This is a genomic window from Pseudomonas sp. GD03875, from assembly GCF_029840585.1.
In the GTDB taxonomy this organism is placed as follows: Bacteria; Pseudomonadota; Gammaproteobacteria; order Pseudomonadales; family Pseudomonadaceae; genus Aquipseudomonas; species Aquipseudomonas paralcaligenes.
Map to the genome: position 1 here is coordinate 1 of NZ_JAOCCV010000022.1, position 91,524 is coordinate 91,524.

Annotated in this window: 72 protein-coding genes and 1 tRNA gene; 18 read left to right on the forward strand and 55 right to left on the reverse strand. The window is 68.1% G+C overall.

The annotated features are described in order from the left end of the window. Nucleotides 1-7,078 (reverse strand): non-ribosomal peptide synthetase (locus N5D30_RS17905; RefSeq protein ID WP_279910049.1); only part of this gene is annotated, 7,078 nt, incomplete at its 3' end. Between the two features lie 208 nt (nucleotides 7,079-7,286). Between N5D30_RS17905 and N5D30_RS17910 the strand changes: the two genes are divergently transcribed. Beyond that, entirely contained in the window at nucleotides 7,287-8,252 is a 966-nt protein-coding gene (locus N5D30_RS17910) for a siderophore-interacting protein (RefSeq protein ID WP_279910051.1), read from the forward strand. Nucleotides 8,253-8,297: 45 nt separating this feature from the next. Here the strand turns inward: N5D30_RS17910 and N5D30_RS17915 are convergent, their stop codons facing one another. From N5D30_RS17915 to N5D30_RS17930, 4 genes are all read right to left on the reverse strand, one after another. Further along, on the reverse strand, nucleotides 8,298-9,050 hold the full coding sequence (locus N5D30_RS17915) for an alpha/beta fold hydrolase (RefSeq protein WP_279910052.1): 753 nt from the start codon (nucleotides 9,048-9,050) through the stop codon (nucleotides 8,298-8,300). An 11-nt stretch (nucleotides 9,051-9,061) separates the two neighbouring features. Next, on the reverse strand, nucleotides 9,062-9,304 hold the full coding sequence (locus N5D30_RS17920; RefSeq protein ID WP_220814458.1) for an MbtH family protein: 243 nt from the start codon (nucleotides 9,302-9,304) through the stop codon (nucleotides 9,062-9,064). Nucleotides 9,305-9,384: 80 nt separating this feature from the next. After that, nucleotides 9,385-10,779, reverse strand: a complete 1,395-nt coding sequence (locus tag N5D30_RS17925; protein ID WP_279910053.1) for an aspartate aminotransferase family protein — start codon at nucleotides 10,777-10,779, stop codon at nucleotides 9,385-9,387. Nucleotides 10,780-10,880: 101 nt separating this feature from the next. Further along, a complete protein-coding gene (locus tag N5D30_RS17930) occupies nucleotides 10,881-23,843 on the reverse strand; it encodes a non-ribosomal peptide synthase/polyketide synthase (RefSeq protein WP_279910054.1) in 12,963 nt (4,320 codons plus the stop codon). 339 nt (nucleotides 23,844-24,182) lie between these two features. On the opposite strand from N5D30_RS17930, the gene N5D30_RS17935 reads away from it, so the two are divergent. The 5 genes from N5D30_RS17935 (at nucleotide 24,183) to N5D30_RS17955 (ending at nucleotide 27,858) form a co-directional block, all read left to right on the forward strand. Further along, a complete protein-coding gene (locus tag N5D30_RS17935) occupies nucleotides 24,183-24,725 on the forward strand; it encodes an RNA polymerase factor sigma-70 (RefSeq protein WP_220814461.1) in 543 nt (180 codons plus the stop codon). Between the two features lie 26 nt (nucleotides 24,726-24,751). Beyond that, entirely contained in the window at nucleotides 24,752-25,480 is a 729-nt protein-coding gene (locus tag N5D30_RS17940; RefSeq protein WP_279910055.1) for a 4'-phosphopantetheinyl transferase superfamily protein, read from the forward strand. Nucleotides 25,481-25,597: 117 nt separating this feature from the next. Next, nucleotides 25,598-27,184: a sensor domain-containing diguanylate cyclase gene (locus N5D30_RS17945; protein WP_279910056.1), complete on the forward strand. Its 1,587-nt coding sequence runs from the start codon at nucleotides 25,598-25,600 to the stop codon at nucleotides 27,182-27,184. A gap of 160 nt (nucleotides 27,185-27,344) precedes the next feature. Further along, complete coding sequence (locus N5D30_RS17950) at nucleotides 27,345-27,572, forward strand: hypothetical protein (RefSeq protein ID WP_220814462.1); 228 nt, start codon at nucleotides 27,345-27,347, stop codon at nucleotides 27,570-27,572. A gap of 85 nt (nucleotides 27,573-27,657) precedes the next feature. Then, complete coding sequence (locus N5D30_RS17955; RefSeq protein WP_279910057.1) at nucleotides 27,658-27,858, forward strand: hypothetical protein; 201 nt, start codon at nucleotides 27,658-27,660, stop codon at nucleotides 27,856-27,858. 75 nt (nucleotides 27,859-27,933) lie between these two features. Here N5D30_RS17955 and N5D30_RS17960 read toward each other — a convergent pair whose 3' ends face one another. The 13 genes from N5D30_RS17960 to N5D30_RS18020 all read right to left on the reverse strand — a co-directional run bounded on the left by N5D30_RS17960 (nucleotide 27,934) and on the right by N5D30_RS18020 (nucleotide 39,105). Further along, nucleotides 27,934-28,134: a hypothetical protein gene (locus N5D30_RS17960; RefSeq protein ID WP_279910058.1), complete on the reverse strand. Its 201-nt coding sequence runs from the start codon at nucleotides 28,132-28,134 to the stop codon at nucleotides 27,934-27,936. After that, a complete protein-coding gene (locus N5D30_RS17965) occupies nucleotides 28,112-28,396 on the reverse strand; it encodes a hypothetical protein (protein ID WP_220814465.1) in 285 nt (94 codons plus the stop codon). Before N5D30_RS17965 ends, N5D30_RS17960 begins: the two co-directional genes overlap by 23 nt. Nucleotides 28,397-28,446: 50 nt before the next feature. Beyond that, complete coding sequence (locus N5D30_RS17970; RefSeq protein WP_279910059.1) at nucleotides 28,447-30,087, reverse strand: PepSY-associated TM helix domain-containing protein; 1,641 nt, start codon at nucleotides 30,085-30,087, stop codon at nucleotides 28,447-28,449. 15 nt (nucleotides 30,088-30,102) lie between these two features. Then, the gene (locus N5D30_RS17975) at nucleotides 30,103-30,396 is read right to left on the reverse strand and encodes a hypothetical protein (RefSeq protein ID WP_279910060.1); all 294 of its coding nucleotides are present in this window, start codon (nucleotides 30,394-30,396) and stop codon (nucleotides 30,103-30,105) included. After that, a complete protein-coding gene (locus N5D30_RS17980) occupies nucleotides 30,387-30,662 on the reverse strand; it encodes a hypothetical protein (protein WP_279910061.1) in 276 nt (91 codons plus the stop codon). Before N5D30_RS17980 ends, N5D30_RS17975 begins: the two co-directional genes overlap by 10 nt. An 8-nt stretch (nucleotides 30,663-30,670) precedes the next feature. Beyond that, nucleotides 30,671-33,178: a TonB-dependent siderophore receptor gene (locus N5D30_RS17985; RefSeq protein ID WP_279910062.1), complete on the reverse strand. Its 2,508-nt coding sequence runs from the start codon at nucleotides 33,176-33,178 to the stop codon at nucleotides 30,671-30,673. A gap of 154 nt (nucleotides 33,179-33,332) precedes the next feature. Next, on the reverse strand, nucleotides 33,333-34,373 hold the full coding sequence (locus tag N5D30_RS17990; protein ID WP_279910063.1) for a FecR domain-containing protein: 1,041 nt from the start codon (nucleotides 34,371-34,373) through the stop codon (nucleotides 33,333-33,335). Between the two features lie 9 nt (nucleotides 34,374-34,382). After that, on the reverse strand, nucleotides 34,383-34,886 hold the full coding sequence (locus tag N5D30_RS17995; RefSeq protein ID WP_220814471.1) for a sigma-70 family RNA polymerase sigma factor: 504 nt from the start codon (nucleotides 34,884-34,886) through the stop codon (nucleotides 34,383-34,385). 228 nt (nucleotides 34,887-35,114) lie between these two features. Further along, a tRNA-Gly gene (locus N5D30_RS18000) sits at nucleotides 35,115-35,190 on the reverse strand. A gap of 65 nt (nucleotides 35,191-35,255) precedes the next feature. Next, nucleotides 35,256-35,816 (reverse strand): CDP-diacylglycerol--glycerol-3-phosphate 3-phosphatidyltransferase, encoded by a 561-nt coding sequence (gene pgsA / locus N5D30_RS18005; RefSeq protein ID WP_279904443.1) that lies wholly within the window; start codon nucleotides 35,814-35,816, stop codon nucleotides 35,256-35,258. Nucleotides 35,817-35,849: 33 nt separating this feature from the next. Then, nucleotides 35,850-37,685: an excinuclease ABC subunit UvrC gene (gene uvrC / locus N5D30_RS18010; protein WP_279910064.1), complete on the reverse strand. Its 1,836-nt coding sequence runs from the start codon at nucleotides 37,683-37,685 to the stop codon at nucleotides 35,850-35,852. A 62-nt stretch (nucleotides 37,686-37,747) separates the two neighbouring features. Then, complete coding sequence (uvrY, locus tag N5D30_RS18015; protein WP_279904445.1) at nucleotides 37,748-38,392, reverse strand: UvrY/SirA/GacA family response regulator transcription factor; 645 nt, start codon at nucleotides 38,390-38,392, stop codon at nucleotides 37,748-37,750. 434 nt (nucleotides 38,393-38,826) lie between these two features. Continuing rightward, nucleotides 38,827-39,105 carry a hypothetical protein gene (locus N5D30_RS18020; RefSeq protein WP_220814475.1) on the reverse strand — a complete coding sequence of 93 codons (279 nt, stop codon included), beginning with the start codon at nucleotides 39,103-39,105 and terminating at the stop codon, nucleotides 38,827-38,829. Nucleotides 39,106-39,238: 133 nt separating this feature from the next. On the opposite strand from N5D30_RS18020, the gene N5D30_RS18025 reads away from it, so the two are divergent. Then, nucleotides 39,239-40,240 carry a patatin-like phospholipase family protein gene (locus N5D30_RS18025; protein ID WP_279910065.1) on the forward strand — a complete coding sequence of 334 codons (1,002 nt, stop codon included), beginning with the start codon at nucleotides 39,239-39,241 and terminating at the stop codon, nucleotides 40,238-40,240. Nucleotides 40,241-40,246: 6 nt separating this feature from the next. On the opposite strand, the gene N5D30_RS18030 is transcribed toward N5D30_RS18025, so the two are convergent. The 6 genes from N5D30_RS18030 to N5D30_RS18055 all read right to left on the reverse strand — a co-directional run bounded on the left by N5D30_RS18030 (nucleotide 40,247) and on the right by N5D30_RS18055 (nucleotide 48,169). Next, the gene (locus N5D30_RS18030) at nucleotides 40,247-40,942 is read right to left on the reverse strand and encodes a response regulator (RefSeq protein WP_279910066.1); all 696 of its coding nucleotides are present in this window, start codon (nucleotides 40,940-40,942) and stop codon (nucleotides 40,247-40,249) included. 4 nt (nucleotides 40,943-40,946) lie between these two features. Continuing rightward, nucleotides 40,947-43,598 (reverse strand): sensor histidine kinase KdpD, encoded by a 2,652-nt coding sequence (locus N5D30_RS18035; RefSeq protein ID WP_279910068.1) that lies wholly within the window; start codon nucleotides 43,596-43,598, stop codon nucleotides 40,947-40,949. After that, nucleotides 43,595-44,170 (reverse strand): potassium-transporting ATPase subunit KdpC, encoded by a 576-nt coding sequence (gene kdpC / locus N5D30_RS18040; protein ID WP_279910069.1) that lies wholly within the window; start codon nucleotides 44,168-44,170, stop codon nucleotides 43,595-43,597. Before kdpC ends, N5D30_RS18035 begins: the two co-directional genes overlap by 4 nt. 153 nt (nucleotides 44,171-44,323) lie before the next feature. Further along, on the reverse strand, nucleotides 44,324-46,369 hold the full coding sequence (kdpB, locus tag N5D30_RS18045; protein WP_279910070.1) for a potassium-transporting ATPase subunit KdpB: 2,046 nt from the start codon (nucleotides 46,367-46,369) through the stop codon (nucleotides 44,324-44,326). 12 nt (nucleotides 46,370-46,381) lie between these two features. Continuing rightward, nucleotides 46,382-48,070, reverse strand: a complete 1,689-nt coding sequence (gene kdpA, locus N5D30_RS18050) for a potassium-transporting ATPase subunit KdpA (RefSeq protein ID WP_279910071.1) — start codon at nucleotides 48,068-48,070, stop codon at nucleotides 46,382-46,384. A gap of 9 nt (nucleotides 48,071-48,079) precedes the next feature. Then, nucleotides 48,080-48,169: a potassium-transporting ATPase subunit F gene (locus N5D30_RS18055; protein ID WP_220814482.1), complete on the reverse strand. Its 90-nt coding sequence runs from the start codon at nucleotides 48,167-48,169 to the stop codon at nucleotides 48,080-48,082. A 269-nt stretch (nucleotides 48,170-48,438) separates the two neighbouring features. Between N5D30_RS18055 and N5D30_RS18060 the strand changes: the two genes are divergently transcribed. From N5D30_RS18060 to xopAW, 3 genes are all read left to right on the forward strand, one after another. After that, nucleotides 48,439-49,173, forward strand: a complete 735-nt coding sequence (locus N5D30_RS18060) for a response regulator (RefSeq protein ID WP_279904452.1) — start codon at nucleotides 48,439-48,441, stop codon at nucleotides 49,171-49,173. Beyond that, entirely contained in the window at nucleotides 49,170-50,183 is a 1,014-nt protein-coding gene (locus N5D30_RS18065) for an ATP-binding protein (protein ID WP_279910096.1), read from the forward strand. Before N5D30_RS18060 ends, N5D30_RS18065 begins: the two co-directional genes overlap by 4 nt. Before the next feature lie 112 nt (nucleotides 50,184-50,295). Continuing rightward, entirely contained in the window at nucleotides 50,296-51,012 is a 717-nt protein-coding gene (gene xopAW / locus N5D30_RS18070; RefSeq protein ID WP_279910072.1) for a XopAW family type III secretion system calcium-binding effector, read from the forward strand. A 68-nt stretch (nucleotides 51,013-51,080) separates the two neighbouring features. Here the strand turns inward: xopAW and N5D30_RS18075 are convergent, their stop codons facing one another. The 17 genes from N5D30_RS18075 to sdhC form a co-directional block, all read right to left on the reverse strand. Continuing rightward, the gene (locus N5D30_RS18075) at nucleotides 51,081-52,634 is read right to left on the reverse strand and encodes a YdgA family protein (protein WP_279910073.1); all 1,554 of its coding nucleotides are present in this window, start codon (nucleotides 52,632-52,634) and stop codon (nucleotides 51,081-51,083) included. A gap of 193 nt (nucleotides 52,635-52,827) precedes the next feature. Further along, nucleotides 52,828-53,904, reverse strand: coding sequence for an AI-2E family transporter (locus tag N5D30_RS18080; protein WP_220814486.1), 1,077 nt, complete (start codon nucleotides 53,902-53,904; stop codon nucleotides 52,828-52,830). A gap of 49 nt (nucleotides 53,905-53,953) precedes the next feature. After that, nucleotides 53,954-54,751, reverse strand: a complete 798-nt coding sequence (locus N5D30_RS18085) for a DUF4892 domain-containing protein (RefSeq protein WP_279910074.1) — start codon at nucleotides 54,749-54,751, stop codon at nucleotides 53,954-53,956. An 8-nt stretch (nucleotides 54,752-54,759) separates the two neighbouring features. Beyond that, nucleotides 54,760-55,413, reverse strand: a complete 654-nt coding sequence (locus N5D30_RS18090) for a glutathione S-transferase N-terminal domain-containing protein (protein WP_279904456.1) — start codon at nucleotides 55,411-55,413, stop codon at nucleotides 54,760-54,762. Between the two features lie 49 nt (nucleotides 55,414-55,462). Continuing rightward, entirely contained in the window at nucleotides 55,463-56,326 is an 864-nt protein-coding gene (locus tag N5D30_RS18095) for an alpha/beta hydrolase (protein WP_279910075.1), read from the reverse strand. After that, on the reverse strand, nucleotides 56,323-57,129 hold the full coding sequence (locus N5D30_RS18100; protein WP_220814490.1) for an alpha/beta hydrolase: 807 nt from the start codon (nucleotides 57,127-57,129) through the stop codon (nucleotides 56,323-56,325). Before N5D30_RS18100 ends, N5D30_RS18095 begins: the two co-directional genes overlap by 4 nt. Nucleotides 57,130-57,260: 131 nt before the next feature. Beyond that, nucleotides 57,261-58,574, reverse strand: a complete 1,314-nt coding sequence (gene brnQ, locus N5D30_RS18105; protein WP_279910076.1) for a branched-chain amino acid transport system II carrier protein — start codon at nucleotides 58,572-58,574, stop codon at nucleotides 57,261-57,263. A 167-nt stretch (nucleotides 58,575-58,741) separates the two neighbouring features. Continuing rightward, nucleotides 58,742-60,703, reverse strand: a complete 1,962-nt coding sequence (locus N5D30_RS18110) for a methyl-accepting chemotaxis protein (RefSeq protein WP_220814492.1) — start codon at nucleotides 60,701-60,703, stop codon at nucleotides 58,742-58,744. Between the two features lie 254 nt (nucleotides 60,704-60,957). Next, the gene (sucD, locus tag N5D30_RS18115) at nucleotides 60,958-61,845 is read right to left on the reverse strand and encodes a succinate--CoA ligase subunit alpha (RefSeq protein WP_044400216.1); all 888 of its coding nucleotides are present in this window, start codon (nucleotides 61,843-61,845) and stop codon (nucleotides 60,958-60,960) included. Continuing rightward, nucleotides 61,845-63,011: an ADP-forming succinate--CoA ligase subunit beta gene (gene sucC / locus N5D30_RS18120; protein ID WP_220814493.1), complete on the reverse strand. Its 1,167-nt coding sequence runs from the start codon at nucleotides 63,009-63,011 to the stop codon at nucleotides 61,845-61,847. The genes sucD and sucC overlap by 1 nt, the downstream gene beginning before the upstream one ends. A 189-nt stretch (nucleotides 63,012-63,200) precedes the next feature. Further along, the gene (gene lpdA / locus N5D30_RS18125) at nucleotides 63,201-64,637 is read right to left on the reverse strand and encodes a dihydrolipoyl dehydrogenase (RefSeq protein WP_220814494.1); all 1,437 of its coding nucleotides are present in this window, start codon (nucleotides 64,635-64,637) and stop codon (nucleotides 63,201-63,203) included. Nucleotides 64,638-64,703: 66 nt separating this feature from the next. Then, nucleotides 64,704-65,936: a 2-oxoglutarate dehydrogenase complex dihydrolipoyllysine-residue succinyltransferase gene (gene odhB / locus N5D30_RS18130; protein WP_279910077.1), complete on the reverse strand. Its 1,233-nt coding sequence runs from the start codon at nucleotides 65,934-65,936 to the stop codon at nucleotides 64,704-64,706. A 66-nt stretch (nucleotides 65,937-66,002) separates the two neighbouring features. Then, nucleotides 66,003-68,834 carry a 2-oxoglutarate dehydrogenase E1 component gene (locus N5D30_RS18135; RefSeq protein WP_279910078.1) on the reverse strand — a complete coding sequence of 944 codons (2,832 nt, stop codon included), beginning with the start codon at nucleotides 68,832-68,834 and terminating at the stop codon, nucleotides 66,003-66,005. A 245-nt stretch (nucleotides 68,835-69,079) separates the two neighbouring features. Beyond that, nucleotides 69,080-69,799, reverse strand: coding sequence for a succinate dehydrogenase iron-sulfur subunit (locus N5D30_RS18140; RefSeq protein WP_220814497.1), 720 nt, complete (start codon nucleotides 69,797-69,799; stop codon nucleotides 69,080-69,082). A gap of 11 nt (nucleotides 69,800-69,810) precedes the next feature. Beyond that, nucleotides 69,811-71,586: a succinate dehydrogenase flavoprotein subunit gene (gene sdhA, locus N5D30_RS18145; protein ID WP_220814498.1), complete on the reverse strand. Its 1,776-nt coding sequence runs from the start codon at nucleotides 71,584-71,586 to the stop codon at nucleotides 69,811-69,813. 3 nt (nucleotides 71,587-71,589) lie between these two features. Then, complete coding sequence (gene sdhD, locus N5D30_RS18150) at nucleotides 71,590-71,958, reverse strand: succinate dehydrogenase, hydrophobic membrane anchor protein (protein WP_220814499.1); 369 nt, start codon at nucleotides 71,956-71,958, stop codon at nucleotides 71,590-71,592. Then, a complete protein-coding gene (gene sdhC / locus N5D30_RS18155) occupies nucleotides 71,952-72,338 on the reverse strand; it encodes a succinate dehydrogenase, cytochrome b556 subunit (protein ID WP_279910079.1) in 387 nt (128 codons plus the stop codon). The genes sdhD and sdhC overlap by 7 nt, the downstream gene beginning before the upstream one ends. 347 nt (nucleotides 72,339-72,685) lie before the next feature. On the opposite strand from sdhC, the gene gltA reads away from it, so the two are divergent. Beyond that, nucleotides 72,686-73,975 (forward strand): citrate synthase, encoded by a 1,290-nt coding sequence (gene gltA / locus N5D30_RS18160; protein WP_220814501.1) that lies wholly within the window; start codon nucleotides 72,686-72,688, stop codon nucleotides 73,973-73,975. Between the two features lie 198 nt (nucleotides 73,976-74,173). On the opposite strand, the gene N5D30_RS18165 is transcribed toward gltA, so the two are convergent. From N5D30_RS18165 to N5D30_RS18175, 3 genes are read right to left on the reverse strand one after another with little or no spacing between them, the layout of a single operon-like run. Beyond that, a complete protein-coding gene (locus N5D30_RS18165; RefSeq protein WP_279910080.1) occupies nucleotides 74,174-74,782 on the reverse strand; it encodes an START domain-containing protein in 609 nt (202 codons plus the stop codon). A 59-nt stretch (nucleotides 74,783-74,841) separates the two neighbouring features. Next, complete coding sequence (locus N5D30_RS18170) at nucleotides 74,842-75,093, reverse strand: YkgJ family cysteine cluster protein (RefSeq protein ID WP_220814503.1); 252 nt, start codon at nucleotides 75,091-75,093, stop codon at nucleotides 74,842-74,844. A gap of 58 nt (nucleotides 75,094-75,151) precedes the next feature. After that, entirely contained in the window at nucleotides 75,152-77,371 is a 2,220-nt protein-coding gene (locus N5D30_RS18175; protein WP_279910081.1) for an alpha-glucosidase, read from the reverse strand. Nucleotides 77,372-77,468: 97 nt separating this feature from the next. Here N5D30_RS18175 and N5D30_RS18180 point away from each other — a divergent pair, with 97 nt between their 5' ends. After that, entirely contained in the window at nucleotides 77,469-77,810 is a 342-nt protein-coding gene (locus N5D30_RS18180) for a DMT family protein (protein WP_279904466.1), read from the forward strand. 78 nt (nucleotides 77,811-77,888) lie between these two features. Here the strand turns inward: N5D30_RS18180 and N5D30_RS18185 are convergent, their stop codons facing one another. After that, nucleotides 77,889-78,761 carry an NAD(P)-dependent oxidoreductase gene (locus N5D30_RS18185; RefSeq protein ID WP_279910082.1) on the reverse strand — a complete coding sequence of 291 codons (873 nt, stop codon included), beginning with the start codon at nucleotides 78,759-78,761 and terminating at the stop codon, nucleotides 77,889-77,891. Nucleotides 78,762-78,985: 224 nt separating this feature from the next. Here N5D30_RS18185 and N5D30_RS18190 point away from each other — a divergent pair, with 224 nt between their 5' ends. From N5D30_RS18190 to rhtA, 3 genes are all read left to right on the forward strand, one after another. Continuing rightward, nucleotides 78,986-79,528: an exonuclease domain-containing protein gene (locus N5D30_RS18190; RefSeq protein ID WP_279910083.1), complete on the forward strand. Its 543-nt coding sequence runs from the start codon at nucleotides 78,986-78,988 to the stop codon at nucleotides 79,526-79,528. A 68-nt stretch (nucleotides 79,529-79,596) separates the two neighbouring features. Beyond that, entirely contained in the window at nucleotides 79,597-79,878 is a 282-nt protein-coding gene (locus tag N5D30_RS18195; RefSeq protein ID WP_220814508.1) for a pyrimidine/purine nucleoside phosphorylase, read from the forward strand. 182 nt (nucleotides 79,879-80,060) lie between these two features. After that, complete coding sequence (rhtA, locus tag N5D30_RS18200; RefSeq protein WP_279904470.1) at nucleotides 80,061-80,921, forward strand: threonine/homoserine exporter RhtA; 861 nt, start codon at nucleotides 80,061-80,063, stop codon at nucleotides 80,919-80,921. On the opposite strand, the gene N5D30_RS18205 is transcribed toward rhtA, so the two are convergent. The 6 genes from N5D30_RS18205 to N5D30_RS18230 are packed head-to-tail and all read right to left on the reverse strand — an operon-like array spanning nucleotide 80,922 to nucleotide 86,389. Continuing rightward, the gene (locus N5D30_RS18205) at nucleotides 80,922-82,028 is read right to left on the reverse strand and encodes a saccharopine dehydrogenase NADP-binding domain-containing protein (RefSeq protein ID WP_279910084.1); all 1,107 of its coding nucleotides are present in this window, start codon (nucleotides 82,026-82,028) and stop codon (nucleotides 80,922-80,924) included. A gap of 14 nt (nucleotides 82,029-82,042) precedes the next feature. Beyond that, on the reverse strand, nucleotides 82,043-83,818 hold the full coding sequence (locus N5D30_RS18210) for an ABC transporter transmembrane domain-containing protein (RefSeq protein ID WP_279910086.1): 1,776 nt from the start codon (nucleotides 83,816-83,818) through the stop codon (nucleotides 82,043-82,045). Continuing rightward, nucleotides 83,815-84,255, reverse strand: a complete 441-nt coding sequence (locus tag N5D30_RS18215; RefSeq protein WP_279910087.1) for a thiol-disulfide oxidoreductase DCC family protein — start codon at nucleotides 84,253-84,255, stop codon at nucleotides 83,815-83,817. The genes N5D30_RS18210 and N5D30_RS18215 overlap by 4 nt, the downstream gene beginning before the upstream one ends. Before the next feature lie 33 nt (nucleotides 84,256-84,288). Beyond that, nucleotides 84,289-84,861, reverse strand: a complete 573-nt coding sequence (locus tag N5D30_RS18220; protein ID WP_279910088.1) for a DUF1287 domain-containing protein — start codon at nucleotides 84,859-84,861, stop codon at nucleotides 84,289-84,291. A gap of 3 nt (nucleotides 84,862-84,864) precedes the next feature. Beyond that, nucleotides 84,865-85,263 (reverse strand): GFA family protein, encoded by a 399-nt coding sequence (locus N5D30_RS18225; RefSeq protein ID WP_279910089.1) that lies wholly within the window; start codon nucleotides 85,261-85,263, stop codon nucleotides 84,865-84,867. 13 nt (nucleotides 85,264-85,276) lie between these two features. Continuing rightward, complete coding sequence (locus N5D30_RS18230) at nucleotides 85,277-86,389, reverse strand: ATP-NAD kinase family protein (RefSeq protein WP_279910090.1); 1,113 nt, start codon at nucleotides 86,387-86,389, stop codon at nucleotides 85,277-85,279. 113 nt (nucleotides 86,390-86,502) lie between these two features. Between N5D30_RS18230 and N5D30_RS18235 the strand changes: the two genes are divergently transcribed. Then, nucleotides 86,503-86,676, forward strand: a complete 174-nt coding sequence (locus N5D30_RS18235) for a PA1571 family protein (RefSeq protein ID WP_279904475.1) — start codon at nucleotides 86,503-86,505, stop codon at nucleotides 86,674-86,676. 3 nt (nucleotides 86,677-86,679) lie between these two features. Here N5D30_RS18235 and pdxB read toward each other — a convergent pair whose 3' ends face one another. Continuing rightward, on the reverse strand, nucleotides 86,680-87,810 hold the full coding sequence (pdxB, locus tag N5D30_RS18240) for a 4-phosphoerythronate dehydrogenase PdxB (protein WP_279910091.1): 1,131 nt from the start codon (nucleotides 87,808-87,810) through the stop codon (nucleotides 86,680-86,682). A gap of 124 nt (nucleotides 87,811-87,934) precedes the next feature. On the opposite strand from pdxB, the gene N5D30_RS18245 reads away from it, so the two are divergent. Continuing rightward, entirely contained in the window at nucleotides 87,935-89,302 is a 1,368-nt protein-coding gene (locus N5D30_RS18245; RefSeq protein ID WP_279910092.1) for an MATE family efflux transporter, read from the forward strand. 66 nt (nucleotides 89,303-89,368) lie between these two features. Here the strand turns inward: N5D30_RS18245 and tusA are convergent, their stop codons facing one another. The 3 genes from tusA to N5D30_RS18260 form a co-directional block, all read right to left on the reverse strand. After that, complete coding sequence (tusA, locus tag N5D30_RS18250) at nucleotides 89,369-89,620, reverse strand: sulfurtransferase TusA (protein WP_220815997.1); 252 nt, start codon at nucleotides 89,618-89,620, stop codon at nucleotides 89,369-89,371. 106 nt (nucleotides 89,621-89,726) lie between these two features. Then, nucleotides 89,727-90,269, reverse strand: a complete 543-nt coding sequence (locus N5D30_RS18255; RefSeq protein ID WP_220815998.1) for a FlgO family outer membrane protein — start codon at nucleotides 90,267-90,269, stop codon at nucleotides 89,727-89,729. After that, nucleotides 90,266-90,934: a hypothetical protein gene (locus N5D30_RS18260; RefSeq protein ID WP_279910094.1), complete on the reverse strand. Its 669-nt coding sequence runs from the start codon at nucleotides 90,932-90,934 to the stop codon at nucleotides 90,266-90,268. Before N5D30_RS18260 ends, N5D30_RS18255 begins: the two co-directional genes overlap by 4 nt. A gap of 235 nt (nucleotides 90,935-91,169) precedes the next feature. On the opposite strand from N5D30_RS18260, the gene N5D30_RS18265 reads away from it, so the two are divergent. Further along, entirely contained in the window at nucleotides 91,170-91,520 is a 351-nt protein-coding gene (locus N5D30_RS18265) for a helix-turn-helix transcriptional regulator (RefSeq protein ID WP_279904479.1), read from the forward strand. Nucleotides 91,521-91,524 lie beyond the last annotated feature (4 nt).

The following is a 91,524-nucleotide window of genomic DNA, read 5'->3' on the forward strand; positions in this document are numbered from 1 at the left end:
ATCCGGCCCCCCCGATGAACAGTTCGCCCGTGCCCCCTACCGGGCTGGGAGCCAGTCCACCGTCCACTACGTACGCTGCTCTTCCCGGCAGCACCTGCCCGATCGGCACGCCTGCCGTTGGAAATCGCTCCAGCGTTATTGGAGCACAGTCATATGTTGTCGCCACCACCGTGGCTTCGGTAGGACCATAGGTATTCAATAACCGAACGCTGGCCAGGTCGGACTCGAGCCATGCTTTCAGGCCATCTAGTGGCAGCGCCTCACCACCGACATGCACCTGTCGCAATGACTCACAAGGCGCCCCGCGCTCTTGCTCGAGAGCCATGAGCCGCCAGTAAGCCGCCGGCAGATCAGCCAATGTAATGCCATGCTTCCTGATGTTTGCGTACAGAGTAGAGCTATCCCAAAGCTGATTGTCGCGCAGGACCACCTGGGCCCCGGCGCACAGTGCCGGATAGAGTTGCTCTACGAAGCCATCAAAGCTGACCGTGGCAAATTGCAGAACCTTGTCAGCGTCCGACAGCCTGGAGTATTCACAGGCATCAGCGCAGAAGACGGAAAGTACCTGGTGGGAAATAGCGACGCCTTTAGGTCTTCCCGTAGAACCCGAGGTGTAAATCACATAGGCCAGGCTCTCGGGCTGTGCAACATTGTCCAGATTGTCTGCGCTGTATTCCGCCAGCCAGCCACTGCCCGTCTCAATGGACAAGCTCTGGACATCCCTTGGAATGGGCAATCGATCTTGCAGATGGCTCTGGGTCAGCAATAGCTGGATACCGCTGTCCGCCATCATGTAGGCCAGCCGCTCGTGCGGATATTCCGGGTCCAGGGGAACGTAGGCACCGCCGGCCTTGAGGGTCGCCAGCAACCCCACCACCATTTCCAGGCTGCGCTCCACGGCGATGCCCACCAGTACGTCGGGACCTACGCCTAACTCGCGCAGCTTGTGAGCCAATAGATTGGCTTTCCGGTTCAGTTGCCGGTAGGTCAGCTCCTGTTCACCCAGGATCACCGCTACCGCATCCGGGGCTTGCTCGACCCGGGCTTCGATCAACTGATGGATGAAACACTCGCCCGAGTGGCTCGTTTCGGTGCGATTCCAGTCATAAATGATTTTCTGCCGCTCTTCCCGGCCAAGAAGCGATAGCTCGCCGAGAAGCCGCCGGGGTTGTTGAGCCATGGCTTCGAGCAGGTTGCCGAAGTGTTCAGCGATCTGCCGTACCGTCGTCTCCGCGAAGTGCTCGAGATCGTAGCTGTAGTCGATCGATAGCTGTTCTCCCAGACCGACTGCCAGGGTCAGCGGGTAGTTGGTTTGTTCCTGGCTGACTACCGCGCCGAATTCGAGCTCACCTGACGAACCTTGCTGCAGGGCTTCGGAGATCGGGTAGTTCTCGAATACCAGAATACTGTCGAACAGCGCCTCGCCTCCCCACCCCGACCAACGCTGGATCTCGTACAACGGCGTGTTCTCATGCTCACGCAGCCCCAGATTCCGGTCCTGCACCTCCTGCAACCAGTCCTCCACCCGCATGTCCAGGCGTGGCGTGGCGATTACCGGCAGCGTATTGATGAACAGCCCAAGCTGCTCCTCCACGCCTCGCAGCTGCACCGGCCTGCCCGCCAACGTAGCGCCAAATACCACCGTTTCCTGTCCGGTATAGCGCTGCAGCAACAACAGCCACGCAGCCTGCATCAGGGTGTTCACCGTCACCTTCTGCGACCGCGTGAACTCAACCAGCCGACGCGTCTGCTCGCTGTCCAGCACCTGGGTGTGACCACCGTGGCCTGCGCCTTCGTTGCGCTCGTAACGAATGGCCTGGGCCAGGCGCGTCGGCTCGTCCAACTCGACCAGTTGCGACCGCCAGAATGCTTCATCGGCCACCTTGTCCTGGCCTTGCAGCCATGCGATGTAGTCACGGTATCGACCCGCTGGTACCAGAGACTCCCGCCCCGCGTAGCGCTGCAGCACCTCGCCCAGCAGCTGCGCGTTGCTCCAGCCGTCCATGAGGATGTGGTGGCTGGTATAGATCAAGTGATGTCGCCGCTCATCCGTACGCACCAGCGCCAGGCGTAGCAGCGGCGCCCGGGACAACTCGAATCCCTGGTCGCGCTCAGCTTTGGCCAGGATGTCCAACTCCCGGGCCTGCCGTGGTTGGCCTCGCCAATCATGGATAGCTAACGGCACTTCCACCTGCCGGTGTACCACCTGAATCGGTGCCTCAAGCCCCTGCCAGGCGAACGCGGCGCGCAGGATGTCGTGAACAGCGACCGTCGCCTGCCAGGCAGCCTGGAAGCGTTCGGCGTCCAGCCCATCCACATCCACTCGCAACTGGTTGATGTAGTCTCCCGCCGCCTGCTCGTACAGGGTATGGAACAGCATTCCCTGCTGCATCGGTGACAGTGGATAGACATCTTCGATGTTCCGGGCAGGAACCGGCAGAGCATCCAGTTGAACCTGGGTCAGTTTCGCCAGCGGGAAGTCGGAAGGCGTGAGCGCATGGGCATTTGCACGCGTGCAATGCTCTATTACCGCATGCAGCTCGACGACCAGCTCATCGGCCAGTCTCTGGATGGTTTCTCGCCGATACATCTCCGAGCTGTACCCCCAGCGCAGGGACAACTCGCCGCCATACACCTGTCCCTCCACGCTCAGCCAGTTGGCCAGCGGCGCATCGGCAGCCTGCGCTTGCCCACCACCATGGCCGGCCGGCACGAACAACGCCCTTTCATCGAACTGGCCGTCGAACTGCCCAAGATAGTTGAAGGTGACCCGCGGTTGCGGCAACGCCGCCAAGGCCTTTCGGGTCTTCGCCGTCCCCAGGTAGCGCAGCAGGCCGAAGCCTAGGCCCCTATCGGGCACGGCCCGTAGCTGTTCCTTCACACTCTTCAACGAGGCCGCCAGCTCAGTGGCCGGTGTCAGCTTCACCGGGTAAAGACTGGTGAACCAGCCTACGGTACGGGTCAGGTCGAGAGCTTCGAACAGGTCTTCGCGGCCATGCCCCTCCATCTGTACCAGCACTGACTCACTGCCGCTCCAGCGACACAGCACACGCGCCAGGGCAGTGAGAAGCAGATCGTTCACCTGGGTGCGGTAAGCGGCAGGCGCATCCTTGATCAAACGCTCGGTATGCTCGGCATCCAGGCGAACTTCCAGCACCGCGCCATGCTTGTTCAGCAATCCGCCGTCTGGGTTGTCGCATGGCAGCTCCTGCACCGAGCCCTCCAGGCACGATAGCCAGTCGGCCAGTTCGGACTGATGCTGCACGGCCCGCGCATGCTCTTCCAGACATGCGGCCCAGGCCTGGTAGGAACTGGTCTTGTCGGGCAAGGCCGGCTCCTGTCCGGCTGTCAGGCTTTGGTAGGCTGCCTGCAAGTCCTCGAGCAGGATCCGCCAGGACACGCCATCCACCACCAAGTGATGGATAGCCAGCAACAGACGCTGGCGACCTCCCTGGCACTGCAGAAGCGCAGCCCGCAGCAGGGGACCTTGGGCAAGGTCCAGGCTGCGCTGCACTCTATCGTGGAAGGCCTCGCCGTCAGGCCCGTGCCAGAGCAGATCCTGGTCGACATCGGTATCTGCGTACCACTGGCGCCATTCGGCCCCTTCGAACGCGAAACGCAGGCGCAGAGCATCATGCCGCTTCACCACCGATCGCAGGGCCATTTCCAGTACTTCCGGCACGATTGGCTGTCGTGCATCGAGCAGCAACGACTGGTTCCAGTGATCCCGACTGGCCATCGGCAACTCGAAGAACCAGTGCTGCACCGGCGTCAGACTGACCTCGCCGGTGACAGCGCCCTGATCGATCCGCCAGGTCGCGGCGCCCACCGCTGCCACTGCGGCCAAGCTGCTGACCGTCTGGTGCTGGAACAGGTCCTTGGGCGTGAACCGGATACCGGCCTGCCGTGCCCGGCTCACGACCTGGATGGAAACGATGGAGTCGCCGCCCAGCTCGAAGAAGTTGTCGTTGCGGCCGACACGCTCGCGCTTGAGCACGTCTTGCCAGATAGCGGCTAAACGCTGCTCGAGTTCGCTCTGCGGCGCGACATACGTATGCTGCGCGGTGCAGACATCTGGGCGTGGCAGCGCTTTGCGCTCCAGCTTGCCGTTGGGGCTGAGCGGCATGCACGCCAGGCTGATCCAGTGCGTTGGCACCATGTAGTCCGGCAGGCTCTGTGCCAGGTGAGCAACCAGCACGTCACGCCAGCCGCCCACTTCATCCGACAGCACCACGTAGCCCACCAGCTGCTTGCCATCCACCGCCAGCACAGCCGCCTCGCGAACCCTCTCATGCTCCAGCAGCCGGGCCTCGACCTCGCCCAGCTCGATACGCAAACCACGCAGTTTGACCTGATGATCAATGCGGCCGGCGTACTCGATCACGCCATCCGCGCGGTAGCGGGCCAGATCACCTGTGCGGTACATCCGTGCACCATCGTCGAAGGGGCTGGCCACAAAACGCTCTCCAGTCAGCGCGGGGCGCCGGTGATAACCGCGCGCGAGGCCTTCACCAAGCAGATACAGCTCCCCCAACACGCCGACTGGTACCGGCTGCAGGTTGTCGTCCAGCACATGGCAGCCCAGATTTCCGATCGGCCGACCGATCGGCACCGTATCGCGCCCCTCGTCAACACAACTCCAGTGGGTCACGTCGATGGCCGCTTCGGTCGGGCCGTAGAGGTTGTAGAGACTGGCTCGAGGCAGCCTGGCGAAGACTTGCTGCTGGGTATCCACCGGCAACGCCTCACCACTGCACACGATACGTTTGAGACTGGTGCACGATACGACTTCCGAGGCCTGCAGAAACGCCTGCAGCATCGAAGGCACGAAGTGCAGCGTGTTGACGCCTTCGCGGTTGATCAGCGCTACCAGCTTCGCCGGATCGCGGTGGTCACCCGGGGCTGCAATGGCTAGACGCGCACCAACCATCAGCGGCCAGAAGAACTCCCATACCGAAACGTCGAAACTGAACGGCGTCTTCTGCAAGACCGTATCGCTGCCATCGAGGCCATAGGCCTGCTGCATCCAGCACAGTCGGTTGGTCAGCGCCGAGTGGCGGTTGCCGGCGCCCTTGGGCCTGCCCGTGGAGCCGGAGGTATAGATCACGTAGGCCAGGCTCTCGCCATCCAGCGCCACTTCGGGATTGTTCCCGGAGTAGCCTTCCAGCCAGTCGCCAGCCTGGTCGAGATCGATGCGCTGCACGCCCTCGGCCAGCGGCAGCGCCAGGTGCGACTGGCTCAGCAGCAGGCGCACGCCACTGTCATCAAGCATGTAGGCCAGGCGCTCGGCCGGGTAGTCCGGATCCAGCGGCACGTATGCTCCGCCGGCCTTGAGGATGGCCAGCAGCCCCACGACCATTTCGATGGACCGCTCTACCGCGATGCCCACCAGCCCGTCAGGCTGTACGCCCAATGCGATCAGATGATGAGCCAGACGATTGGCCCGCGTATTGAGCTCGGTGTAGCTCAGGGTCTGCGCCCCGAATGCCAAGGCCGGGGACAGCGAAGCTCGTTCGACCTGCGCTTCGATCAGCTGGTGGATGCATCGATCGAGCGGATAGTCCGCATGCGAGGCATTCCAGTCGTGGAGAATTTGCCGTCGTTGCGCATCACTCAGCACCGTCAGCTCGCCGATCCGCTTGTGCGAGCCTTCGGCCAGGGCCTCCAGTACGTTGCGGTAATGACCCGCCATCTGCTCCACGGTGCGGCGATCGAACAGATCAGTGGCATAGCCGAAGGCCGCGAACAACTCGCCGCCTTTCTCGTAGGTATCCAGCGACAAGTCGAACTGTGCGATACGCGTCTCGCGCTCCAGCGCGGCCAGGCTCAATCCGGAGCGCCCCTTGATCGCGCCGGCTTCCGCCACCTGCGACTGGTGGTTGAACATCACCTGGAACAGCGGGCTGACGCTCAAGCTGCGTTCCAGCCCCAGCGCCTCGACCAGCCGCTCGAACGGCAGCTCCTGGTGTCCCTGTGCCCCCAGCGCAGTGTCTTTGACCCGCTGCAGCAGTTCATTCACGTCGATCAGCGAATCGAGCTCGGTATGCAGCACCTGGGTGTTGATGAAGCATCCGATCAGCCCCTCGACTTCCGTGCGATTGCGATTGGCCACCGGCACTCCCACGCGGATCGCCCGCTGGCCGTTGTAGCGGTGCAGCAGCACCTTGAAGGCGGCCAGCAGGACCATGAACAGGGTAACGCCCTGCTCCCTGGACAAACGCCGCAGACGCTCAACCAGGGTCGGGGCGACCTGGAATTCGTGGCGAGCGCCACGATAGCTGGGAGACAAGGGGCGCGGGCGATCAAGGGGCAGCTCCAACGGAGCATGGTCATCGCCCAGCTTGCTGCGCCAGTATTCCAACTGGCGATCCTGCTCGCCGGCCTCCAGCCAGCTGCGCTGCCACAGGGCGTAATCGCGATACTGGATCGGCAGAGGCTGCAAGTCGGCCTCCCCGCCACTGCTGGCGGCATCGTAGAGACGAATGAATTCGTCGATCAGGACGTTATATGACCAACCATCGGCGACGATATGGTGCAAGGTCAGCAACAGTACATGCTGTTGGGCCTCCAGCCTCAGCAACTGCACGCGCAATAATGGACCGTGAGCCAGATCGAAAGGGGCCAGAGCTTCGGCATCGGCCAGCTTTCTGACCTGATCGTCACGCTCGCCAGCGCCCATTGCAGTCAGGTCATGGCAAACGATAGTCACCGAAAACGGATCAACGATTCGCTGGCAGACCCTGCCGTCCTGCTCGCTGAACAAACTGCGCAGGGTTTCGTGACGCGCCACCAGAGTGTCGAAGGCGTGCTGCAAGGCCCCGGCATCCAGCTCACCTTTCAGGCGTACGGCCATAGGCAGATTGTAGGCGGCGCCTTGCGGATCGAGCTGCCACAAGAACCACATCCGCTGCTGGGCATAGGAAAGCACGTCACGCCCGTCGCTGGAAGCGCAGACTGGAATCGGAAGCAGGGAGAAGTCGATACCTTCGGCCCCCAGGCCCTCGAGGAACAGCCGCCTTTTCTCCGAAGGCAGCTCAATGAAGCGGCGGGCAAGCTTGAGGGTCTGTTCGGCATTCATTTCGGCTGTCTTCCTGGCAGTCTAGCGATGACTATGAAGGCCAAACGAATGCATGCACTGGCGATTTAGAAGCCAGCTGTTACTTCTCCAAAACACAGCCCGCAGCGCACCTGTTCGCTGTTGAACCGGCCAAGTGGTCCGCTTATGCGTTTATTTGTCGAAGCCCTGAACGTCTGTTTCTGAGTACAACCATGAAATAGGCCCCGTCATGTCACTCTCCAACATCGTCACCCGCAACCTGCGTCGACTCGCGCAACGCACCGGGCTCACCAAGGCTTCCAGCTACCGGATATTCGATGTCGAACTGAAGGAACGGCTAGCCTTGAGCCCCGCCCTTACCCGGTTCACCTTCACCGGCCCAGAGGTCGGCCAGATGAAAACCCTGGCCGCCGACCAGCGCATCAAGCTGTTCTTTCCCTCCGCGGACGGCAACCCACCGGAGCTGCCCCTGGAGGCCGACTGGCACAAGGCATCGCGCGATCTTCCGAGCGATCGCCGGCCACCGATGCGCACCTACACCATTCGCAACCTGCGTCCGCAAATGAAGGAGGTGGACGTGGATTTCGTACTGCACGGCGAGACCGGCCCGGCTTCTGCCTGGGCCACCCATGCCAGCCCAGGAGACCGCCTGCAGATGGTGGCACCGGATATCGGCTATCCGGGCGATCCCGGGGGCTACGAATGGCGCCCGCCAACCGACGTGCGCCATGTATTGCTGATCGGCGACGAGACGGCTCTGCCGGCCATCGCCGGCATCATCGAGCAACTGGCCGAGCGCCGGGACACTCCGGTGGTGCAGGCCTTTCTGGAAATTCCCACCGAGCAGGACGCCTTGCCTTTGTCCTGCGGCCCCTTGACCCGCTTGCACTGGCTGCCACGCGCGGAAACGGGAGCAAGGCACGGAGCCAGGATGATCGAGGCCGCCCATGAACTGGCTACGCTGCCCAGCTCGGCACCACGCGAGGAGAACTGGATGCCGCTGGATCAGGTGGATATCGACAGAGAACTGCCCTGGGAACTGGCCAACCCCGTCGATACGGCTTTCTATGCCTGGGTGGCGGGCGAGTCGGCGGCAGTGATGGCGATCCGTCGCCACTTCATCGGAGAGCTGGGACTGGATCGTCGCGCGTCCAGCTTCATGGGCTACTGGCGATATGGAAAAGTGCTGGGCTAGCCGCATTGCGGCTGGCGGATGCCCACCAGCGCCAGCCGCTTTCTGTCAACCCCAGACGCCCGCCACCATGGCGGAACGGGGTTGAATGCGGCGCAGGTGAACGCTCAGGTTGCTCCTGATCAGTTTCAGGACCCGGCTCTCGTGCTCGTGAATGAAGAAATGCCCACCCGCGATCATGTCCAGCGAAAAGCCGGTGGCAGTCTCGTCCTGCCAGGCCAGCAGCTGCTCCATGCTGCTCTTGTCTTCCTTGCCGCCCAGCACGTGGATCGGCAGTTCGAGACGCGGCCGTTGCCGGTACTGGTAGCGCCCGCACATCAGGAAGTCGGCTCGTAGGATCGGCAGGGTCAGGCCCATCAGCTCTTCGTTGGCGAGGACTTCTTCCGGCGTGCCCTGCAGGTCGCGCAGCTCGGCGACCAGTTCCACGTCGCTCTTGGGCTGGGAATAGTCCTTTTCGTAGTCCTCGCGCCGGGTCGGCGCTGCCGTACCGGAGGCTAGCAGCGCCAACGGCGCCGAACAGCCCCGATCGCGCAGGGCATGGGCGATCTCGAAGGCCAGCAGCGCGCCGAGGCTGTGTCCGAACAGCGCGTAGGGCTGCCCCAGACGCGGCGCCAGCTCGCCAGCCAGTTGCCGGGCCAGGGCGTGCATGTCGGTCTGCAGCGGTTCGCCGAGGCGCGCACCGCGCCCCGGCAGCTCCACCGGCCGCACCTCCAGCCAGTCCGGCAGGCTGCGCCGCCAGCGGCTGTAGACCATGGCGCTGGCACCGGAGTACGGCAGGCAGAACAGGTTCAGTTTCGACACGGTCGACGGCCTCAGTTGACGGCGGCGCCTTCGCGCTCCTTGGCCATCGCCTCCATCTTGATGCGCAGGCTCAGGGGACGCATGTCGGTCCACACCTCTTCGATGTAGGCCAGGCACTCCTTCTTGAAGCCGCTCTTGCCCGCCTTGCGCCAGCCCTTGGGAATCTCCTTGTAGTCCGGCCAAATGGAGTACTGCTCCTCGTGGTTGACGACGACCTGGAAGAGGATGTCCTCGCGATCGAAAACGGAAGTCATGGCGTGTGTCCTTGTGTGCGTTGGATCGGGAATGCCCCTGCAAGGGCTCGTACGGAACAACGTTTGGAGGCGTCGGGAAATTAGCCGGCGGCGAGCGCCGCCGACACCGCGCGGGCGAAGATGTCTGCCACCTGCTCGACCTCCTCGTGGGTGATGATCAGCGGCGGCAGGAAGCGCACCACGCTGCCGTGGCGGCCGCCCAGTTCGAGTATCAGCCCGCGCTTCAGGCATTCGCGCTGGATCGCCGAGGCCAGGGCCGGGTGGTACGGCGGATGGCCGAGGGTATCCGGCACCCCGGCCGGGTCGACGATCTCCACGCCGAGCATCAGCCCGCGCCCACGCACGTCGCCCAGTTCTGGATGAACTCGCTGCAGCTCCTGCAACCGTTCACGCAGGTGTTGGCCAACCAGTTCGGAATGCCGCGCCAGGTCGTGCTCCTGGATATAGCGGATCACCGCCGAGCCGGCGGCCATGGCCATCTGGTTGCCGCGGAAGGTGCCGGCGTGGGCGCCGGGCTGCCATTTGTCCAGCCAGTCCTGGTAAACCACCACGGACAGCGGCAGGCTGCCGCCGATGGCCTTGGACAGCACCACCACGTCCGGCACGATGTGCGCGTGTTCGAAGGCGAACATCCGCCCGGTGCGGGCGAAGCCGGTCTGGATCTCGTCGATGATCAACGGGATGCCGGCTCGCGCGGTGATCTCGCGCAGGCCGCGCAGCCAGGTGTCGGCTGCCGGAATGGCGCCCGCCTCGCCCTGCACCGCCTCGACGATCACCGCGGCCGGCGGCTGCACGCCGCCTTCCGGGTCGTCGAGCAGGTTGGCAATGTAGTGCAGGCCCACCTGGACACCCTGCTCGCCACCCAGCCCGAACGGGCAGCGGTAGTCGTAGGGGAACGGCAGGAACTGCACACCGTGGCTGAGCAGCGAGCCCAGCGGCGTCTTGGCCTTGAGGTTGCCCATCAGTCCCAACGCGCCCTGGCTCATGCCGTGGTAGCCGCCCTGGAAGGCCAGCACCGTGCTGCGCCCGGTGGCGGTACGCACCAGCTTGAGGGCCGCTTCCACCGCATCGGTGCCGGTCGGGCCGCAGAACTGGACCTTGGCCTGGCGGGCGAATTCCGCCGGCAGCACGCCGAACAGGTCCTGGACGAACTGATCCTTGACCGGCGTGGTGAGGTCCAGGGTGTGCAGCGGCAGTTCGTCGGCCAGCACCTGGCGGATCGCCTCGACCACCACCGGGTGGTTGTGGCCCAGCGCCAGCGTTCCTGCGCCGGCCAGGCAGTCGATGAAGCGCCGCCCCTCGACGTCTTCCACGTGGATGCCGCGAGCGCGCTTGAGCGCCAGGGGAATCCGCCGCGGATAGCTGCGGGCGTTGGATTCCTGCCGGGCCTGGCGGGCCAGCAGCGGGTTCTCGTCGAACCCGTAGAGTGACTCCGCTTCCACCGGTGCCTCAATTTCCGCTACCGCGATGTTCATGGTTCTACTCTCCGTGACAAGCAATGGGCCTGGTCAAACATGCTTTCGTGGGAGCGGCCTTGGCCGCGAAGTTCGCGGCCAAGGCCGCTCCCACAGGATCATCACAGCGCCTCCAGGCGCGACATCAGGTCGTCGAGGCGACTGGCCTTCTGCTCGGTGAGGGCGGCCCCCTCCAGCGACTCGATGTAGCCGGCCAGCTCGCCCACCGTGCTGCACTCGAACATCGCCCGCAGCGGCACGTTGCGCTGCAACGCCTTCTGCACCCGCGAGGCGATCTGGGTGGCCAGCAGGGAATGCCCGCCCAGCTCGAAGAAGTTGTCGTGCACGCCGACCCGCTCCACCTTGAGCACGTCCGCCCAGATGTCCGCCAGGGTCTGCTCCAGTTCGTTGCGCGGCGCCTGGTAGGCCTGCCCGCGCAGCTGGCCGATTTCCAGGGCGGGCAGCGCGCGCCGGTCGAGCTTGCCGTTGGCGCTGCGCGGCAGGGCCTCCAGCAGCAGCCAGTGCAACGGCACCATGTAGTCCGGCAGCGCGGCTCGCAGGTGCTGCTTGACGCGCTCGAACAGCTCGCCCTGCTCCACCGGCGCGGTGACCGGGGAGGCGTCGAGGATCCGCGGATCGCTCGCCACCAGGTAACCGACCAGGTACTTGCCGTTCGGTCCTTCCTGCACCGCCACGGCCGCCTCGCGGACGTCAGCCTGCTCGTGCAGGCGCGCCTCGATCTCGCCCAGCTCGATACGGAAGCCGCGGATCTTCACCTGGTGATCGATGCGCCCGACGTACTCCAGCACGCCGTCGGCGCGCCGCCGCGCCAGATCGCCGCTGCGGTACAGGCGCTCGCCGGGCTCGCGGGCGAAGGGATTGGGCAGGAATGCCTGGGCGGTGCGCAGCGGATCGCCGACATAGCCGCGGCCGACGCCGGTGCCGGCGATGCACAGCTCACCCACCGCGCCGACCGGCGCCAGCTCCAGTGCCTCGTCCAGCAGGTACAGGCGGTTGTTGTCGGTCGGGCTGCCGATGGGCAGGTAGCTGCCGGCGGTGGACGCCATGTCGACGTTGAAGAAGGCCACATCGTCCGAACACTCCGCCGGCCCGTAGGCATTGACCAGCCCCACGCCCGGATAGCGCCCCAGCCACTGGCGGGCCAGCTCCGGCGGCATCGCCTCGCCGGTGGGCAGCAGCCAGCGCAGCGCACCGAGCCCTGCCCGCTCCTCGGCGAGCATGCCCTGGATCAGCGACGGCACGCTTTCCAGCACCGTGACGCCGCGCTCGCGCACCAGGGCCAGCAAGGCGCCCGGATCGTGGGCGATGGCGTTCGGCACGATCTCCACCCGGCCGCCGAACAGCGGCGCGGCGAGGAACTGCCAGACCGAGATGTCGAAGCTCTGCGAAGCGGTCTGGGCGACCGTATCGCGCTCGTCCAGGCCCAGGTACGGCACCTTGGACAGCTGGTTGTTGAGCATCCCGGCCTGCTCGACCATCACGCCCTTGGGCAGGCCGGTAGAGCCGGAGGTGTAGATCACGTAAGCGAGGCTATCCGGCCCGGCGTAGATGCCCGGGTTGTCCGCCGGCCAGTCGCCCGCCTGCACCTCGTCCCACACCAGCAGGCGCGGGCGGCCCTGGCAGGCCAGCTCGTCCAGCAGTTCGACCACTTGCGCGCGGCAGTCCGCCGAGCACACCAGCACCGGGGCACGGCTGAGTTCGAGGATGCGGATCAGGCGCTGGGCCGGATGGGCCGGGTCGAGCGGCAGGTAGCCGGCGCCGGCCTTGAAGCTGCCGACCATCATGCCGAGCAGGTCCAGGCCACGTTCGGCCAGCAGCGCCACCGGCTGGTCGAGCCCCACGCCCTCGTTGCGCAGGGCGTGGCCCAGGCGGTTGGCGCGGGCGTTCAGCTCAGCGTAGCTCCATTGATCATCCTGGCAGCGGCCGGCGATCCGCTCGGGATGCGCCGCCACCCGGGCCTCGAACAGCCGCGCATAGCCCTGCTCCAGCGGATAGTCGCGGTCGCTGCGGTTGCAGCCCTCGGTCAGGAAGGCTCGCTCGTCGTCACCCAGCAGCGGCAGCTCGGCCATGTCGCCATGGATGCCATCGGCCAGGGCCAGCAGCAGACGCTTGAAGTCGGCGAGCAGGCGCTCGATGGTCGGCGCGTCGAAGTAGCGCTGATCGAAGGACAGGTGCAGCCCCAGCTCGTCGCCCGGGTAGCAGACCACGGTGAGCGGGAAATTGGTGTGGGTGCGCCCCGACTCGGAGCTGGCCCTGAGGCCTTGGGCACGGTCCAGCACCGCGCTGTCCACCGGCGCGTTCTCGTAGACGAACAGGCTGTCGAACAGCGGCTGGCCCTTGGGCAGCTCGCTGCACTCCTGGATGTCCACCAGCGGCAGGTATTCGTACTCGCGCAGCTCCAGGTTGCGCTCCAGCAGCTCGCGCAGCCAGTCGCGCACGCTGCGCCGCTCGCCCGGCTGCGGCAGGCTCAGGCGCAGCGGGATGCTGTTGATGAACAGACCCACGGTGCCCTGCATCTCCGGCATGCTCACCGGGCGCCCGGCCACGGTGACGCCGAAGGCCAGGTCACGCTCGCCGCTGTAGCGGTGCAGCACCAGCGCCCAGGCCGCCTGGGCGAAGGTGTTGACGGTCAGCTGGTAGCGCTGGGCGAGTTCGCGCAGGCGCACGCCGTCGGCGGCGTCCAGCCGTGCGTGGCGGTCGCCGACACGCATGCCGCCGGTGTGCTCGCGCAGCAGCGGACGGTCGCTGGGGATGTAGGTCGGCCGCTCGAAGCCGCTCAGGTTGTCGCGCCACCAGCGGTGCGCCGCATCCAGGTCCTGGCGCTGCAGCCAGGCGATGTAGTCGCGGTAGCGCGGCGCGGAGGGCAGCACCGGCTCGCGGTTCTCGCCCAGGGCGGCGTAGATCTCCAGGAAGTCGCCTATCAGCAGGCCGCGGCACCAGGCGTCGATGAGGATGTGGTGGTTGCTCATCATGAACCAGTAGCGCGCCTCGCCCAGGCGGATCAGCCGCAGGTGGAACGGCGGCTCGCGCAGCAGCTCGAAGCCCGCCTCGCGCTCGCGCTTGTGCAGGGCCTGCAGGCGCTCCTCGTGGCCGTCCTCGGGCAGCCCGCTCCAGTCCAGGTTTTCGATGCGCGCGGCGCCCGGCTTGTGGATGACCTGCAGCATGGTCTCGCCGGCGTCCCAGGTGAACGACGCGCGCAGCGCCTCGTGGCGCGCCACCACCGCCTGCCAGGCGCGGCAGAAGCGCTGCAGGTCGAGTTCGCTGTCGATCCGGTAGCGGTCCTGCATGTAGTAGATGCCGGTGCCCGGCTCCAGCAGGGTGTGCAGCAGCAGGCCCTCCTGCATCGGGGTCAGCGGGTAGATGTCGTCGATCAGCCCGCCCGCCACCGGCAGTGCGTCGAGCTGGGCCTGGGTGAGCTGCGCCAGCGGGAAGTCGGAAGGCGTCGGCCCGCCCGCGTCCTCGTCCAGGCAGTGCTCGATCAGCCGCTGCAGCTCCTCGACGAAGCCTTCGGCCAGCGCCTGCACGGTCTGCTCCTCGTAGCGACCGGCGCCGTAGGTCCAGCGCATGCGCAGTTCGCCGCCGTAGACCTGGGCGTCAACCGACAGCCAGTTGGGCAGCGGCGCATCCTCGCCGTGGGCCGCTCCGTCCGCTTCGTCGAGCGGCTGGAACAGCGCGGTGCGGTCGAAGCTCTGGTCGAACTGGCCTAGGTAGTTGAAGGTGATCCGCGCTTGCGGCAGCGCGGCCATCGCCGCGCGGCTGGCGGCATCGGCCAGGTGACGCAGCACACCGTGGCCGAGCCCCTTGTGCGGCACGCCGCGCAGCTGCTCCTTGACTGCCTTGATGGTGTCCGCCAGCGCCTCGGCGGGCTGCAGGCAGACCGGATAGGCGCTGGTGAACCAGCCCACGGTGCGGGTCAGGTCGATGTCGTCGAACAGCGGCTCGCGGCCGTGCCCTTCCAGTTGCACCAGCACTTGGTCCCGTCCGCTCCAGCGGCACAGCACGCGGGCCAGCGCGGTTAGCAGCAGTTCGTCCACCCGCGTGCGGTAGGTCGCCGGAGCCTGTTGCAGCAGTTGGCGGGTGTACTCGACGCCAAGCCGCAGGCTGACGCTGCGGGCGTCCCGGTAGCGGTCTTCGGCGCCAACCCGGTCGCAGGGCAGCTCGCCGTCCTGCTCGCCCAGGTGCGCCTGCCACCAACCCAGCTCCTCGCGCAGGGATTCGCTGGCGGCATAGGCTTCCAGCCGCTCGGCCCAGTCGCGCAACGAGCTGGTACGAGCCGGCAGGGCTGCGGGCTGGCCGGCCGCCAGCTGCCGGTAGCTGGCCTGCAGGTCCTCCAGCAGCACCCGCCAGGACACCCCGTCCACGGCCAGGTGGTGGATCGCCAGCAACAGCTTCTGCCGCCCGTCCCCGTCCTCGACCAGCAGGACGCGCAGCAGCGGACCATGCTCCAGATCGAGACTGCGCTGGGCCTCGTCGAACAGCGCCTGGCAATCGTCCAGATCATCCACCCGCCGTTGCCACAGCAGTCCTTCGTCACCCTCGCCCACGGCGCGGTACTCGGCCTGCCAGCGGCCGTCGACCTGACGGAACGCCAGGCGCAGGGCATCGTGATGGTCGTGCAGCTGTTGCAGGGCACGCTCCAGGGGAAGCGCCTCCAGGCGGACGCTGGGCGCCAGCAGCAGCGCCTGGTTCCAGTGTTGCGCGGCGGCCAGGCCCTGGTCGAAGAACCAGTGCTGGATCGGCGTCAGCGGCGTGGCGCCGGCCAGCGGACCTTGCTCGCTCGCCACCGCCTCGACCTGGCTGGCGATCCCGGCGAGGGCCTGCACCGTCTGGTGCAGGAACAGGTCGCGCGGGGTGAAGTGGATGCCCGCCTGACGCGCACGGCTGACCACCTGGATCGACAGGATCGAGTCGCCGCCCAGCTCGAAGAAGTTGTCGCCCAAACCGACCTGGCGGACGTTCAGCACCTCCTGCCAGATCGCCGCCAACTGCCGCTCCAGTTCGTTGCGCGGCGCCAGGAAGGCCTGGCGGTCCTGCTCGGCGTCGGGCGCCGGCAGGACGCGGCGGTCGAGCTTGCCGTTGGGGGTCAGCGGCAGGCGATCGAGCAGCACCAGATGCGCCGGCACCATGTAGTCGGGCAACTGCGCTCGCAGATGGGTCCTGATCGACTCGCGCAATGCCATCCGCGCCGGCTCGTCGAGCCCCGCCGTGGCGGTCGCCAGGTAGCCGGCCAGCTGCTTGCCGGACGGCGTGTCCAGGGCCAGCACCGCCACGTCATCCACGGCAGGATGCTCGCGTAGGCGCGCCTCGATCTCGCCCAGCTCGATGCGGAAGCCGCGCACCTTGACCTGCTGGTCGATGCGACCGAGGTATTCGGCCTGATTGTCGTCGCGCAGACGCACCCGGTCGCCACTGCGGTACAGCCGCGCCCCGGCGAGGCCGAACGGGTCAGGCACGAAGCGCTCGGCGGTCAGCGCCGGACGCCGGTGGTAGCCGCGCGCCAGGCCCGCGCCGCCCAGGTACAGCTCGCCGGCGGCGCCATGGGGCAGCGGCGCCAGGTCGGCGTCGAGGATGGCGCCCCGGCGGGCGCCGACCAGGCTGCCGATCGGCACGCTGCCGGCGCCCTCTTCCAGGCGCTCCGGCGCCAGGCAGGCCAGCGGCATGACTACCGTCTCGGTCGGCCCGTAGGCGTTGAAGAAGGACTGTGGCGCGAAGGCCGCGCGAATCCGCTGCAGGTGCTCGCCGGTCAACGCCTCGCCACCGGTGATGCACAGCCGTACCGGCAGGCGCTCGTCGCGGGTGGCCAGCCACTGGGCCAACTGGCTGCCATAGCTGGGGGTGAAGCCGAGGATGGTGACGCCCTGCTCGCGGATCAACTGGCAGATCGACTCCGCGTCCCACTGCCCCTGCGCACGCAGCACCACCCGCGCGCCGCACAGAAGCGGCGCGAACAGCCGCTCGCTGGCCGCGTCGAAGTTGATCGAGTAGAAGTGCAGCTCGCAGTCGTCGGCGCGCATGCCGAAGCGCTCGATCACCGCCCGGCAGTGCATGGCGATCTCGCCGTGGGACACCGCCACGCCCTTGGGCTGGCCGGTGGAGCCGGAGGTGTAGATCAGGTAGGCCAAGTTGTCCGGCCGGGCGATCCGCGGCAGCGCGCCGCTGGCGTAGCCGTCCAGCGCAGCCAGGTCGTCCTCCAGGCACCAGCGGCCGACGCCGGCCGGCAGCTCGCCGAGCGCCTCGAACAGCGCGGCGTGGCCGAGCAGCAGGGCGATACCGCTGTCCTCGATCAGGTAGCGCAGGCGTTCCAGCGGGTATTCCGGGTCGAGCGGCACGTAGGCGCCACCCGCCTTGAGGATCGCCAGGATGCCGACGACCAGCTCCGGCGAGCGTTCCAGGGCGAGGCCGACCGGCACTTCCGGGCCGACGCCGCGCTCGCGCAGCACGCGGGCCAGGCGATTGGCCCGGGCGTCCAGTTCGGCGTAGCTCAGGGTCCGTTCGCCGAAGGTCAGTGCCGGCGCCCTGGGGGTCTCCGCCGCCTGACGGGCGAACAGCTCGTGCAGGCAGGCGTCCAGTGGATGCTCGCCAGCCGGCTCGGCCAGGGTGACGGGTTCGCCGGCGGCCAGCATCGGCAGTTCGGCGATGCGCCGCGTCGGTTCGTCGAGCATGGCGGCCAGCAGGCGCTGCCAGTGCCCAGCCATGCGCGCGACGGTCGGCTCGTCGAACAGGTCGGAGCTGTAGGTCAGGCAGCAGCCCAGGCGCTGGTCGAGGTCGGTGACTTCCAGGTAGAGGTCGAACTTGGTCGCCCGCGCATCGTTGACCAGGTATTCGACGGTCATCCCCGCCAGTTGCCGGGTCTGCTGGAACTCCCAGCGCTGCACGTTGCACATCACCTGGAACAGCGGATGGTGGGCGGCGCTGCGCGGCGGCTGCAGGGCCTCCACCAGTTCGTCGAACGGCAGGTCCTGGTGGGCCTGGCCCTCGATCACCGTGTCACGCACCTGCTCGAGCAACTCGGCGACGCTCATCTGCCCGTCCAGCCGGCAGCGCAGCACCTGGGTGTTGAGGAAGGCGCCGATCAGCCCTTCGCTCTCCGGGCGGATACGGTTGGCCACCGGCGCGCCGATGCGCAGGTCGCCCTGCCCGCTGTAGCGGTACAGCAGCAGCGCCAGGGTCGCGGTGGCGGTCATGAACATGGTCAGTCCGTTGGCCGCGTTCCAGGCGCGCACCCGCTCGGCCAGCACCGGGTCGAGGTCGAAGCGGAACAGCTCGCCGCGGTGGCTCTGCACCGGCGGGCGCGGACGGTCGGCGGGCAGCTCCAGCAGCGGATGCTCGTCACCCAGCTGGGCGCGCCAGTAGTCCAGCTGGCGCTGGCGTTCGCCGCTCTCCAGCCAGCGGCGCTGCCACTGGCTGTAGTCGAGGTACTGCACCGGCAGGGGTTGCAGGGGCGATTCGCGCTCGTCGAGGAAAGCCTCGTAGAGCAGTCCCAGCTCGCGGGCGAACACGTCCATTGCCCAGCCTTCGGTGACGATATGGTGCAGGGTCACCACCAGGAAGTACTCGTGCTCGCCCGCCTTGACCAGGCAGACGCGCAGCAGCGGCCCGCGCTCCAGATCGAAGGGCTGGTGCGCCTGCTCGTCGGCCAGCGCCTGCAGGCGCGCCTGGCGCTCGCCGGCCGGCAGCGCGGACAGGTCCAGCCACTGCATGCGCAGGTCGGACTGCTCGGCGACGCGCTGCCAGGGCTTGCCGGCGTCGCTGGGGAAGGTAGTGCGCAGGGTCTCGTGGCGCTGGATCAGCGCCTGCAGCGCCGCCTCGAAGCGCTGCACGTCCAGCACCCCGCTCAGCCGGGCCATGCCGCCGACGTTGTAGGCCGGGCTCTGCGGGTCGAGCTGCCAGAGGAACCACATGCGCTGCTGGGAATGGGACAGCGGGAAGCGCTGGCCGCGGTCCGCCCGCTCGATCACGCCCCAGCCGTCGCGCGCGCCCTCCTCTTCCAGCCGGGCGACCTCGGCGGCGAATTCGCCCAGGCGGCCAGCCTCGAACAGACTGCGCAGCGGCAGGTCGACATCGAACGCCTGGCGCACCCGCGAGATGATGCGGGTGGCCAGCAACGAATGGCCGCCCAGGGCGAAGAAGTCGTCGTCCAGACCGATGCGCGGCAAGCCCAGCACCTCCTGCCAGATCGCCGCCAGGCGGCGCTCGCGCTCGTCCCGTGGCGGCACGTGGCCACGCGCCTGCCAGCGCGGCTCCGGCAGAGCCTTGCGGTCCAGCTTGCCGCTCGGCGTCAGCGGCAGCGCGTCGAGGCGCACGAACTGCGCCGGCACCATGTACTCGGGCAGGCGTTCGGCCAGGGCGCGCTTCAGCCGCTCGGCCAGGGTCGCGTCGTCCTCCTCGCCGTCGCGGGTCAGGTAGGCAACCAGTTGCGCGCCGCCCGCGCCCTCGCGCACCAGCACTGCCGCCTGGCGGACCGCCGGCTGCGCCAGCAGGTGGGCACGGATTTCCTCCAGCTCGATACGGAAGCCACGCACCTTGACCTGCTCGTCGGCACGGCCGAGGAATTCCAGCGCCCCATCGTGGCGCCAACGCGCCAGGTCGCCGCTGCGGTACAGCCGCGTGCCTTCCTCGCCCGGCACGAAGCGCTCGGCGGTCAGTGCCGGACGTCCCAGGTAGCCGCGCGCCAGGCCGCTGCCGCCGAGCCACAGTTCAGCCACCGCGCCGGCGGGCGCCAGCTCCAGTTCGCCATCGCGCAGCTCGCAAACCACACCCGCCAGCGGACGACCGATCGGTACCCGCGCGCCCTCCTCGTCGTCGCAGCGCCAGTGGGTGACGTTGATCGCCGTCTCGGTCGGCCCGTAGCGGTTGTGCAACGCCACCTGGGGCAGGCGCTCACGCACGCGCCGGCCCAGCTCGCCGGACAGCGCCTCGCCGCCGGAGAACAGGTGGCGCAGGCTGTGGCAGTCGCCGACCGCCGGCTCCTCGACGAACAGCTGCAGCAGCGGCGGCACGAAGTGCAGGCAGGTCACGCCGTGTTCCTGCACCAGCTCCACCAGGCGACGCGGATCGCGGTGCTCGCCGTCCGCCGTCAGTACCAGGCGGCTGCCGGCGATCAGCGGCAGGAAGCACTCCCAGACCGACACGTCGAAGCCCAGCGGCGCCTTCTGCAGCAGCACGTCCGCGGCGTCCACCGCGTATTCGCGGCGCATCCAGTGCAGCCGCTCGCTCAGCGCGCCATGGCTGACGCCGACGCCTTTCGGCGTGCCGGTGGAACCGGAGGTGTAGATCACGTAGGCCAGGTTGCTGGCGTCCAGCGCCAGGGCGGGCGGCGTGTCCGGATGGCCTTCGACGTCCAGCGCCTCCAGCGCCAGGGCCGTCACGTCCGCCGGCAGCTCCAGCGTGTCCAGCACCCGCCGGTGGCCGAGCAGCAGGCGCAGGCCGCTGTCCTCGATCATCCAGGCCAGGCGCTCGCGCGGGTAGTCGGCGTCCATCGGCACGTAGGCGCCGCCGGCCTTGACTACGGCCATCAGGGCCACCATCAGTTCGACGCCGCGCCCGGCCAGCAGGCCGACCCGCACTTCCGGCCCGACGCCCAGCTCGCGCAGGCGATGGGCCAGGCGGTTGGCGCGGCGCTCCAGCTCGGCGTAGTCCAGGGTCACGCCAGCACTGACCAAGGCGACAGCCTGGGGCGTTGCCTGCACCTGGGCAGCCAGCAGTTCGGGCAGCAGGGCCTTGGCCGGCTCCGCCGGCTGGCGGCCCCACTCGCGCAGTTGCCGTTGCTCATCGGTATCGAGCAACGGCAGGTCGCCGATGGCGCGTTCGGGGCTCTCGCCGACCTGCTCCAGCAAGCGCACAAAGTGCGCGGCCAGGCGCTCGACGCTGGCGCGCTCGAACAGTTCGCTGGCGTAGTCGAAGGCCAGGCGGATGCGCCCCTGGCGGTCTTCCTCGCTGTGCAGCTGCAGGTCGAACTTGGCCTCGCGGCTGTGCCAGGGCAGTTCCTCGGCGAGCAGGCCGGGCAGGCGGCGCAGCGACTCCAGATCGCGCTGCTGGTGGTTGAACATCACCTCGAACAGCGGCCCGCCGCCCATAACCTCGACCACCCGCTCGAACGGCAGGTCCTGGTTGGCCTGGGCGCCCTCGACGGTTCGCCGCGCGGCCGCCAGCATCTCGGCGAAGGTCTGCCGCGAATCCAGCCGTCCGCGCAGCACCTGGGTGTTGATGAAGAAGCCGACCAGCCCCTGCACCTCCTGGCGCGGACGGTTGGCGTTGGGCACGCCGAGGCGGATGTCGGCCTGCCCGGTGTAGCGGTGCAGCAGGGTCTGGAAAGCGGCCAGCAGGACCGCGAACAGGGTGGTCTCGTGGTGCCGCGCCAGCCCCTGCAGGCGCTCGCCGAGGGCCTTGTCCAGGCGCAGTCCGAGGCGTTCGGCAGCCGAATCGCGCCCGCCGCGCGGCCGGTCCAGTGGCAGCGCCAGGGGCTGGTGCTCGTCAGCCAGCTCGGCGCGCCAGTACTCCAGCTGCTCCTCGAAGCGGGCGGCCTCGTCCTGCTGCCAGGCCGCATAGTCGGCGTAGCGGATAGGCAACGGCGCCAGGGACGGCGCCTGGCCCTGGAGATGGGCGGCGTAGAGCCGCGCGAACTCGTCGAGCAGCAGGCCCAGCGACCAACCGTCGGCGACGATGTGGTGCAGGGTCACCAGCAGCAGGTGGTCCTGCTCATCCAGGCTGACCAGGCGCACGCGCAGCAGCGGGCCGTGCTCCAGATCGAAGCGGAAGCGCGCCTCCTCCTCGCGGATCGCCCTCGCCCGCTCCTCGCGCTGCGCCTCCGGCAGCACGGAAAGATCGTCGCGCAGCAGGGTCCAGTCGCCCACGGCGCCGATGCGCTGGAAGCCGACGCCGTCTTCCTCGTGGAAGGTGGTGCGCAGCGACTCGTGGCGCTCGACCAGGGTGGCGAAGCTGCGCTGCAGCGCCTGCTCGTCCAGTTCGCCGCGCAGGCGCAGGCCGCCGGGGATGTTGTAGGCGACACTGTCCGGCTCCAGTCGGGAGAGGAACCACAGGCGGTTCTGGGCCGGCGACTGCAACAGGGCGTGGCCGTCGGCCAGGCGCGGAATGCCGTCGCCCGCCTCGCCACCGGCCGCCAGCCGCGCGCAGAAGCCGCGCAGCGTGGGGGCGTCGTACAGCGTGCGCAGCTCCAGGTCGAGGCCGGTGGCGTCACGCAGCTCGGCGATCATCTGGATGGCCTGCACGGAGTTGCCGCCAAGGGCGAAGAAGTTCGCGTCGGGGTCCAGGCGGTCGGTCCTGAGTACTTCGCGCCAGAGCGCGGCGACACGCTCGTCGAGCGGCAGCTGCGCCTCGCTGACGGCCGGTTGCGCCGCCTGCCCCTCGCGGAAGTCGGCGACCAGCGCCAGTTCGCCCGCCTCGTAGCGCTGCCGGCAGGCGGAGCGCTGCAACTTGCCGCTGGAGGTCTTCGGCAGAGCGCCTGGCTCCAGCAGCAGCACCAGCGCCGGCGCCTCGTGATGCACCTCGGCCACCGCCTGGCGGATGCGTCCGATCAGTTCCTCGGCGGGCACCTGCCGGGCGGTGCGCCGGCTGATCTCCGCGGCCACGCCGAGCGCCTCGCGGCCCTCGTGGGTCACCGCGAAGGCCGCCACGCGCCCGCGGCGTGCCTCGGCGATGCGCTCCTCCACCGTGCGCTCGATATCCTGAGGATAGAGGTTCTGGCCGCGGACGATCAGCATGTCCTTGAGCCGGCCGGTGACGAACAGCTCGCCCTGGTGGCGGAAGCCCAAGTCGCCGGTGCGCAGCCAGGTGCGGCCGTCGCGCTCGACGAAGGTGTTCGCGCTCGCCTGCGGGTTGCGCCAGTAGCCCCGGGCGACGCTCGGCCCGCTCGACCAGACCTCGCCGACCAGGCCGTCGGCCAGCGCCTCGCCGCTCTGCGGATCGACGACCAGCAGCGGATGTTCGGGCTGTTCCCAGCCGCAGCTCATCAGGGTCGCGTCCTCGCCCGGCGCGAAGCGGTTCGCCGCCAGCGCGGCGGCATCGACCCGCAGGCCCGGAATGCCCTGGCCCGGCCTGCCGCCGGTGACGAACAGGGTCGCCTCGGCCAGCCCATAGCTGGCCAGGTAGGCGCCTGGCCGGAAGCCGCAGGGGGCGAACCGCTCGGCAAAGGCGTCCAGGCTGTCCTGGCGGATCGGCTCGGAACCGGAGAAGGCCACTCGCCAGTGGGACAGCTCCAGGCCGGCCAGCTTGCCCTCGGCGATGCGCTCGTGGCACAGGCGGTAGGCGAAGTCCGGCCCGCCGCTGATGGTGCCCCGGTAGCGGCTGATCGCCTCCAGCCAGCGTACCGGCCGTTCGAGGAAGTACTGCGGCGACATCAGCACCACCGACACGCCGCTGTAAATGCCCTGCAGCAGCCCGCCGATCAGACCCATGTCGTGGTACAGCGGCAGCCAGCTGACGATCACGTCGTCGGCACCGATGCCGTAGCCCTGGCGGATCAGCCATTCGTTGGCCGCCAGGTTGGCGTGGCTGACCTGCACGCCCTTCGGCGCGGCGGTGGAGCCGGAGGTGTACTGCAGGAAGGCGATGGCCTCGGGCGCGACGACGGGCGCCAGCCAGCCCTCGCCCAGGGCCGCTTCCAGCTCGTCCACCGCCAGCAGCTCCGGCATGGCGCCGCCGAAGGACGCGCCGAGCTGGCCCAGGGAGCCGGCGAGCTTGCCGGTGGTGAGGATCAGCCCCGGCTCCGCGTCGGCGACGATCGACACCAGCCGCCGCAGGTGCTGCTCCTGGTTGCTCTCCGGCGGATAAGCCGGCACCGCGATCACCCCGGCGTAGAGGCAGGCGAAGAACGCCGCGACGTAGTCCGGCCCGCTGGGAAACAACAGGACCGCCCGCTCGCCGGGCGCCACCCGCTGCGCCAGCGCGGCCGCGATGACCCGCACCCGGCCGTCCAGCTGCCGATAGCTCAGCACCTCCTCCCCGTCGCTGCCGAGAAAGCTCAGTGCCAGCCGGTCCGGCTCGGCGGCGGCCCGGGTCATCAGCGCATCGGCCATGGAAACGGGGCGTTGGAAGGTATCCGTCATCTCTGCACCTTTCGACTCAATCTGGGCGGGGCTCGCGTCGGGGGCATCCCGAGGCCATGGAGCGATGACGGATCGTCGGGGGAGAAAATTAGTGACGGCGGCGAGGGTCGGAAACGGAGAAAACGAGGCGGGGGTAAATATTCTGCAAACAGGTTCGTTTCTACTTGGCTGAGCGGTCATGCGACCACGCCTTGGCTCTAGCTCAGGCCCTTCGGGTTATATCCATCTAATTTAAAATTATTATCATTCGCGTTTGACACATATTCTCACACTGTCTACCGTACTCCGCGCTGTGAAGGATTAACCGGCTCTCAGTAGCCCTGTCGCATAGGTAGAACCATGCAGGAATATGGAAATGTCGAGCGCTCCGTCAGCGGGGCCCCTTCGCTGCTTCAGGCATTGGTGGAAAACCGCACGATCCTGGTCAAGACGGCCGCCCGGATCACGGGGTGCCATAGCCGCGCAGAGGATGTGGTCCAGGACGCCTTCCTCAGGCTGGCGGGTGGACGGGCCATCACCCTCCCCCTCAGGGCCCAGATCAACTATGTCTTCCGGATCGTGCGCAACCTGGCCATCGATCACTATCGCAAGCAGGCGATGGAACAACGCTACATCGGCAGCGAGGAGGAAGGCATGCACGCCACCAGCGGCAACGCGACTCCCGAGGCCGCCAACCTCAATCAGGAAACCCTGGAGATCATCGACAGCGCCCTGAACCAGCTGCCCGAGCGAACCCGCTACGCCTTCGAGATGTATCGCATCCATGGCGTCCAGCAGAAGGACATCGCCAAGGAGCTGGGGGTTTCACCGACGCTGGTCAATTTCATGATCCGCGATGCGCTGGTGCACTGTCGCAAGACGGTGGGCCAGTCCCACGACTGACACGCCCTGCCGAGCGGAAGGCGCCGGTGAGATTCTGCCAAAGGCCCGGGCCGGAATACCGGGTCTCGCTGCCCGGCTGCGTGGTGATGGGCACCCGCTTCGATCATCGCCTGCTGGGCGCCGGCTGCATCGATCGAAGCGGCATTCCCCTGCCCCCGGCCATCCGCCGTTCGGTACCCCGGCGCCAGGCCGAGTTCGTGGCCGGCCGGCTGTGCGCCAAGGAGGCCCTGGAACGGCTCACCGGTACCCCGGCCATCCCGCCGATCGGCGAAGATCGCGCCCCTCGCTGGCCCGAGGCCGTCTGCGGCGCCATCACCCACAACCGTCACCGCGCCCTGGCGATGGTCGCCCGGCGCAACGACTACCTGGCCCTCGGCGTCGACATCGAATCCCTCATCGACGACGCGCTGGTCGACGAACTCGCCGGGGAACTGCTGACCCAAGGCGAGCGCGAGCGATTCCTCAGCCTGCCGAAGGAACAGCGCGCCCACCTGCTGACCCTGACCTTCTCGCTCAAGGAGAGCCTGTACAAGGCGCTCCACCCGCTGACCGGCCGCCAGTTCTATTTCGAGCATGCGGAACTGCTCGCCTGGTCGGCGGACGGCCGGGCGAGACTGCGGCTGCTGTGCTGGCTCGACGAACGATTCCCGGAGAACACCGAGATCGACGGCCGTTTCTGCATGATCGAAGACGATCTGCTCAGTTACGTGGCCATCGCCAATTCGCGGGGAGCCCTCGGACTCGCTCCCTGCTGACCCGGACTGCCCGCCACGCCTGGTTTGCGCCGACGATCCGCTACCTTCGCGAAGCCCCTCCGCCGAGGAAAAGTAGTAGTGTTAACGGAGTAGCCGTCAGAGAAACCGGGAATCACCTTGCCGCTCACGAAGAAACGCCTGCAGTTCGATCTGGGCAACCTCATCCTTGTCTTGTCCGCCCTGACCGCATTGGTGATGCTGATCAACAGCTTCTTCGCCAGCTACCGAGTGCAACGGGAGCTGCTCATCAACAATGCGCTGGAAGCCAATCACGTCTACGCGGCCAAGCTGGCTTCCAGCACCGACGCCTTCCTGCAGGCCTCGCTGCAGCAACTGGCCTACAGCGCCAAGCTGCAGAGCCGCCGGTTCGACGATGCCGACTTCCTGCACGACGAAGCCGAGCGACTGCTCGAACAGACGGCCAGCTTCAACTCGGTGTTCGTCGTCAGCAACCGCGGCACGGTGCTCGCAGCCTCGCCGGCCAGCCTCCACCTGGTGGGCCAGACGCTCTCCACCGAAGGCGTCAAGGAGGCGATGCGTACCCGCAAGGCGACCATCTCGCGCCCCTACATGTCGGCCGCCAACAACCTGGTGGTGGTGGTCTCCCAGCCCGTCTTCGCCGCCGACGGCGAGTACCTGGGCTTCGTCGGCGGCTCCTTCTACCTGAAACGCCGGAGCATCCTCAACGAGCTGCTCGGCGAGCACTACTACAAGGACGGCTCCTACCTGTACGTGGTCGACAGCAGTCGCCGGCTGCTCTATCACCCCGACCAGGATCGGATCGGCACCATCGTCACCAACAACACACTGGTCGACCGCTTCCCAAAAGAGGACTCGGGCACCCAGCGCGTGGTCAACAGCCAGGGCGTGGACATGCTGGCGGGCTTCGCCGTGGTGCCCACCACCCGCTGGGGCATCGTCGCCCAGCGGCCGACCGAGACGACGATCGCCTCGATCGACGAACTCATGATCAAGGTAATTCTCACCACCGCCCCGATGGCCCTGCTCAGCTTCGTGCTCATCTGGTGGCTGGCGCGTGTGATCGCCCGCCCGCTCTGGCAGCTCTCGGCCGGCGCGCGCGACATGGCGGACCCGGGGACGGCCGACAGCATCAGGAACGTGCGCGCCTGGTACTTCGAGGCGGCGGCCCTCAAGCGCGCCCTGGTGCTCGGCCTCAACCTGCTGCACGAACGCATCGGCAAGCTCAACCACGCCGTCCAGACCGATCCGCTCACGGGCCTGCACAACCGTCGCGGGCTGGAGTTCATGCTCTCCCTCTGGCAGGCCGAGAACCGGTCGTTCTCGGTGATCACCCTCGATATCGATCACTTCAAGCGGGTGAACGATACCCATGGCCATGACGTGGGCGACAAGGTGATCAACAACGTGGCCGAGCTCATGCGCGGCTGCTCGCGGGAGAACGACATCCTCTGCCGCACCGGCGGCGAGGAATTCCTGATGCTGCTGCCCGGCACCAATACCCTGGCCGCCACGGCGGTGGCCGAGCGGCTGAGGCATACGGTGGAACAGGCCGATATCCCGCCCGCCGGGCGCATCACAATCTCGCTCGGGGTCGCGGCCTGGATTCCCGGAGGACCGAGCCCCAGCCTGGTACTGAAGTCGGCCGACGAACAGCTCTACGCCGCCAAGGCTGCCGGACGCAACTGCGTGCGGGTCGACCAGGCCGAGACGGTGATCTCCTAGCCGCCGCGGCGAAAAGGTTGAACTTCCGCCCGCTGCGCTCGCTCAGTGCATCAGCAGCGGCTGATGACCTTTTCGACAAGTCGCCCTGCAGGCGCGGACATGGCCCTCGCCATAGCGCTCACGACCCTATTCCTTGCCCCAGATGTGAGAGGAAAACGCGATGGACTGGATGATCACCTACCGGACGGCAGAAGGCCTCATCAAAAAGGTCGCGGCGCATGCGCTCAAGCTTCCCGACTACAGGGGCCTCGCCGAGCGAGTGGTGCGCGACGCCTACGAAGACCGGCCGCCCCTGCCACTGGGCAATCTCTCGGCGGTCGAGTGGCTGGACCACTGCAAGCTGGAAATCCTCGACATCGATACCCTGAAAGCCGCGCAGCGGGCCTGAGGCCCGACCGCGCGATTGGTTGAACGGCCGGCCTCCGCGTCTCCTCCAATCCATACAGGCCAGCCGGCCTCATGTGAGGTGACGTATGAACGCGAACAACCATGCCAACCCCCAGGGCGACACCGATCCGCAGGCCCCGCAGACGCCCGAGCCGCCGGTCGAGCCCGGCGTCTATCCGGCGGAGCCGGATCGGCGCCAGGACCAGGAACAACCCGATGAGGACATTCCGGGAGAACAGCCGCGCAGCCGATCGAACGAAGGCGATCCGCTGAACACCCCGGACTGACCCCGGGTCCGTGAGCCAGGCCCGCTTCCGCAGGGCCTCGGCGGGCCAAGCCCCGCAAGCGGGGCCGCAGAAACCCTAGTCGGCGCCAGGCCCGATCACCTGGCGGCGCATTTCCTCCTCGATCTCGGTCACCGCCCGCGCGCGCATGGCGACGCCCAGGGTCTTCTCCTCAGAGTCGATCGGATACTGCTCCAGCAGGTAGCGTTCGAGTTCGGCCTGGGCCTCGTTGCGCTGGTCGCGCAGGGCCTGCACGTCACAGGCTTGATGAAGTGCCATGGCGCACCTCCTTCACGGACGTCTCGGGGTGGATGGGCGGGTTCGGCCCGGCGATGCGCCGGCGCCGCTCGACCATGAGCGCGTCGGCGATCCCCGCGGCGACCGATGCGATCTGGCCCGCCGACATGGGCGGGCCGATGGTCAGGGGTGTGTACGTGATTTCCCGAACGGCAACGGCAATATCGACCGCCCCGAAGGCAACCAGGGCGGAGGCTGCGTACTGGTCCCAGGCGGCAGCTTCTTCTTCAGATTCGATCCTCATGACTCACCCATCTCCGTAAGCTCGACAGTTTGGAGCCACGGGACGGAGGATCAATTCACAGTGTTTACCGGCTGTTCGTCGGCGCGGCCGCGTGCGGACCAGACGCTATCCGCCGGCCCGGAATCGACGCGCCGGGCCGTGCCCCGCGCCATCCAGGCGAAGCACAGGGCGCCGGCCAGGGCCGTGATATCCACGCCGAGGGCGGCGGCGCTGGTGTGGCCCCACAGCCCGAGCGCGGGCACGCTCCAGGCCAGCAGGGTCGTCGCGGGGATCGCCAGGGTCGCCGCCGACGCCAGCCACAGCAGGTGCACCGACGCCCTCGCCCCGCCCCGGGCGAAGGCCCAGGCCAGGCTGCCCAGGAAGACGACGTAGTAGATGCCCATGTGCCAGACCACCGGCGCGTCCACCCGCCCGTGCAGCCACTTGGCCGCCACGATGGTGGCCGAGATGCCGGCGATGCAGCCCAGGCACACGCCCACCGTGCCGGCGGCCAGCAGCCGGGTGGAACGGCGCTGCTGCACCGGCCCGCTACTCCGCCGCTCGGCGCGGCGGCGCGATTCGATCCATAGCAGGTTGCCGGAGTAGAACAGGAAGGCCCCCGCCAGGCCGAGGAAGAAGTAGCTCCAGCGCACCGGCTCGCCGCCGTAGCTGCCGAAGTGCAGGCTGAAGAAGCTGCTCGCCAGCGCCGTCCAGCTGTTGCGCTCGCCGGGGAAGTAGTAGCTATTGAGCACCCGCCCGTCCACGGCGCCGAGCAGCAGGTAGCCCTGGGTGCGCAGCAGGTAGCCCGGCTCGGTGCCTCGCACCAGCACACTGGCGGCCGCGTCGCCCGCATGGTGGTAGGTCATCGCCGTGGGCTCGAAGGCGGGGTTGAGTTCCCGCACCCGCGCCAGCAGGCGCTCCGGTTCCAGCATCGCCGCCGTTTCGCCGCTGGCGGCGGGCGGCACGAATGGGCTGTGGGCGCGGAACAGCTCCGGCAGCCGTTCTTCGTAGATGACCTTGTCCTGGGTGTCGTAGAACAGGTCGTGCAGGCCGAACACCACGCCGGACAACGCCATGATCAGGTGGAACGGCAGGCTCACGATGCCCACCACGTTGTGCGCGTCCAGCCACATGCGCTTGAGGTTGCGGCCCAGGCGCACGGCGAAGAAATCCTTGACCAGCGTCGGCAGCAGCACGATGACCCCGGACACCAGGGCCACGGCATACAGCATGCTGACCACGCCCATGAAACCCATGCCGATGTCCATGTCCCCCGGCACGCCGGCGGTGCGGTGCAGGATGTCGACCAGCTCGGCCAGCATCGACGGCGACTCCTGGCGCAGCTGCAAACGATCTTCGTCGTCCAGGCTGGCTGACCAGACCCCAGGGATCTCGCCACGCTCGCGCGGAGCGCCCTCTGCCGCCCGCTGGAACCAGACCAGCCGGGCGGGAATCGCCTCGTGGTCCTGCAGCACCAGGGTGAACTGGCCGGCCACGTCCGGGCGGGCCTCCAGAGTACGGGCGATCAGCTCGGGCGCGCGCTCCAGGCTCACCTGCGCCGCGCCCGCCCCCGGCGCGGCGGCCCAGCGGGCGAGCGGCTCCTTGAACATGGTGATGGCGCCGGCGTAGAAGGCGATGAACAGGGCCAGACCGGCCAGGATGCCGGTCCAGGTATGGACTTCTTTGTAGATGCGGACGATGTCGGTATTCATGCTCGGAATTCGGACTCAGTGACAGGCATACAGCGCCACCCAGGCCAAGACGTTGGCGCCGCCCAGCCACAGCCAGGCGTGCCGGCCACTGCGGAAGAGGAAACAAGTGGACAGCAGCGCCATCCACAACGGCGCCACCAGCCACATGGTCACCTGGAACTTGTTCGGCGCCGCCGGGCCGCCGCTGGTGAGGAAGGCGAACAGCCCGGAGCCGGCCAGCGCCAGACCGAGCCCGAGCAGCAAGCCGGCCAGCGTCTTGCTCCACCAGTCGCGACGGATCGCCGTGCGTTTGTGCCGCGCTACCGCCATGACCTGCCCCCCAGGATTTCGCGCAGCACCGCCATGAACGGCAGCGCCACGAAGCAGGCCATCAGCAGCGTCAGCAGGGTGAAGATCGCCGTCGACACTTCCAGCAGCTGCAGCCACAGGGCGAGCGCCACTGCCTCCATGAGGGCAGCGACGATACGCGCCGGCCTGGCCGGCCACGGCCTCGGCAGCCATTGCTGGCGTGGCGCGGCCAGGTAGGCGGCCAGGGCGCCGCCCACCGTCAGCGCCAGGGCGAGCAGGGTCAGCATGGCCGCGCTCACCAGCGGTACTTCAGGGTCGCCTGCAGCGAACGCCCCATGCCCTGCCAGCAGGTGCCGTAGGCGCAGGCGGCGGCGTACTGCCGGTCCTCCAGGTTCTTCGCGTTGAGGGTCAGCGACCAGTCGCTATCGAAGTCGTAGCGGGCCATCGCGTCGTACAGGGTGTAGCTCGGCACCTTCAGCGTCTCGTACTCGTCGCCGAACGACGAGCTGACATGGCGAACGCCGGCGCCGACCGTGAGCTCCGGCAGGCCATGGGCGGCCAGGTTGTAGTCGAGCCACGCCGAGGACAGCCGCTCGGGCACGGCCAGGGGCCGCTTGCCGACCTTGGCCTCGACCGTGTCCTTGGTGATCTCGACCTCGCTGCGCGAGTAGCTCGCCAGCAGGTTGAGGCCGGCCATCAGCTCGACCTTGCCCTCGACCTCGAAACCGCGCGAGCGGATCTCGCCCGTCTGCACCTGGTACAGGGTCGGCGCCACCGGGTCGGGCGTCAGCACGTTGCGCTTGGTCAGCTCGTAGGCGGAGAGCGTGACCATGGTCCTGCCCTCCTCCGGCTGCCAGCGGATGCCGATCTCCTTCTGCCGCCCCTCGGTCGGCTCGAACGCCCCGCCCTGGCGGTCAGCGCCGACCACCGGTTCGAACGAGGTGGTGTAGCTCGCGTACGGAGCGAAGCCGTTGTCCATCAGGTAGACGACGCCCAGGCGGCCAGTGGTGGCGCGGTCGGACTGCTCCGTCTTCGCGCCGCGCACGCCGGTCACCAGATTGGTGTTGTAGGTGCTGGACTCCGCGCGGTCCTCGCGCAGGCCGGCCAGGAACACCCAGCGATCCAGGCGCAGCTGGTCCTGCAGGTACAGGCCGAGCTGCTGGGCGTCGCTGTCGGTGCGCGTGCTCAGCCGCACCGGGGTGACCGGCAGGCCGTACACCGGCTCGTAGACGTTCTCCCGTGTGGGCGCCGGGCCGCTGCCCGCCTTGGCCAGGAAGTCGGAGTCGCGCCAGTCGGCGCCCACCAGCACGGTGTGCTCGATGGGGCCGGTGTCGAACTGCGCCTGGAGCTGGTGGTCCGCCGCCAGGGTCTGCACGTCCGCGGTATTGCGCGAAGCGGTGCGCGGCAGGGTCATGAAGTTCGGCGCCGGGGTACCGTTGTTGAGTTGCCGGGTATCGCTCTCGAATTCGCCGTAGCGCACCTTCTGGCGGAAGCTCCAGACCTCGTCGAAAGTGTGTTCGAACTCCCAGCCGACAGTCTTCATCGTGCGCGTGAAGCGGTTCCAGTTGGGGTCGCCCTGGAAGTAGTCGATCGGCAGCTTGCCATAGGGGCTGCGCACCGGACCGACGCCGGCGAAGGCCGGCGGCACGAAGCTGGTGTCGGGCTGTTCCGGGTCGTGCTGGTAGAACGCCTGCAGGGTCAGCGAGGTGTCCTCGCTCAGCGCCCAGCGCAGGGACGGCGCGATGAGCTGGCGCTCGTCCTTCTGGTAGTCCACGCCGGTCTGGGAGTCGCGGGCGAGGCCGGTCAGGCGGTAGCTCAGCGCGCCCTGGGCATCTACCGGCCCGCCCAGGTCCAGGCCGATGGCGCGACCGCTGTGGTTGGCGAGCTGCACCATCAGCTCGCCGAAGGCCTCGTCGGTCGGGCGCTTGCTGACCATGTTGACGAAGCCACCCGGGTCGGCCTGGCCATACAGCACCGAAGACGGTCCGCGCAGCACCTCGACCCGCTCCAGCGCGTAGGGGTCCATCTGCACCGAGGTGCGGGCGATGTGCGGCCAGCCCAGACCGTCGACGTACTTGGTGAAGTTGGAGGCGTTGGACAGGCCGCCGAAGCCGCGGATGAACACGGTGTCGAAGCGGGTCTGGCCGCCGCCGGTGCCGGTCAGCACGCCGGCGGTGTAGCGCAGCGCCTCGGACACCGTCTGCGCGCCCTGCACGTCCATCTGGTCGCGGGTCACCACGGAGATGGACTGGGGCGTCTCGATGATCGCTGCGTTGGTCTTGGTGGCCGTGGCGCTGCGCCGCGCGACATAGCCATCCACCGGCCCCGTGGCGCTCTCGAAAGCACCCGTCACGGCGAGCGACGGCAGGGTCAGCGAGCCGTCCGCCTGGTCCTGGGGCAGCGGCCGCAGGGTGAATTCGCCGCCAGCGTCGCGGACGGCCTGCAGCCCGGTGCCCGCCAGCAGCCGCTGCAGGCCCTCGCTGACCGAGTAGTAGCCCTGTACGCCGGGACTCTGCACGCCCTGGGTCAGCGCCGCGTTGACCACGATCTGCACGTTGGCCTGGCGGCCGAGGCGGCTCAGCGCCTGGTCCAGCGGGCCGGCGGGGATGTCGAAGCTGCGCCGGGCCTCGGCGGCTCGCTCATCCGCGGCCTGGGCGGTGGCCGACGGCAGTCCGGCCGCCACCGGCAGGCCCACGACGACCACGGCCAGGGCGAGCGGCTTCAGGGCGAAACCCCGGCGGGCGGTTCCGGCCTCTTGGCGAGACTGGAGGAAGGAAGGCGGGAAGGGACTGCGCTTCGCCATGACGTGCTGGCTCCATCTGATACGTATGCGGTTGATGAATGAAGCCGCGCGCGGCGATGGCCGCCGGGAACCGGTCCCAGGGCGTGGCTTCACGGCAATGCCGCACGAGATGGAAAAATCTGCCGCCGGACGAAAAATATTTTTCCGGCCTCGCTCAACGCGCGGCGACGGTGACCCAGTAACGCGTGAAACGGCGCACACGCACCGGCAACTGGCGCTCCAGCGACGCCAGAATCGCCTCGCTCGGCGAGTCGGCCGCCAGCGGCCAGGTGCCGGTGATGCGCAGGTGCGCCACCTCGGTCTCGCAGCGCAAATGGCCACGGTGGTAGCGGCTAAGCTCGGCGATGAAGTCGCCCAGGGGCATGCCCTCGGCGACCAGCACGCCTTCCGTCCAGGCCAGGCCGGCCTCGCGCAGCGGCTGCACCGCGGTTACCTGGTGGCGACTGAAATAGGCCTGCTCCGAGGCCTTGACCAGCACCGGCGCTTCCCCCGCGCCGTCGGCGGGATGGATCTGCACCATGCCTTCGGTCACCGCCAGCCGGGTGACGCCCGCGGCGCGGGTCGGAGCATCATCGCGGCGCACGACGAAGCGCGTGCCGATCGGAACCAGCCGGCCCTCCGGGGTGACCACGGTGAAGGGCCGGCCCTGGGGATCATGCGCCGTGCCGACCAGGATCTCCCCACCATGCAGCACCACGCTGCGCTGCTGCTCGTCGAAGCGGATATCCACGGCGGTGGCGGTATTGAGTTCCAGCAGGGTGCCGTCCGGCAGCACCAGCCGGCGGCGCTCGCCGCTGGCGGTGCGCTGGTCGGCCAGCGCCGCCGACAGCTCGTACCGCCAAGACAACGGCTGGGACAGGTACAGCGCGGCGCCCCCCGTTCCGGTCAGAGCCAGCAGCTTGAGCGCGCGGCGGCGCGACAGCACGAGGGCATTCGCCCGCGCCAGGGTGGAACGCGCCACCGGCGGCTCGACATGGACGACGCTGCCCTGCAGACGCCCGCCAATACCCTGCAGCCGCCGCCAGGCGCGCCCATGCTCCGGGTCAACCGCCAGCCAACGCTCGAAATCCGCACGCTCGCCGGCACCGACCTCGCCGGAGGCCAGCAGCACGTACCAGCCCATCGCACGCTCGACGATGCCGTCGGCGATGGGCGACTCGTTGCCGGCAACGGCCGGCGCGCTTTCTGCGGCCATATCGTGCGCTCAGCTGTAGAGGGCTTGGTAGCAGTGCGCCATGGCGCGGAGCATGGCCTTCTGCACCATGTTCACCGTCATGTCCAACTGCTCGGCGATCTGCTTGTAGGTGAGGCCATCGAGCTGGGACAGCAGGAAGACCTCGCACACCCGGGCGGGAAGCCCCGCCAGCAGCTGCGCCACCTCCTCCAGTACGGCCAGCGCCAGCTGGCGCTCCTCCGGCGAAGGCTCGACCAGCTGCGGCCGGGCCGCCAGCGCCTCGAGCCAGGCCCGCTCCAGCGCCTGGCGCCGCCAATGGCTGCTGACCAGCCCGCCAGCGATGGTCATCAGGTACGCCCGCGGCTCGCGAATGGCCTCGCCCGCCTCCTTGTTCAGCACCCGCACGAAGGTGTCGTGGGCGATGTCCGCCGCATCGAAGGCGTTGCCCAGCTTCTTGCGCAGCCAGCCGTACAGCCAGCCGTGATGGTCCGTGTACAGGGTTTCGATCTGCCCCACCTGGGTATCGACAGCCACGAGGTCTCCTGCGCACCGAGCGGATTGCCCGCTCCAGCGCCCGAATAATATTGAGAAATATTCTCAATATATTAAACACCGGACACGGCTGCAAGCGCGCAGCCGGAACGGCTGTCCGTGATCGATACAGAGGGAATGGAGAAGAGAAAAGGCAGAAACGAAAAAAGGGCCTTTCGGCCCTTATTTCAGCGACTTGCAGGCTTCGAACGAACCCTGCAGATCATATTTTGGAGCGGGAAACGAGACTCGAACTCGCGACCCCGACCTTGGCAAGGTCGTGCTCTACCAACTGAGCTATTCCCGCGTCGTGTTGACGGGCGCCATTCTATCGATTCGGAATGCCGCGTCAACCCCTTGATTCAAAAAAGCTTATTTCTTTTCGGAATTGATGCTCAGGTGCGGCCAGGCGGCCAGCAGGTACTGCAGCATGGACCACAGGGTCAGGCCGGCCGCCACGAGCAGCAGGACGTAGCCGGCTCCAACCCACACGGTGAGCTGCGGCGGGTTGCCGAGCAGGATGACCAGCGCAACCATCTGCGCCGCGGTCTTCCACTTGCCCAGGCTGGAAACTGCCACGTGGGCCCGCGCGCCCAACTCCGCCATCCACTCGCGCAGGGCCGACACCACGATCTCGCGCCCGATGATGATCACCGCCGGCAGCGTCAGCCAGAGATTGGCGTGCTCCTCGACCAGCAGGACGAGGGCGACCGCCACCATCAGCTTGTCGGCCACGGGGTCGAGGAAGGCGCCGAAGGGGGTGCTCTGTTCCCAGCGACGGGCCAGGTAGCCGTCGAACCAGTCGGTCACCGCCGCCAGGGCGAATACCGCGCTCGCAGCCCAGTAGCTCCAAGAGAACGGCAGGTAGAAAAAGAAGATGAAGACCGGAATCAGGGCGACGCGTAGCAAGGTGAGCAGATTGGGGATATTCATCAGAACCACTGGCCAGCGAGTTGAGCGCGCATTCTACTCGCTGTGCAAAGCCGCATAAATCGACTCCGCGAGCTTTTTGCTGATACCCGGCGCCTTGGCGATCTCCTCGATGCTCGCGCGGTTCAGCTCCTGCAGCCCGCCGAAGTGCTTGAGCAGCTCCCGACGGCGCTTGGGGCCGACGCCCGCCACCTCTTCCAGGCTGGACGTGCGCCGCGCCTTGCCACGCCGCGCCCGGTGGCCGGTGATCGCGAAGCGGTGGGCCTCGTCGCGGATCTGCTGGATCAGGTGCAGGGCCGGCGAGTCGGCCGGCAGGGTAAACTCGTGGTCCGCGTCGTTCAGGTAGAGGGTCTCCAGGCCCGGCTTGCGGGTTACGCCCTTGGCCACGCCGAGCAGGATCAGCTCGGGCACGGCCAGTTCCTGCAGGACCTCGCGGGCCATGGCCAGCTGGCCCTTGCCGCCGTCCACCAGCAGGATGTCGGGCAGCTTGCCCTCGCCGTCCTTCAGCTTGCTGAAGCGCCGGGTCAGCGCCTGGTGCATGGCGGCGTAGTCATCGCCGGCGGTGACGCCCTCGATGTTGTAGCGGCGGTAGTCGGACTTGAGCGGCCCTTCCGGTCCGAACACCACGCAGGAGGCGACGGTGGCCTCGCCGCTGGAGTGGCTGATGTCGTAGCACTCCAGGCGCTGCGGCGGCTCGTCCAGCGACAGCGCGTCGGCCAGCGCGTCGAAGCGGGCGGCCACATGCTGACGGTTGGCCAGCCTCGCGCCCAGGGCCTGCTCGGCGTTGGTCACCGCCAGATGCTGCCAGCGCGCGCGGGTGCCACGCACCCGGTGGCTGATGGCGATCTCGCGGCCGCGCAGCTCGCCGATGGCCGTGGCCACCACGGGCAGGTCCTCGTGGGTGGTGTTGACGATCAGCTCGCCCGGCAGGTCGCGCTCGTGGCTGGACAGGTAGTACTGGGCGATGAACGCCGCCAGCACCGCGCCGCCCTCCTCCTCGATGCCCACCTGGGGAAAGAAGTTCTTGCTGCCCAGCACCCGCCCGCCGCGCACGCTGATCAGGTGCACGCAGGCCCCGCCGGGGCTGACCATGGCCGCCACCACGTCCACGTCGCCGCTACCGCCTTCCATGCTCTGCTGGTCCTGCACCCGGCGCAGCACCGAGATCTGGTCGCGCAGTTCCGCCGCGCGCTCGAACTCCAGGTTCATCGCCGCCCGCTCCATCGAAGCGGAAAGCTCTTCGGCCAGCGCGTTGCTGCGCCCCTCGAGGAACATCACCGAGTGGCGCACGTCCTCGGCGTATTCCTCGGGCTCGACCAGGCCGACGCAGGGACCCTTGCAGCGCTTGATCTGGTATTGCAGGCACGGCCGGGTGCGGTTGCGGAAGTAGCTGTCCTCGCACTGGCGCACCTGGAAGGTCTTCTGCAGCAGGTTGAGGCTCTCGCGGATCGCCCCGGCGCTGGGATAGGGGCCGAAGTAGCGCCCCCTGTCCTTCTTCGCGCCCCGGTGGATGCCCAGGCGCGGGTAATCGGCGTCGGACAGCAGGACGTAGGGATAGGATTTGTCGTCGCGTAGCAGGATGTTGTACGGCGGCCGCCACTGCTTGATCAGCGTCTGCTCCAGCAGCAGCGCCTCGGTCTCGTTGGCGACGATGGTGGTCTCGACCTGGGCGATGCGCCCGACCAGCGCTGCGGTCTTGGGCGCCAGGCCGCTCTTGCGGAAGTAGCTGGCCAGGCGCTTCTTCAGGTTGGACGCCTTGCCGACGTAGAGCAGCTTGCCCGCTTCGTCGAGCATCCGGTACACGCCCGGACGACCGCTGCAGGTGGCGAGGAATGCGCTGGGATCGAAGGGGGCGGCGGGCGGAGAAGTCATCGGGCTCGGCAGGAAGGCGAAGAGGACGCAGTTTACGCCCTCTTCAGCGGCCTGCCCAAGGCTCAGCCGACAGCATCCACCATGCCGTGGCGCACGGCCAGCAGGGCCAGCTCCACGTCACTGGTGATGGAGAGCTTCTCGTAGATGCGGTAGCGGTAGGTATTCACCGTCTTCGGCGACAGGCAGAGCTTGTCGGAGATGGTCTGCACCTTCTGGCAGTTGGCGATCATCAGGGCGATCTGGATCTCGCGCTCGGACAGCAGGTCGAAGGGCGAGCCGCCGTTGTTGGGCTGGAAGGACTTCAGCGCCAGTTGCTGGGCGATCCGCGGACTCAGGTAGCGCTGGCCGGCGAAGGCCAGGCGGATGGCCTGGACCATTTCCTCCAGCGCCGCGCCCTTGGTCAGGTAGCCGGCGGCGCCGGCCTGCAGCAGGCGGGTGGGAAACAGGTCGTCCTCGCAGGCGGTCACGGCGATCACCTTGAGGTCGGGGTGGCTGCGCAGCAGCTTGCGGGTGGCTTCGAGGCCGCCGATGCCGGGCATCTTGACGTCCATCAGGACCACGTCCGGCTGTATCTCGCGCACCTTCTTCAGCGCCTGCTCGCCGGAGTCGGCCTGGCCGATCACCTGCACGCCCTCGATATCGGCCAGCATGCGGGTGATACCCGTTCTAACCAGATCGTGGTCATCGACCACCAGCACCTTAATCAAGCGACACCTCGCTGTACCACACTACCTGCGCGATCACGGCAATCGACGAAAACCAGATTGGCGCATTTACGCCAAAAAGCAAACGTCAAAAAAACGTACCCAAGGCGGCCAAGGCCCGTAGCGACGGGGCCTGAAGGCCAGCGCCGCAAGTGCCGGATTCTACATGAAGTCAGGGGAATCAAAAGAAATACGGCCCCGGCCGGAGGTCGCCGGGTGTGCTGGTGCAGAGCCTCGTCCAAGGGTGCGGACACCGCGTCGAGCCAGCGTCGTGGCCCGTTGCCAGCAATCGGCTGGGCGCCGCCCCAGAGCGGGCCGCTCGGTTCACCGAATCGGCCGCCCGTCACCCTCCCACGAAGCCTGCCGGACGCCCCCGCCAGGCTGCGTCGCCCGGCCGGCACGGCGGCCGGAAAACCGACGACCGGCGTTGGCGCCGCTCACCGGCCGGCGCGGGATTCGCGGATGTAGAAACGGGCCTTCTCGGTGTTCTTGGTGCAACTCTCGTAGCCCTCGAACTGCTGTGAGGTCTTGGCCCCAGTCAGCAGGGTGAGCGCCTTCGAGTAGCTGACCGTGCCGGCGAAGCCTTCGGCCTTGGCCAGGTCCAGCTCGCGCCAGGCGATGTCCAGCTGCTCGGCGCAGCTCACCCGGTAGGCGGTCTTGGCCGCGCAACCGGTCACAGCCACCAGCAATGCAGCCAGAAGGAGGATTTTCTTCATGTCGGTTCTCCGGGACGCTGAGTCTGTTTTGACGACAGCGTAGCGGCAAAGTGCCCGCTCCGAAGCGGCATCGCCACCCTGGCCCGGCCGCTCTGGAAAGCGTATGTTCGGGGAATCTTCGGGGGAAATCGCAATGAGCAAGAAGGTGGCCCTGGTACTGGGCTCGGGCGGCGCGCGGGGCTACGCCCACATCGGTGTGATCGAGGAACTGGAGGCCCGCGGCTACGAGATCGGCTGCATCGCGGGCTGCTCCATGGGTGCGGTGATCGGCGGCATCTATGCGGCCGGCAAGCTGGCCGAATACCGCGAATGGACGGAGAGCCTGGACTACCTCGACGTGCTGCGCCTGCTCGACGTCAGCTTCCGCCTCGGCGCGATCCGTGGCGAGCGGGTGTTCGGCAAGATCCACGAGATCGTCGGCGAACTCGACATCGAACAACTGGCGATCCCCTACACCGCCGTCGCCACCGACCTCACCAACCAGCAGGAAATCTGGTTCCAGGAAGGCTGCCTGCACAAGGCCATGCGCGCTTCGGCGGCCATCCCCAGCCTGTTCACCCCGGTCACCCAGGGTTCGCGCATGCTGGTCGACGGCGGGCTGCTCAACCCATTGCCGATCGTGCCGGTGGTGTCCAGCCACTGCGACCTGATCGTGGCGGTCAACCTCAACGCCCTGAACCAGAAGCAGTACCAGCTGCCGGTGATCGAACGCCCCGCCGCGATCAAGGGCAAGATCGACCAGCTGATGGGGTCACTCGGCGCCAAGCTGTCCTTTCTGCGCCGCGACGAGGATGGCATCGAGCGGCTGGTCGAGCCCGAGGCGCCCAATCCCTGGCTGGACGACAGCCGCACGCCCAAGGCCGAAGAAGAGGCCGCGCCGAAGTCGGCCAGCGGCTCGCGGGTGGTCGGCAACGTCGGCCCCGCCTCGCTGCTGGAGCTGGTCAACCAGAGCTTCGAGACCATGCAGACCTCGCTGGCCCAGTACAAGATCGCCGGCTATCCGCCGGACATCCTGATCAACGTGCCCAAGCGGGTGTGCCGCTTCTTCGACTTCCACAAGGCGCCGGAACTGATCCAGCTCGGCCGGCAGATCGCCAGCGATACCCTGGACAAGTACGAGCGCGACCAGGGCTGAGACGACTCAGGCCAGTTCCAGCAGGCGGTAGCCGACCCCCGCCTCGGTGACGATGAAGCGCGGCGCCGCCGGGTCGTCGCCGAGCTTCTGCCGCAGATGACCGACCACTACCCGCAGGTAGTGGCTGTCCTCCACGTGGGTCGGCCCCCAGATGTCCTTGAGCAGTTGGCGCTGGGTCACTACCCGGCCCAGGTGGCGGGCGAGCGTGGCCAGCACCGCGTACTCCTTGCGGGTCAGCGCCACCTCGGCGCCGTCCAGGCTGACCCGGCGGTAGGCGAAGTCGACCCGCAGCGGGCCGCTGCACACCGCCGCCTCGCCGGGCTCGCCGGCGGCGCCCTGGCGCAACAGCACGCGCACCCGGGCGAGGAATTCCTGGATGCCGAAGGGCTTGGTCACGTAGTCGTTGGCGCCGCCGTCCAGGGCCAGCACCTTCTCGCCCTCGCTGGCGCGCACCGAGAGCACCAGCACCGGCACTTGCGACCACTCACGCAGTTCGCCGAGCACCCGCTGGCCGTCCTTGTCCGGCAGGCCGAGGTCGAGCACCACCAGGTCCGGGCGTTCCAGCGCCGCCAGGGCCAGGCCGTCGGCGCCGGTGCCGGCCTCCAGCACCCGGTAGCCCTGGGCACCGAGGCTGATGCGCAGGAACTTGCGGATCTGCGCCTCGTCGTCGATGACCAGGATGGTCGTTGCGTTGCTCGCCATCGCCCTACTCTTCCTCGAGCCGCGGTTGCGGTTGCAGCGGCAGGTGCAGGGTCAGGGTGGTGCCGCGGCCGTCCAGGCCCTCGCCTACCGTCACCCGTCCGCCGTGGGCGCCGACCATGCCCTGGCAGATCGCCAGGCCCAGGCCGGTGCCCTGCCCGCCGCGGTCGCCCCTGGCGGCGGTATAGAACATGTCGAAGATCTTTTCCCGCTCGGCCTCGGGAATTCCCGGCCCCTGGTCGCTGACGGCGAAGCGCAGCTCGCCCTCGTCGCAGGCCACGCTCACCCGCAGGCGCCCCTGTACCGGCGAGAAGCGCGCGGCGTTCTCCAGCACGTTGACCAGCGCCTGTTCGATCAGCGCGGCGTGGGCATACAGCAGCGGCAGTTCGGCGGGCACCTGCAGCTCCAGCTGCAGCGGCGCCAGCACCGGGCACAGGCGCTGCACGGCACTGGCGACGATATCCGCCGGCGCCACCCAGTCGCGGGCCAGCGTGAGGCTGCCGTGGCCCAGGCGGGTCATGTCCAGCAGGTTCTGGATGTAGCGGTCCAGGCGCTCGGCCTCGTCGCGGGTGCCCTCCAGCAGCTCGCGGCGGTCGGCCAGGGGAATCTGCTCGCCGAGGGCCAACAGGCTGTCGATGGAGCCACGCATGGCGGTCAGCGGCGTGCGCAGGTCGTGGGACACCGAGGCCAGCAGCGCGCTGCGCAGTTCCTCGGTCTGGCCGTGCAGGCGCGCGGCTTCCAGGTCCGCCGCCAGCTGGGCGCGCTCCAGGGCCTGGGCCAGAGGCTGGCCGAGGGCAGCGATCAGCCGGCGCCGCTCCGGGCTCAACGGTCGCTCGTCCTTCGGCGCCACGCCGAGCAGGGCCAGCGGCCCCTCCTCGCCAGCCAGCGGCCACCACCACCAGCGCCCGCCCGGCAGCGTGCCGGTGCCGAGCCCGGACGGCTGCAGATGCTGCCAGGACCAGTCGGCGGCGGCCCGCTCCTGTTCGTTCAGCAGGCGCTGCACGCCGGCCTCGACCTTCCATACGCCGTCGCGGTCCCGCGACAGCAGGCTGATGTCGAGTTCCTGCCACAGGCCGAACTGCTGCAGCGCGGCGGAGAACACCGCCTGACGGTCGGTGGCCACCGTCAGCTTGCGCGACAGGTCGAGCAGCGCGGTGGTCTCCGCCTGGGTCTGGCGCAGGGCCTGCAGCTGGCGACGCTGGCGGCTGGCCAGGTTGCCGGTGAGCCCCGCCATCAGCAGGAAGAACAGCAGGGTCAGCACGTCCTGCTGGCGGGCGATCTTCAGCGACAGCAGCGGTTCGATGAACAGCAGGTTGTAGGCCAGGAACGACAGGCCAGCGCACAGCAGCGCCGGCCCCAGGGAGCTGCGTACCGCCACCACCAGCACGGCGGCGAGGAAGACCAGCGAGATGTTCGGCAACTGGACGAAGCGCGCCAGGCCCAGCGCCGCGCTACTGGCCACGAGGGTCGCCAGCACGGCCACGAGGTAGTCGCGCCACGCCAGCGGCATCCGCCGCCGCGGCCTGGCCGGTTCCAGCTCCGCCTCGGTATCCAGCACGCTGATCTCCAGGCCCTCGCCGGCAGCCAGCAGGCGCTCGGCCAGGCCACGGCCGAAACGCCAGCGGCGCCGCAGGCGCTGGCGGCTGCGGCCGACCAGGATCAGGCTGGCGCGGCGCTCGCGGGCGTGGGCCACCAGGGTGCTCGCGACTTCGCCGGCGCGCAGGTCGACCACCTCGCCGCCGAGGCGCTCGGCCAGTTGCTGGGCCGCCTGCAGGTTGCCCAGGCGCTCCTCGTCGCGCGGGCCGCCGGTGTCCACGTGGACTACCGACCAGGGCAGGTGGCGGCGCTCGGCCACCCGACTGGCATGACGCACCAGGCGCTCGCCCTGGCCGTCGCCGTCGATGCCCACCAGCAGGCGGCCGCGCACGGTCGGCGCGTCCAGCCCCTGCTGGCGGTAGCCACGGTTGAGGTCGGCGTCGACCCGCGCGGCCGCGGTCTGCATCGCCAGTTCGCGCAGGGCGGTGAGGTTGGTCTGCGAGAAGAACGCATCGATGGCGGCGCGGGCCTGCTCCGGCACGTAGACCTTGCCGTCGCGCAGGCGCTCCAGCAGTTCGCGCGGCGGCAGGTCGATCAGCAGGATTTCGTCGGCCTCCTGCAGCACCCAGTCCGGCAGGGTCTCGCGCACCTGCACGCCGGTGATGTCGCGGACCTGGTCGTTGAGTGCTTCGAGGTGCTGGACGTTGACCGTGGTGTAGACGTCGATGCCGGCGCCGAGCAGCTCCTGCACATCCTGCCAGCGCTTGGCATGGCGGCTGCCGGGGGCGTTGCTGTGGGCCAGCTCGTCCACCAGCACCAGCTGCGGCGGCCTGGCCAGGATGGCGTCGAGGTCCATCTCCTCCAGCGGCCGCTCGCGGTACTCGATGCGCCTGAGCGGCTGCTGCGGCAGGCCGGCGAGCATCGCTTCGGTCTCCGCGCGGCCGTGGGTCTCGACCACCCCGACCCGCAGGTCGACGCCCTGGCGCAGCCGGGCCTGGGCCGCCTGCAGCATGGCGTAGGTCTTGCCCACGCCGGGCGCCGCGCCGAGGAACACCTTCAGCCGGCCGCGCCCTTCGCGGGGCATCCCGGCCAGCAGCGCATCGGCGCGTACCGCGTCACTCATGGAGCATTCTCGTTGCGGACGGAGGCGCGATTGTCCGCCAGCGCCAGGTTCAGCGCCAGCACGTTGACCACGTCGGGGCCGACCGGCGAGCGCTCGGTGTGTTGCTCGATCAGCCGCTCCAGGCTCTCGGCCGGCAGATGCCGGGCGGCGGCGATGCGTGCCGCCTGCCAGCGCGCGGCGGCCGGCGACAGGTGCGGATCGAGGCCGCTGGCCGAAGTGGTGACCAGCTCCAGCGGCACTGGAGCGCCACCCTCGCCCACCAGACGCTGCGCATCCTTGGCGATGCGCTCGGCCAGGGCCGGATTGCTCTGCGCCAGGTTACTGGCGCCGCTGGCCACGGTGGCGAAGCCGCCAGCCGAGGGGCGCGGCTGGAACCACTCGGTACCCTCGAAGTTCTGCGCCAGCAGCGCGCTACCGAGCAGCTGGCCCCGGTCATCGCGCAACAGGCTGCCGTTGGCCTGCTCGGGGAAGGCCACCTGGGCCACAGTGGTGACCAGCAGCGGATAGGCCACGCCGGTGATCAGGGTCATCAGGCCGAGAATGCCGAGGGCCGGGCGGAGTTGCTTGAGCATGATAGTTCTCCAGATTCGTTATTCCCCTCTCCCTCTGGGAGAGGGGCCAGGGGTGAGGGAGTGCCAGGCAACTCGCCACCGCCCCTCCCCCTACGCGGGTCGCCCTACGCGGGCCGCCCCAACCCTCTCCCAGAGGGAAAGGGAGTTGAAGCGCTACACCAACCCCACGGCCACCAGCAGCACGTCGATCAGCTTGATCCCCACGAAGGGCGCAAGAATGCCGCCCAGGCCGTAGATCAGCAGGTTGCGCCGCAGCAGGCTGGCCGCGTCCGCCGCCTGCACGCGCACGCCGCGCAGGGCCAGGGGGATCAGCGCGACGATGATCAGCGCGTTGAACACGATGGCCGAGAGGATGGCGCTCTGCGGGCTGTGCAGTTGCATGAGGTTGAGCGCACCGAGCTGCGGGTAGATACCGGCGAACAGCGCCGGCAGGATGGCGAAGTACTTGGCCACGTCGTTGGCCACCGAGAAGGTGGTCAGCGCGCCACGGGTCACCAGCAGCTCCTTGCCCACCTGCACCACGTCCAGCAGCTTGGTCGGGTCGCTGTCCAGGTCGACCAGGTTGGCGGCCTCGCGGGCGGCCTGGGTGCCGTCGTTCATCGCCAGGCCCACGTCGGCCTGGGCCAGCGCCGGTGCGTCGTTGGCACCGTCGCCACACATGGCCACCAGCTTGCCGTCGGCCTGCTCGCTGCGGATACGCTGCAACTTCTTCTCCGGCGTGGCCTCGGCGATCACGTCATCCACGCCTGCCTCGGCGGCGATGGCGGCGGCGGTCAGCGGGTTGTCGCCGGTCACCATCACGGTGCGGATGCCCAGCTGGCGCAGCTCGGCGAAGCGCTCGCGGATGCCCGGCTTGACCACGTCCTTGAGGTGGATGGCGCCGAGCAGGCGCTGGTCGTCGGCCACCAATAGGGGCGTGCCGCCGCTCTGGGCGATCCTGTCGACCTCGCGGGACAGCGACTCGGGCATCTGCTCGCGGCTCATGCCGAGGTACTGCAGCACGGCGTCCACCGCGCCCTTGCGGAAGCTGCGGCCGTTCCAGTCGGCACCCGACAGGCGCGTCTCGGCGCTGAAGGCGATGCCGCGCACCGCGCCGCGCTCCGGCACCTCCACCGGGCTCAGGCCGCGCAGGTACTCGACGATGGACTTGCCCTCGGCCGTGTCGTCGGCCAGCGAGGCCAGCAGCGCCGCCTCGGCCAGGTCGCGGCCGTTGACGCCCGGTGCCTTGACCAGCGCGCTGCAGCGACGGTTGCCGAAAGTGATAGTGCCGGTCTTGTCCAGCAGCAGGGTATGCACGTCCCCCGCCGCCTCCACCGCGCGGCCGGACTTGGCAATGACGTTGAGGCGCACCAGGCGGTCCATGCCGGCGATGCCGATGGCCGAGAGCAGGCCGCCGATGGTGGTCGGGATCAGCGTCACCAGCAGCGCCACCAGGTACACCAGCGGCAGGTCGCCGCCGGCATGCCGGGCGAACGGCTGCAGGGTGGCGACCACCAGCAGGAAGATCAGGGTCAGGCCGATCAGCAGGATGTCCAGCGCCACCTCGTTCGGCGTCTTCTGCCGCTTGGCACCTTCGACCAGGGCGATCATCCGGTCCAGGGTCGACTCGCCGGGGTTGGCGGTGATCCGCACCAGCAGCCAGTCGGACACCACCCGGGTGTTGCCGGTGACCGCCGAGCGGTCGCCGCCGGACTCGCGGATCACCGGCGCCGACTCGCCGGTGATGGCCGCCTCGTTGACCGCGGCGATGCCTTCGATCACTTCGCCGTCGCCGGGAATCAGTTCGCCGGCCTCGACGCGCACGACATCACCCTTGCGCAACTGGCTGGCGGCCACCGCCTGGAACTGCTCGCCGACCTTGCGCCGCGCGGCCAGGCCCTGGCTGCCGGCCTTGAGGCTGTCGGCGCGGGCCTTGCCGCGGCCTTCGGCCAGGGCCTCGGCGAAGTTGGCGAAGAGCACGGTGAACCACAGCCACAGGGCGATCTGCACGGCCAGGCCGACACTCACCGCTGGGTTGGGAATGAAGCACAGCACGGTGGTGAGGATGGCGGTCAGCTCGACCACCAGCATCACCGGAGCCCGCTTGAGCTGGCGCGGATCGAGCTTGACGAAGGCCTGCTTCAGCGCCGGTCGCCACAGCGCCTGGAAGCTGGTCCTGGAGGTTTGCGCACCGTTCAGCACGCGAGTGGGGGCATTCATCATGGTTCTCCCTTAGAACGCCAGGTGTTCGGCCAGCGGGCCCAGGGCCAGCGCCGGCAGGAAGGTCAGGCCGCCGACCAGCAGGATGGTCAGGGTCAGCAGGGTGACGAACAGCGGGCCTTGGGTGGGGAAGCTGCTGTCGCCCAGCGGCGCGCGCTTCTTCGCCGCCAGGCTGCCGGCGATGGCGAGGATCGGCAGGATGTAGCCGAAGCGCCCGAGGAGCATGGCCAGGCCGATCAGCAGATTGTGGAACGCCGTGTTGGCACCGAAACCGGCGAACGCCGAACCGTTGTTGGCGGTGCCCGAGGTGTAGGCGTACAGCGCCTGGCTGAAGCCGTGCGGACCGAGATTGCTGATCGAGGCCGCCGGGCCGGGCAGGCTCACCGCCAGGGCGCAGAACACCAGTACGCCGACCGGCATCACCAGCAGGGTCGCCACCAGCAGGCGCACCTCGCGGGCCTCCAGTTTCTTGCCCAGGTATTCCGGGGTGCGGCCGATCATCAGGCCGGCGAGGAACACGGCGATCAGCACGAACAGCAGCATGCCGTAGAGGCCGGCGCCGACGCCGCCGAAGATCACCTCGCCGAGCATCATGTTGAACATCGGGATCATGCCGCCGATGGCGCTGAAGCTGTCGTGCATGGCGTTGACCGAGCCGTTGGACGCGGCCGTGGTGGTCACCGCCCAGAGTGCCGAGGCGGCGACGCCGAAGCGACTCTCCTTGCCCTCCAGCGAGCCGGCCTGCTCGACCGGCAGAGCCGCCAGCACCGGATTCGGCTGGTGCTCGGCCCACAGGGTGACGACCAGGCCGATGACGAACAGGATCAGCATGCAGGCGAGGATCGCTCTGCTCTGGCGCAGGTCCTTCACGTAATGACCGAAGCTGAACACCAGCGCCACCGGGATCAGGATGATCGCCGCCAGCTCCAGCAGGTTGCTCAGCGCCGTGGGGTTCTCGAACGGATGCGCCGAGTTCACGCTAAAGAAGCCGCCACCATTGGTGCCGAGTTGCTTGATGGCGATCTGGCTGGCCGCCGGGCCGAGCGGGATGGTCTGCTCGGCGCCCTGCAGCGTGGTGGCCTGGGCGTAGTCCGAGAAGGTCTGCGGCACGCCCTGCCAGACCAGCAGCAGCGCCAGGATCACGCAGAACGGCAGCAGGCCGTAGAGGGTCGCGCGGGTCAGGTCGACCCAGAAGTTGCCGAGGCCATTGCTCGACTTGCGCGCGATGCCGCGGGCGAAGGCCACCAGCACGGCCAGGCCCACCGCCGGGCTGACGAAGTTCTGCAAGGTGAGGCCGACCATCTGGCTGAAATAGCTTAGCGATGCCTCGCCGCTGTAGGCCTGCCAGTTGGTGTTGGTGACGAAGCTCACCGCGGTGTTGAACGCCAGGCTCCACTCCAGGCCCGGCAGCTGTTGCGGGTTGAGCGGCAGCAGGCCCTGCAGCAGGAGGATGGCGAACAGCGACGCCAGGCTGGCGAGGCTGAAGGCCAGCAGCGCCAGGGCGTAGGTCTTCCAACTCTGCTCGCGGCCCGGGTCGATGCCGGCGACGCGGTAGCAGATTCGCTCGAGCGGCCGCAGCAGCGGTGTCAGCACGGTCCGCTCGCCTTCCATGGCGCGGTACAGGTAGCGCCCCAGCCAGGGCGCGGGCGCCATCACCAGGACGAAGAAGGCCAGGATCAGGCCGTAGTCTTGAAGTTGCATGGGGGCCTCCTAGCCGCGCCCGGCGCGCAGCAGCGCCGCCAGCAGGTAGATGAACAGCCCCAGGGCCAGGCCCAGGGACACCCCGTCGAGAATGCTCATGTGATCGCTCCGTGATGCGGGCTGCGCCGCCTTGAGCGAATTCTCGGTTCGGGCGGCGTAAAGGAACGAGTCGGCCAGGGGCCGCGGGCCATAAAGAATGCGTAAAGATCGGGGCGCGGGCTTTGTATCGGTGCCGATACATGACCGACACGCTGCCGACACCTGCGCCGTCGACCATGGCGACAGGCGGCACCGGCCGAGGCCCGCGGCCGGCTAATATGCCCACCTCCCCCACCTGACCGCAGTCGGAGTCCGTTACGGTGCATGCCATGACCGCCGGCGAGTCGCGCCCGCGCACGACCCGCGCCCTGATCGTCGACGACAACCTGGAGCTGCGCGAGCTGCTCGGCGGCTACCTGACCCGCTTCAACATCGACAGCGAGGCGGTCGGCGACGGCAGCGCCATGCGCCGCGCCCTGGCCGCCAGCCACTTCGACGTGATCATCCTCGACCTGATGCTGCCCGGTGAGGATGGCCTGGCCCTGTGCCGCGAGCTGCGCGCCGGCTCCGACATCCCGATCCTGATGCTCACCGCGCGCTGCGAGCCGACCGACCGCATCATCGGCCTGGAGCTGGGCGCCGACGACTACATGGCCAAGCCCTTCGAGCCACGCGAACTGGTGGCGCGCATCCAGAGCATCCTGCGCCGGGTGCGCGACGACCGCGGCGCGCCCCGCGAGGAGCCGCGCGCCAGCCTGCGCTTCGACGGCTGGACCCTGCACTGCGTGCTGCGCCAGCTGCAGTCGCCAGACGGCCTGGTGGTGCCGCTGTCCAACGCCGAGTTCCGCCTGCTCTGGGTGTTCCTCGAACGCCCGCGCCGGGTGCTCAGCCGCGAGCAGCTGCTGGACGAGGCACGCGGCCGCTCCATCGAGGCCTTCGACCGCAGCATCGACCTGCTGGTCTCGCGCCTGCGCCAGAAGCTCGGCGACGACCCGCGCAACCCGGCGCTGATCAAGACCGTGCGCGGCGAGGGCTACCTGTTCGACGCCGCCGAGATCCGCTGATGCGCCGCGCGGACAGCCTCTTCGCCCGCCTGTTCGGCGTGTTCCTCGCAGCCATCCTGCTGGCCCACGGCCTGGCCTTCCTCTGGTTCAGCCACTACGGCCGCCCGCCGCCACCTCCGCCGACGGCCCAGCACGAGGCCCTGCGCCCACCACCGCCGGGGCCAAATATCCACGGCCCGCTGATCGTGCTGGGCTTCCAGCTGCTGACCCTGATCGTCGCCGCCTGGTACGGCGCGCGCCTGCTCAGCCGGCCGATCCGGCACCTGTCGCGGGCAGCCGAGCGCCTGTCCGACGACCTGGACAGCCCGCCGCTGCCGGAAACCGGCCCGCAGGAGGCGCGCCAGGCCGCCCACGCCTTCAACCTGATGCAGCGGCGTATCCGCGAGCAGGTGCAGCAGCGCGCGCGCATGCTCGCCGCCGTGTCCCACGACCTGCGCACGCCGCTGGCGCGCCTCAAGCTGCGCGTGGAGCAGATCCCCAACCCGCAGCTGCGCGTGCGCATGGGCCAGGACCTGGGCGAGATGATCGGCATGCTCGACGCCACCCTCCGCTACCTGCACGAGCAGCGCAGCAGCGAGGCCCTGCAGTGGCTGGACCTGCAAGCGCTGCTGGAATCCATGGTCGAGGACGCCCAGGACCGTGGCGCCGAGGTGAGCTTCCACGGCCACTGCGCGCCGCTGCGGGTGCAGCCGCTGGCGCTGCGCTCCTGCGTCAGCAACCTGCTGGAGAACGCCCTGCGCTACGCCGGCCACGCCTCGGTGGAGCTGCACGATAGCCCCACGGGCGTCGAGGTGCGAGTGGTCGACCGTGGCCCGGGCATCGCCCCCGAACAGCGCGAGGCGGTGTTCGAGGCCTTCTTCCGCATCGAAGGCTCGCGCAACCGCAGCTCCGGCGGGGTCGGCCTGGGCCTGACCATCGCCCGCGAGGCGGCGCGGCGCCAGGGCGGCGACGTCCTCCTCGAAGAGACCCGTGGCGGCGGGCTCACCGCCATCCTGCGCCTGCCGCGTTGAGCCGCGCCTTGTAGGGGCGGCGATACCAAGTCCACACACCCGCGATACAGGACGCGCCGAAGCTGGCATCACCGGAGAACCCTCTCCGGCAGCCAACGAAGGAGTGACTCCCATGATCAGTGGTGTCAGCGGTTACTCGGGCTACAGCGGCTATACCTCGCTCCAGCGCAGCAGCGCCGGCGGCGGTGGTTGCGCAGGCGGCCCGGCGAAACTCGAGGAGAAGCTGTTCAGCCTCCTCGACAGCGACGGTAGCGGCGGCGTCGCCAAGGAAGAACTGGAGAGCGCGCTGAGCGCGGCCAAGGAAACCGACAGCAGCCTGACCATCGACATCGACGAGCTGTTCAGCCAGCTCGACGCCAATGGCGACGGCAGCCTGGACAGCGAGGAAACCGCCGCCCTGGCGCCGCCTCCACCGCCCCGCGGCGGTCCCGATCCGCAAGAGATGTTCGCCAGGCTGGACGCCAACGGCGACGGCAGCATCGACGCCGACGAACTGGCCGCCCTGCCCGGCGCTGGCGACAAGGACAGCGCCGGCCTGCTGGCGGAGCTGGACGCCGACGGCGATGGCGGCCTGAACCTCGACGAGCTGTCCGCCCTCGCGCCACCGCCTCCGCCCCAGGGCGCAGGCAATGGCGGGGAGCCGTTCGGCCAGTTGGGCAGCGACAGCAGCAGCCAGGACGCGCTGAGCAGCCTGCTCGACGCGGTCGCCCAGCAGACCAAGGCCAAGGAAGAAAACGACTCCGGTCTGATCGCCAGGCTGCTCAAGCACTACCAGGACAACGCCGGCTATCAGGAGAGCGTCGGCACGCGGCTGAGCCTCTCGGCCTGAACGCCTGAAACGAAAAAGGCCCGCACCTCCGGGGAGATGCGGGCCTCGTGCGGGGAGGCTGCCGGCGTTTACTCGGCGTAGGCCTCGTCGTCCTCGTCTTCCAAGGCCGGCTCATCGTCCATGTCGCCGCCAGCCATGCCACCCAGGCCGGCGCCGGTGGCGAAGGCCATGGCGACGAACTCGTCGACGCTCATCTGCTTGCCGTTGAAGTCGACCTTGTCGTCGGCGTAGTGCAGCGTGGCCACGATGTTGTCGCCTTCGAGCTTGGCCAGCTCGGTGGACAGGGCCATGCCGCTGGCCATCTCGCTCATCATCGACGCCTGCTGGGCGACGGCTTCCTTGTCGGTCTCGCCACCCAGGGTGGCCTGCAGGCCGACCACGTCGCCGATCATGGCCTTGGACACGGACACCTTGGCGTCCAGCTGGGCGATCAGTTGCTTGGCCAGTTCCGGAGCCGGCAGCTCGAAGGACTCGGGCTTGTTCAGGTCCACGGACAGGCTCAGGCTGCTCTCGCCGTTGGCGGTCTTGAACGCCAGTCGTTCCAGGGCGAGGCCCGGCTTGCCGGCCAGCAGGGTTTCGATGCCGGCCAGGAACTGCGCCTGCTGCTCCTCGGGAATGTCCGGCATGCCTTCGCTGGCCTGCTGCAGCTGGCCGGTGCTCTTGATGTAGTCGCTGTACATGGTGAGCAGCGACTGCAGGGCGCCGGTATCGAGGTTCTTGGCGCTCGACACCATTTCCATGCCGCCGATGTCGTGGCCCATGTAGCTGACCATGCCGATGTTGTAGGTGGAGCGGGCGGAGAGCTTGCTGTCGGTCTCGCTGGTCTCGTCGAGCTGGCGGACGTCCTTGAGCAGCACCGGCTCACCTTCCGCGAGCCTGATCTCGACGGTCTGCAGCTTCGCCTCGTTGCGGCCGACGTAGATGTCGCTGGTGGTCTTGGTGGTCGCGCTGTCCAGGGTCAGGCCCTTGAACTCGAAGCTCAGCGGGCTCTGGTCGGACGGCAGCACGGTGTTGAACTTGAGGCTGTCCATCAGGCCGTTGGCGGCGATTTCCTTGGCCTCGGCGGTGCTGTCGAAGTCGATGTGCAGGCCGCTGAATTCCAGGCTGTTCTGCTCGTCGATCGCCAGCTGCGCCGGGTTCAGGCGCACATTGCCGCCGACCGACTTGTCGTAGCCCAGGCTCACCTGGCCTTCCAGGGGCGAGGTGCCCTTGGTGGCGGCGAACCACTTCTCCAGCGCCGGGCTGGATTCCAGGGCGTAGTTGCTGGTGGCCATGACCGGCATCAGCTTGAGGGACTTGAGCCGCGACAGCGGGAAGGGACCGTGCTCGATGCGGTCGTTGATCACCAGCTCCATCTGCTGCGGCTCTTCGCCGTCGAGGGAACCGTTGAACTTGATGCGGTAGCGGGCGTTGCTGTTGAAGAACGCGCGATCCAGCGAGAGCAGTTCGATGGAAGCATCGAGCCCGAGCGCCGGCAGGGTCTGGGCCAGTTCGGCGTTGGCCTGCTTGATCGACTCGTCCAGCACGCTGGGCAGCTGGTTGCCGGTGTACCAGGCGCCGACCGTGCCAACGGCGGCGACGGCAACGAGAGTGCCTACTGCGATACCTGCAATCTTCTTCATGGGGCGTATATCCGTTGTGTAGTATTGGTCTTTCTTCCCTGAACCGCGCGCGGCCTCTGCGGACCTGATCGACACGGCCTGAGGCGGGGCTGCCGCCCTGCTCCGGCTACAGCAGCCGAAAAGTCGCGCAAGGCTATCACCGTGCCGTCATCCCCACCAAGGGGGGTGCACAGGATTCTGCACAGGATGCCAACTAGTCGCCGTCCTTGCGCTCCGCGTCCACGGCGGCCACCCGCGGGGTGCTCGCCACCCAGTCGCCGAGCAGGCTGTAGGCCACGGCCAGCAGGGTCGGACCGAGGAACAGGCCCATGAAGCCGAACGCCAGGATGCCGCCGAACACGCCGAGCAGCACCACCACCAGCGGCAGGTTGCCGCCGCGGCTGATCAGGTAGGGCTTGAGCACGTTGTCCACGCCGCTGATGACGAAGGTGCCCCAGATGCCGAGGAACACCGCCATGCCGTACTGACCCTGACTGACCAGCCAGGCGGTGGCGGGAATCCACACCAGCGGCGGGCCCATGGGGATCAGGCTGAGGATGAAGGTGAGGATGCCGAGCACCAGGGCACCGGGAATGCCGGCGATGTAGAAGCCGATCAGCGCCAGCAGCGCCTGGGCCGCCGCGGTGCCGATCACACCGTTGACCACCCGCTGCACGGTGCCGGCGACCAGCTCCAGGTAGTGGTCGGCGCGGCTGCCGCCGATCAGGCGCTCCAGCAGGCTGTGGGCGAAGGCCGCCATGCGCGGGCCGTCGCGGTAGAAGAAGAACACCAGCACCAGGCTCAGGGCCAGTTCTAGCATGCCGCCGCCGATCTGCGCGCTGCGCGCCAGCAGCCAGTTGCCGACCTGGCCCAGGTAGGGACGCACCGTGGCCAGCAGCGCCACGCCCTCCTCGTCGATCCGCGTCCAGGCGCCTTCCAGGCGCTCGCCGATCAGCGGCAGCCCGACCAGCCAGGCGGGCGGGTCCGGCAGGCCGTCGACCTGGAAGTCCTTGAACAGCTCGGTGGCGTCGCGGATGTGGTCGGCCAGGTTGAAGCCCAGCAGCACCAGCGGCACCGCGACCAGCACCATCCAACCGCCGGTGAGGATGCCCGCCGCGGTCGTCTCGCGGCCGTCGAGCACGCGGGTCAGCAGGCGCATCAGCGGCCAGCTGGCGAACGCCAGCACGGCGGCCCAGAACAGCGCCGAGAAGAATGGCGCGAGCACCCAGGCGCAGGCGCCGAGCAGAGCCAGGAGCAGGATCTGCACCAGCAGACGGTCGTTGTTCAGCATGTTCGGGTTCCCTGGAGCCGGGCGGAAGCGGCCCGGCGCGCGTCGTTCTTCAGCGTAGTTGTTGCAGACGCAATCCTTCGCCCGCCGGGTCACCTGCCTGCAGCCGGTTGCCGCGCACGCCGCGGCGCTCCAGCTCCACACGCCAGGCCTCGGCACTGGCACCGGACAGCTCCACGCGCAGCGTGCTGTCCAGGCTCAGGGTGCGCCCCAGCAGGTCGCCCCACTGCTCGTCCGGCTCGCCCAGCGGCAGGTTCAGCTCGCCGCTGGTCCTGAGCTGGCGCAGCAGGGTGCCGGCGGTGGGCAACAGCGCGGGCAGCGCGGCGCTGGCGTCCAGCTGCTCCACGTGTAGGTAGGAGCGGCGGTTGCCGCGGGTGATGCCGTACAGGGCGACGAGGCTGTCGTGCTGCGGCTCGGCCAGTTGCAGCAGCAGATAGCTCTGCCGCTCCTCGGGGCCGTACAGCGTGGCGTTGCCGAAGATCTGGTTGGCCCACAGGCTGGACGAGCCACAGTCGCGACCGTCGCACCAGAACAGCAGCTGGGCGCCCTGTTCCAGCAGGTGGCGCCGCGCCGCCTCGAGCGCCTCGCGCGGCGAATGCTCGTCCGGCAGGCGGTAGGTCAGCGCGCGCAGGCGACCCTCGGCGAGCACCTCGGCGGAGGCGCGCAACTGCCCGCTGATGCGGCGCAGGCCGTCCTGCGGGTAGCGTTTCTCCTCGGCGGCGACATCGCGGTAGTCGACGATCTGGGCGCGGGGAAAGCGCGGCACGCTGTCCAGATCCTGGCTGCCGGGCACGTCGGCGGCCAGCAGGGGGGTGCAGAAAAGACTTAGGCAGAAAGCGAAATAACGCATGCGGTTCCTCAGCGTGTGAGCATGCTCTGCGCGGTCTTCACCGCGCGATCATCATCCTTGACCCGCTCCGGTATCAGCAGGCCGCGTTGCACCGCGGGACGGGCGTCCAGCGCCGCCATCCAGCGCTGCAGGTGTTCCAGGCCCTCGACCGGGACGCCGGCCCAGTCGTGGACGCGCACCCAGGGAAAGGTGGCGATGTCGGCGATGCCGTAGTCGCCGGCCAGGTACTCGGCCTCGCCCAGGCGGCGGTCGAGCACCTCGTAGAGGCGGCGGGTCTCGTGCTGGTAGCGGTCGATGGCGCCCTGCAGCTTCTCCGGGAAGTAGCGGAAGAACACGTTGGCCTGGCCCTGCATCGGCCCCACCCCACCCATCTGGAACATCAGCCACTGGATCGCCAGGGAACGCCCCCTGGGGTCGCTCGGCAGCAGGCGGCCGGTCTTCTCGGCCAGGTAGATGAGGATGGCGCCGGACTCGAACACGGCAAAGCCGTCGTCGACGATGGCCGGGATGCGGCCGTTGGGGTTGATGCGAAGGAACTCGGGAGTCTTCTGCTCCTTCCTGTCGAAGGACAGCGCGTGCACCCGATAAGGCAGGCCCAGCTCTTCCAGGGCGATGGACACCTTGTGTCCATTGGGCGTGGCGGCGGTGTACAGATCGATCATGGCAATCTCCGATGCGACCTGCACAGCCTCGGCAGTTGCCGGGGCCGCGTCAAGCGCGGCGGAAGAATGGATTGAAACAGTCTGCAACCTGCCGCGCGCCGGCCTCGTCGTTGAGGTGCAGGTGATGGCCGCCGGGCAGCACGTGGGTTTCGAACGCAGTGGTCTCGACCAGGGCCTTCAGACGCGGCTCGACGTTCATCTGCCCGCTCTCGGCGAGGATCAGGCTGACCGGGCACTGCACGGCGCGGACGAACTGCTCGACGTGGGCGAAGGTCAGGCGCATCACCGACGGCAGGGTCAGGCGGATGTCGGTGCGCCAGGTGTAGCCGCCTGGTACCGGTTCCAGGCCACGCTGGGCCAGCAGTTCGGCGGCCTCGCGGCTGACCGCGACCACCCCGCGCATGCGCGCTTCCACGGCCCGTTCCGGGTCCGGGTAGACCGGCTTCTGCTTGTCGCGCACCGCCAGGCGCGCGCGCAATGCCTCGCCGAGGCGCCTGGGCGCGCTGTCCGGCTCGGCCGTGTAGGGCACCAGGCCGTCGATCAGCGCCAGGCGCTCGACCCGCTCCGGCACTGCGGCCGCCAGCAGGGTCGAGATGATCCCGCCCAGCGAGTGCCCCAGCAGCGAGAAGCGCTGCCAGCCGAGCTGCTCGGCCACCAGCAGCACGTCCTCCAGGTACTCCCACATGCTGTAGCTGGAATTGCTGGCGTAGTGGCCGGAATGACCGTGGCCGGGGAAGTCCAGGGCGACGATGCGCAGCCCTTTCAGCTTCGGCGCCAGGCGGGCGAAGGTCATGGCGTTGTCCAGCCAGCCGTGCAGGGCGATGACGGGAATGCCGTCCTCCGGGCCGAACAGGTGCGCGGCCAGCTCCACGTGCGGCAGGCTGAAACGGGTCTCTTCCACCTTGAAGTTCATGCCGAGCGCTCCGCGCCGCGGCCCTGCCAGCGGGCGAACAGGTCGCGCAGCAGGTGGGCGGTGTCCTGCGGCCGCTCCAGGGGGAACATGTGGCCGCCGGGTAGGCTCAGGTACTCACCCTTGGGCACGCGGTTGACCTGGCGCGCGTGGTGCGGCATCACCACGCGGCTGTGCCGGCCGCGGACCACCGCCAGCGGTACGGCGAGCTGCTGCGGGCGGCCCGGAGCGGTGTGCGGCACACTGCGGTAGATGCTGATCTCGGTGGCCGGGTCGAAGCGCAGGCGCAGCCCCTGCCCTTCCTCGCGCAGGCCGTGGCGCACGTAGGCGTCCAGGCACTCGGGGTCGAAGCGGCGGAACAGGGTCTTGCCGGCGAAGTAACCACGGGCCTCCTCGAAGTCGCCGAACACCTCGCGGCGGCCGACGGTGCGACCGGCCGGGGTGATCCGGTCGATGAAGCCGAAGCGCTTGGCGGCACGGATCACCATGCGGTCGACACCGGTCAGCAGCGGCGAGTCGAGCATCGCCACGCCGCGGTACAGGTCCGGGCGGCGCAGCGCGGCGTGGTAGTGCAGCACGCCGCCTAGGGAATGGCCGACGCCCCATACCGGTTCATCGCCCTGCTCCAGGTGCAGGATCAGCTCGTCCACCAGGTTGTTCCAGTTGTCATCCACCGGGAAGCGCGGGTCATGGCCGTGCTGCTCCAGGTGCCGCACCCGGTAGTCCGGGGCCAGGGCGGAGAAGAGCTTGCCGTAGGTGGCCGAGGGGAAGCCGTTGGCATGGGCGAAGAAGATGGTCTGGGACATGGCGGGCGCGATACAGGAGGGTTCCCGGGGATTGTCCGGCACGCTTGGGCGGGCGGCAATCGGCAGAAGGTGCCAGATGCGCCAAACAACCGGCGCAGCCCGCCAAAAGGCGGGCCACGCATGATGCGGGCTCAGGCGGCCTGGGTCGTCGGCTCGCCGCGCAGGCGGTCGAAGATGGCGGCAACCAGCAGGGTCAGCGCCACTGGCAGCAACCAGCCCAGGCCCTCGTCGGCCAGCGGAAGATGGTCAAGGAGCCCTGGCACGAAGGACTTGAAGCCGGCGGCATTGAGTGCGTCGACCAGACCGAACACCAGGGTTACCGCCATGGTGGGCACGAACACCCGGGAGGCTGAACGCCAGATGCCGCCCAGCAGACTCAGCGTCACCAGCACGATGGCCAGCGGATAGAGGCCGACCAGCACCGGTACCGACACGTGGATCAGCTGGGTCAGGCCCTGGTTGGCCACCAGGAGGCTGAACAGGCCGAAGACCACCACCACGCTGCGATAGGAGAACGGCAACAGCCTGCTGAAGTATTCGCCGCATGCGGTCAACAGGCCGACGGCGGTGGTCAGGCAGGCCAGGGTGATGACTACCGCCAGCAACAGGCTGCCGTAAATGCCGAAAGTATGTTCGACGTAGGTGGTGAGGATCTGCACGCCGTTCTGCGCATCGCCGGCGATCCCCTGGCTAGTGGCCCCGAGATAGAACAGTGCCAGGTAGACCAGTGAAAGGCCGGTGGCCGCGATAAGACCGGCCAGCACCGAATAGCGGGTGACCAGCGAAGCTTCGCTGACGCCACGATCCTTGATCGCCGTGGCGATGACGATGCCGAACACCAGAGCGCCCAAGGTATCCATGGTCAGGTAGCCCTGCAGGAAGCCTTGTACGAGGGGCCTTGCCTGGTAGGCCTCGGCGCTTGGACCGATACCGCCGGCCGGTGCCAGCAGCGCCGCACCACCAAGCACCAGCAGAGAGGCCAGCAGCACGGGCGTGATGAACTTGCCGACGCTGTCCACCAGCCTGCCCGGGTTGAGGGCGAGGAAAAGTACGATGGCGAAATAGGCGGCGCTGTACAGGGCCAGTGGTAGCGGCCCGTTGCCGACCAGGGGCGCCACGCCCATCTCGAAGGATACGGTGGCAGTACGCGGCGTCGCGAACAGGGGGCCTATCGCCAGGTACACGGCCACGGCCAGCAGGGTGCCGGCCTTGCGACCGAGCGGCGCGGTCAGTTCGTCCATGCCGCCACCGACACGGGCCAGGGCCACTACCGTGAGCAGCGGCAGGCCAACGCCGGTCATGAGGAAGCCGAACGCGGCGTACCAGACATTGCCACCGGCGGCCATGCCAGCGCTGGGCGGGAAGATGATATTGCCGGCGCCCAGGAACAGGGCAAAGGTCATGAAGCCCAGGGCCAGGAGGTCAAGGCTTTTCATACGAGTCATAGCGGGCGGTACCACGAAGCGGAGGTGAGGCGGCGCTCCATGGGGCTGGCGCCGCGCCGGCACCTTAAAGGATCGGCCGCCCCGGGATCGAGCGGCCCCGGTCGGCCGGTCGGGCGCAGGACAGCGGATGTCGCATATCTGTATTTTTCCTGTTCACCCGGACAGCTTCACACCCGGAACTGCTCGATCAGCCGATTCAGCTGCTCCTCCAATTGGCGGATGCTGGCGGCGGCGCTGCGAGTCTGCTCCACGGTGGTGAAGGTGTGCACGCTGATGTCGTTGGCGCGCACCATGCCGGCGCCCACCTCCTCCGCCACCTTGGCCTGCTCGCCGGCCGCCGCGGCGATCTGCTGGATGGTCTGGTCGATATCCGTCACCGCCGCGCGGATCTCGTCCAGCGACTGGCTGGCCTCCTCCGCGCCCTGCCCGGCCAGGCTCACCGCCTGCTGGCTCTCGCCCATCATCTCGATGGACGAGCGGGTGCGCTGCTGCAGGGTCTGGATGATCGTCTGGATTTCCTCGGTGGACTGCTGGGTGCGCTGCGCCAGCGAGCGCACCTCGTCGGCCACCACCGCGAAGCCACGCCCCTGCTCGCCCGCCCGGGCGGCCTCGATGGCGGCGTTGAGCGCCAGCAGGTTGGTCTGCTCGGCGATGGAGCGGATCACCTCCAGCACCGAGCCGATGCGCTCGCTGTCGCCACGCAGCGACTCGATGGCCTCGGCCAGGCGCCCGACCTTGTCGGCCAGAGTGTTCATGCTGCCCAGGTTGCTCTCCACCCGGGCCTGGCCACGCAGAGCGATATCCAGCATCTGCCGCGACAGGCGCTCGCCCTGGTCCGCGCTGCGCGCCATTTCCTGGGCGCTGGCGGCCATCTCGGTCATGGCCGAGGCGGTCTGGCTGCTCTCGTCGCGCTGCCGCTCCACGTCCAGATGCGCCGACTCGGCCGAGGCCTGCAGTTCCCCGGCGGCCCGCTCCAGAGTGTGCGAGGCGCCGGCCACCTCGGCGACGGTCTGGCGGATCTTCTCGACGAAGGTGTTGAAGCTCGCGGCCAGCCGGCCGAGGTCATCCTGGCCCTGCACCGGCAGGCGCCGGGTCAGGTCGCCCTCGCCCTCGGCGATGTCCTTGAGCATGCGGTTCATCCGCCCCAGGGTACGCACCAGCGCCCGGCTGACGCCGACGGCCACCAGCGCGCCGAAGATCAGCGCGGCCACCACCAGCCCCCAGAACAGCCGGTTGACCCGCGCCACCGTATCGTCGGCGGTCTGCGCCGCCTCGCCCATGGAGCCCATGATGCTCCGCTGCAGCTGGCTGGCCAGGTCGGCGATGCGCGGGTCGATGCGATCCATGGCCTGCAGGCTGGCGTTGCGCGCCTCGACCAGTTCGACCACCCTGGCCGCGGCGGCCTTGTACTGCTCCAGGCTCTGCAGGGCGCCGTTGAGCTTGTCCTGGGTGCTCTGGCTGCTGCTGCGGTCGCGCAGCACGGTCATGCTGCTCTGGGCGAAGCCCAGTTCGCGCTGGAAGGCCTTGGCCTGCTCGGCCTGGTTCTCCTGCAGGTACTGGTAGAGGTACTGGCTGCCAAGCAGCAGGTGGCGCATGGCCGCACTGGAATAGAACACAGCATCCAGGTTGAAGTCCTGCTGAGCGTTCTCCAGCACCGAGGTCAGGGCCTTCTCGATGGCCGGGCCGTGCTGGCTCAGCTCGCCGGCGACCAGTTGCTGGCGCTGCCGGCTGAGCGGCACCAGCTGTTCGCGGAACAGCCGGCTGTATTCATCGAGCAGGCTGCCGATCTCGCCCAGCAGACGCCGGCGCTCGGGGTCGTGCAGGCGCTCGGAGGTCTGCGTCTCCAACGCCTGTAGGCGCTGGTCGAGCTGGGTGAACTGCGCCTCCAGCGCCGCATCGCCGGTGCGCGCGTACTGGCGCACGGCGAGCTGCATGCGGGTCATGCCGTCGCCGAGCTGGGCGATCTGGTCCATGCCCGGCCCCAGGTCGCGGGTCACCACCTGCACGCTGCCGGCGATGCTGCGCAGCGACAGGCTGGAGACCACGCCCAGCACCACCAGCAAGGTGCAGAGCACGACGGGGACGATGGCGATCTTGTAGGCGATACGAAGATTGGCGAACCATTGCATGAACGGGCTTCCTGTTCGGGCGGACGACTGCCTTGTCCGGAACCGACCTGCCCTCCCGGCAGGAACGATATTGCGAGATTGTCACTGACACATGCCTGCTCAAGCAGGTTCTATGCCTACACAGCTGCATCGTGCGTGGAGACAGCCTAGCCGACCGGTCAGTTAACTTCTTATCGGCCGCTTGGCGACGATGCTTGAAGACTAGAAAAGAAAAGGCCACCCGAAGGTGGCCTTTTCTCATGCGGTCAGAACACTCAGGCGTTCTTGACTTCCCAGCCAGTCAGCTCGGCCAGGGCCTTGCCGATGTCAGCCAGGGAACGCACGGTCTTCACACCGGCGTCCTGCAGGGCGGCGAACTTCTCGTCCGCAGTGCCCTTGCCGCCGGAGATGATGGCACCGGCATGGCCCATGCGCTTGCCGGGCGGCGCGGTGACACCGGCGATGTAGGACACCACCGGCTTGGTCACGTTGGCCTTGATGTAGGCCGCGGCTTCTTCTTCGGCGCTGCCGCCGATCTCGCCGATCATCACGATGGCTTCGGTCTTCGGATCTTCCTGGAACAGCTTCAGGATATCGATGAAGTTGGAGCCCGGGATGGGGTCGCCGCCGATGCCCACGCAAGTGGACTGGCCGAAGCCGGCGTCGGTGGTCTGCTTCACGGCTTCATAGGTCAGGGTGCCGGAACGCGACACGATGCCGACCTTGCCCGGCAGGTGGATGTGACCCGGCATGATGCCGATCTTGCACTCGCCGGGAGTGATCACGCCCGGGCAGTTCGGGCCGATCAGGCGCACGCCCAGCTCGTCGCACTTGACCTTGGCTTCCAGCATGTCGATGGTCGGGATGCCTTCGGTGATGCAGACGATCAGCTTGATGCCGCCGAAGGCCGCTTCGAGGATGGAATCCTTGCAGAACGGAGCCGGAACGTAGATCACCGAAGCATCGGCGCCGGTAGCTTCCACGGCTTCCTTGACGGTGTTGAACACCGGCAGGCCGAGGTGGGTGGTGCCGCCCTTGCCCGGGGTCACGCCGCCGACCATCTTAGTGCCGTAGGCGATGGCTTGTTCGGAGTGGAAGGTACCCTGCGAGCCGGTGAAGCCCTGGCAGATGACTTTGGTGTCTTTGTTGATCAGGACGCTCATTACTTGCCCTCCGCGGCTTTGACGACCTGCTGGGCAGCGTCGGTGAGGCTGGTAGCCGCGATGATGTTCAGACCGCTCTCGGCCAGGACCTTGGCACCCAGTTCGGCATTGTTGCCTTCCAGGCGGACCACGACCGGAATCTTCACGCCGACTTCCTTCACGGCGCCGATGATGCCTTCGGCGATCATGTCGCAGCGCACGATGCCGCCGAAGATGTTGACCAGCACGGCCGCGACGTTGCTGTCGGACAGGATGATCTTGAAGGCTTCGGTCACGCGCTCTTTGGTCGCGCCGCCGCCCACGTCGAGGAAGTTGGCCGGCTTGCCGCCGTGCAGGTTGACGATGTCCATGGTGCCCATGGCCAGACCGGCACCGTTGACCATGCAGCCGATGTTGCCTTCCAGCGCGACGTAGTTCAGCTCCCACTTCTGCGCATGGGCTTCACGGGCGTCGTCCTGGGACGGGTCGTGCATGGCGCGCAGCTTGGGCTGACGGTACATGGCGTTGGAGTCGATGTTGATCTTGGCGTCCAGGCAGTGCAGGTTGCCGTCCTTCTTGATCACCAGCGGGTTCACTTCCAGCAGGGCCAGGTCGTAGTCCTGGAACAGCTTGGCCAGGCCGACGAAGATGTGGGTGAACTGCTTGATCTGGTCGCCCTGCAGGCCCAGCTGGAAGGCCAGCTCGCGGCCCTGGTACGGCTGCGCGCCGACCAGCGGGTCGATGGTGGCCTTGAGAATCTTCTCGGGCGTCTCGTGGGCGACCTTCTCGATGTCCACGCCACCCTCGGTGGAGGCCATGAACACGATGCGACGGCTGGAACGGTCGACGACGGCGCCGAGGTACAGTTCCTTGTCGATGTCGGTGCACGACTCGACCAGGATCTTGCTGACCGGCTGGCCGTTGGCGTCCGTCTGGTAGGTCACCAGGCGCTTGCCCAGCCAGTTGGCGGCGAACGCCTTGGCATCTTCCTTGTTCTTGACCAGCTTGACGCCGCCCGCTTTACCGCGGCCACCGGCGTGCACCTGGGCTTTGACGACCCACTCGCTGCCACCGATCTTTTCGCAGGCCGCAGCCGCTTCTTCCGGGGTGTCGACGGCATAGCCGGTGGAAACCGGCAGGCCGTATTCAGCGAACAGCTGCTTACCCTGATACTCGTGAAGATTCATGCTTATCTACCGTTCTTCGTTTAGGTATTGCGCATTTCGGCGCTGCGCTCTCGGGCGCCGCGCCACCTGTGACTGCTCTGACTAGCAGTCCGACGGACATTCCTGCGACTGGCTCTCGCGAACCGCCACGGGCCGCCCGCCGTGGTTGTTCTGCAAACCGGCGCCCCGTCTGGCGAGGCGCCGCACGCATCAACGCTTCTTGCGATTGGCGATGTGGATGGCGTGGCCATTCACCGCCAGGGCCGCTTCATGCAGCGCCTCGGACAGGGTCGGGTGCGAGAACACCATCATCCCCAGGTCTTCGGCGCTGGTGCCGAATTCCATGCCGATGGCGCCCTGCTGGACCAGCTCGGCGGCGCTCGGGCCGATCACGTGAACGCCCAGCACGCGGTCGGTCTTGGCATCGGCGATGACCTTGACCAGGCCGGCGGTGTCGTTGGCGGCCATGGCGCGGCCGCTGGCGGCGAATGGGAAGGTGCCGACGTTGATCTCGACGCCCTCGGCCTTGAGCTGCTGCTCGGTCTTGCCGACCCAGGCGATTTCCGGGTGGGTGTAGATCACCGACGGGATCAGGTCGTAGTTCATCTGCGCCTTGTGGCCCTTGATGCGCTCGGCGACCATCACGCCCTCTTCCGAGGCCTTGTGAGCGAGCATCGCGCCGCGCACCACGTCACCGATGGCGTAGACACCCGGCACGGTAGTCTCGCACTGGTCGTTGACGAAAATGAAGCCGCGCTCGTCCAGGGTCACGCCACTGTCGGCGGCCAGCAGGTCGGTGGTCACCGGGCGACGGCCAACGGCGACGATCAGCTTGTCGAAGGTCAGCTTCTGCTCGCCGGTGGCGTCGCTGAAGGTCACGGTGACCTGTTTCTTCTTCACTTCGCTGCCGGTGACGCGGGCGCCCAGGCGGATATCCAGGCCCTGCTTGCCGAGGATCTTCAGGGCTTCCTTGGAGATCTGCTCGTCGGCGGCGGCGAGGAACTTGTCCATGGCCTCCAGCACGGTCACTTCGGCACCCAGGCGGGCCCAGACGGAGCCCAATTCCAGGCCGATCACGCCGGCGCCGATCACGCCCAGCTTCTTCGGCACGGCCTGGAATTCCAGGGCGCCGGTGGAGTCGACAATCACGTCCTGGTCGACCGGGGCCGGCGGGATGTCCACCGGGCGGGAACCGGAGGCGAGGATCACGTTCTCGGCCTCGACGATCTGGGTCTTGCCGTCCAGGCCGGTGACTTCGACCTTCTTGCCGGCCAGCAGCTTGCCATGGCCTTCCAGCAGGGTGACGCCATTGGACTTGAACAGGCCGGCGACGCCGCCGGTCAGGTTCTTGATGATGCCGTTCTTGCGCGCGACCATCTGCGGTACGTCGATGGTGACGCCCTTGGCCTCGATGCCATGGATTTTGAAGCCTTCGTGGGCCTCATGGTACTTGTAGGAGCTGTCCAGCAGCGCCTTGGACGGAATGCAGCCGACGTTCAGGCAGGTACCGCCGAGGGCGACCTTGCCATCCTTGTCCTGGTACTTCTCGATGCAGGCGGTCTTCAGACCGAGTTGCGCGGCCTTGATGGCGGCCACGTAGCCCCCCGGGCCCGCGCCAATCACTACCACGTCGAATTTCTGGGTCATAACTCATTCCTTCTCGAATAAAACCGGATGGCCCCTTGTGGGGGCCACCGCGTTGCCGGCCGTGGATCAGATGTCCAGCAGCAGGCGAGCCGGGTCTTCCAGCAGATTCTTGATGGTGACCAGGAAGCTGACCGCTTCCTTACCGTCGATCAGACGGTGATCGTAGGACAGCGCCAGGTACATCATCGGGCGGATCACGACCTGGCCATTGATGGCCACCGGGCGCTGGATGATGTTGTGCATGCCCAGGATGGCGGCCTGCGGCGGGTTGACGATCGGGGTCGACATCATCGAGCCGAAGGTGCCGCCGTTGGTGATGGTGAAGGTGCCACCGGTCATTTCCTCGATCGACAGCTTGCCGTCGCGAGCCTTCTTGCCGAAGGTGGCGATGCCGTTCTCGACTTCGGCCAGGCTCATCAGCTCGGCGTTGCGCAGCACCGGTACCACCAGACCACGGTCGCTGGACACGGCCACGCCGATGTCCTGATAGCCGTGGTAGACGATGTCGTTGCCGTCGATCGAGGCGTTGACCGCCGGGAAGCGCTTCAGCGCCTCGACGGCAGCCTTGACGAAGAAGGACATGAAGCCCAGGCGCACACCGTTGTGGGTCTTCTCGAACAGGTCCTTGTACTTCGAACGCAGCGCCATGACTTCATGCATGTCGACTTCGTTGAAGGTGGTCAGCATGGCCATGGTGGACTGCGCCTCGACCAGGCGCTCGGCAACCTTGGCGCGCAGGCGGGTCATCGGCACGCGCTTCTCGACGCGGTCGCCCGCGGCGAACACCGGAGCCTCGGCAGCCGGAGCGGCCGGCTTGGCGGCCGCCGGAGCAGCCGGAGCGGACTTCTTGGCGGCAACGGCGGCGACGGCGTCTTCCTTGGTCACGCGACCGCCCTTGCCGGTGCCGGTGATGGAGTTCGGGTCGATACCGCCCTCTTCGGCGATCTTGCGCGCGGCCGGCGACAGGATGGCGTCGTCAGCGGCGCCAGCGGCCGGGGCGGCAGCGGGCTGTGCGGCGGACGCCGGAGCGGCGGCGGCAGGCGCGGCAGCAGCGGCCGCACCGCCTTCGCTCAGTTTGCCCAGCAGCTCGTTGGAGAGGACGGTATCGCCTTCGTTCTTGATGATCTCGGCCAGCACACCGTCAGCCTCGGCCAGAACTTCGATCACCACCTTGTCGGTTTCGATGTCGACGATCAGCTCATCGCGCTTGACCGCATCGCCCGGCTTCTTGTGCCAGGTGGCCACGGTGCCGTCGGCAACCGATTCCGGGAAGGTTGGGGCTTTGATCTCGATAGCCATTATGTGCGTTTCCTTAAATTCGGTTCTTGCCAGGGGGCTGCACCCGCAGCCCCCTGGGTGAAGGCGTTAAACAGTAAAGGCGTCCTGCAGCAGTTTTTCCTGCTGCTCGGCGTGCATCGAGGCGTAACCACAGGCCGGCGCGGCCGAGGCATCGCGGCCGGCGTACTGCAGGAACAGGTCCTTCTTGTGCGCGGTGGCGACACGGCGCATGTGGTGCTGGCTGCAGTACCAGGCGCCCTGGTTCATCGGCTCTTCCTGACACCAGACGATGTGCTTGAGGTTCTTGTACGGCGCCAGCGCCTCGGTCAGGTCCTCTTCCGGGAACGGATAGAGCTGCTCGATGCGCACGATGGCGATGTCCTCGCGACCCTCTGCACGACGCTTGGCCAGCAGGTCGTAGTACACCTTGCCGCTGCACAGCACGACACGTTCGACCTTCTTCGGCTCGATCGGATCGATCTCGCCGATGACGGTCTGGAACGAGCCTTCGGCCAGTTCTTCCAGGGTCGAGATGGCCAGCGGGTGGCGCAGCAGCGACTTCGGCGTCAGCACCACCAGCGGCTTGCGCAACGGGCGGATCACCTGGCGACGCAGCATGTGGTAGACCTGCGCCGGGGTAGTCGGCACGCAGACCTGCATGTTGTGCTCGGCGCACAGCTGCAGGTAGCGCTCCAGGCGCGCGGAGCTGTGCTCCGGGCCCTGCCCCTCGTAGCCGTGCGGCAGCAGCATGGTCAGGCCGCACAGGCGACCCCACTTGTGCTCGCCGCTGGAGATGAACTGGTCGAACACCACCTGGGCACCGTTGGCGAAGTCGCCGAACTGCGCTTCCCAGATCACCAGCGCGTTGGGCATGGTGGTGGCGTAGCCATATTCGAACGCCAGCACGGCCTCTTCCGAGAGGAAGGAGTCGTACAGCTGGAACCTCGGCTGGCCCTCATAGAGATGCTGCAGCGGCAGATAGGTGCTGGCGTCCTTCTGGTTGTGCAGCGCCGCGTGGCGGTGCGAGAAGGTGCCGCGACCCACGTCCTGGCCGGTCATGCGCACCGGGTGGCCTTCGAACAGCAGGGTGGCGTAGGCCAGGTTCTCGGCGTAGCCCCAGTTGATCGGCATGCCGCCGGCGGTCATCTTGGCGCGGTCTTCCAGCACCTTGGCGACCTGGCGCTGGAGGACGAAGCCTTCCGGGATTTCCAGCAGCTTGCCGGCCAGGTCCTGCAGGGTCTTCAGGTCGAAGCGGGTGTCGTGGCGCGCGGTCCAGGCGTGGCCCAGGTACGGCTTCCAGTCGACGAACAGCTCCTTGTTCGGCTCCTTGACCAGGCTCTTGACCACGTGCTGGCCGTTGTCCAGCGCGTTGCGGTACTCGTCGATCTTGGTCTGGATGCGCTCGTCGTCGAGGCGACCGGACTGCGTCAGGCTTTCCGCGTACAGCTCGCGGGTGGTGCGCTGCTTGGCGATCTGCTGGTACATCAGCGGCTGGGTGCCGCTCGGCTCGTCGGCCTCGTTGTGGCCGCGACGGCGGTAGCAGACCAGATCGATGACCACGTCACGCTTGAACTGCATGCGATAGTCGACGGCCAGCTGGGTGACGAACAGCACCGCCTCCGGATCGTCGCCGTTCACGTGCAGGATCGGCGCCTGGATCATCTTCGCCACGTCGGTGGCGTACTCGGTGGAGCGCGAGTCGTCGGCACGGCTGGTGGTGAAGCCGACCTGGTTGTTGATCACGATGTGGATGGTGCCGCCGGTCTTGTAGGCACGGGTCTGCGACATCTGGAAGGTTTCCATGACCACGCCCTGACCGGCGAAGGCCGCGTCGCCGTGGATGGAAATCGGCAGCACCTTGTCGCCGCTCGCGTCGTTGCGGCGGTCCTGGCGGGCGCGCACCGAACCCTCGACCACCGGAGAGACGATCTCCAGGTGCGAAGGGTTAAAGGCCAGCGCCAGGTGGACTTCGCCGCCCGAGGTCATGACGTTGGAGGAGAAGCCCTGGTGGTACTTCACGTCACCGGAGGACAGGCCTTCGACCTGCTTGCCTTCGAACTCGTCGAACAGGTCGCGCGGGTTCTTGCCGAAGGTGTTGACCAGCACGTTCAGACGGCCGCGGTGGGCCATGCCGATGACGATTTCCTGGGTGCCGTAGGAGCCGCAGCGCTGGATGATCTCGTCGAGCAGCGGGATCAGGCTCTCGCCGCCTTCCAGACCGAAACGCTTGGTGCCCGGGTACTTGGTGCCCAGGTATTTTTCCAGGCCTTCGGCGGCGGTCAGGCGCTCGAGCAGATGGCCCTGCACCTCGACCGAATAGGCCGGGCGGCCGCGCACGCTTTCCAGGCGCTGCTGGAACCACTTGCGCTGCTCGGAATCGACGATGTGGGTGAACTCGGCACCGATGGTGCGACAATATGTCTGCTGCAGCGCCTCGTGGATTTCTCGTAGAGTCGCCTCCTCCTTGCCGATGTAAAGCTCACCGGTGCGGAAGGTGGTGTCGAGGTCGGCGTCGGTCAGCCCATAGTGGTGGACCGCCAGATCGGCCGGCGCAGGACGCTGCCACAACCCCAGCGGGTCGAGCGTCGAGGCCTGGTGGCCGCGCATGCGGTATGCCTGGATCAGGCGCAGAACCTCCACCTGCTTCTTCTCGTGCTCGCTGCTGACGCTTCCGGCGGAAACCGGTTGGGCGCGGCGCTGGTTCTTGGCCAGCAGCACGAAATGATCGCGGACGGTGGAGTGCGAAACGTCGGTGGCGGCGTCGCCGTCGGCCGGCAGCTTCTGGAAGTAGGTGCGCCACTCTTCGGGCACAGCGTTGGGATCGTGCAGGTAGAGCTCATAGAGCTCTTCCACGTAGGCCGCGTTGCCACCGGATAGGTGGGCGCTGTCCCACATGCGCTGCATCACGCTTTCTTGCATGCTTGGTCACCCTCGGTAAGGGGACACCACCGGCGTAGAAGCCGTAGCTGGGCCATTCGAAGTCCTGAAGCAGCGACCTGGTAAGCCACTACGGATCCCGCAGATAGTCCGGGTACCAGCCCGGATGCCCCTGCTGGTCGTCATTTTTCTTTCAAAATAAGAACCCTGGCTTTGTGAGCTGGGGCTCTGGCTTTACTGCGCCGGCGAATCGCTCCGCCGGCGCAGGTGCAACGTGAAACGGTGTATCAGGTACCGCTCTGCAGCAGCATGTTACGTACGTGACCGATGGCCTTGGTCGGGTTCAGACCTTTGGGGCACACGTTGACGCAGTTCATGATGCCGCGGCAGCGGAACACGCTGAACGGGTCATCCAGGGACGCCAGACGCTCGGCGGTCTTGGTGTCGCGGCTGTCGGCCAGGAAGCGATAGGCCTGCAGCAGCGCAGCGGGACCGAGGAACTTGTCCGGGTTCCACCAGAAGGACGGGCAGCTGGTGGAGCAGCACGCGCACAGGATGCACTCGTACAGGCCGTCCAGCTTCTCGCGCTCTTCCGGCGACTGCAGACGCTCGATGGCCGGCGACGGCGTATCGTTCTGCAGGTAGGGCTGCACCTTCTCGTACTGCTTGTAGAAGATGCTCATATCGACGACCAGGTCACGAATGACCGGCAGACCCGGCAGCGGGCGGATGACCAGCTTGTTGCCCTTCACCACGGTGGAGATCGGGGTGATGCAGGCCAGGCCATTCTTGCCGCTGATGTTCATGCCGTCGGAACCGCAGACGCCTTCGCGGCAGGAGCGACGGTAGGAGAAGCCCTCGTCCTGCTCCTTGATCAGGGCCAGCACGTCGAGAACCATCAGGTCCTTGCCGTCGATCTGCACCTGGAAGTCCTGCATGAACGGCGAGGAATCCTTTTCCGGGTTGTAGCGATAAACGCTGACTTGCAAAGTGTTACCAAGAGACATGGTGGCCACCCTTAATAAGTACGTACTTTGGGTTCGAACGCCGGAACGGTCTTCGGCGCGAAGTTGACGGCGCGCTTGGAGACGCGCTTCTCACCCGGGAAGTACAGGGAGTGGCACAGCCAGTTGGTATCGTCGCGATCCTCGTAGTCCTCGCGGGCATGGGCGCCACGGGATTCGGTACGGGTGTCGGCGGCGATGGCGGTGGCTTCGGCCACTTCCAGCAGGTTCTGCAGCTCCAGCGCTTCGATGCGCGCGGTGTTGAAGGCCTGGCTCTTGTCGGCGATCTTGACGTTGGCGATGCGCTCGCGCAGCTCGGACAGCTGGGCAATACCCTTCTTCATGTATTCGCCGGTACGGAATACGCCGAAGTAGTTCTGCATGCAGGCCTGCAGCTCTTTACGCAGCGGAGCCACGTCTTCGCCGCTGCTGCGCTCGTTGACGCCGGACAGGCGCTTGAGCGACTGCTCGATGTCGGTCTCGCTGGCGCCACGGACTTCCACGCCTTCCTTCAGCGCTTTTTCCAGGTGCAGACCCGCGGCACGACCGAAGACCACCAGGTCGAGCAGCGAGTTGCCACCCAGACGGTTGGCGCCGTGTACCGATACGCAAGCCACTTCACCTACAGCGAACAGACCTTCGATGATCCTGTCGTTGCCGTTGGCGTCCTGGGTGATGGCCTGGCCATGGATGTTGGTGGCAACGCCGCCCATCATGTAGTGGCAGGTCGGGATCACCGGAACCGGAGCGAGCACCGGGTCGACATGGGCGAAGGTCTTGGACAGTTCGCAGATGCCCGGCAGGCGGCTGTGCAGCACTTCCTCGCCGAGGTGGTCGAGCTTCAGCAGCACGTGGTCCTTGTCCGGGCCACAGCCGTTGCCGGCGATCACTTCCTTGACCATGGAGCGGGCGACCACGTCGCGGCCGGCCAGGTCCTTGGCGTTCGGAGCGTAGCGCTCCATGAAGCGCTCGCCATGGGCGTTGATCAGGTAGCCACCCTCACCGCGGCAACCCTCGGTGACCAGTACACCGGCGCCGGCGATGCCGGTCGGGTGGAACTGCCACATCTCGATGTCCTGCACCGGCACGCCGGCACGCAGGGCCATGCCCACGCCGTCACCGGTGTTGATCAGGGCGTTGGTGGTCGAGGAGTAGATGCGACCGGCACCGCCGGTGGCCAGGACCACGGCCTTGGAGCGGATGTAGACGGTCTCGCCGGTCTCGATGCAGATGGCGATGACGCCGACCACGGCGCCGTCCTGGTTCTTCACCAGGTCGACGGCGTACCACTCGTTGAGGAACGAGGTGCCGGCTTTCAGGTTGGCCTGGTACAGGGTGTGCAGCAGGGCGTGACCGGTACGGTCGGCCGCGGCGCAGGTACGGGCAGCCTGGACGGACGGATTGTCCGGGCCCTTGGACTGACCACCGAACGGACGCTGGTAGATGCGGCCCTGCTCGGTACGGGAGAACGGCAGGCCCATGTGCTCGAGCTCGAACACGGCCTCCGGGCCGACGGAGCACATGTATTCGATCGCGTCCTGGTCACCGATGTAGTCGGAGCCCTTGACGGTGTCGTACATGTGCCAGCGCCAATCGTCGTTCGGGTCGGCCGAGGCGATGGCGCAGGTGATGCCGCCCTGGGCGGATACGGTGTGCGAACGGGTCGGGAAGACCTTGGTCACGACGGCGGTCTTGTGGCCGCCCTGTGCCAGTTGCAGTGCGGCACGCATGCCCGCACCACCGCCACCGACGATGATGGCGTCATAAGGAAGAGTACGAATGCTAGACATGGATCAGAAACCCCACAGGATCTGCACACCCCAGACGAACACGACGAACTGGAGCACGCCGCAAACCGCCTGGACGAGAAAACGCACACCGGTCGCCCAGCGGCCGATGGCCATGGGCGTCAGGTAATCGGTGGTGATGGTCCACATACCGACCCAGGCGTGCACGATGAGCGCGACCAGAGCCAGCAGGCTGAAGATGCGCATCGCAGTGTGGGAGAACAGACCATGCCAGTCGGCGTAGGTGAGGCCCGGATGAGCCACCACGAATCCGATCAGGAACAGGAAATAAGCCGCGAGAACGACCGCAGAGACACGCTGGACCATCCAGTCATAGAGGCCCGAGCGCGAGAAGTTGGTTACGTTGGTTACCATATCCAGACCCCCGCCAGAACGATGATCACAACCGATACGGCGATGACGATCTTCGAGCCCAGCTTGCCGCCTTCCAGCGACTCGCCGACACCCAAGTCCATGATCAGGTGGCGTACACCGGCCACCAGGTGGTACAGCAGGGCGGACAGCAGGCCCCAGATGATCAGCTTGGCCAGCGGGCTGGCGAGACACGCCTGAACTTCTGCAAAGCCTTCCTCGGACGCCAGGGATTTGTCGAGTGCGAACAGCACGATGACGATACCCAGGAAGAGGATGACACCGGAAACACGGTGCAGAATGGACGTATAAGCTGTGATCGGGAGTTTGATTGTCCTGAGATCTAGGTTTACAGGTCGTTGGCTATTCACGGCTTTTTTCACACTAGAGGCCCCTAACAAGCAGGGCAAGTTGTCGGGAAGTGCACTGGTCAGGTACCCCTCACCAAGGGAGTGCCAGCCGTCTAATTGTAGGCCTTTAAGCCCCTGACGGCCGGGCGCAGAGTATAGACAGTTAGGTAACTAATGACAACGTAATGGCCCACCCCAAAAAGCGGATTGCGCGCCCTCGACAAATCACGTATTAGGCCCCTCCCCGCGCCCTGAAAAAGGGCTGAAACCCGTCTGCCGCGTGGGTTCTGGTAAATTGACTTTCAGATTTATGTCTCTATAGTGTCCCGGGCCCTGCGTGGGGGGCTTCTGATGATTTCAAGCATAAACAGGAGGCCGACATGGCTGACAAAAAAGCGCAGTTGATCATCGAGGGCAGTGCCCCCGTAGAGCTGCCCGTATTGACCGGCACCGTAGGTCCCGATGTTGTCGATGTGAGGGGCCTGACCGCGACGGGTCGCTTCACCTTTGATCCTGGCTTCATGTCCACCGCCTCCTGCGAGTCGCAGATCACCTATATCGACGGCGATGCCGGCGTCCTGCTGCACCGCGGCTACCCCATCGAGCAGCTGGCCGAGAAGTCCGACTACCTGGAAACCTGCTACCTGCTGCTGAACGGCGAACTGCCGACCGCGGAGCAGAAGGCCAAGTTCGTCAGCATCATCAAGAACCACACCATGGTTCACGAGCAGTTGAAGAGCTTCTTCAACGGCTTCCGCCGCGATGCCCACCCGATGGCCATCATGTGCGGCGTGGTCGGCGCCCTGTCCGCCTTCTACCACGACTCCCTGGACATCAATAATCCGCATCACCGCGAAGTCTCGGCCATGCGCCTGATCGCCAAGATGCCGACCATCGCGGCCATGACCTACAAGTACTCCATGGGTCAGCCGATGATGTATCCGCGCAACGACCTGAACTACGCGGAAAACTTCCTGCACATGATGTTCAACACCCCGTGCGAGATCAAACCGATCAGCCCGGTACTGGCCAAGGCGATGGACCGCATCTTCGTCCTCCACGCCGACCATGAGCAGAACGCCTCCACCTCCACCGTGCGCCTGGCCGGTTCCTCCGGCGCCAACCCGTTCGCCTGTATCGCCGCCGGCATCGCCGCCCTCTGGGGTCCGGCCCACGGCGGTGCGAACGAAGCCGTGCTGACCATGCTGGACGAGATCGGTAGCGTCGAGAACATCGACACCTTCATCGCCAAGGCCAAGGACAAGAACGACCCGTTCAAGCTGATGGGCTTCGGTCACCGCGTGTACAAGAACCGCGACCCGCGCGCCACCGTGATGAAGAAGACCTGCGACGAAGTCCTGGGCGAACTGGGCATCACCAACGACCCGCAGCTGGAACTGGCCATGCGCCTGGAAGAGATCGCCCTGACCGATCCGTACTTCAAGGAACGCAACCTGTACCCGAACGTGGACTTCTACTCGGGCATCATCCTCAAGGCCATCGGCATCCCGACCAGCATGTTCACCGTGATCTTCGCCCTGTCGCGCACCGTCGGCTGGATCTCGCACTGGAAGGAAATGCTCTCCAGCCCGTACAAGATCGGCCGCCCGCGCCAGCTGTACACCGGCCACACCCAGCGCGACTACATCAAGCTGGAAGACCGCAAGTAAGTTCTGCGGGTAAAGAAAAGGCTCTGTCCCCGTTAAGTTGTTGCACACCTTGTGGGAGCGGATTTATCCGCGAATTTCGCGGCCAATCGGAATGCCGCCCAGCCGCTCCCACAAAAGCAGAAATTGCGCCACCAACACGTAACGGGGACATAGCCAAAGAAAAAGGCTGCCGGATGGCAGCCTTTTTTCATTCTGGTCTCAGCGTTTCTCGGCCAGCTCGCGCAGCCCCTTCAGGGTATTGAAGGGCGCATCCACCACGAAGCTGTTAGCCAGCCAGGATGGCACGCTGCCGCCCGGCTCGGTATGCACCTGATAGGTCACCTCGACCTTGCCCTCGCCCTTCGGCTCCAGGCGCCAGTAGCCCTGCAGGCTGGCGACCCGGGTGTAGTCCTTGTCCAGCGGTAGGTACTGCGGTTGGCCGTCCATCCTGCGGGTCAGGATGCCGTCGGCGCCCTGCTCCGAGACCACGTGGAGGACCGAGTCGCGGGCATCCACCGGCCAGGGCATCTTGAAGCGGGTATGGACCCAGCTCTCCATGCCCTCGTGCTTGAGCAGGCTCTGTTCGGCGCAGGCGTGAATCCAGGCGCACGAGCCCTTCACGTCTTCCTGCAGCTTGCGCAGGGTGTCCACGTCGCTGGCGATGGTGGTCACGCCGCGGTAGGCCTTGTACTTGGAGCCCGGCACCTCGCTCAGGTAGACCTGGATGCCATCCTCGTCCTTCGCCAGTTTCCAGTCCTCGGCGTGGGCCAGGCCGGCGGCCAGCAGGCTGAGGCCACAGGCGGCGGCCACTCGACTCAATGCGATCATCGTTGCTCCTTGGGATGTGGGCCCGCCGGCAGCGCCGCCGGGCCTGGGGTTCGACTCGCTCAGGCGGTGGCTTGTTCCAGCCAGCCGAGCAGGCGGATCGCCTCGTCGCGGCTGCCGCCACAGACATAGTCGGCGGCGGCGAACGCCGAGCACACGGCAGGCCGGTCGGGGCGGCCGAAGATGCCGCAGAGGAATTCGGCGGTGAGGTGCAGACAGCGCTCGCCCGCAGCCTTGCCGTCGGGCATGCCGGGAATCGGGGAACTGATGGAAGGTGCGATGCAGCAGGCACCGCAGCCGGCACGACACTCCATGAAGACCTCTCATGCGCTGGGCGGCGGCGATCTTAACGCCTGCGCGCCCGGCCTTCCATCACCTGATGTCGCGCAGCTTCGCCAGGCTGGCCGCCAGCGCGGCGCCCTCGGGATAGAACACCGCCGGCTGGCCCAAGGGCACCGGCACCTTCACCGGCTCGCCGGCACGGGCCCGCAACGTCCTGCCCGACCATAGATGCACCCAATCGCCGGCCGGCAGCAGCACCTCCAGTTGGCTCACCCCAGGCTCCAGCACTGGCGCCACCAGCAGCTGGTCGCCGAGCAGGAAGCTGCGCGGCAGCGCCTGCTGGCCGGCCGGATCGTCCGGGTAGTGCAGCCACAGCGGCCGCATCAGCGGCATGCCGCTGCGCGCGGCCTCCTCCATCAGCTGCTGCCGATAGGGCGCCAGTGCGGCGAAGATCTTCGCGCAGCGGGCGAACCGGGCCAGCAGCTCGGGCGAGCTGTAGACCTGCCGGTTGGCGTCCGGCCGGTTGCCCTCGTGGCTGCGCAGCAGGCTGGTGAAGGCGGAGAATTCCATCCAGCGCGACAGCAGCTCGTCGTCGCGGTGGTAGTCCTTCAGCGGGTGGCTGATAGTGGTGTAACCGCCGGTATCGCTGTGGTTGAGGGCGAAGCCAGACAGGCCGCCGGAGAGCATGCCCAGCAGCGCGCTGTGCAGGCCGTCATGGGCATCCCACGTCACCAGCTGGTCGCCGGCCCACAGGCTGGTGGTCAGCCCCGGGCTGCGGCTGAAGGCCGAGCGCATGAAGAAGAACAGCTCTCCCTGCCCGCCCGCTTCCTCCAGCAGCTCGCGGTTGAGCCGCGCCCACTCCTCGGGATAGCGGTTGTGCGCCAGCGCCGCCGGTTCGCCGCTGGCCAGCCGCGCCTCGTAGGGCAGCGCCTCGCCGAAATCGGCCATCCAGCCGGAGAAGCCACGGGCCAGCATTTCCTCGCGCAGCACCTGCTTGAGCCACTGGCGTGCCTCGGGGTTGCTCAGGTCGAGCATGCCGGCGCTGAAGCTGGTGTTGAGCAGCGACAGCGGCTGGCCGGTTGCATCGCGCAGCAGGTAGCCCCGCTCGCGCGCCTCGGCGTACAGGTTGCGGGCAGTGCCGGGCTGTTCGGCCATGTCCACCAGGAAGGGATTCACATAGGCCAGGCTGCGCATCCCACGGGCCTGCAGCTCGCCGTTGAGCGCCGCCCAGCCCGGGTAGTGCCGCTCGTCCAGGCTCCAGTTCCACCACAGTTGCTTGCCGAAGCTGGTGCTGCGCTGGCCGACCCAGTCCTGCAGCCAGACACCGGCCAGCGGCACGCCGGCCTCGTCCAGCTGGCGCAGGATGCCGCGCACCCGCTCGGTGCCGCCTTGCAGCCCGACGATGGCGCCGCGCTGGGTCCAGTCCGGCAGCGGCGGCATGCGCCCGACCACCACGGTGTGCTGGGCGATCTGCCCGGGTGCGTCCGCCGCCGTGTAGATGCGCGCGGCCAGTCGTCCCTCGTGTACTTCGAGCTGCACCCGGTGCTCGTCGCGCAGGTCGAACACCTGGTAGGCGCCCGACTCGCTGAAGAAGCTACGTCCCGCACTGCTCAGGTAGTGCGGCACCGGCGCGTAGGTGGTCCACCAGTCGCCGCCGGCGCGGGCGGTCAGGTTGGCGGCGGTGGTGATGGGCTCCAGGCCACGCCCGACGCCCTGCTCCTGCACCAGGATCGGCACCCGCCGGCCGGCCAGGTCGAAGGTGCTGAACTGTTCGCCGAAGCCGTGGAAACGCTCGTCGGGCTCGCGCCGCCAGTCGAGGTAGAGGCGGTTGAGGCGCTCGTCGTCCAGCGCCACGGCCAGGCGCACGCCGCGCTCGCCATCGTCTTCGAGGATCAGCGCATAGCCGCTTTCGCTGTCGTCGGCGCAACCCAGGACGCCGCGCAGCAGCAGACGCCCGTCGCGCGGCTCGATGGCGTCCAGGCGCTGCCGCCGGCAGAGCAGTTCGCGCCGCTCCTCGACGAACATGGCGCCGCGATGCTCCTCCACCTCCTCATGACCGCGCCCGGCGGCCAGGAAGCCGCCGTCGGTGGACCACAGCACGCGCTGGCCCACGAGCAGCCGCAGGCTCCGGCCATCCCACTCCAGGCGATTGCCGCCCAGGGCGAACTGGCGCGCCGAATCCAGGGCCGGCGCCACCTCCAGCTCGGCCCGGATGGCGCGCTGCTGCCAGGCTTGCCAACCGCTCCAGGCCGCGAATGCCGCGACACCCGCCAGCCCCAGCAGCACTCCACCGCGAATCCACCTGACCACGCCCTTCCCCCTCGAATGAATTGATCGGCGGCCGGGGCTTGGCCGGCCGCGCGCAGCTCTTTAGGCTTGCGGCTTTTCCTTGCGCGAGAACACCGCCATGCCGGTCTGGATGCAAACCGCCGCCCTGCTCACCTTGTCCAACATCTTCATGACCTTCGCCTGGTACGGCCACCTGAAGACCATGAACAGCAAGCCGTGGCTGGTCGCGGCGCTGGTCAGCTGGGGCATCGCGCTGTTCGAGTACCTGATCATGGTGCCGGCCAACCGCATCGGTTACACCGAGCTGTCGGTCGGCCAGCTGAAGATCATGCAGGAGGTCATCACCCTGGCGGTGTTCGTCCCGTTCAGCGTCTACGTGATGCAGCAGCCGCTGAAGCTGGACTACCTGTGGGCGGGCCTGTGCCTGCTCGGCGCGGTGTACTTTATCTTCCGCACCTGAGGCGGCCGCGACCGAGCGCGTCGGAACGGGCGTCGAATGGCGCCAACGGGCCCGCCCGGCGCCGGGCGGGCGATTGGCTCAGGGGCGCTGCTTGAGGCGGGCGATCAGGCTGGAGGTATCCCAGCGGCCGCCACCCATGGCCTGCACGTCGGAATAGAACTGGTCGACCAGCGCCGTCACCGGCAGCTGCGCGCCGTTGCGGCGGGCTTCTTCCAGCAGGATCGACAGGTCCTTGCGCATCCAGTCCACGGCGAAGCCGAAGTCGAACTTGCCGTCCAGCATGGTCTGGTGGCGGTTCTCCAGCTGCCAGGACTGGGCTGCGCCCTTGCTGATCACCTCCATCGCCGCGTGGCCGTCCAGGCCGGCGCACTGGGCGAAGTGCAGCGCCTCGGCCAGGCCCTGGACCAGGCCGCCGATGCAGATCTGGTTGACCATCTTGGTCAACTGGCCGCTGCCCACCGGGCCCATCAGCTTGACCATCTTGGCGTAGGCGTCGATCACCGGCTCGGCGCGCTTGTAGAAGTGTTCCTCGCCACCGACCATCACCGTCAGCATGCCGTTCTCGGCGCCGGCCTGGCCGCCGGACACCGGCGCGTCGAGGAAGCCCAGGCCACGCTCGACGGCAATGGCCGCCAGCTCGCGGGCGACATCGGCCGAGGCGGTGGTGTGGTCGACCAGCACCGCGCCGGGCGCCATGCCGGCGAAGGCGCCGTCCGGGCCGAGCACCACGCTGCGCAGGTCGTCGTCGTTGCCCACGCAGGTCATCACGAACTCGGCGCCCTGAGCCGCCTCGCGCGGAGTGGCCGCCGACTCGCCGGCGAATTCGTCCTCCCACAGCTGCACCTTGGCCGGGGAGCGGTTGTACACGCAGGTCTCATGCCCTTCGCAGGCCAGATGCCCGGCCATGTGGAAGCCCATCACGCCCAGACCGATAAACGCCACCTTTGCCATGCCCATCTCCTCACTGACTGATGTCCAAGCATAGCCCGGATCGGCGCGGCGCCGGCCGGCACAGCTGAATGGCAAAACTGTGCGCGCGGCGTTTGCGCCCCGTCGCCCCGGCGAACACGCTTCACGTCGGCACCTCAAAAGGCCGCGTCGGCAATCGCTTCCGGCGATTCTTTGCCCGCCGCACGACCGCCGACCATACTGCTTCGCAACCCGAGGAGACCCGCATGCGCCAATGGCTGATCATCGACCTGGAAGCGACCACCGAGGAAGGCGGCTGGCCGGTGGAAGAGATGGAAATCATCGAGATCGGCGCCAGCCTGGTGGCGCCCGACGGCCACGAGCTGGAGCACTTCCGGCGCTTCGTCCGCCCGCTGCGCCGTCCCTGCCTCACCGCCTTCTGCCGCGAACTCACCCATATCAGCCAGAGCCAGATAGACGGCGCCGCGCCGCTGGACCAGGTCTGGCCGCAGTTCGAGCGCTGGCTGGAGCCGCACCTGCCGCATCTCGTCGGCTGGGGCAGCTGGGGCGACTACGATCGCCGCCAGCTGCAGCTGGAATGGCAGCGCCACCAGCTGCGCAGCAGCCTGCAGGCCATCCCCCACCACAACCTCAAGCAGGACTTCGCCAGGAGTCGCCGGCTGGCCCGCCCCGTCGGCCTGCACGGCGCGCTGCAGCTGACCGGCCTGCAGTTCCAGGGCCAGCAGCACCGCGCCCTGGAGGACGCGCGCAATACCGCCCGCCTGCTACCGCTGATATTTGCCGCCTGAGGGCTGACTGGCGCGGCCCGCTTGGGCATACTGGCGGGCCTTTTTTCACCCCTTCCGAGGAGCCCGCCATGTTCAAGGTCAACGAATACTTCGACGGCACCGTCAAATCCATCGCCTTCGCCATGAACGAAGGCCCCGCCACCATCGGCGTCATGGCTCCCGGCGAGTACGAGTTCGGCACCGCCCAGCTGGAAGTGATGCACGTGGTCGCCGGCGCCCTGACCGTCAAGCTGCCGGGCAGCGACAACTGGGAAACCTTCGAGGCCGGCAGCCAGTTCACCGTGCCGGGCAACAGCAAGTTCCAGCTGAAGGTCGCCGTGGACACCGCCTATCTCTGCGAATATCGCTGAGCCTGGCCTGATTGGAAGAACCGGCCCCAGTGGCCGGTTTTTTATTGGCTATGTTCCATTGGTAAACGCGCTTGTAGGGTGCGCCGCGCGCACCGAGGTCCTGCGCCGGCTTGCCGGTGCGCATGGCGCACCCTACTACACACTTGTTGACCCTTCGCTCCCAGTACCGCCCGGATTCCAGCATGCCTCGCGCCACCTCCATCGCCCTGCCCATCGCCCTGCTGGTGGTCGCCATGACCTCCATCCAGAGCGGCGCGTCCCTGGCCAAGAGCCTGTTCCCCCTGGTCGGCGCCGAGGGCACCACGGCGCTGCGCCTGAGCCTGGCCGCGCTGATCCTGTGCGTGGTGATGCGGCCCTGGCGCACCCGCCCCAACTTCGCCGCCTGGCGCTCGCTGCTCGGCTACGGCCTGTCGCTGGGGGCGATGAACCTGCTGTTCTACATGTCTCTGAAGACCATTCCGCTGGGTATCGCCGTGGCCCTGGAGTTCACCGGCCCGCTGGCCCTGGCGCTGTTCTCCTCACGCCGGCTGCTGGATTTCGTGTGGATCGTCCTGGCCGTGCTCGGCCTCTGGCTGCTGCTGCCGGACACCGCCGCCGACGACCATCTGGACCCGACGGGCATGGCGCTGGCCCTGGCCGCCGGGGTCTGCTGGGCGCTGTACATCCTGTTCGGACAGAAGGCCGGGGCCGCCCACGGCGCGCAGACCGTGGCCTTCGGCACCCTGGTGGCGGCCCTGCTGGTGTTCCCGGTGGGCTTGTGGCAGGTCGGCGGCGAGCTGTTCTCCCTCGACCTGCTGCCGGTGGCCCTGGCCGTGGCGGTGCTGTCCTCGGCGCTGCCCTACAGCCTGGAGATGTTCGCCCTCACCCGCATGCCGGCGCGCACCTTCAGCGTGCTGATGAGCCTGGAGCCGGCCATCGCCGCCTGTCTGGGGCTGATCTTCCTGAGCGAACGGCTGAGCCCGATCCAGTGGCTGGCGATCGGCGCCATCATTCTCGCCTCGACCGGCGCGGCGGCGACCATCCGCCCGCGCGGCCACGCCTGATCAGTACTCGCGCAGGGCGCTGGTGATCGCCAGCCCCTCCAGCTCCGCCAGGTAGTCCTCGCGGCTCAACAGGCCCAGGCAGGGCATGGCGCCACGCGCGTCCAGGGTGCCCGCCGCCAGCTTGCGGGCCAGGGCCACCGCGGCCATGCAGGGAATGTTCGGGCCGTCGTTATCTTCCGCCAGCAGTTCCCAGCACAGGCGCAGCGGCCGGCCATCCGTGCTCACGCCTTCGAGGCGCACGAACATGCCGCTGCGGCCGTCGCCAAAGCCTTCCAGCGCCACCGCCCGGCGCTGCAGGAAGCCCGCCAGCGGCACGGCGTCACGCAGCAACCCGGCACGCACCAACCAGGACAGCACCCAGGTGCCGAACTGGGTCGGAAGCAGGCCGACGCCGGCGGAGAAACGCACCTCGCGCACGCCCGGATAGCGTTGGGGGAACAGCTCCAGGTCGGGGATATCGCAGTTGGCCACCCAGCGCGAGCCGAGCGGCGCCGGGAAGTCGTGGCGGGCCAGGTCCTGCCAGCCATGCACGGTCCGCCATGCGCCGCCCCGCCACTGGCGGAAGGGTTTGCCGCAGTAGTTCAGTACCGCCGCCACCGTGGACACCCCGGGCGTCTTCTCCGAGGAGCTGATGCCGTGCCAGATCAGGTCCAGCCGCGAGAAGCGCGGCAACAGCGCATCGACCACCGCGCCGGCCAGCGCCGGCACCGAACTGGCGCCGCCGCACACCAGCAGGTCGGCCGCCTTCGCCGCCGCGTCCAGCTCGCCGATGCCGCAGACGAAGGCCCGTGCGTCAGCCAGGTCGGCGTAGTGCATGCCGGCGGCCATGGCGGCCCGTGCCACCCGGTAGTCCTGCCCCTGGAACGGGCCGGCGGTGGAAATCAGCAGGCGCGCCCCGGTGGCGCGCAGGCGCTCGGCCAGGTCGGGGGCATTCATGTCCAGCCGCAGCGCCTGGCCGCCGCTCCGCTCGGCCAGCGCCTCGGCTCTGGCCAGGTCGCGTCCGGCGATCCACACGCGCATCCCCGTGGTCGCCGCCAGCCGCTGCACGATCACCTGGCCGAAGTTGCCGTAGCCGCCCAGCACCACCACGCCGAAATCCTTTGCCACACGCGCTCCTTCGCTCAGTCGCCTGCGCGGCGCTCGGTATTGAACTGCAGCTCGGCCAGCCGGGCGTACAGCGGGTTGCTCAGCACCAGTTCGCCGTGGCTGCCGATGGCCTGCAGGCGGCCGCGGTCGATCACCGCGATGCGGTCGGCGTTCTTCACCGTGGCCAGGCGGTGGGCGATCACCAGGGTGGTGCGCCCGCGCATCAGTTCCGGCAGCGCCTGCTGGATCAGGTGCTCGCTCTCGGCGTCCAGCGCGCTGGTGGCCTCGTCCAGCAGCAGGATGGGCGCGTCGGTGAGCAGCGCGCGGGCGATGGCCAGGCGCTGGCGCTGGCCGCCGGAGAGCCCCAGCCCGGCCTCGCCCAAGTGGGTCTGGTAGCCCTGGGGCAGGCGCTCGATGAATTCGTGGGCGTGGGCGGCCCGCGCCGCCGCCTCGACCTCCGCGTCGCTGGCCTCGGGCCGTCCGTAGCGCAGGTTGTCCGCCACGCTGCCGTAGAACAGCGCCGGGTTCTGCGACACCAGGGCGAAGCAGCGGCGCAGGTCGGCCGGGTCGAGCCGGTGGATCGGCAGGCCCTCGACCAGAATCTCGCCCTCCTGCGGGTCGAAGAAGCGCAGCAGCAGGTCGAACAGGGTCGACTTGCCGGCGCCCGACGGGCCGACCAGCGCCAGCGTCTCGCCGGGGCGCACGGCCAGATCGATGCCGTCGATGGCCGGGTGCTCCGGTCGGCTCGGGTAGCTGAAGCGCACGCCGCGCAACGCCACGGCGCCGCTGACCCGCTCGGGCAGACGCAACAGGCCCTCGCCCGGCGCGGTGATCAGGTTGCGCGTGCGCAGCAGCTCGGCGATGCGTTCGGCGGCGCCGGCCGCGCTCTGCAGTTCGCCGATCACCTCGCTGATGGAGCCGAAGGCCATGCCCACGATCAGGCTGTAGAACACGAAGGCGGCCAAGTCACCGCCACTGATACGCCCGGCAATCACGTCCATGCCGCCGACCCAGAGCATCACCCCCACCGCGCCGAGCACCAGCACGATGACCACGGTGATCAGCCAGGCGCGCTGGCGGATGCGCCGGCCCGCCGTGGCGAACGCCGCCTCCACCGTGCCGGCGAAGCGGGCCCGGTCCTGGGCCTGGTGATTGTAGGCCTGCACCGTCTTGATCTGGCCCAGGGTCTCGCCGATGTAGCTGCCCACGTCGGCGACCCGGTCCTGGGTCTGCCGCGACAGCTCGCGCACACGGCGGCCGAAGATCAGGATCGGCGCCACCACCAGCGGCAGCGCCGCCACCACGATGGCGGTCAGCTTGGGGTTGGTGACGAACAGCAGCAGCACCCCGCCGACCAGCATGATGCCGTTGCGCAGGGCCATGGACAGCGAGGAGCCGATCACCGTCTGCAGCAGCGTGGTGTCGGCGGTCAGCCGCGACTGGATTTCCGAGGCGCGGTTGCTCTCGTAGAAGCCCGGGTGCAGGCCGATCAGGTGGTCGAACACGCGCCGGCGGATGTCGGCGACGAAACGCTCGCCGATCCAGCTGACCAGGTAGAAGCGGGTGAAGGTGCCGACGGCCAGGGCCAGCACCAGCACGAAGAACAGGCCGATGGAGTGACGCAGCGCTTCGGGCGACTGGGTGGCCAGGCCCTGGTCCACCAGCAGGCGGATACCCTGGCCCATGGACAGGGTGATGGCGGCGGTGAACAACAGCGCGGCCAGCGCGCCTACCAGGCGCCAGCGGTACGGCGAGACGAAGCGCCAGGCCAGGCGCAGCGCCTCGCGCCGGCCCGCGGACAGCAGGCTCATGAACGCGGCTCGGCGGAGTCGAGGAAGCGGCGCTCGTGGTCCGGGTCGGGCAGCAGGCAGCTGTCGTAGCGGCCGAACAGGCGGTAGCGGTTCAGCGCAATGCGGTCGTAGCACCAGTCGCGCAACGGCCGTGGCAGCACGCGCAGCCCGGCCAACAGGCGCCAGGGGCCGGGCAGCTGGCCGACGATGCGCAGCACCGCGTCGGAGCGGACGAACAGCGCCTCGCCCTCCACGTAGGCCATGGTCTCGAACGCGTCGATGGGCAGGCCGAACCAGGCCAGGATCGCCTGGCCCTCGGCGGACTGCACCGAGCAGAGGCGGAAGCGCCGCTCGCGGTCGTGGCGGATCAGGAACTTCGCCCAGCCGTTGCACAGCCGGCACACGCCATCGAACAGCACGACGCGCTCGCCGGCCTGGATGTGGGGTGGTAACGCCATGGATGCCTCCCGGGTCTGACCCGCGATGCTAACTCATCGGGTGAAGCGATAGTGGCCGGTGACGCGGTAGGCGAACAGGATGTCCTCCTCCTGCGTGCCACGGCCGATGTTGTGCAGCACCAGCGGCACGCCTGTGGCGCTGTGGCGGTCCGAGACGATGCCGATGTGGGTCAGGCCGCGCCCCAGGTCCCAGGTGACGACGTCGCCGGCCCGGTAGCCCGCCGGCTCGTCGCTCACCGCCAGGGACATGCCCTGGCGCTGGAACCAGGTCATCAGGTTGGGCACCCGGCGGTGGTCGATGTTGCGGTCCGGGCGCTTCAGCCCCCAGTTCCTCGGGTACAGCGAGAAATTCGCGCGCATGTCCTCGTGCACGCTCTTCTGCAGGTCCAGGCCCTGGACGCGCAGGGCGCGGATCACCACATCGGTGCACACGCCAGTGCTCGCCGGCACGTCGCCGCCCGGGTAGTCGAGCTGGCGGTAGACCGGGTCGTAGCCCAGGGTCACGCCGACCTGATCGCGGGCATCGAGCACCAGGCGCTGCGGGTCGATGGCGCTGGCCCAGGCCGGCGCCAGCGCGAACAGCAGCAGGAGCAGGAGGTGGCGCATCGGTCACTCCTTGCGTTCGGCGTAGCGCGGCAGGTCGTCGTGCAGCTCCCACCAGTTGGCCCGGGAGTCGGCGTAGATATGCCAGCCGGGCCGGCTGGCGACCTCGCCCTCCAGGCTGCCGGCGCGGATGCGCAGCACGCCCGGCAGCTTGCTGGTGCGGCTGTAGATCGGCGAGCCGCAGCGCGAGCAGAACACCCGCTGCTTGCCCGGCGAGGACTCGAACGCCTGCAGCCGCTCGGCACCGCCGAGCAGGTGGAAGGACGCCTCCGCGACCGGGATGTTGCTGGCGAACGGCGTGCCCTGCGCGCGCCGGCACTGGCCGCAGTGGCACAGCTGGATGGGCGGCAGCTCGCCCTCGATCTGGTAGCGGACGTCGCCGCACAGGCAGCTTCCCTGGTGCATGGTTTTCTCCCGGTCAGGCCAATGGATAGAGCAGTTCTTCCTTGTAGCCCGCCCACACCCGCACGGCGTCGGGGAAGGCGTCGTCCAGCGCCGGATCGCCGCTGTCCACCAGCAGCGGGCGCCCCTCCAGGGTGCCGAGCTTGCGTTTGGTGGCCACCACCCGCAGGTGGTCGAGGCCGATGGCGCGCAGCACCCGCGGGCTGATCTGCTGGTTGCCGCGGCCGATGATATGGCCCTGGCCGCCGATGGCGGTGACCAGCAGGCGCGCAGGATAGCCGTCGACCAGCGAGAACAGCTGGGCCTCGGTCACGTCGCGGGCGATCACCGCGCCGTCCTCGATCACGTCGACGCCCAGCAGGGTGGTCTCCAGGCCTAGGTTCTGCGCCAGGCCGTGCAAGGTCGAGCCGGGGCCGAACACGTAGCGCACGCCCTCATCCCAGCTTTCCCGCAGCCAGTCGGCCAGGTCCACCAGCACCAGCTCCTCGGACTCCATGCCGGCCTGCTTGACGTGCTGCATGAACTCGCCCTCCACCGGCACGCACAGCTCGCCGTACCAGCGGGCACTGAGACGGCCGTCGCGTAGCGCCGCCTCGTCGAGGTCGCGCACTTCGCCGCTGGACAGGCGCACCAGGCCGCCCTCGACCAGCCTAAGGGCCATCTGGCCGGCGGCCCGCGGGCTGATCGCGTAGACCCCGGAGTGGATCTTGACCCCGGCGGGGATACCGAGCACCGGCTGGTCCTCCCGCGCCGCCGCGCACACGTCGCGGGCCGTGCCGTCGCCGCCGGCGAACAGGATCAGCGCGCAGCCGGCGTCCTGCAGAGCGCGCACGGCGGCGCGGGTGTCCTCGGCGGTGGTCGGCCCCGCCCCCAGGCTGCCGAGCACCCGGTGGGCGTAGCCCAGCTCGCCCAGCAGATCGGCGCCCATGGCGCCGGGAAAGGTGACGAACGCCAGGCGTTCGGCCACCGGCCGCAGGCATTCCAGGGCGATGCGCGTGCGCTCCGCCGCGCGCGGCTCGGCGCCACGGGCCAGGGCCTCGGCGGCCACGCCGTCGCTGCCCTTGAGCGCCGCCGGTCCGCCGAGGCCGGCCAGCGGGTTGATGATCAGGCCCAGATGGAAAACACTCATAGCCACTCCAATCGAGGCGCGCCCTTGGCCGCGCCGAAAGAACCTCTCGCGTCCGCTGTCACGGCGCCTTCATCTGCCCTTTCTAGACTGCCTTCACAGCCTGGAGAACGCTCATGAACGCACAACAGCAGTCCCCGCAACCCCGCTTCGCCCCGCTCGATCCGCAGCAACCGGTGGGCGGCTCCGTCATCGACGCCGAGGGCCGGGAAATCCCCATCACCGAGCAGATGATCCAGCAGGCCTGCCGCGAGCTGGAACGGCGCTGGCAGGCGGCCCGCCAGGCCTGACGCTCAAGACAGCTCGCAGCCCAGCGCCCTGACCAGCTCCGCCAGGCGTGGCGCCTCGCCGTCCAGGCGCACGCGCAGGCCGTCGATCTCGCGGCGATAGGGGTAGTGCTTGCGCAGCGCATCGAAGGCCGCCTTGCGCTGCGCCGCGTCGCCCACCAGCGAGCGGCGGAAGTCGGCATCGTCGCGGCGCGGGTCGTACACCGCCCGGCACAGGTTCGCCAGCGCCCACTCGGGGCTCGCCCCGGCATGCAGGGCCATGGCCTCCAGCCAGGCCGGCGGCAGCAGGTCGGCCAGCCGCACCCGCTCCTCCAGCCCCATCGCCGCGCAGTAGGCCCGATAGATCTGCGCGGTGCCGCGCAGCTTGCCGTCCAGGCTGTAGCCGGCGATGTGCGGGGTGGCGATGCGGCACAGCGCGGCCAGCTCGGGGTCGGCCAGCGGCTCGCCCTCCCACACGTCCAGCGCCACCTGCAGGTCGGCCCCCGCGCTCAGGTGGGCCTTGAGCGCCGCGTTGTCCACCACCGGGCCGCGGCTGGCATTGATCAGCCAGGCGCCCGGGCGCAGCGCGCGCAATTGCTCGGCGCCGAGCAGGTGGCGGGTGCCGGCGCCCAGCGGCGTGTGCAGGCTGATCACATCGCATTCGTGCAGGATGGTCGCCAGGTCGACGAAGTCGCCGCCCTCGGCGGCCTGGCGCGGCGGGTCGCACACCAGCACCGGCCAGCCCAGGCCGCGCAGCACCTGCACCAGGCGGCCGCCGACCTGGCCGGCGCCGACCACGCCGTAGCGCAGCCCGGCCAGCGGCCTGCCGGTGGTCTCGGCCAGTGCCAGCAGGCAGCCCAGCACGTAGTCCACCACGCCCCGGGCGTTGCAGCCGGGGGCGCTGGACCAGGCGATGCCGGCCTCGGCGAAGTAATCGAGGTCGAGATGGTCGGTGCCGATGGTGCAGGTGCCGACGAAGCGCACCCGGCTGCCCTCCAGCAGGGCGCGGTCGACCCGGGTCACCGAGCGCACCAGCAGCACCTCGGCGTCGCCCAGGGCGGCGCGGTCGATGCCACGGCCGGGATGGCGGGCGATCGGGCCGAAGGCGGAGAAGAATTCGTCGAGCAGCGGGATGTTTTCGTCGGCGACTATCTGCATGGAGCACTCCAATCACGAGCCGCCATTCTAGGCGCTCTGCGCTAGTCCCGGTAAACCGCGCTTTTCTGACCAGGGGGACAGGGCTAGACTAGCGCGCCTTTTCGCACCGCCCGCCGGACCTCCCATGCCCGCCCTCTCCCGCCCCGCCCGCGCCCTGGCCGAACTGCGCGCCCTGCTGTCGCTGGCGACACCGATCATCATCGCCCAGCTGGCGCACACCGCCATGGGCTTCGTCGACGCCGTGATGGCCGGCCGCGTCAGCCCGCGGGACCTCGCCGCCGTGGCCCTGGGCAATTCCCTGTGGGTGCCGGTGTACCTGCTGATGACCGGCCTGCTGCTGGCCACCACGCCCAAGGTGGCGCAGCGCTTCGGCGCCGGCACCCACGGCGAGATCGGCCCGCTGGTGCGCCAGGCCCTGTGGCTGGGGCTGGTGATCGGCTGCTGCTGCGCCGCCCTGCTGTGGAACGCCACGCCGGTGCTGCGCCTGATGCAGGTCGAGCCGGAGCTGACCGACATGTCCATGCGCTACCTGCACGGCATCGCCTTCGGCTTCCCGGCGGTGGCCATCTACCAGGTGCTGCGCTGCTTCAGCGACGGCCTCGGCCGCACCCGGCCGAGCATGATCATCGGCATCGGCGGGCTGCTGCTGAACATCCCGCTCAACTACGTGCTGATCTACGGCCACCTCGGCATGCCGGCCCTCGGCGGCGTGGGCTGCGGCTGGGCCAGCGGCATCGTCATGTGGGGGATGCTGCTGGCCCTGCTGTGGTGGGTGCGCCGCGCGCCCTACTACCAGGCCAGCCAGCTGTTCCGCCGCTTCGACCGGCCGCAGTGGCCGGTAATCAGGCGCCTGCTGTCGATCGGCGTGCCCATCGGCGTGTCGATCTTCGCCGAGGCGAGCATCTTCTCGGTGATCGCCCTGCTGATCGGCGGGCTGGGCGCCACGGTGGTGGCCGGCCACCAGATCGCCCTGAACTTCAGCTCGCTGGTGTTCATGATCCCCTATTCCCTGGGCATGGCCGCCACGGTGCGGGTCGGCCAGGCGCTGGGCCGCGGCCAGCCGCGCGATGCACGCTTCTCGGCGGGCGTGGCGATGGGCACGGCGCTGGGCTATGCCTGCCTGTCGGCGAGCCTGATGTTCGCCCTGCGCCACGAGATCGCGCAGATCTACACCTCGGCCCCGGAGGTGATCGCCATCGCCAGCGGGCTGATCGTGTATTCCGCGCTGTTCCAGTTCTCCGACGCCATCCAGGTGACCGCGGCCGGCGCCCTGCGCGGCTACCAGGACACCCGCGCGACCATGGTCTTCACCCTGTTCGCCTACTGGGGCATCGGCCTGCCGGTGGGTTACGCGCTGGGGCTGAGCGACCTGTTCGGCGAGCCCTCCGGGCCCAAGGGGCTGTGGCAGGGCCTGGTGGTCGGCCTGACCTGCGCCGCCGTGCTGCTCGGCATCCGCCTGCAGCGCAGCGCGCGCCGGCACATTCGCGCGTGATCGACGTATGGTGGTGACGCGGGTTTCACCCGCCCTACGCGGGTGATGCACGGCGCCGCCGGGAGATCAATCGAGCTTCTTGCGAATCCAGTACTGGTAGGTGCCGCCGTCCTCGCCCTGCTCCAGCAGCTCGTGGCCGAGGAACAGGCAGAACTTGGGAATGTCGCGCTTGGTCGAGGGATCGGTGGCGAGCACCTGGAGCAGGCCGCCGGCCGGCAGGTCGCGCACCTTGTTGTGCAGCATCATCACCGGCTCGGGACAGAACAGGCCGGTGGCGTCGAGGATGGCATCGGGGGCCAGGCTCTTCGGGTTGGACATGGTAGGGCTCCGCAGACAGGCGCGTATTGTCACGCAAAGCCGCCCGCCGGACCACCCACACCGGCCCGCCCGCCTCCGCCACGGCAGGCGGGCGGCCATGCGCGGCTCAGTAGCGCCGGTTGCGCAGCATGGTGCGGACGTTGCCGTCGATCGGCAGCGCATAGTCGTGCACCGCGAGGATCACGTTGGTGTTCGGCTGGATCACCTTCAGGTTGACGAAGACGTAGTCCTTGCTTTCGCCGTAGGTGCCAACCACCACCGCCTGGGCCGAGTAGGAACTGGCCAGTTCGTGGATTTCCCGCGTCAGCATCAGCTCGCCCTGGCTCTGGGACATGTAGACGTTGTTGCGGAACTTCATCTCCACCATCCGATAGCCAGCCTGGGTGAAGCGCGCGGAAATCTGCTCGGAGATCAGCCGGCCCAGGGTGGACGAGTTTTCCAGAGCGTCGATGTTGACCAGCGTGGCGATGATCATGGTGCCGCCACCGCCGGGCATCTGCGCCAGCAGGGCGTCGGCCGCCTGGTGGTTGGTGGGGATGAAGGGGTTGCTGCGCGCGGCCGCGTAGCTCGGCCCCTTCTCCGTCGGGGCGCAGCCGGCCGTGCCGAGCAGGCTCAGCGCCAACAGCGAAACCAGCAGGGAACGTCTCATCGGCTGCCCCCCTTGACCGGCAGGGCGGCGCTGCGGGCGTACAGCCCCCAGTCCGCGTCGGTGGTGTAGTAGGCGGTACTGGTCTGGGCGTAGTAGCGCTCGTCGCTGGACACGCTGGTGGTCACGATCAGCTCGCTCTGCGGCACGTCGGCGGCGTACCTGGAGCCGAACCAGTTGGCCGCGTCCAGGGCGACCGCGCCGCCCATCATGGCCGCGCCCGGCGACACGTTGCTGTAGAGGTTGCGCAGCACCCACAGCCCGCCCGCCAGCGTGGTCAGCTCGCCGGCCGCCCGTGGCTTCTGGCGGCCCTGGGAGAAGCGCAGCGGATTGGCGGACACCTCCACCAGCAGGGTGCCCGGCCGGTCCGCCGTCTTCATCACGGGGTGCCCCGAAGCACTGAGGATGCCCACCAGCTGGGTGGTGAACGCCTGCTCGAAGGGGCTCTGCCCGGCGCCCTGGCGCACGTGCAGCGGCGCGCCGTCGGGCAGGGACTTGAGCAGTTGCGTGGCCGCATCCTCGGCGATCAGCTGCCAGTGGGAAGCCGCCTGCAGCTTCTGCTGCTCCTGGCTGGGAAAGTGGGTCGGCTGCGGCGCTTCCGCGTAGCGCGTGCAACCGCTCAGCACCGCGCTCCCCATGAGCAGGCCCGTGATGATTGTTCTTTGCATAGTCGATCCTTGGATAAGAGACGCGGGTTGCCCCCGCTGGCCATTCGGCGCCGTCTGGACCTCTCGCAGGCCTGCCGTGCAAAGCCTCCCCCACGACTTCCCCGATCGGACTCCAGATACAGCACTAGGCATATTAGATCATCTAATTACCTAGACATATTGAAGCCTAACGGAAGGATTGTGAACGCTCAATCATTTCGCGCATGGATTTGGACATGACAAATTAGGTTTACCCGTGCGCCAGAAACTCGCAGCTACCGTAGGCAAGACCATCGCAAGGCACCGCGCCGCGCTGGGCATCACGCAGGAGCAACTCTCGCTGGCACTGGAAGTGGACCCGATCACCATCTCCCGCTTCGAGCGGGGCGTCAGCCTGCCTTCCCTGGCGACCATACAGAGGCTGTGCGAGATATTCGGGGTGTCCCTCAGCGAATTCTTCGCCGAGGACGGGGCGCCGGGCGCCCATGGCGAAGCCAGCGCGCTGCAGGCGATGCTCGACTCCCTGCACGAGGAGGAGCGCGCCTTCGCCCTCGAGACCCTGACCCGGTTCTGCCGCCTCACCACCAGGCGGCGCAGGCAGCCCTGAGCCC

Coding starts and splice junctions, on each gene's coding strand:
- N5D30_RS18090 (WP_279904456.1), bottom strand. CDS start 55,413: ATGATCGATCTGTACACCGCCGCCACGCCCAATGGACACAAGGTGTCC.
- N5D30_RS17925 (WP_279910053.1), bottom strand. CDS start 10,779: ATGAACATCGCGGTAGCGGAAATTGAGGCACCGGTGGAAGCGGAGTCA.
- uvrC (WP_279910064.1), bottom strand. CDS start 37,685: ATGACTTCTCCGCCCGCCGCCCCCTTCGATCCCAGCGCATTCCTCGCC.
- N5D30_RS18085 (WP_279910074.1), bottom strand. CDS start 54,751: ATGCGTTATTTCGCTTTCTGCCTAAGTCTTTTCTGCACCCCCCTGCTG.
- N5D30_RS18095 (WP_279910075.1), bottom strand. CDS start 56,326: ATGAACTTCAAGGTGGAAGAGACCCGTTTCAGCCTGCCGCACGTGGAG.
- tusA (WP_220815997.1), bottom strand. CDS start 89,620: ATGTCCAACCCGAAGAGCCTGGCCCCCGATGCCATCCTCGACGCCACC.
- N5D30_RS17980 (WP_279910061.1), bottom strand. CDS start 30,662: ATGCTGACCCTGCTCGCCCTGGCGCTGACGGTGGGCGGCGCCCTGGCC.
- N5D30_RS17960 (WP_279910058.1), bottom strand. CDS start 28,134: ATGGCACTTCATCAAGCCTGTGACGTGCAGGCCCTGCGCGACCAGCGC.
- N5D30_RS18140 (WP_220814497.1), bottom strand. CDS start 69,799: ATGTCTCTTGGTAACACTTTGCAAGTCAGCGTTTATCGCTACAACCCG.
- kdpA (WP_279910071.1), bottom strand. CDS start 48,070: ATGCAACTTCAAGACTACGGCCTGATCCTGGCCTTCTTCGTCCTGGTG.
- lpdA (WP_220814494.1), bottom strand. CDS start 64,637: ATGACCCAGAAATTCGACGTGGTAGTGATTGGCGCGGGCCCGGGGGGC.
- N5D30_RS18225 (WP_279910089.1), bottom strand. CDS start 85,263: ATGCACCAGGGAAGCTGCCTGTGCGGCGACGTCCGCTACCAGATCGAG.
- N5D30_RS18190 (WP_279910083.1), top strand. CDS start 78,986: ATGCGCCAATGGCTGATCATCGACCTGGAAGCGACCACCGAGGAAGGC.
- N5D30_RS17920 (WP_220814458.1), bottom strand. CDS start 9,304: ATGACTTCCGTTTTCGATCGCGAGGACATCCTCTTCCAGGTCGTCGTC.
- N5D30_RS18075 (WP_279910073.1), bottom strand. CDS start 52,634: ATGAAGAAGATTGCAGGTATCGCAGTAGGCACTCTCGTTGCCGTCGCC.
- N5D30_RS18220 (WP_279910088.1), bottom strand. CDS start 84,861: ATGCGCCACCTCCTGCTCCTGCTGCTGTTCGCGCTGGCGCCGGCCTGG.
- N5D30_RS18025 (WP_279910065.1), top strand. CDS start 39,239: ATGAGCAAGAAGGTGGCCCTGGTACTGGGCTCGGGCGGCGCGCGGGGC.
- N5D30_RS17975 (WP_279910060.1), bottom strand. CDS start 30,396: ATGGCGGTAGCGCGGCACAAACGCACGGCGATCCGTCGCGACTGGTGG.
- kdpC (WP_279910069.1), bottom strand. CDS start 44,170: ATGCTCAAGCAACTCCGCCCGGCCCTCGGCATTCTCGGCCTGATGACC.
- kdpB (WP_279910070.1), bottom strand. CDS start 46,369: ATGAATGCCCCCACTCGCGTGCTGAACGGTGCGCAAACCTCCAGGACC.
- N5D30_RS18170 (WP_220814503.1), bottom strand. CDS start 75,093: ATGGAGTGTCGTGCCGGCTGCGGTGCCTGCTGCATCGCACCTTCCATC.
- N5D30_RS17935 (WP_220814461.1), top strand. CDS start 24,183: ATGCAGGAATATGGAAATGTCGAGCGCTCCGTCAGCGGGGCCCCTTCG.
- N5D30_RS18060 (WP_279904452.1), top strand. CDS start 48,439: ATGACCGCCGGCGAGTCGCGCCCGCGCACGACCCGCGCCCTGATCGTC.
- N5D30_RS18235 (WP_279904475.1), top strand. CDS start 86,503: ATGAACGCACAACAGCAGTCCCCGCAACCCCGCTTCGCCCCGCTCGAT.
- xopAW (WP_279910072.1), top strand. CDS start 50,296: ATGATCAGTGGTGTCAGCGGTTACTCGGGCTACAGCGGCTATACCTCG.
- N5D30_RS18055 (WP_220814482.1), bottom strand. CDS start 48,169: ATGAGCATTCTCGACGGGGTGTCCCTGGGCCTGGCCCTGGGGCTGTTC.
- sucC (WP_220814493.1), bottom strand. CDS start 63,011: ATGAATCTTCACGAGTATCAGGGTAAGCAGCTGTTCGCTGAATACGGC.
- N5D30_RS18245 (WP_279910092.1), top strand. CDS start 87,935: ATGCCCGCCCTCTCCCGCCCCGCCCGCGCCCTGGCCGAACTGCGCGCC.
- gltA (WP_220814501.1), top strand. CDS start 72,686: ATGGCTGACAAAAAAGCGCAGTTGATCATCGAGGGCAGTGCCCCCGTA.
- N5D30_RS18030 (WP_279910066.1), bottom strand. CDS start 40,942: ATGGCGAGCAACGCAACGACCATCCTGGTCATCGACGACGAGGCGCAG.
- N5D30_RS17970 (WP_279910059.1), bottom strand. CDS start 30,087: ATGAATACCGACATCGTCCGCATCTACAAAGAAGTCCATACCTGGACC.
- rhtA (WP_279904470.1), top strand. CDS start 80,061: ATGCCTCGCGCCACCTCCATCGCCCTGCCCATCGCCCTGCTGGTGGTC.
- N5D30_RS17990 (WP_279910063.1), bottom strand. CDS start 34,373: ATGGCCGCAGAAAGCGCGCCGGCCGTTGCCGGCAACGAGTCGCCCATC.
- N5D30_RS18215 (WP_279910087.1), bottom strand. CDS start 84,255: ATGGCGTTACCACCCCACATCCAGGCCGGCGAGCGCGTCGTGCTGTTC.
- N5D30_RS18260 (WP_279910094.1), bottom strand. CDS start 90,934: ATGCAAAGAACAATCATCACGGGCCTGCTCATGGGGAGCGCGGTGCTG.
- N5D30_RS18100 (WP_220814490.1), bottom strand. CDS start 57,129: ATGTCCCAGACCATCTTCTTCGCCCATGCCAACGGCTTCCCCTCGGCC.
- N5D30_RS18165 (WP_279910080.1), bottom strand. CDS start 74,782: ATGATCGCATTGAGTCGAGTGGCCGCCGCCTGTGGCCTCAGCCTGCTG.
- pdxB (WP_279910091.1), bottom strand. CDS start 87,810: ATGCAGATAGTCGCCGACGAAAACATCCCGCTGCTCGACGAATTCTTC.
- sucD (WP_044400216.1), bottom strand. CDS start 61,845: ATGAGCGTCCTGATCAACAAAGACACCAAAGTCATCTGCCAGGGCTTC.
- N5D30_RS17910 (WP_279910051.1), top strand. CDS start 7,287: ATGTCACTCTCCAACATCGTCACCCGCAACCTGCGTCGACTCGCGCAA.
- N5D30_RS18135 (WP_279910078.1), bottom strand. CDS start 68,834: ATGCAAGAAAGCGTGATGCAGCGCATGTGGGACAGCGCCCACCTATCC.
- N5D30_RS18110 (WP_220814492.1), bottom strand. CDS start 60,703: ATGCAATGGTTCGCCAATCTTCGTATCGCCTACAAGATCGCCATCGTC.
- N5D30_RS18185 (WP_279910082.1), bottom strand. CDS start 78,761: ATGGCAAAGGTGGCGTTTATCGGTCTGGGCGTGATGGGCTTCCACATG.
- N5D30_RS17985 (WP_279910062.1), bottom strand. CDS start 33,178: ATGGCGAAGCGCAGTCCCTTCCCGCCTTCCTTCCTCCAGTCTCGCCAA.
- N5D30_RS18020 (WP_220814475.1), bottom strand. CDS start 39,105: ATGAAGAAAATCCTCCTTCTGGCTGCATTGCTGGTGGCTGTGACCGGT.
- N5D30_RS18080 (WP_220814486.1), bottom strand. CDS start 53,904: ATGCTGAACAACGACCGTCTGCTGGTGCAGATCCTGCTCCTGGCTCTG.
- N5D30_RS17955 (WP_279910057.1), top strand. CDS start 27,658: ATGAACGCGAACAACCATGCCAACCCCCAGGGCGACACCGATCCGCAG.
- N5D30_RS17950 (WP_220814462.1), top strand. CDS start 27,345: ATGGACTGGATGATCACCTACCGGACGGCAGAAGGCCTCATCAAAAAG.
- brnQ (WP_279910076.1), bottom strand. CDS start 58,574: ATGACTCGTATGAAAAGCCTTGACCTCCTGGCCCTGGGCTTCATGACC.
- N5D30_RS18210 (WP_279910086.1), bottom strand. CDS start 83,818: ATGAGCCTGCTGTCCGCGGGCCGGCGCGAGGCGCTGCGCCTGGCCTGG.
- N5D30_RS18195 (WP_220814508.1), top strand. CDS start 79,597: ATGTTCAAGGTCAACGAATACTTCGACGGCACCGTCAAATCCATCGCC.
- N5D30_RS17965 (WP_220814465.1), bottom strand. CDS start 28,396: ATGAGGATCGAATCTGAAGAAGAAGCTGCCGCCTGGGACCAGTACGCA.
- N5D30_RS17930 (WP_279910054.1), bottom strand. CDS start 23,843: ATGACGGATACCTTCCAACGCCCCGTTTCCATGGCCGATGCGCTGATG.
- sdhA (WP_220814498.1), bottom strand. CDS start 71,586: ATGTCTAGCATTCGTACTCTTCCTTATGACGCCATCATCGTCGGTGGC.
- N5D30_RS18255 (WP_220815998.1), bottom strand. CDS start 90,269: ATGAGACGTTCCCTGCTGGTTTCGCTGTTGGCGCTGAGCCTGCTCGGC.
- sdhD (WP_220814499.1), bottom strand. CDS start 71,958: ATGGTAACCAACGTAACCAACTTCTCGCGCTCGGGCCTCTATGACTGG.
- N5D30_RS18180 (WP_279904466.1), top strand. CDS start 77,469: ATGCCGGTCTGGATGCAAACCGCCGCCCTGCTCACCTTGTCCAACATC.
- N5D30_RS18230 (WP_279910090.1), bottom strand. CDS start 86,389: ATGAGTGTTTTCCATCTGGGCCTGATCATCAACCCGCTGGCCGGCCTC.
- N5D30_RS18035 (WP_279910068.1), bottom strand. CDS start 43,598: ATGAGTGACGCGGTACGCGCCGATGCGCTGCTGGCCGGGATGCCCCGC.
- odhB (WP_279910077.1), bottom strand. CDS start 65,936: ATGGCTATCGAGATCAAAGCCCCAACCTTCCCGGAATCGGTTGCCGAC.
- pgsA (WP_279904443.1), bottom strand. CDS start 35,816: ATGAATATCCCCAATCTGCTCACCTTGCTACGCGTCGCCCTGATTCCG.